Origin of the sequence: Sphingomonas sp. BK036 (assembly GCF_004216825.1) — a bacterium.
Classification (GTDB): Bacteria; Pseudomonadota; Alphaproteobacteria; order Sphingomonadales; family Sphingomonadaceae; genus Sphingomonas.
This window is the reverse complement of sequence record NZ_SGXR01000003.1, coordinates 518,829-629,798: the sequence shown is the minus strand read 5'-3', so window position 1 is coordinate 629,798 and position 110,970 is coordinate 518,829. Positions and strand designations below refer to the sequence as shown.

At 66.6% G+C, this 110,970-nt stretch carries 111 protein-coding genes, 1 tRNA gene and 1 riboswitch (2 of these 113 running past the window's edge); of the genes, 50 read left to right on the top strand and 62 right to left on the bottom strand.

Annotation, left to right across the window (positions count from 1 at the left end):
- Together EV283_RS03040 and EV283_RS03035 are read left to right on the top strand one after the other, a co-directional pair.
- A protein-coding gene (locus EV283_RS03040; RefSeq protein ID WP_130322558.1) for a LysR family transcriptional regulator crosses the window boundary here: on the top strand, positions 1-534 show its 3' portion. The gene continues 249 nt to the left of window position 1, outside the view; 534 of the gene's 783 nt are visible here — the last part of the coding sequence; the start codon falls outside the window, past its left edge; the stop codon is at positions 532-534.
- On the top strand, positions 531-1,103 hold the full coding sequence (locus EV283_RS03035; protein WP_130322556.1) for a GNAT family N-acetyltransferase: 573 nt from the start codon (positions 531-533) through the stop codon (positions 1,101-1,103). The genes EV283_RS03040 and EV283_RS03035 overlap by 4 nt, the downstream gene beginning before the upstream one ends.
- Before the next feature lie 163 nt (positions 1,104-1,266).
- Here EV283_RS03035 and EV283_RS03030 read toward each other — a convergent pair whose 3' ends face one another.
- Together EV283_RS03030 and EV283_RS03025 are read right to left on the bottom strand one after the other, a co-directional pair.
- The gene (locus EV283_RS03030; RefSeq protein ID WP_130322554.1) at positions 1,267-2,535 is read right to left on the bottom strand and encodes a serine hydrolase; all 1,269 of its coding nucleotides are present in this window, start codon (positions 2,533-2,535) and stop codon (positions 1,267-1,269) included.
- Positions 2,535-3,389, bottom strand: coding sequence for an ABC transporter permease (locus EV283_RS03025; RefSeq protein ID WP_130322552.1), 855 nt, complete (start codon positions 3,387-3,389; stop codon positions 2,535-2,537). The genes EV283_RS03030 and EV283_RS03025 overlap by 1 nt, the downstream gene beginning before the upstream one ends.
- Before the next feature lie 78 nt (positions 3,390-3,467).
- Here EV283_RS03025 and EV283_RS03020 point away from each other — a divergent pair, with 78 nt between their 5' ends.
- Complete coding sequence (locus EV283_RS03020; RefSeq protein ID WP_130322550.1) at positions 3,468-4,223, top strand: GcrA family cell cycle regulator; 756 nt, start codon at positions 3,468-3,470, stop codon at positions 4,221-4,223.
- A 288-nt stretch (positions 4,224-4,511) separates the two neighbouring features.
- Here EV283_RS03020 and EV283_RS03015 read toward each other — a convergent pair whose 3' ends face one another.
- Positions 4,512-5,372, bottom strand: a complete 861-nt coding sequence (locus EV283_RS03015) for an outer membrane beta-barrel protein (protein WP_242615757.1) — start codon at positions 5,370-5,372, stop codon at positions 4,512-4,514.
- 159 nt (positions 5,373-5,531) lie between these two features.
- Between EV283_RS03015 and parE the strand changes: the two genes are divergently transcribed.
- From parE to queE, 7 genes are all read left to right on the top strand, one after another.
- Positions 5,532-7,541: a DNA topoisomerase IV subunit B gene (gene parE / locus EV283_RS03010; RefSeq protein ID WP_130322548.1), complete on the top strand. Its 2,010-nt coding sequence runs from the start codon at positions 5,532-5,534 to the stop codon at positions 7,539-7,541.
- Between the two features lie 165 nt (positions 7,542-7,706).
- A complete protein-coding gene (locus EV283_RS03005; RefSeq protein WP_130322546.1) occupies positions 7,707-8,882 on the top strand; it encodes a hypothetical protein in 1,176 nt (391 codons plus the stop codon).
- A gap of 188 nt (positions 8,883-9,070) precedes the next feature.
- Complete coding sequence (locus EV283_RS03000; RefSeq protein WP_130322544.1) at positions 9,071-10,261, top strand: aspartate aminotransferase family protein; 1,191 nt, start codon at positions 9,071-9,073, stop codon at positions 10,259-10,261.
- Positions 10,262-10,400: 139 nt separating this feature from the next.
- On the top strand, positions 10,401-11,321 hold the full coding sequence (argF, locus tag EV283_RS02995; protein WP_130322542.1) for an ornithine carbamoyltransferase: 921 nt from the start codon (positions 10,401-10,403) through the stop codon (positions 11,319-11,321).
- Positions 11,322-11,486: 165 nt separating this feature from the next.
- Entirely contained in the window at positions 11,487-12,374 is an 888-nt protein-coding gene (locus tag EV283_RS02990) for an Hsp33 family molecular chaperone HslO (protein WP_130322540.1), read from the top strand.
- A gap of 193 nt (positions 12,375-12,567) precedes the next feature.
- Positions 12,568-13,284, top strand: coding sequence for a 7-cyano-7-deazaguanine synthase QueC (gene queC / locus EV283_RS02985; RefSeq protein ID WP_130322538.1), 717 nt, complete (start codon positions 12,568-12,570; stop codon positions 13,282-13,284).
- Between the two features lie 3 nt (positions 13,285-13,287).
- Positions 13,288-13,920, top strand: coding sequence for a 7-carboxy-7-deazaguanine synthase (queE, locus tag EV283_RS02980; protein WP_107956886.1), 633 nt, complete (start codon positions 13,288-13,290; stop codon positions 13,918-13,920).
- Positions 13,921-13,993: 73 nt separating this feature from the next.
- Here the strand turns inward: queE and EV283_RS02975 are convergent, their stop codons facing one another.
- The 3 genes from EV283_RS02975 to lipB form a co-directional block, all read right to left on the bottom strand.
- Entirely contained in the window at positions 13,994-14,701 is a 708-nt protein-coding gene (locus tag EV283_RS02975; RefSeq protein WP_130322536.1) for a hypothetical protein, read from the bottom strand.
- Between the two features lie 282 nt (positions 14,702-14,983).
- Positions 14,984-15,250, bottom strand: coding sequence for a hypothetical protein (locus EV283_RS02970; RefSeq protein ID WP_056411591.1), 267 nt, complete (start codon positions 15,248-15,250; stop codon positions 14,984-14,986).
- Positions 15,251-15,338: 88 nt separating this feature from the next.
- Positions 15,339-16,007, bottom strand: a complete 669-nt coding sequence (gene lipB, locus EV283_RS02965; protein ID WP_242615756.1) for a lipoyl(octanoyl) transferase LipB — start codon at positions 16,005-16,007, stop codon at positions 15,339-15,341.
- Between the two features lie 128 nt (positions 16,008-16,135).
- Between lipB and EV283_RS02960 the strand changes: the two genes are divergently transcribed.
- Positions 16,136-16,957 carry a glycerophosphoryl diester phosphodiesterase membrane domain-containing protein gene (locus tag EV283_RS02960; protein WP_130322532.1) on the top strand — a complete coding sequence of 274 codons (822 nt, stop codon included), beginning with the start codon at positions 16,136-16,138 and terminating at the stop codon, positions 16,955-16,957.
- On the top strand, positions 16,954-17,694 hold the full coding sequence (locus EV283_RS02955) for a hypothetical protein (protein WP_056411585.1): 741 nt from the start codon (positions 16,954-16,956) through the stop codon (positions 17,692-17,694). Before EV283_RS02960 ends, EV283_RS02955 begins: the two co-directional genes overlap by 4 nt.
- A gap of 181 nt (positions 17,695-17,875) precedes the next feature.
- Here EV283_RS02955 and EV283_RS02950 read toward each other — a convergent pair whose 3' ends face one another.
- From EV283_RS02950 to EV283_RS02940, 3 genes are all read right to left on the bottom strand, one after another.
- Positions 17,876-18,469 carry a GNAT family N-acetyltransferase gene (locus EV283_RS02950; RefSeq protein ID WP_130322530.1) on the bottom strand — a complete coding sequence of 198 codons (594 nt, stop codon included), beginning with the start codon at positions 18,467-18,469 and terminating at the stop codon, positions 17,876-17,878.
- A 1-nt stretch (position 18,470) separates the two neighbouring features.
- A complete protein-coding gene (gene hemF, locus EV283_RS02945; RefSeq protein WP_130322528.1) occupies positions 18,471-19,313 on the bottom strand; it encodes an oxygen-dependent coproporphyrinogen oxidase in 843 nt (280 codons plus the stop codon).
- 174 nt (positions 19,314-19,487) lie between these two features.
- On the bottom strand, positions 19,488-19,937 hold the full coding sequence (locus EV283_RS02940; RefSeq protein ID WP_130322526.1) for a tRNA (cytidine(34)-2'-O)-methyltransferase: 450 nt from the start codon (positions 19,935-19,937) through the stop codon (positions 19,488-19,490).
- Between the two features lie 203 nt (positions 19,938-20,140).
- On the opposite strand from EV283_RS02940, the gene petA reads away from it, so the two are divergent.
- From petA to EV283_RS02915, 5 genes are all read left to right on the top strand, one after another.
- Positions 20,141-20,707 (top strand): ubiquinol-cytochrome c reductase iron-sulfur subunit, encoded by a 567-nt coding sequence (petA, locus tag EV283_RS02935; protein ID WP_056413295.1) that lies wholly within the window; start codon positions 20,141-20,143, stop codon positions 20,705-20,707.
- Between the two features lie 10 nt (positions 20,708-20,717).
- Positions 20,718-22,037 carry a cytochrome b N-terminal domain-containing protein gene (locus tag EV283_RS02930; protein WP_130322524.1) on the top strand — a complete coding sequence of 440 codons (1,320 nt, stop codon included), beginning with the start codon at positions 20,718-20,720 and terminating at the stop codon, positions 22,035-22,037.
- A gap of 21 nt (positions 22,038-22,058) precedes the next feature.
- A complete protein-coding gene (locus tag EV283_RS02925; protein WP_130322522.1) occupies positions 22,059-22,901 on the top strand; it encodes a cytochrome c1 in 843 nt (280 codons plus the stop codon).
- Between the two features lie 138 nt (positions 22,902-23,039).
- Complete coding sequence (locus EV283_RS02920) at positions 23,040-23,588, top strand: adenine phosphoribosyltransferase (protein WP_055880983.1); 549 nt, start codon at positions 23,040-23,042, stop codon at positions 23,586-23,588.
- A gap of 569 nt (positions 23,589-24,157) precedes the next feature.
- Positions 24,158-24,805: a hypothetical protein gene (locus tag EV283_RS02915; protein WP_130322520.1), complete on the top strand. Its 648-nt coding sequence runs from the start codon at positions 24,158-24,160 to the stop codon at positions 24,803-24,805.
- Positions 24,806-24,817: 12 nt separating this feature from the next.
- Here EV283_RS02915 and EV283_RS02910 read toward each other — a convergent pair whose 3' ends face one another.
- The 3 genes from EV283_RS02910 to ychF form a co-directional block, all read right to left on the bottom strand.
- A complete protein-coding gene (locus EV283_RS02910; RefSeq protein WP_130322518.1) occupies positions 24,818-25,285 on the bottom strand; it encodes a MaoC family dehydratase in 468 nt (155 codons plus the stop codon).
- Positions 25,286-25,299: 14 nt separating this feature from the next.
- Positions 25,300-26,607 carry an ectonucleotide pyrophosphatase/phosphodiesterase gene (locus tag EV283_RS02905; RefSeq protein WP_130322516.1) on the bottom strand — a complete coding sequence of 436 codons (1,308 nt, stop codon included), beginning with the start codon at positions 26,605-26,607 and terminating at the stop codon, positions 25,300-25,302.
- Positions 26,608-26,811: 204 nt separating this feature from the next.
- Positions 26,812-27,909 carry a redox-regulated ATPase YchF gene (ychF, locus tag EV283_RS02900; protein WP_130322514.1) on the bottom strand — a complete coding sequence of 366 codons (1,098 nt, stop codon included), beginning with the start codon at positions 27,907-27,909 and terminating at the stop codon, positions 26,812-26,814.
- Between the two features lie 293 nt (positions 27,910-28,202).
- Between ychF and EV283_RS02895 the strand changes: the two genes are divergently transcribed.
- Positions 28,203-29,267 (top strand): NAD(P)-dependent alcohol dehydrogenase, encoded by a 1,065-nt coding sequence (locus tag EV283_RS02895; protein WP_130322512.1) that lies wholly within the window; start codon positions 28,203-28,205, stop codon positions 29,265-29,267.
- Positions 29,268-29,508: 241 nt separating this feature from the next.
- Here the strand turns inward: EV283_RS02895 and EV283_RS02890 are convergent, their stop codons facing one another.
- The 4 genes from EV283_RS02890 to EV283_RS02875 form a co-directional block, all read right to left on the bottom strand.
- On the bottom strand, positions 29,509-30,114 hold the full coding sequence (locus EV283_RS02890; protein ID WP_055880960.1) for a TIGR02466 family protein: 606 nt from the start codon (positions 30,112-30,114) through the stop codon (positions 29,509-29,511).
- Positions 30,111-30,680 (bottom strand): aminoacyl-tRNA hydrolase, encoded by a 570-nt coding sequence (gene pth, locus EV283_RS02885; RefSeq protein ID WP_056411558.1) that lies wholly within the window; start codon positions 30,678-30,680, stop codon positions 30,111-30,113. Before pth ends, EV283_RS02890 begins: the two co-directional genes overlap by 4 nt.
- A gap of 261 nt (positions 30,681-30,941) precedes the next feature.
- Positions 30,942-31,640: a 50S ribosomal protein L25/general stress protein Ctc gene (locus EV283_RS02880; RefSeq protein ID WP_107956900.1), complete on the bottom strand. Its 699-nt coding sequence runs from the start codon at positions 31,638-31,640 to the stop codon at positions 30,942-30,944.
- Between the two features lie 218 nt (positions 31,641-31,858).
- Positions 31,859-32,779 carry a TraB/GumN family protein gene (locus EV283_RS02875; protein WP_242615755.1) on the bottom strand — a complete coding sequence of 307 codons (921 nt, stop codon included), beginning with the start codon at positions 32,777-32,779 and terminating at the stop codon, positions 31,859-31,861.
- 146 nt (positions 32,780-32,925) lie between these two features.
- On the opposite strand from EV283_RS02875, the gene EV283_RS02870 reads away from it, so the two are divergent.
- From EV283_RS02870 to ppdK, 3 genes are all read left to right on the top strand, one after another.
- A complete protein-coding gene (locus EV283_RS02870) occupies positions 32,926-33,765 on the top strand; it encodes a glycine--tRNA ligase subunit alpha (RefSeq protein ID WP_056020794.1) in 840 nt (279 codons plus the stop codon).
- 153 nt (positions 33,766-33,918) lie between these two features.
- Positions 33,919-36,240, top strand: a complete 2,322-nt coding sequence (gene glyS, locus EV283_RS02865; protein WP_130322510.1) for a glycine--tRNA ligase subunit beta — start codon at positions 33,919-33,921, stop codon at positions 36,238-36,240.
- A 93-nt stretch (positions 36,241-36,333) separates the two neighbouring features.
- A complete protein-coding gene (ppdK, locus tag EV283_RS02860; RefSeq protein WP_130322508.1) occupies positions 36,334-38,997 on the top strand; it encodes a pyruvate, phosphate dikinase in 2,664 nt (887 codons plus the stop codon).
- Between the two features lie 230 nt (positions 38,998-39,227).
- On the opposite strand, the gene EV283_RS02855 is transcribed toward ppdK, so the two are convergent.
- The 8 genes from EV283_RS02855 to EV283_RS02820 are packed head-to-tail and all read right to left on the bottom strand — an operon-like array spanning position 39,228 to position 46,780.
- Positions 39,228-39,596 carry a hypothetical protein gene (locus EV283_RS02855; protein ID WP_130322506.1) on the bottom strand — a complete coding sequence of 123 codons (369 nt, stop codon included), beginning with the start codon at positions 39,594-39,596 and terminating at the stop codon, positions 39,228-39,230.
- A 52-nt stretch (positions 39,597-39,648) separates the two neighbouring features.
- Positions 39,649-40,641: a type II secretion system F family protein gene (locus EV283_RS02850; protein WP_130323866.1), complete on the bottom strand. Its 993-nt coding sequence runs from the start codon at positions 40,639-40,641 to the stop codon at positions 39,649-39,651.
- An 11-nt stretch (positions 40,642-40,652) separates the two neighbouring features.
- Positions 40,653-41,624, bottom strand: a complete 972-nt coding sequence (locus tag EV283_RS02845; RefSeq protein WP_130322504.1) for a type II secretion system F family protein — start codon at positions 41,622-41,624, stop codon at positions 40,653-40,655.
- Positions 41,625-41,664: 40 nt separating this feature from the next.
- Positions 41,665-42,948 carry a P-loop NTPase gene (locus EV283_RS02840; RefSeq protein ID WP_130322502.1) on the bottom strand — a complete coding sequence of 428 codons (1,284 nt, stop codon included), beginning with the start codon at positions 42,946-42,948 and terminating at the stop codon, positions 41,665-41,667.
- Positions 42,948-43,589 (bottom strand): CpaD family pilus assembly protein, encoded by a 642-nt coding sequence (locus EV283_RS02835; RefSeq protein ID WP_130322500.1) that lies wholly within the window; start codon positions 43,587-43,589, stop codon positions 42,948-42,950. Before EV283_RS02835 ends, EV283_RS02840 begins: the two co-directional genes overlap by 1 nt.
- 48 nt (positions 43,590-43,637) lie before the next feature.
- Positions 43,638-45,209, bottom strand: coding sequence for a type II and III secretion system protein family protein (locus tag EV283_RS02830; RefSeq protein WP_130322498.1), 1,572 nt, complete (start codon positions 45,207-45,209; stop codon positions 43,638-43,640).
- A gap of 1 nt (position 45,210) precedes the next feature.
- Positions 45,211-46,257, bottom strand: a complete 1,047-nt coding sequence (cpaB, locus tag EV283_RS02825) for a Flp pilus assembly protein CpaB (RefSeq protein ID WP_130322496.1) — start codon at positions 46,255-46,257, stop codon at positions 45,211-45,213.
- A 46-nt stretch (positions 46,258-46,303) separates the two neighbouring features.
- A complete protein-coding gene (locus EV283_RS02820) occupies positions 46,304-46,780 on the bottom strand; it encodes a prepilin peptidase (protein WP_130322494.1) in 477 nt (158 codons plus the stop codon).
- A 19-nt stretch (positions 46,781-46,799) separates the two neighbouring features.
- Between EV283_RS02820 and EV283_RS02815 the strand changes: the two genes are divergently transcribed.
- Positions 46,800-47,816, top strand: coding sequence for an alpha/beta hydrolase (locus EV283_RS02815; protein WP_130322492.1), 1,017 nt, complete (start codon positions 46,800-46,802; stop codon positions 47,814-47,816).
- 5 nt (positions 47,817-47,821) lie between these two features.
- Positions 47,822-48,913, top strand: a complete 1,092-nt coding sequence (locus tag EV283_RS02810; protein WP_278044184.1) for an FAD-binding oxidoreductase — start codon at positions 47,822-47,824, stop codon at positions 48,911-48,913.
- 14 nt (positions 48,914-48,927) lie between these two features.
- Here the strand turns inward: EV283_RS02810 and rnhA are convergent, their stop codons facing one another.
- From rnhA to ispH, 3 genes are read right to left on the bottom strand one after another with little or no spacing between them, the layout of a single operon-like run.
- Positions 48,928-49,392, bottom strand: a complete 465-nt coding sequence (gene rnhA / locus EV283_RS02805) for a ribonuclease HI (protein WP_130322490.1) — start codon at positions 49,390-49,392, stop codon at positions 48,928-48,930.
- The gene (gene thrB, locus EV283_RS02800) at positions 49,389-50,339 is read right to left on the bottom strand and encodes a homoserine kinase (RefSeq protein WP_130322488.1); all 951 of its coding nucleotides are present in this window, start codon (positions 50,337-50,339) and stop codon (positions 49,389-49,391) included. The genes rnhA and thrB overlap by 4 nt, the downstream gene beginning before the upstream one ends.
- A gap of 1 nt (position 50,340) precedes the next feature.
- Complete coding sequence (ispH, locus tag EV283_RS02795) at positions 50,341-51,297, bottom strand: 4-hydroxy-3-methylbut-2-enyl diphosphate reductase (RefSeq protein ID WP_130322486.1); 957 nt, start codon at positions 51,295-51,297, stop codon at positions 50,341-50,343.
- 122 nt (positions 51,298-51,419) lie between these two features.
- Between ispH and EV283_RS02790 the strand changes: the two genes are divergently transcribed.
- From EV283_RS02790 to EV283_RS02765, 6 genes are all read left to right on the top strand, one after another.
- A complete protein-coding gene (locus EV283_RS02790) occupies positions 51,420-52,073 on the top strand; it encodes a hypothetical protein (protein ID WP_234422683.1) in 654 nt (217 codons plus the stop codon).
- A gap of 242 nt (positions 52,074-52,315) precedes the next feature.
- A riboswitch (glycine riboswitch) is annotated at positions 52,316-52,419 on the top strand.
- A gap of 152 nt (positions 52,420-52,571) precedes the next feature.
- On the top strand, positions 52,572-53,819 hold the full coding sequence (gene gcvT / locus EV283_RS02785) for a glycine cleavage system aminomethyltransferase GcvT (RefSeq protein ID WP_130322484.1): 1,248 nt from the start codon (positions 52,572-52,574) through the stop codon (positions 53,817-53,819).
- Position 53,820: 1 nt separating this feature from the next.
- Positions 53,821-54,192 (top strand): glycine cleavage system protein GcvH, encoded by a 372-nt coding sequence (gcvH, locus tag EV283_RS02780; protein WP_130322482.1) that lies wholly within the window; start codon positions 53,821-53,823, stop codon positions 54,190-54,192.
- A 111-nt stretch (positions 54,193-54,303) separates the two neighbouring features.
- The gene (gcvPA, locus tag EV283_RS02775; protein WP_130322480.1) at positions 54,304-55,674 is read left to right on the top strand and encodes an aminomethyl-transferring glycine dehydrogenase subunit GcvPA; all 1,371 of its coding nucleotides are present in this window, start codon (positions 54,304-54,306) and stop codon (positions 55,672-55,674) included.
- Positions 55,671-57,251: an aminomethyl-transferring glycine dehydrogenase subunit GcvPB gene (gene gcvPB / locus EV283_RS02770; RefSeq protein ID WP_130322478.1), complete on the top strand. Its 1,581-nt coding sequence runs from the start codon at positions 55,671-55,673 to the stop codon at positions 57,249-57,251. The genes gcvPA and gcvPB overlap by 4 nt, the downstream gene beginning before the upstream one ends.
- Positions 57,252-57,370: 119 nt before the next feature.
- Positions 57,371-57,898 carry a CcdC protein domain-containing protein gene (locus EV283_RS02765; RefSeq protein WP_130322476.1) on the top strand — a complete coding sequence of 176 codons (528 nt, stop codon included), beginning with the start codon at positions 57,371-57,373 and terminating at the stop codon, positions 57,896-57,898.
- Positions 57,899-57,924: 26 nt separating this feature from the next.
- Here the strand turns inward: EV283_RS02765 and EV283_RS02760 are convergent, their stop codons facing one another.
- Positions 57,925-58,818 (bottom strand): DMT family transporter, encoded by an 894-nt coding sequence (locus tag EV283_RS02760; RefSeq protein ID WP_130322474.1) that lies wholly within the window; start codon positions 58,816-58,818, stop codon positions 57,925-57,927.
- Positions 58,819-59,015: 197 nt separating this feature from the next.
- Here EV283_RS02760 and EV283_RS02755 point away from each other — a divergent pair, with 197 nt between their 5' ends.
- A complete protein-coding gene (locus EV283_RS02755; protein ID WP_130322472.1) occupies positions 59,016-60,551 on the top strand; it encodes an aminoacyl--tRNA ligase-related protein in 1,536 nt (511 codons plus the stop codon).
- Between the two features lie 127 nt (positions 60,552-60,678).
- Here EV283_RS02755 and EV283_RS02750 read toward each other — a convergent pair whose 3' ends face one another.
- Entirely contained in the window at positions 60,679-61,749 is a 1,071-nt protein-coding gene (locus EV283_RS02750) for a PA0069 family radical SAM protein (protein WP_130322470.1), read from the bottom strand.
- A gap of 174 nt (positions 61,750-61,923) precedes the next feature.
- On the opposite strand from EV283_RS02750, the gene EV283_RS02745 reads away from it, so the two are divergent.
- Complete coding sequence (locus tag EV283_RS02745) at positions 61,924-62,121, top strand: hypothetical protein (RefSeq protein ID WP_082445022.1); 198 nt, start codon at positions 61,924-61,926, stop codon at positions 62,119-62,121.
- 36 nt (positions 62,122-62,157) lie between these two features.
- Here the strand turns inward: EV283_RS02745 and EV283_RS02740 are convergent, their stop codons facing one another.
- From EV283_RS02740 to EV283_RS02730, 3 genes are all read right to left on the bottom strand, one after another.
- Positions 62,158-63,552 carry a carboxylesterase family protein gene (locus EV283_RS02740; protein ID WP_130322468.1) on the bottom strand — a complete coding sequence of 465 codons (1,395 nt, stop codon included), beginning with the start codon at positions 63,550-63,552 and terminating at the stop codon, positions 62,158-62,160.
- A 117-nt stretch (positions 63,553-63,669) separates the two neighbouring features.
- Positions 63,670-64,050, bottom strand: a complete 381-nt coding sequence (locus EV283_RS02735; RefSeq protein WP_242615754.1) for a hypothetical protein — start codon at positions 64,048-64,050, stop codon at positions 63,670-63,672.
- Between the two features lie 297 nt (positions 64,051-64,347).
- The gene (locus EV283_RS02730) at positions 64,348-64,773 is read right to left on the bottom strand and encodes an organic hydroperoxide resistance protein (protein ID WP_056411515.1); all 426 of its coding nucleotides are present in this window, start codon (positions 64,771-64,773) and stop codon (positions 64,348-64,350) included.
- 120 nt (positions 64,774-64,893) lie between these two features.
- On the opposite strand from EV283_RS02730, the gene EV283_RS02725 reads away from it, so the two are divergent.
- Positions 64,894-65,355: a MarR family transcriptional regulator gene (locus tag EV283_RS02725; RefSeq protein ID WP_130322466.1), complete on the top strand. Its 462-nt coding sequence runs from the start codon at positions 64,894-64,896 to the stop codon at positions 65,353-65,355.
- A 154-nt stretch (positions 65,356-65,509) separates the two neighbouring features.
- Here the strand turns inward: EV283_RS02725 and EV283_RS02720 are convergent.
- A tRNA-Ala gene (locus EV283_RS02720) sits at positions 65,510-65,585 on the bottom strand.
- A 236-nt stretch (positions 65,586-65,821) separates the two neighbouring features.
- On the opposite strand from EV283_RS02720, the gene EV283_RS02715 reads away from it, so the two are divergent.
- Complete coding sequence (locus EV283_RS02715; protein ID WP_130322464.1) at positions 65,822-67,015, top strand: DUF2171 domain-containing protein; 1,194 nt, start codon at positions 65,822-65,824, stop codon at positions 67,013-67,015.
- A 141-nt stretch (positions 67,016-67,156) separates the two neighbouring features.
- Positions 67,157-68,146: an NADP-dependent oxidoreductase gene (locus EV283_RS02710; RefSeq protein ID WP_130322462.1), complete on the top strand. Its 990-nt coding sequence runs from the start codon at positions 67,157-67,159 to the stop codon at positions 68,144-68,146.
- 124 nt (positions 68,147-68,270) lie between these two features.
- Here EV283_RS02710 and EV283_RS02705 read toward each other — a convergent pair whose 3' ends face one another.
- The 6 genes from EV283_RS02705 to EV283_RS02680 are packed head-to-tail and all read right to left on the bottom strand — an operon-like array spanning position 68,271 to position 73,407.
- Positions 68,271-69,239: a magnesium and cobalt transport protein CorA gene (locus EV283_RS02705; RefSeq protein WP_130322460.1), complete on the bottom strand. Its 969-nt coding sequence runs from the start codon at positions 69,237-69,239 to the stop codon at positions 68,271-68,273.
- Between the two features lie 38 nt (positions 69,240-69,277).
- The gene (locus EV283_RS02700; protein WP_130322458.1) at positions 69,278-70,072 is read right to left on the bottom strand and encodes a MetQ/NlpA family ABC transporter substrate-binding protein; all 795 of its coding nucleotides are present in this window, start codon (positions 70,070-70,072) and stop codon (positions 69,278-69,280) included.
- Positions 70,073-70,080: 8 nt separating this feature from the next.
- Complete coding sequence (locus EV283_RS02695) at positions 70,081-70,743, bottom strand: methionine ABC transporter permease (RefSeq protein ID WP_130322456.1); 663 nt, start codon at positions 70,741-70,743, stop codon at positions 70,081-70,083.
- Positions 70,740-71,474, bottom strand: a complete 735-nt coding sequence (locus tag EV283_RS02690; RefSeq protein WP_130322454.1) for an ATP-binding cassette domain-containing protein — start codon at positions 71,472-71,474, stop codon at positions 70,740-70,742. The genes EV283_RS02695 and EV283_RS02690 overlap by 4 nt, the downstream gene beginning before the upstream one ends.
- Positions 71,471-72,502 carry an LLM class flavin-dependent oxidoreductase gene (locus tag EV283_RS02685; RefSeq protein WP_130322452.1) on the bottom strand — a complete coding sequence of 344 codons (1,032 nt, stop codon included), beginning with the start codon at positions 72,500-72,502 and terminating at the stop codon, positions 71,471-71,473. The genes EV283_RS02690 and EV283_RS02685 overlap by 4 nt, the downstream gene beginning before the upstream one ends.
- A complete protein-coding gene (locus EV283_RS02680) occupies positions 72,502-73,407 on the bottom strand; it encodes an alpha-L-glutamate ligase (RefSeq protein ID WP_130322450.1) in 906 nt (301 codons plus the stop codon). Before EV283_RS02680 ends, EV283_RS02685 begins: the two co-directional genes overlap by 1 nt.
- A gap of 152 nt (positions 73,408-73,559) precedes the next feature.
- Here EV283_RS02680 and EV283_RS02675 point away from each other — a divergent pair, with 152 nt between their 5' ends.
- On the top strand, positions 73,560-74,201 hold the full coding sequence (locus EV283_RS02675; RefSeq protein WP_130322448.1) for a peptidylprolyl isomerase: 642 nt from the start codon (positions 73,560-73,562) through the stop codon (positions 74,199-74,201).
- 165 nt (positions 74,202-74,366) lie between these two features.
- On the opposite strand, the gene EV283_RS02670 is transcribed toward EV283_RS02675, so the two are convergent.
- The 6 genes from EV283_RS02670 to EV283_RS02645 form a co-directional block, all read right to left on the bottom strand.
- Positions 74,367-75,083, bottom strand: a complete 717-nt coding sequence (locus EV283_RS02670; protein WP_130322446.1) for an NTP transferase domain-containing protein — start codon at positions 75,081-75,083, stop codon at positions 74,367-74,369.
- Position 75,084: 1 nt separating this feature from the next.
- Positions 75,085-76,176 carry an inositol-3-phosphate synthase gene (locus tag EV283_RS02665; RefSeq protein WP_056411497.1) on the bottom strand — a complete coding sequence of 364 codons (1,092 nt, stop codon included), beginning with the start codon at positions 76,174-76,176 and terminating at the stop codon, positions 75,085-75,087.
- A 15-nt stretch (positions 76,177-76,191) separates the two neighbouring features.
- Positions 76,192-76,950: a CDP-alcohol phosphatidyltransferase family protein gene (locus EV283_RS02660; RefSeq protein ID WP_242615753.1), complete on the bottom strand. Its 759-nt coding sequence runs from the start codon at positions 76,948-76,950 to the stop codon at positions 76,192-76,194.
- 156 nt (positions 76,951-77,106) lie between these two features.
- Positions 77,107-79,152, bottom strand: a complete 2,046-nt coding sequence (locus tag EV283_RS02655) for an NAD(+) synthase (RefSeq protein ID WP_130322443.1) — start codon at positions 79,150-79,152, stop codon at positions 77,107-77,109.
- Between the two features lie 64 nt (positions 79,153-79,216).
- Positions 79,217-80,431 carry a kynureninase gene (gene kynU / locus EV283_RS02650; RefSeq protein WP_130322441.1) on the bottom strand — a complete coding sequence of 405 codons (1,215 nt, stop codon included), beginning with the start codon at positions 80,429-80,431 and terminating at the stop codon, positions 79,217-79,219.
- A complete protein-coding gene (locus EV283_RS02645) occupies positions 80,428-81,330 on the bottom strand; it encodes an alpha/beta hydrolase (RefSeq protein WP_207223024.1) in 903 nt (300 codons plus the stop codon). Before EV283_RS02645 ends, kynU begins: the two co-directional genes overlap by 4 nt.
- 170 nt (positions 81,331-81,500) lie before the next feature.
- On the opposite strand from EV283_RS02645, the gene EV283_RS02640 reads away from it, so the two are divergent.
- From EV283_RS02640 to EV283_RS02630, 3 genes are all read left to right on the top strand, one after another.
- Entirely contained in the window at positions 81,501-82,721 is a 1,221-nt protein-coding gene (locus tag EV283_RS02640) for a glycosyltransferase (RefSeq protein ID WP_130322439.1), read from the top strand.
- Between the two features lie 33 nt (positions 82,722-82,754).
- A complete protein-coding gene (gene parC, locus EV283_RS02635) occupies positions 82,755-85,007 on the top strand; it encodes a DNA topoisomerase IV subunit A (RefSeq protein ID WP_130322437.1) in 2,253 nt (750 codons plus the stop codon).
- A 119-nt stretch (positions 85,008-85,126) separates the two neighbouring features.
- A complete protein-coding gene (locus tag EV283_RS02630) occupies positions 85,127-86,788 on the top strand; it encodes a bifunctional diguanylate cyclase/phosphodiesterase (protein ID WP_242615829.1) in 1,662 nt (553 codons plus the stop codon).
- Positions 86,789-86,810: 22 nt separating this feature from the next.
- On the opposite strand, the gene EV283_RS02625 is transcribed toward EV283_RS02630, so the two are convergent.
- Genes EV283_RS02625 through EV283_RS02610 form a run of 4 tightly spaced genes read right to left on the bottom strand, consistent with a single transcriptional unit; the run spans position 86,811 to position 89,725 of the window.
- Positions 86,811-87,989 carry a CCA tRNA nucleotidyltransferase gene (locus EV283_RS02625; protein WP_130322433.1) on the bottom strand — a complete coding sequence of 393 codons (1,179 nt, stop codon included), beginning with the start codon at positions 87,987-87,989 and terminating at the stop codon, positions 86,811-86,813.
- Positions 87,980-88,576 carry a CoA pyrophosphatase gene (locus tag EV283_RS02620; protein WP_130322431.1) on the bottom strand — a complete coding sequence of 199 codons (597 nt, stop codon included), beginning with the start codon at positions 88,574-88,576 and terminating at the stop codon, positions 87,980-87,982. Before EV283_RS02620 ends, EV283_RS02625 begins: the two co-directional genes overlap by 10 nt.
- Positions 88,573-89,154, bottom strand: coding sequence for a DUF1285 domain-containing protein (locus EV283_RS02615; RefSeq protein ID WP_130322429.1), 582 nt, complete (start codon positions 89,152-89,154; stop codon positions 88,573-88,575). Before EV283_RS02615 ends, EV283_RS02620 begins: the two co-directional genes overlap by 4 nt.
- Positions 89,155-89,197: 43 nt before the next feature.
- The gene (locus tag EV283_RS02610) at positions 89,198-89,725 is read right to left on the bottom strand and encodes an N-acetyltransferase (protein ID WP_130322427.1); all 528 of its coding nucleotides are present in this window, start codon (positions 89,723-89,725) and stop codon (positions 89,198-89,200) included.
- Positions 89,726-89,883: 158 nt separating this feature from the next.
- On the opposite strand from EV283_RS02610, the gene EV283_RS02605 reads away from it, so the two are divergent.
- Both EV283_RS02605 and EV283_RS02600 read left to right on the top strand, forming a co-directional pair.
- Positions 89,884-90,255, top strand: a complete 372-nt coding sequence (locus EV283_RS02605) for a dihydroneopterin aldolase (RefSeq protein WP_056411477.1) — start codon at positions 89,884-89,886, stop codon at positions 90,253-90,255.
- Between the two features lie 4 nt (positions 90,256-90,259).
- On the top strand, positions 90,260-90,547 hold the full coding sequence (locus EV283_RS02600) for a Rossmann fold domain-containing protein (protein ID WP_130322425.1): 288 nt from the start codon (positions 90,260-90,262) through the stop codon (positions 90,545-90,547).
- Between the two features lie 37 nt (positions 90,548-90,584).
- Here EV283_RS02600 and EV283_RS02595 read toward each other — a convergent pair whose 3' ends face one another.
- Positions 90,585-91,481 (bottom strand): hypothetical protein, encoded by an 897-nt coding sequence (locus EV283_RS02595; protein WP_130322423.1) that lies wholly within the window; start codon positions 91,479-91,481, stop codon positions 90,585-90,587.
- A gap of 223 nt (positions 91,482-91,704) precedes the next feature.
- Between EV283_RS02595 and EV283_RS02590 the strand changes: the two genes are divergently transcribed.
- The 5 genes from EV283_RS02590 (at position 91,705) to EV283_RS02570 (ending at position 94,883) form a co-directional block, all read left to right on the top strand.
- Positions 91,705-92,385: an energy transducer TonB gene (locus tag EV283_RS02590; RefSeq protein WP_056411474.1), complete on the top strand. Its 681-nt coding sequence runs from the start codon at positions 91,705-91,707 to the stop codon at positions 92,383-92,385.
- Positions 92,386-92,439: 54 nt separating this feature from the next.
- Positions 92,440-93,234: a MotA/TolQ/ExbB proton channel family protein gene (locus EV283_RS02585; RefSeq protein ID WP_056411472.1), complete on the top strand. Its 795-nt coding sequence runs from the start codon at positions 92,440-92,442 to the stop codon at positions 93,232-93,234.
- A gap of 91 nt (positions 93,235-93,325) precedes the next feature.
- Positions 93,326-93,805: a biopolymer transporter ExbD gene (locus EV283_RS02580; protein ID WP_056411471.1), complete on the top strand. Its 480-nt coding sequence runs from the start codon at positions 93,326-93,328 to the stop codon at positions 93,803-93,805.
- A gap of 46 nt (positions 93,806-93,851) precedes the next feature.
- Positions 93,852-94,280 carry a biopolymer transporter ExbD gene (locus EV283_RS02575; protein ID WP_056411469.1) on the top strand — a complete coding sequence of 143 codons (429 nt, stop codon included), beginning with the start codon at positions 93,852-93,854 and terminating at the stop codon, positions 94,278-94,280.
- Between the two features lie 243 nt (positions 94,281-94,523).
- Entirely contained in the window at positions 94,524-94,883 is a 360-nt protein-coding gene (locus EV283_RS02570) for a tetratricopeptide repeat protein (protein ID WP_130322421.1), read from the top strand.
- A 566-nt stretch (positions 94,884-95,449) separates the two neighbouring features.
- Here EV283_RS02570 and dcd read toward each other — a convergent pair.
- Positions 95,450-96,004, bottom strand: a complete 555-nt coding sequence (gene dcd / locus EV283_RS02565; RefSeq protein ID WP_055878967.1) for a dCTP deaminase — start codon at positions 96,002-96,004, stop codon at positions 95,450-95,452.
- 281 nt (positions 96,005-96,285) lie between these two features.
- Between dcd and EV283_RS02560 the strand changes: the two genes are divergently transcribed.
- Positions 96,286-97,692, top strand: coding sequence for a porin (locus EV283_RS02560; RefSeq protein WP_242615752.1), 1,407 nt, complete (start codon positions 96,286-96,288; stop codon positions 97,690-97,692).
- A gap of 10 nt (positions 97,693-97,702) precedes the next feature.
- Here the strand turns inward: EV283_RS02560 and cdd are convergent, their stop codons facing one another.
- The 3 genes from cdd to EV283_RS02545 are packed head-to-tail and all read right to left on the bottom strand — an operon-like array spanning position 97,703 to position 99,316.
- A complete protein-coding gene (gene cdd / locus EV283_RS02555) occupies positions 97,703-98,152 on the bottom strand; it encodes a cytidine deaminase (RefSeq protein ID WP_130322417.1) in 450 nt (149 codons plus the stop codon).
- Positions 98,149-98,826, bottom strand: a complete 678-nt coding sequence (locus EV283_RS02550; protein WP_130322415.1) for a GH25 family lysozyme — start codon at positions 98,824-98,826, stop codon at positions 98,149-98,151. Before EV283_RS02550 ends, cdd begins: the two co-directional genes overlap by 4 nt.
- Before the next feature lie 7 nt (positions 98,827-98,833).
- Entirely contained in the window at positions 98,834-99,316 is a 483-nt protein-coding gene (locus tag EV283_RS02545) for a UPF0262 family protein (RefSeq protein WP_056411460.1), read from the bottom strand.
- Positions 99,317-99,415: 99 nt separating this feature from the next.
- Between EV283_RS02545 and EV283_RS02540 the strand changes: the two genes are divergently transcribed.
- Entirely contained in the window at positions 99,416-100,906 is a 1,491-nt protein-coding gene (locus tag EV283_RS02540; protein ID WP_056411458.1) for a replicative DNA helicase, read from the top strand.
- A gap of 162 nt (positions 100,907-101,068) precedes the next feature.
- On the opposite strand, the gene EV283_RS02535 is transcribed toward EV283_RS02540, so the two are convergent.
- From EV283_RS02535 to EV283_RS02505, 7 genes are all read right to left on the bottom strand, one after another.
- Positions 101,069-101,821, bottom strand: coding sequence for a phosphoadenylyl-sulfate reductase (locus EV283_RS02535; RefSeq protein WP_130322413.1), 753 nt, complete (start codon positions 101,819-101,821; stop codon positions 101,069-101,071).
- The gene (locus tag EV283_RS02530; protein ID WP_056050673.1) at positions 101,814-102,254 is read right to left on the bottom strand and encodes a DUF934 domain-containing protein; all 441 of its coding nucleotides are present in this window, start codon (positions 102,252-102,254) and stop codon (positions 101,814-101,816) included. The genes EV283_RS02535 and EV283_RS02530 overlap by 8 nt, the downstream gene beginning before the upstream one ends.
- Positions 102,247-103,878: a nitrite/sulfite reductase gene (locus EV283_RS02525; protein ID WP_130322411.1), complete on the bottom strand. Its 1,632-nt coding sequence runs from the start codon at positions 103,876-103,878 to the stop codon at positions 102,247-102,249. Before EV283_RS02525 ends, EV283_RS02530 begins: the two co-directional genes overlap by 8 nt.
- A 1-nt stretch (position 103,879) precedes the next feature.
- On the bottom strand, positions 103,880-104,176 hold the full coding sequence (locus EV283_RS02520; RefSeq protein ID WP_056411450.1) for a DUF2849 domain-containing protein: 297 nt from the start codon (positions 104,174-104,176) through the stop codon (positions 103,880-103,882).
- Entirely contained in the window at positions 104,173-104,961 is a 789-nt protein-coding gene (gene cobA / locus EV283_RS02515) for a uroporphyrinogen-III C-methyltransferase (protein ID WP_130322409.1), read from the bottom strand. Before cobA ends, EV283_RS02520 begins: the two co-directional genes overlap by 4 nt.
- Positions 104,962-105,068: 107 nt before the next feature.
- Positions 105,069-106,481, bottom strand: coding sequence for a succinylglutamate-semialdehyde dehydrogenase (astD, locus tag EV283_RS02510; protein WP_130322407.1), 1,413 nt, complete (start codon positions 106,479-106,481; stop codon positions 105,069-105,071).
- A gap of 35 nt (positions 106,482-106,516) precedes the next feature.
- Positions 106,517-107,893, bottom strand: a complete 1,377-nt coding sequence (locus tag EV283_RS02505) for a protein adenylyltransferase SelO family protein (RefSeq protein ID WP_130322405.1) — start codon at positions 107,891-107,893, stop codon at positions 106,517-106,519.
- A 37-nt stretch (positions 107,894-107,930) separates the two neighbouring features.
- Here EV283_RS02505 and EV283_RS02500 point away from each other — a divergent pair, with 37 nt between their 5' ends.
- From EV283_RS02500 to EV283_RS02490, 3 genes are all read left to right on the top strand, one after another.
- On the top strand, positions 107,931-108,812 hold the full coding sequence (locus EV283_RS02500; protein ID WP_130322403.1) for an alpha/beta hydrolase: 882 nt from the start codon (positions 107,931-107,933) through the stop codon (positions 108,810-108,812).
- A gap of 44 nt (positions 108,813-108,856) precedes the next feature.
- Positions 108,857-109,615 (top strand): SDR family oxidoreductase, encoded by a 759-nt coding sequence (locus tag EV283_RS02495; protein WP_130322401.1) that lies wholly within the window; start codon positions 108,857-108,859, stop codon positions 109,613-109,615.
- A 168-nt stretch (positions 109,616-109,783) separates the two neighbouring features.
- Positions 109,784-110,893, top strand: coding sequence for a glycosidase (locus EV283_RS02490; protein WP_130322399.1), 1,110 nt, complete (start codon positions 109,784-109,786; stop codon positions 110,891-110,893).
- Between the two features lie 59 nt (positions 110,894-110,952).
- On the opposite strand, the gene EV283_RS02485 is transcribed toward EV283_RS02490, so the two are convergent.
- On the bottom strand, positions 110,953-110,970 hold the 3' end of the coding sequence (locus EV283_RS02485; protein ID WP_130322397.1) for a hypothetical protein. It continues 339 nt past the right edge of the window; 18 of the gene's 357 nt are visible here — the last part of the coding sequence; the start codon falls outside the window, past its right edge; the stop codon is at positions 110,953-110,955.

The window sequence follows — 110,970 nt, the reverse complement described above, 5'->3', positions numbered from 1 at the left end:
GTTCGCGCGATGCAGGCCGGCCAGTCCTCCAAATCGCTGACGATCGCCGCGCCGCGCGATCTGACCGAGAAATGGCTGATGCCGCGGCTCGCACAGATTGCCGAGGCCGATCCCGAACTCCGCTTCGTGCTGATCACCGCGGACGAGAATGTCGACTTCACCGAGGCCAATCTCGATCTCGCGATTCGCTGGGGCGATGGCCCGGGCGAGCATGAGGGCGAGGCGATCGAATCCGAAGGCATGGTGACGATCGCGGCACCCGGCAGGGACGGCGATTCGGCGATCGCGTGGTCGGGTGAGGACGGCGTGGCGCTGGTCCGCGTCACCGACGCCGGGCTCGCGATCGACGCGGCCGCAGCAGGCCTTGGTCGCGCGACGGTACCCGAACTGCTTGCCCGCCGCGACCTTGCGCAGGCACGCGTGCGGATCGTCGGCGAACCGCAGCCGTCCAAGGGCGGCTACTGGCTCGTCGCCCCGCTGCCGCAGTGGCGCCAGAAGAAGGTCCGGGCGCTCGTGGACGCCCTTACCGCGTGAGGCAGCCCGGGCGTAGACCACGGCGTGCCGGCGTCTCGCCGGTCCTCAAGACGCGGCGGCTGCGGTTGCGCCCGCTCGTCGAGGGCGATGCGCCGGCGCTCCACCCGATGCTCGCCGATGCCGAGCTGATGACCTATTCCGCCGATGGTCCGCTCGGCAGCGTAGACGACGTCCGCATGTATCTCGCCGAGGAGGCCGCGCCGGGCAACCAGCGCACCTGGGCGATCACGCGCACCGGCGATGACCGCGCGATCGGCTGGGTCTCGGGCAGCGAGGCCGACGGGGCCGGGGTGACCGAGATCGGCTTCATCCTCGCGCGCGAAGCCTGGGGCCGGGGGATTGCGCGCGAAGCGGTGTCCGCGGTGATCGACCGGCTGTTTGCCGAAGGACGCAAGCGCGTGTTCGCGGATGCCGATACCGAGAATGCGGCGTCGATCACGTTGCTCGAGCGGCTGGGGTTCCGGCGCGAGCGGCTGTTGCAGGGCGAGTGGGAGACGCATCTCGGCCTGCGCGACAGCCTGATCTATGGGCTCTGCGCGGATAGCTGGCAGGCCGCCGGGCGGGCCTAGGTCACGTCCTTTCCCGATGTCCGCCACCCCGGCGGAGGCCGGGGCCCAGTTGGAAAGGTGGTCGTAACGGCACGCTGCCCTCAGTCAGCGACGTCCCCCAACTGGACCCCGGCCTTCGCCGGGGTGGTGGCAAAAGCGGGGGTGTACCCTTGGAGTGGCGCCCCTACCGCGCCGCCAACACCGCCAGCGCCCGCCCGATCAGCCCCACGAACCGAAGCTCGTTCACCGCATCGTCCGCGCGGTGCCAGTTCCCGGTCGCGGCATACCAGCGCCCGTCCTTCGCCTGGACGAGATAGTTCAGGCTGAGCACCCCCGGCTCGCCGCCACCCTTGAACCCGACATAGCGAAACCGCGTCGCGATTGCCGGATCGACGCCGGCATTGACCGCCAGGATCGCGCGGGTCGTGTCGTCCGCCACACGCAACCGATCCAGCAGCCCCGCCATCGCCGCCGGGCTGGCAAACCATTCGACGCTGTCGACCGCCACGGGCTTGCCCGCAAAGACGCCCATGTCGAGCTTCGTCGTCGCAATCTCCACCGCATGGTCGACCAGCAGCGCGCGCCGGTCGACGACCGACCCGGCGCCCCAGTCTTTCGTCAGCGCGGGATCGCTCTTCAGCGCGAACATCTCCCGAGTCGTCATCACGGGCACGCTGCCGCCCGCGCTCTCCGCCATCGCATCGACCTTCGTGCGCCCAAGCATCGTCAGCAGCGTATCGGTCGCGGTGTTGTCGCTGATCGAGATCATGAGCGTCGCGAGCGTCTGCAAGGTCGCAGGCGATCCCGCGGGCCAGGTCTGCAGCACGCCGGAGGGGAGTGACGGCGCACCGACCTTCACGACATCGGCCCAATGCCGCTCGTCCGCCGCCACCTGCCGCGCGAGTTCCGCCAGCACCCATAGCTTGAACGCAGACCCGAGCGGCGCGGCAATATCGGCACGATAGTCGAAAATCGGCTGCGGCGTGCCGTCGCCGAGCGCATACAGCCCGAAACCGCTGGCCCCCGGCAGCGCGCGAAATTCCGCCTCGATCTTGGCGAGACTATCGTCGCGTGCGGCGGTGCCGGTGATCAGCAGACCGGTCGCGGCATGCGGCGCGGCCGGATCGAGCGCGAGCCGAACGCTCGCCGTCCCCCGCGCATAGCCGACGACCAAATCCGCGGACCAAGCCGACGTCGCGGCCAGCGACTCGATCTTCCGTGGCGCGCCGAGCGTTGCCTTCAACTGCGCGACGATCGTCGCGAACCGCGTCTGCGGCACCTTGTCGCGGAAGCTCGCGGCGAAATACGTGTCGTACGCGCCGCGGCCGTCGAGGATCGCGACCAGCGCATCCACCTTTGCTCGCAGCGCCGGATCGGCCACGCCCTGCGCCACCGCACCGACGGGCAGCAGGGCTACCACCAGCGCGACCAGCCAGAGCGTGAGCGCGCGCATCAGTTCTTCAGCTTCCACCCGCTCTTGAGCAACCGGTAGCACAAGGTCGCGAGCACGACGTCGATCACCAGGATCACGATCCCGCCGATCATCACCGGCGAATCGGCGATCCCCAGGAACCCGTAGCGAAAGCCCGAGATGATGTAGAAAAACGGGTTCGCATGGCTGAACGCTCGGAAGGCGGGGGCCAGCTTGTCAACGGAATAGAAGGTGCCCGACAGCAGCGACAGCGGTGCGATCACGAAGTTGGTGACCGCGGCGGCATGATCGAACTTGTCCGCCCAGATCGACGTCAGCACGCCCAGCAGCGCGAGGAACACCGCGCCGAGCAACCCGAACCAGATGATCGCGAGCGGCGCGTGCGGCGTCACGTGCACGCCGGGATACAGCGCCATCGCCGCCCACACCACGACCCCGACGATGACCGCGCGAGTCACAGCGCCACCGACCAGCGCACCCAGCAACTCACCCGTCGATAGCGGCGGCTGGAGGTAGTCGACGATCGTCCCCTGCATCTTGCCGACCAGCAGCGAGAAGCTCGCATTGGCGAACGCGGGCCCCATCATGCCCTGCGCGATGATCAGGCCGGGGGCGATGAAATCGGCGAACGCGACGATCTGTCCGTCGACCGGAACCGGGCTTCTCGCGCCGGTCGCGATGGTGAACACGATCAGAAACAGAAGGGTCGTGATCGCCGGCGCCCACACCGTCTGAAGCTGCACCTTGAAGAAACGGCGCACCTCCTTGATATAGAGGGTTCGCAATCCCTCCCAGTTCACGCTCTTGATGACGGGAACGCCGGGGGCGGAATGCACCGCCGAATGGATTTCACCGATTGGGGGCTGGCTGCTCATGGAGGTTGCGGGTAATCGCTGCCGCTGCTGCCCGCAACCGCTTAACACTGGCCGGCTGACGCTGACTAAGGAACGAATATGTCCTGGACCGACGAGCGCATCGCGACGCTCAAGACGATGTGGGAGGCCGGGCAGACCGCCAGCCAGATCGCCGAAGCGCTTGGTGGCGTCAGCCGCAACGCCGTGATCGGCAAGGCGCACCGCCTCGAACTGCAGGCGCGCCCGTCGCCGGTGAAGCCGAACGATCCCGACGCCAAGGCGGCCGCCGCGACGACCGAGGCATCAGCTCCCGTCGCAGCGCCGGCGCCCGAGCCCTTCGCCGCACCGGAGCCCGTCGAGGTTGCAGCGCCTGCGCCCGCACCGGTCGCGCCGCCCGTTGCCGCCGCCAAGCCCGCCGCGCCCGAACCGGTCGCCGAAGAGCCCGAGGACGACGCGGATGAAGACGAGGACGAGGACGAGGCGGCACCCGCCGTCGCCGCGCCCGTTCGCGCGCCGCAGCCGATCCTGCGTTCGGTCGGCCCCGGCGGCTTCCTCCGCCAGGCCCCCGGCGAGCAGCAGCCGCCGAGCACGCCCGCGCCGCCGCGTCGTCTCGTGCCCGCCAAGCCGTCCGCCGAGATGGCGAACAAGACGAGCCTGCTCGAACTCAACGACCGCATCTGCAAATGGCCGCTGGGTCATCCGGGCGAGCCTGATTTCCATTTCTGCGGCAAGGCCGTGAACCCGGGCTTCCCCTATTGTGTCGATCATTGCGGCCATGCGTACCAGGCGCAGCTCCCGCGCCGCGATCGCCGCCCGACGCCACCGCTGCCGTTCGGCGGCCCGCGGCCGCGCTAAGGCTGCTTTGATACGGGCGCGCCGCTAGCCCCACCCGTCATCCTGACGAAAGTCAGGACCCAGGATACCGCCAAGCTAGCGTGTTTGGCTCTGTGTCCTGACTTTCGTCAGGATGACGAGGTGGGTGGTACATCGATCGTGACATGAAAAAGGCCGCTTCCTCGTTCGGGAAGCGGCCTTTTCTGTCTCAGCTCGCCATGGGCAAAGCCCATGTCGTCGGCCGCGGCGAGCCGCGCCGGCCGGGCTTGGGCGAGTCCTGCACCAGCTTGGTGCAGGCCGCCCTGCGCCTCAGAACCGGAACGCCACCGTGCCGCGGACGCTGTGCCACCGGAAATTATCGTCCGACCGCTTGAACGCAGTCCCGGCCGTGTTCGGCGCGAGGACGAAGGGGTTGGTCGCCGGCTGCGTCCCGCGCGTGACGAGGACGCGGTAATCGTCGTCCTGATACTGGTGGAACATATATTCCAGCCCGACCGAGACGTTCTTGGCCAGCTTCTGCTCGATGCCGCCGCCGCCGGTGATGCCGAACTGGTTTTTCTTGCCGCTCTGGGCATAGGCGTTGGCGGTGTTGCTCGAATAGAAATCGCGGTTGATCCGCGCATAGCCCGCGCCGAACGTGCCGTAGAACAGCGTGGTGTTGACCGCATAGCCCGCACGGCCGCGGATCGACGCTTCCCAATCGAGGTCGCGCGTCATCGTGTAGAAGGCGGGCGTGGTCGAGAATGCGCTGACGCTGTCGCGGATGTTCGACTTGCCGAACTCGCCGACCACGCCGACGACGATGTTGCCCATCTGCTGGTCGATCCCGACTCGCGCATAATAGGCCGTGTTGTTCTTGTCGTTGCGGCAGCCACGGCCACCGACGGCGGGTGCGGTGCTGCTGGTCGCGGCGCCGTTGCAGAAGCCGGGCGAGAACGCGTTGGCGCCCGTCGCGGTCGTGACCGCATCGCCGAACCGGCCGTCGAGGTTGCGGTCGAACTGGATCGACGACCCCACATCGTTCGGCTGCACGTCATATCCGCCGGCCGCGCCGACATAGATGCCGCTGAACGGTGCGGCGTCGTCGGCCATCTCCTGTGCCGCGGCAGGCGTCGCGGCGAATCCCAGTGCGGCGGTCCCGATCAGGGCCACCATCATCGTCTTGTTCATGTTCACTCCCGGAAACATCATGACAGGTTTTTCATAAACGGGGCGGCCGTGGGAATTTCTCCCCGCAACGCAACAATTTGGGCGCGTGTGACTTTCGAGTAACAGGGAGAACAAACAGAGCCTGTGGCTTTGTCCAGCGCCTGCGGCTACGCTCAACGCATGGCTGAAGATCTGTTCGCGTCCCCGGGCGCACCCGGCGTCGGCAAAGCCGCCGCCAATACCTATGACGCCTCCTCGATCGAGGTGCTCGAGGGGCTCGAGCCCGTACGTCGCCGCCCCGGCATGTATGTCGGCGGCACCGACGAGCGCGCGCTGCACCACCTCGCCGCCGAAGTGCTCGACAATGCGATGGACGAGGCGGTCGCGGGCCACGCCACGCGCATCGAGGTGACGCTCGACGCCAACAACCGCCTGACGATCGTCGACAATGGCCGCGGGATTCCGGTCGATCCGCATCCCAAGTTCCCCGACAAGTCCGCGCTCGAGGTGATCCTCTCGACGCTCCACTCAGGGGGCAAGTTCGCGGGCAAGGCCTACGCCACCTCGGGCGGCCTGCACGGCGTCGGCATCAGCGTCGTCAACGCGCTGTCGTCGGACACCGTCATCGAGGTCGCACGCGATCGCCAGCTCTACCGCCAGCGCTTCGCCAAGGGCCAGACGCTAGGCCCGATCGAGCATCTCGGGCCCACGCCCAATCGCCGCGGCACCAGCGTCGCGTTCACCCCCGATACCGAGATCTTCGGCACCGAGCTGAACTTCAAGCCCGCGCGTCTCTACAAGCTCGTCCGCTCGAAGGCGTATCTCTTCGCGGGCGTCGAGATCCGCTGGCATTGCGCGCCCGACCTGATCGGTGACGATACACCCGCGCAGGCGGTCTTCCAGTTTCCCGGCGGCCTCGCCGATCACCTGCGCGACCAGATCGCCGGCCGCGAATGCGCGACCTCCGATTTCTTCTCGGGCTCGCAGGACTTCCCGAGTGCGAACGGCGAGACTCAAGGGCGCGTCGAATGGGCGGTCGCCTGGCCGCTGTGGAGCGACGGCTCGTACAGCTGGTATTGCAACACCATCCCGACCCCCGATGGCGGCACGCACGAACAGGGCCTGCGCCAAGCGCTCGTCCGGGGCCTGCGCGCGTTCGGCGATCTCGTCGGCAACAAGAAGACCAAGGATATCAGCGCGGACGACGTGATGGTCGGCAGCGAGCTGATGCTGTCGGTCTTCATCCGCGAACCGCAGTTCCAGAGCCAGACCAAGGATCGCCTCACCAGCCCCGAGGCCGCGGGCCTCGTCGAAAAGGCGGTCCGCGATCATTTCGACCATTTCCTCAGCCACAACATGGATCGCGGCAAGGCGCTGCTGAACTATGTGCTCGAGCGGATGGACGAACGCCTGCGCCGCAAGCAGGAACGCGACGTCAAGCGCAAGACCGCGACCTCCGCGCGGAAACTGCGCCTGCCCGGCAAGCTGACCGACTGCTCCGCCAACTCGCCCGAAGGCACCGAGCTGTTCATCGTCGAGGGCGATTCGGCAGGCGGTTCGGCCAAGCAGGCGCGTGATCGGAAAACGCAGGCGATCCTCCCGATCCGCGGCAAGATCCTCAACGTCGCGTCCGCCACCAGCGCGAAGATCTTCGCCAACCAGGAAATCGCCGACCTGACGCTCGCGCTTGGCTGCGGCACGCGCAAGGACTGCACGCCCGACACGCTGCGCTACGAACGCATCGTCATCATGACCGACGCAGACGTCGACGGCGCACATATCGCCACGCTGCTGATGACGTTCTTCTTCCAGGAGATGCCCGAACTCGTCCGCCGCGGGCACCTCTACCTTGCGCAGCCGCCGCTCTACCGCCTGACCGTCGGCACCAAGAGCATCTACGCCCGCGACGACGCGCACCGCGCCGAACTCGAGCGCACCGTGTTCAAGGGCAAGAAGGTCGATGTCGGCCGCTTCAAGGGCCTTGGCGAGATGAACCCGAGCCAGCTCCGCGAAACGACGATGGACCCCGCCACGCGCGGCATGCTCCGCATCACGCTCCCGCAGGAATATGAGGAACGGGCAGGGGTCAAGGATCTCGTCGACCGCCTGATGGGCAACAACCCCGCCCACCGCTTCGCCTTCATCCAGGAAAATGCGGGCCGCATGGACGAGGAAGCGATAGACGCGTGAGCAAAGGCCAAGGTCCAGCCTAGGTCGCTAGATTCGGTATCTGCCGATCACGCCGTCCATGACGCCGCAAAATTCTTCGTAACGATCATCTTGCGTAACCAATACATGCGCATACACTGTTCCGATCGCGGCCCGTACGCCGTCGAAATGAATAGGGGTATCTGCATGATCCCGTTTGCTTTCGTTTTGCTTCAGGCGGCCGTTTCCAGTCAGGCGGCCGCGCCACCTCCCGTCGCGCCCGCGCAGTCTGTCGATGGCGAGGGAAAGACCATCGTGGTGGTCGGTCGGCGGGTCGAGGACAGCGCACGCGCGCTGGCAGCCTGTATCGCGCGGCAGTGTCCGCCGAAGGAGGAGATCGACGCCTCGCTGGCGTATGCGGAGGACCAGTTCCTCGCAGGCGATTATCCCGAGGCGCAGCGCACGTTGGCAAAGGCACGCGGGCGCAACATGCGGTACAAACGCGAATTGCCCGTCGAAGTCGGCGATCTGTTGCGGGCCAGCGGCCGGATGCTGGCGGTGAACGGGCAACGCGATGCCGCGCGCATTACCGCCATCGACTCGCTCGACGCGCTCAAGAGCGGCCTTCCCTCGACCGACCGACGGATCTTCATCCAGCGACTCGCGGTCGGCGACGCGTTCGCCAAGGATGGCCGCTTCATCGCCGCGCGCGACGTCTACAACAAGGTCGCGAATCAGGCGGCGGCGGCGGGGGACGTCCGGGTCAAAGGCTATGCGCTCTTTCGTATCGCGGGCCTGTACACGTCGATTGCGCCACTCGTGCCGGCGTATCGGCAAACCGCGTTCGATTCGCTCCGTCGCATCGACGAGACGACCGAACCCGATCTGGCACCGTTTCGCGATGCCGCGAAGTTCCTGCGGTGCCGCCTGCAGGGCACGGGCGTCAACGCCGGGCGTGACTGTATCGCGGCGACGAATACCGATCGTGTCAGCAAGGCCGAACTCATCTACGCGCCGCCGATCGACCTGAACAACTGGCGGCAGGAAAACCCCTCGACCGTGGCGCGGTTGCACGGCGAGGCAACGCCGCAATGGGCCGACGTCGCATTCCGGGTCGCGCCCGATGGAACGGTCCACGACATCGATACCGTTCGCACGTCGACCGATGTGGATGCGGGCTGGATGAAGCTGGTGACCGACGCGCTGGGCGAGCGCCGGTACCGGCCCTTGGAACGCGCCCCATCCGATCCGGGGCTTCGGCGGATCGAGCGATATTCCATCGTCTACGACGTCGTCAGCATGAAGGGGACGCGGATCCGTGCGCGGTCGTCCGTTCCGCATATCGAGATACTCGATCTGACGGTCGAGCCTGGAATGAGCTGACCAGCCACGGCGGCAACCGGGCCGTCGCCACCGGTTTGCCGTACCGAATCGGCACGGCGCCCATGGCTGCACCAGCCGGGTCATGGCGCATGGCGTCTAACCGGTGTTGCCCCGGGCGTCTCGGCCTCGTATCAAGCAGCTCGGGCGGCCGATAAGGGTCGCCCTCGTTTTTTGAAGGAGCTGCCGTCGTGACCATCACCCCGCTCATGCCCGTCTACCCGCGGTGTGGCGTGCGTCCGGTCCGAGGCGAGGGCGCGTACCTCTTCGGTGAGGACGGCCAGCAATATCTCGATTTCGCCAGCGGCATCGCGGTCAACGCGCTCGGTCACGCGCACCCGCATCTGACCAAGGCGATCGCCGACCAGGCCGCCACACTGATGCACGTGTCGAACCTGTACGGCAGCCCGCAGGGCGAGCATCTCGCGCAGCGGCTCGTTGACAACACGTTCGCCGACACGGTGTTCTTCACCAACTCGGGTGCGGAAGCGGTCGAGTGTGCGATCAAGACCGCGCGGCGCTATCATTTCGCCAATGGCAATCCTGAGCGTCACACGCTGATCACGTTCGACACCGCGTTTCACGGCCGTACGCTGGGCGCGATCTCGGCGACCAACCAGGCCAAGATGCGCGACGGGTTCGAGCCGCTGCTGCCCGGATTCGCCTATGCCAAGTTCAACGATCTCGAAGGCGCGCTCGCGCTGATCGACGACAACACCGCGGGCTTCCTGGTCGAGCCGATCCAGGGCGAGGGCGGTATCCGCCAGGCGAGCCCCGAGTTCCTCCAGGGCCTGCGCAAGGCGTGCGACGAGCATGGCCTGTTGCTCGTCCTCGACGAGGTCCAGTGCGGCTATGGCCGGACGGGCAAGTTCTTCGCGCACGAGCTGTACGGCATCACCCCCGACATCATGTCGGTCGCCAAGGGCATCGGCGGCGGCTTCCCGCTCGGCGCGTGCCTCGCGACCGAGGAAGCGGCCAAGGGCATGGTCGCGGGCACGCACGGCTCGACCTATGGCGGCAACCCGCTGGCGATGGCGGCGGGCGAGGCGATCCTCGACGTGATCCTCGAGGACGGGTTCCTCGCGCACGTCACCGCGATGGGCGACCGGTTGCGCCAGGGGCTCGAGCAGATGATCCCCAACCACGATCACCTGTTCGACAGCGTCCGCGGCACCGGGCTGATGCTGGGGCTGAAGCTGAAGAGCGACAGCCGCGCGTTCGTCGCGTTCGCGCGCGATCATCACAATCTGCTGCTGGTGTCGGCGGGCGAGAACGTCATCCGCATCCTGCCGCCGCTGGTGATCGACGAGAGTCATATCACCGAGTGCCTCGACAAGCTGTCGACCGCCGCACGCGTCTACGTGCCCGCCGCCGACGATTGAAATATTCCTCCCCGGTACGGGGAGGGGGACCATGCGAAGCATGGTGGAGGGGGATCGCCCCGCAGCGCAGCGCTCGTGGAGGCCCCCCTCCACCCCGCTCTGCGAGCGCGGTCCCCCTCCCCGTGCCGGGGAGGATGATATGACCCGCCATTTCCTGAATCTCACCGACGCCGGCGCCGACGGCATCGCCGCGATGCTCGCCGACGCGCTCGATCGCAAGGCCGCGCGCGTCGGCTTCCCCAAGGGCCGCGCCGATGCCGACGCGCCGCTCGCCGGCCACACGCTGGCGATGGTGTTCGAGAAGAATTCCACCCGCACGCGCTTCTCGTTCGACATGGCGATCCGCCAGCTCGGCGGCACCTCGATCGTCTCCGACGCAGGCTCGATGCAGCTCGGGCGCGGCGAGTCGGTCGCCGATACCGCGCGCATCCTGTCGGGCTATGTCGACGCGATCATGATCCGTACCGACGATCACGCCAAGATCGAGGAGATGGCGCATTACGCCAGCGTCCCCGTCATTAACGGCCTGACCGACGCGTCGCATCCCTGCCAGATCATGGCCGACCTGCTGACGATCATCGAGAGCGGCAAAACGCTGCCCGGCCTCAAGGTCGCGTGGCTCGGCGACGGCAACAACGTGCTCGCCTCGATCGTCGAGGCGGCCGGGCTGATGCAGTTCGACGTCGTCGCCGCCTGCCCGCAAGGCTATCAGCCGACCGAGGCGGACGTCGCGCTCGGCAAAGGCCGCGCGAAGGTCGTCGCGTCGCCGCAAGAGGCGGTCGAGGGCGCGGACATCATCGTCACCGATACCTGGATCTCGATGGGGCAGGCACATGCCGAGACGAAGCTGAAGGCGCTGACCCCGTACCAGGTCGACGCCGCGCTGATGGCGTTGGCCAAGCCCGACGCGAAATTCCTCCACTGCCTCCCCGCACATCGCGGCGAGGAGGTCACGCCCGAGGTGATCGACGGCCCGCAGTCGCTCATCTGGCAGGAAGCCGAAAACCGCCTCCACGCGCAGAAATCGGTGCTGCGCTGGTGCTTCGGTCAGATCGGTTGAAGGGGCGGGGCGAGCTCCCCATTTTCACCCTTCGCCTGCCCGTCATCCCAGCGCACGCTGGGATCTCCCGATAACGGAGAATGCCCTTGCGGCACGAGATCCCAGCGTTCGCCGGGACGACGGTCGGCGTTGTGATGACGAGGTGAAGCTTTGAACGACCCCAACATGACCGATCTCGACCGCGCGCTGGCGTTTGCGATCCCCGCCCGCAGCGCCCGCGGTCGGATCGTCCGGCTCGGCACCGCACTCGACGAGGTGCTCGCCGCCCACGCCTATCCGCCAGCGATCGAGAAGCTGCTCGCCGAGGCGCTCACGCTCGCCGCGCTGATCGGTTCGACGCTAAAGGACGCCAGCGGCCAGCTGACGATGCAGACTCGCACCGACAACGGCGTCGTCCAGCTGCTGGTCTGCGATTACCGCGGCGGCGAAGTCCGCGGCTATATCGAATATGACGCGGACAAGCTCGCCGAGGCCCCCGCCGAGCCGTCGCTATTCGCGCTGTTCGGCGCGGGCTATCTCGCGATCACCTTCGACATGGCGAGCAGCAACGAGCGGTATCAGGGCATCGTCCCGCTCGACGGCGACACGCTGTCGGAGGCGGCGCAGAGCTATTTCACGCAGTCCGAGCAGATCCCGACGATGGTCCGCACCGGCATGGCCAAGGGCCCCGACGGTCGCTGCGTCGCGGGCGGGCTGTTCCTCCAGCACCTCCCCGAGGGCGAGGACGGGCGCGAACGGCTGCACACCAAGCTCGATCATCCCGAATGGGAGCATGTCGCCACGCTCGGCAACACGATGGGCGCGGACGAGCTAACCTACGCCGCGCTCCCGCTGGAAACGCTCGTGTGGCGGCTGTTCAACGAGGAGGAGGATGTCCGCATTCTCGCTGACATCCCAATCACGCGCGGCTGTCGCTGCGATCCCGACTATATCAAGGGCGTGATCTCGAAATTCCCGATAGAGGAACGGCGATCGATGGCGGACGAGACGGGGTTCATCGTCGTCGACTGCGCGTTTTGCGCCAAAAAATTCCCGGTTCCGGTCGAAGACTGATGCTGCGTCGCACCTGATCTAGGTAAGGCGAGGAATTAATGTCTTATTTACCCATTTCGGGTATATAGTCGGCTGTGCTTTTAGTTCGGCACGTTTTTTCTCCCTAGTGGCGCGGTTCGCGCCAACCTCAGGGGCCGCCTCACCGGGCGGCCCCTTTCTTTTTGCCCGCCGCTGGCCTAGCGAACGGCGCATCATGACATCTCCTGCTCCCTATGCGGTCGCCCTCGTCTCGGGCGGGCTCGACTCGATGGTATCCGCCGCACTTGCGCGCGAAGCCGGTCAGCGCGTGCTCGCGCTTTCCTTCGACTATAACCAGCGCCACCGCATCGAACTCGATGCCGCGCGCCGTGTCGCGCAGGCGCTGGGGGCCGAGCGCCACATCGTTCTGCCGATGGACCTCTCGGCGTTCGGCGGCTCTGCGCTCACCGCCGATATCGACGTGCCGAAGGACGGCGTCGGGACAGAAGACGGCGGCGGTATCCCCGTCACCTATGTCCCCGCGCGCAACACGATCTTCCTGAGCCTCGCGCTCGGCTGGGCGGAGGCGTCGGGTGCACGCGACATCTATATCGGCGTCAACGCACTCGATTATTCGGGCTATCCCGACTGCCGCCCCGAGTTCATCGCCGCGTTCGAAGGCCTTGCCGAACTCGCGACCAAGGCCGGGGTCGAGGGCGACCCGTTCCGCATCCAGGCGCCGCTGCAGATGATGACCAAGGCGGACATCGTGCGCGAAGGCACGCGCTTGGGCCTCGATCTCGGACTCAGCTGGTCGTGCTATGATCCGACGCTCGACGGCAAGCATTGCGGCGCGTGCGACAGTTGCCGCCTGCGCTCGAAGGGGTTCGAGGACGCCGGGATCGCCGATCCGACCGTCTACGCCGAACGTCTCGGTACGGAGCACGGCTGACCGATGAGCTATGCGGTCAAGGAGATGTTCCTGACGTTGCAGGGCGAGGGCGTGAACGCCGGTCGCCGGGCGGTGTTCGTGCGGTTTGCCGGCTGCAATCTCTGGTCGGGGCGCGAACAGGATCGTGCGACCGCGGTGTGCCGGTTCTGCGATACTGAATTCGTCGGCACCGATGGGCTTGGCGGCGGCAAGTTCGCCGATGCACAGGCATTGGCGTCAGCGGTCGCAGGCTTCTGGGGCGAAGGCTCGCAGGACCGGTTCGTCGTGCTGACCGGGGGCGAGCCGATGCTCCAGATCGACGACGCGATCGTCGATGCGCTCCACGCGCACGGCTTCCGGATCGCGATGGAGAGCAATGGGACGATTGCCGCACATCCCGGCATCGACTGGATCTGCGTCAGCCCCAAGGCGGGCAGCGTCGTCGTCCAGCGTACCGGGCACGAGCTCAAGCTGGTCTGGCCGCAGCCCGGCACCGATATCGACGATGTCGAGACGTGGGACTTCGCGAACCTGCTGCTCCAGCCGCTCGACGATCCGCGTGCGGACGCGAACCGCGAGGCCTGCGTCGATATGGTGATGGAGCGGCCGCAATGGCGCTTGTCGCTCCAGACGCACAAGCTGCTGGGCCTGCGCTAAACGACCGGGCTCCGGCCCCGCGCATCATGGCCCCGGGAAGGAAGGGGCGAAATGCGCGGGGCCGGCGCGATCCTCAACGTCCGGCGATACCGACGCCCTCCGGCGGCCAGTTCTGCGCGCCGCACTTCTTGGCGACCCACTCGCCCTTTTTGTCCCAGCAGATCGCATCGAGCCGCGGCATCGGCGCATTGCGGTCGCGACCGATATAGCGCGGGAAGCGCTGCTCGCCCCACGGGATCAGGCTGTTGCGCAGCTCACGCGAGCGCGCCAGCGCGACGTCGGCGAAATGCCCGCGCGGCGCGAACACCGCATCGCGACCGATCGACGCGGCGGTCTGGCAGAAGCCATATTGCGCGGCGACCGTGGCGAAGCTCGAATAGGTGCGCGTCCCGAACTGGTCGAGCGCGGCCTGGCCGGCGCGCGGACCCGCCGCCTTGTTCACGCGGAGGAAATATTTGGTCAGCGTATCGAACGCGCCCTTCAGCTCGTCGCCATGATCAGCGAGGATCGAGTTGTAGTTCGGCACGGTCAGCAGCGTCGGCTCGAACTGGCATTGCAGTGCGGCGACGTTGAGCGCGGCGCGCATGTGCCACACCAGCGCGGCGCGCGTTTCGGCGGACGTGGCGCCGGGCAGGGGCTGGCCGAGATCGGCCTCGTCACCGACCACCGCCGCACCCGAAAAGTCGCGCGACTGCAGGAAAAACTGCGCCGACGCCGACTGCGCTACGGCAAGCCCGCTCGACGCCACGCAGAGCGCGAGCGCAGTACGCAACACTTTCATTCAAACCTCCCCAGGGGCATTCCAAGTCGACGAATCTAAAGCGTTTCCGTCAAACCCCCAAGCGATTTTAACCTTTTGGGCAGCACGATTTCACGCGTCCAGCATACCGATTCGACGGCTGCGAAACGACCCAGCTTTACCGCCGTTCATGCCCTGATCGGATCGCCCGATCCACCCCCGGCAAGCCCGCAACGCGAAAGGGCCGCCCGGTTGCCCGGACGGCCCTTCACACTAGCAATGTGTTTGAAGGCCGTCCGCCGAAGCGGCTGGCCCTCGCGACGATTACATCGCGTTGTTGGTCATCATGGTGTCGTTCGACATCATCGTGTCGTTTGCCATCATGCTGTCGTTGGCCATCATGCCACCGTTCGACGCACCGTCAACGGCGGTCATGTTGTCGGTCATGGTGTCCATGCCCTCGGTGGCGTTCATGTCGGTGACCATCGTGTTGTCGGTGGTCGTCTCGGTCTTCGGACCGCAGGCCGACACGGCGAGTGCCGCGCTGGCGATCAGCGAACCGGTCAGGACCTTGGAAATGAGTGCACGCATGTGGAAGCTCCCTAGATAGAGGATTTGGCTGGCTGCTCGCCCTTAATACCCAAATCGTAGTGGACATTAATCCGATAACGCTTTGCCCTCAAGCCTCGTTTTCTTGAGGACAAGAAACTGTTTCAAGGAAAGCATCGACCGTCAACGCAAGCGCAGCGTCGAAGGTTGCAAGGTCCGCCGAAATGCCAAGCGATTGCAGGCTGGTAACGCCGTACTCGGGAAGCCCGCACGGGACGATGCCACCAAAATGGGCCAGGTCGGGTGCTACGTTCACCGAAAAGCCGTGGAGCGTCACCCAGCGTTTCACGCGTACGCCGATCGCACCGATCTTCGCTTCATGCCCGTTTTCCAGCGTCCAGATGCCGACGCGGCCATCGACCGCGAACGCCGCTACGCCGAGTTCGCCGAGCGCCGCGATCACCCAGGATTCGAGCGCATGGACGTAGCAGCGCACGTCGCGCCCCCGCTTGGTGAGGTCGAGCACGACATAGCCGATCCGCTGGCCCGGCCCGTGATAGGTGTATTTCCCGCCGCGCCCGGTCGGGATTACCGGAAAGCGCGCATCGATCAGGTCGCCCGGTTCCGCGCTGGTCCCCGCGGTGTAGATCGGCGGGTGCTCGAGCATCCACAGCAGTTCGCGCGCGTCGCCGGCGCCGACCGCGGCCGCGCGCGCCTCCATCTCGGCCAGCGCATCGGCATAGGGGGTGAGGCCGGCGCTGGTGCGCCACTCGATCTCGGGGGGAAGGGGGCTGGTCACCCCTCCCAATTGCGCACCCCGGCCCCAAGTTGCAACTCCGACGCGCCCTGCACCCATCCCGCAACTGTGTGGTCAAGCGCGGGGGCTTGGGCTAGTCCGCGCAGGAACGGGAACGGGGAGTTCGGCACATGGTGAAGATGGGAACGGTCTGGGACCGCACGATCGAGGTGCTCAACGGGCGCACCGGCATGATCGCGCCGATCGCGCTGCTCGGCATGCTCCTGCCCAGCGTCGTCCGCGACGGCTTTGCGGCCTATTCGACGCCGGGCACGATGCAGTTCGCCCTGGTCGGCTTTGTCCTCGCGATCGGCACGCTGGCGGCGATGCTGTGGGCGCAACTCGCGATCGTCGCGATCGCGAGCGATCCCGCCACCGATGCGGCCTCCGCGCGTCGCCAGGCCGGCGCGCGCCTGCTGCCCGCGCTCGGTATCACCACGCTGCTCACGGTCCTCGCGATGCTGCTGGCGGTGCCGCCGGTGATCGTCCTCCTCCAGTCGGGGTTCGATTTCGCCGCCGCCGCCAATGGCACCAGCGCGCAGATGACCCCGCCCAGCGCGGGTGCGGCCGGGTTCACCGCACTCTATGGCCTCGCTTATCTGGTGGTGGCGATCTGGATCGGCGCGCGGCTGGTGCTGCTCAACCCGGTCATCCTCAACGAACGCCGCGGGACCGGCGCGATCCGCCGTTCGCTCCAGCTGACCAAGGGGCTGGCATGGCGGATCATCGGCGTCCTGATCCTGTTCGCGATCGTCATGCTCGTCTCGACCTGGGCCGCACAGTCGGTGACGGGGATCATCTTCCGCCTTGCGCTCGGTGCCGACGGGATCGTCACCGCCACCTTCCTGTCGGGCATCGCCGCGACGATCGTCACCACCGCCTTCACCGTGCTCGCGGCGGTCTTCACCGCGCAGCTCTATGTCGCCGTCAGAGAGAAACACGCCGTCCCATGAAGCTCGATTTCGCGACCGTCCTCACCGATGCCTGGACGCTGTTCAAGCGCGACCGCGACCTGTTGCTGCGGATCGCCGCGCCGTTCCTGTTCCTACCCGCCTTCGCGCTCGCTTTGGTCGTCCCCGATCCGCCGATGCCGGTGGCGGGCGCCGGCGACAACGAGGCGCAGGCGATGGCCTGGGCCGATGCGGTGCAGACCTGGGCGGCGGCGCATGGCGGCTGGTATCTGCTCGCCTATGTGATGAGCTTCTTCGGCACGTCGCTGTTCTACGGGCTGTATCTCGATCGCGACAAGCTTGACCTGCGTCAGGCGCTGACCCGCTGCCTGCGAATCTTCCCGCGCTTCCTGCTGGCGATGGTGATCGTGTCGCTGCCGGCGGGGGCAGGGTTGCTGCTCTATGCGATACCGGGCCTCTACATCCTCGGCCGGACGATGCTGACCGGCCCGGCACTGTTCGCGGAGGCGCCGCTCGGCGCGCTCGGCGCGATCCGCCGGAGCTTCGCGCTGAGCCGCGGCGCGGGGTTGCCGCTGATGGGCCTGGCGGCGTTCAGCTACATCTCCGGCTGGCTCGCCGGCGCGCCCTTCATGATGCTCGACCGCGCGCTGCGCGAGGGGGGCGAGCCCAACCCCGTGGCGCTCGTGATCGTCGATGCCGGCGCCGCGGTCGCCGCCATGGCGGCGGGCATCGCGATGGCGCTGATCGCGATCTCCGCCTACCGCCGCCTGGCGCGGTAGGGCGGCGCTCGCCCAATAGACAGCACCTCCCCGGCGAAGGCCGGGGCCCAGGTGGAAAGGTCGCAGTAACCGGGCGCATCGCGCAGTTGGCAACGTCCCCCAACTGGACCCCGGCCTCCGCCGGGGTGGTGAACCCGGTCGAAGGGGGTCGATGCAGTACCTGGGGTGGCGGAGTAGGGGGCTACCCCAGCTTCCCCAGATACGGAATCTGCGGCGCGATCTCCGGCGGCAACACCCCCGAAACCCGCGGATCGGGAAACGTCTCGATCGTCCGCTTCACCGCCACGAACCCCTGCGCGCGGTAGAAGCCCAGCGCGCTCGGATGATCGAGCGTGCACGTATGCAGCCAGACCCGCTCCACTCCCTTCGCCCAGGCCCGCGCGCACGCCTCGGCCATCAGCCACCGGCCATGGCCTTGCCCGGCCAGTTCGGGGATCAACCCGAAATACGAGATCTCGCACGCACCCGCCTCGCGGAAATCGAGTTCGAGCATCCCGACCTCGATCCCCGCCGGATCGAGCACCGCATACACCGCGATCCTCGGATCATGGACGATCGCCGCCAGCACCTCGTCCGCCATCACCAGCCGCGAGAACCAGAGCCACGGGCCGCCGACCCGCCGGAACAGCGCGCGGTATTTCTCCAGCGCGGGGCGGTCCCACCGCACCAGCCTCAGCCGCGACCCCGGGCTCGGCCTGAGCGGCGGCCGCGTCCGCATCTCGAGCGTCGTGACGATCGTCGCCAGCGTGTCGCCGGCGACCGGGATCAGCGCCATCCTACGACCAGGTCGCGCGCGGCGGCAGGCTCATCAGGATCGCGTCGATATTCCCGCCGGTCTTCAGCCCGAACAGCGTGCCGCGATCATAGACGAGGTTGAACTCGGCATAGCGCCCGCGCCATTCGAGCATCCGCGCCTCGTCGGCCGCATCGAACGGCGTGTTCATCCGCCGCCTTACGATCCGCGGATAGGCGTCCAGAAACGCCTCGCCGACATCGCGCGTGAACGCGAAGTTGGTCTCGAAATCGCCATCGAGGTGATCGAAGAAGATCCCGCCCACGCCGCGGCCGACCTTGCGGTGCGGGATGTAGAAATAGGTCTCCGCCCACTCCTTGAACCGTGGGTAGTGCGTCGGGTCATGCGCGTCGCACGCCGCCTTCATCGTCGCGTGGAAGTCGGCCGTATCCTCCTCGATCGGCAGCGGCGGGTTGAGATCGCCGCCACCCCCGAACCAGCGCTTGGTGGTGTTGAGGAAGCGGCAGTTCATGTGCACCGCGGGCACGTGCGGGTTTGCCATGTGCGCGACCAGGCTGATCCCGGTCGCGAAGAAGCGGGGGTCTTCGTCCGCGCCGTGGATCGACTTGGCGAACTCGCCTTCGAACGTGCCGCCGACGGTCGAGACGTTGACGCCGACCTTCTCGAACACGCGGCCCTTCATCACACCCATCACGCCACCGCCGCCGGGCCCGCCCGACGGATCGATCCGGTCCCACGGCGTGTAGGCGAACGCGGCATCGGAGCCCGCCTCGCGCTCGATCGCTTCGAATTCCGCGCAGATGCGGTTGCGAAGCGATTCGAACCAGTGGCGGGCGGCGGCTTGTTGGGGGTCGAGTTCGATCATGGCGCCACCCCTACCAAATCCTCCCCGGCACGGGGAGGGGGACCGTTCGGCTACTTGGCCGAAGGGTGGAGGGGGATTGCCACGAGCGTAACGACCGTGATGACGAGGCGGGGCGTTTGTGGTGGACCCCCTCCACCATGCTTCGCACGGTCCCCCTCCCCGTGCCGGGGAGGATTAGCTCGGCCAGCCGCCCGTCTGCCGCAACGCCTCCGCCGCGACGATCCCTGTCGCCACCGAGATGTTCATCGATCGCAAGCCCGGCCGCATCGGGATCAGCACGCGCAGGTCGGCGCGCGCATGCACGTCCTCGGGCACGCCGGTCCCCTCGCTCCCCATCAGCAATATGTCGTCGTCGCGGAACGTGGCCGCATCCAGCCGTACCGCGCCCTTCGTCGTCAGCAGCACGATCCGCCCGCTCGCCTGCGCCAGGAACGCGTCCCAATCGGCATGGCGCACGACGTCGACCGCGCCGACATAATCCATGCCCGAGCGCGCCACGGCCTTTTCGCTCCAGGTGAATCCCATCGGTTCGATCAGGTCGACGCCGATCCCCATGCACGCGGCGGTGCGCAGGATGGCGCCGACATTTCCGGCGATATCGGGCTGATAGAGGGCAATACGCATACCCGATCCTCTAGCGCGCCGAGCGTCCAAGGGTAACCCAAAGCAAAAGGGAGTTGGCAAAGCGCGGTCCCGCCGTCTATCAGACGATAGCCTCCGTGGGGACGGTCGGGCGGATTGGGTATAGGGTTTTGCGAAACCGATAGCCTGGTCGGTCACGAAAAAAATAACGTGCAAGGGCGAGATGAATGGCGACAGTCGACGACATGGTTCCTCCCGGCGAATCGCCAGAGCCGTTTCACGAAGAGGCCCATGACCCTCGCCGCCGTGATTTCATCAACATCGCCGCCGTCTCGTTCGCCGGGGTCGGCGCAGTTGCGATCGTCCTGCCGCTCATCAACCAGATGAACCCCTCGGCCGACGTGCTCGCACAGTCGACCACCGAGATCGATCTGTCGAAGATCCTCCCCGGCCAGGCGATCAAGACGTCGTTCCGCAAGCAGCCCTTGTTCGTGCGCAACCTGACGCCGAAGGAAATCTCGGAAGCCGACGCGGTCGATATCTCGACGTTGCGCGATCCGCAGACGCTCGAGCAGCGCACCAAGGCGGGCAAGAAGAACTGGCTGATCACGCTGGGCGTCTGCACGCATCTCGGCTGCGTCCCGCTCGGCGCGGGCGAGGGCGAGAATAAGGGCCCGTTCGGCGGCTATTTCTGCCCGTGCCACGGCTCGGCCTACGACACCGCCGCGCGCATTCGCAAAGGCCCCGCACCGACCAACCTCCACGTGCCGGACTATGCCTTCAATTCCGACACCGTCGTCACGGTAGGCTGAGGAAAACATCATGAGCTTTCCCTGGGCCAAGCAATACGAACCGAAGCTGCCGCTGACGCGGTGGCTGGATGAGCGGCTTCCCGTTCCCCGGCTCGTCTACAATTCGCTGGGCGGCGGCTATCCCGTCCCGCGCAACCTCAATTACTTCTGGAACTTCGGCGTCCTCGCCGGCGCCGCGCTGGCGATCCAGATCATCACCGGCATCGTGCTGGCGATGCATTACGCCGCCAACGGCGCGGTCGCGTTCGATTCGGTCGAAAGCATCATGCGCGACGTCAACGCGGGCTGGTTCCTGCGCTATGCGCACGCCAACGGCGCGTCGATGTTCTTCATCGTCGTCTACACGCACATCTTCCGCGGGCTCTATTACGGCTCGTACAAGGCGCCGCGCGAGATGGTGTGGCTGCTCGGCGTGGTCATCTTCCTGCTGATGATGGCGACCGCGTTCATGGGCTATGTCCTCCCCTGGGGGCAGATGAGCTTCTGGGGTGCGCAGGTCATCACCGGGTTCTTCTCGGCGATCCCGCTCGTCGGCGACACGATCCGCATCTGGCTGCTCGGCGGATTCGCACCCGACAACGCCGCGCTCAACCGCTTCTTCTCGCTGCATTACCTGCTGCCGTTCGTGATCGCGGGCGTCATCATCCTGCACATCTGGGCGCTGCACATCCCGGGCTCGAACAACCCGACCGGCGTCGACGTGAAGGGCGAGCAGGATACCGTCCCGTTCCACCCCTATTACACCGCGAAGGACGGCTTCGGGCTCGGCATCTTCCTGCTCGTGTTCGCCAGCCTGTTGTTCTTCTTCCCGAACTATCTCGGCCACCCGGACAATTACATCCCGGCGAACCCGCTCTCGACGCCCGCGCACATCGTCCCCGAATGGTATTTCTGGCCGTTCTACGCGATCCTGCGCGCCTTCACCGCGGACTTCATCCTGCCGGCAAAGCTCTGGGGCGTGCTGGCGATGTTCGGCTCGATCCTGCTGCTGTTCTTCCTGCCCTGGCTCGACAGCTCGCCGGTCCGCTCGATGAACTATCGTCCCAAGGCGCGGATCGCGTTCTGGGTGCTGGTCGCCGACATCCTGGTGCTCGGCTATTGCGGTGGCGCGCCGGCCAACGCGTTCTACGTGATCCTCAGCCAGATCTGCGCGGCCTATTACTTCGCGCATTTCCTGATCATCCTGCCGATCATCTCGCGCGCCGAACGCCCGCGGCCGCTGCCCAACTCGATCACCGAGGCCGTGCTGGCCAACCACGGTGGGACGAGCCCAGCGCACACCGCCCTTGAGACGTCGCCGACGTCGTCCACGCCGCACGCCGCGCACTGATACGAACTCGAGGACACACACATGGTTCGTCTCATCGCATCCATCGTCGGCGCAGCCTTCGTGCTGGTGCTCGGCATCGCGCTCTTCGGCAGCATCTCGGGGGCGATCACCGACCCCGTCGCGCCGTCGGCCGAGAGCGTCGCGCACAAGCATCCCAAGGAACTCGAGCTCGCCTCCAACGGCGTGTTCGGCAAGTTCGACCGTCGCCAGGTCCAGCGCGGCTTCCAGGTCTACAAGGAGGTCTGCGCCGCCTGCCACTCGCTGCGGCTCGTGTCGTTCCGCGACCTGCAGAAGATTGGCTATTCGGAGCCCGAGGTTAAGGCGATCGCCAGCCAGTGGGTGATCGAGCAGCCGTCGATCAACCCGGAGACGGGCGAGCCAGCGACGCGCAAGAACATCCCGTCGGATCGCTTCCCGTCGCCCTTCGCCAACGAGGTCGCCGCGCGCGCCGCGAACAACAACGCGCTGCCGCCCGATCTCTCGCTGATCACCAAGGCGCGCGAGGACGGCACTGCCTATGTCCACTCGCTGCTGACCGGCTACACGACGCAGCCCGCTGCGCTGCTGAAGGAATTCCCGGATATCAAGACGCCCGAGGGTCTCCACTACAATCCGTATTTCGCGAACCTCAACATCGCGATGCCGCCGCCGCTGACCTCGGACGGTCAGGTGACCTATGCGGACGGGACGAAGCCCACCAAGGAGCAGATGTCGACCGACGTCGCGGCGTTCCTCACCTGGACCGCCGAGCCCAACCTCGAGGCGCGTCACGCCGCCGGGTTCGCGTCGATCATCTTCATCCTGATCTTCTGCGGGCTTGCCTGGGGCGCGTACCAGAACGTCTGGCGCGACGTTAAGCATTGATGATCGCAGGGCTCCCACGGTAAGGGCGCACGGATAGAGGGAGCGGCGGACGGGCGAACAGCCCGATCCGCCGCTTTCGTTTTGGCCGTAGCGCGGTGGCGCGATACGTCTGCCGCCCGTGCGAAGAAGGGAACGCCCATGTCCGATACCGAAGAGCGCAACGCCGACCTCAAGGCGCTGATCCGCACCATTCCGGACTTCCCCAAGCCCGGCATCCAGTTCCGCGACATCACCACCTTGCTGCTCGACCCGACCGGCTGGGCGACCGCGATCGAGCGGATGGTCGCGGCGGTCTCGGGCCCGGTCGACCTCGTCGCGGGCATCGAGGCGCGCGGCTTCCTGTTCGCGGCGGCGCTCGCCGCGCCATTGAAGGCCGGCGTGCTGCTGATCCGCAAGGACGGCAAGCTCCCCGGCGCGACGATCGCCGAAGACTATGCGCTCGAATATGGCACGGACCGCATCGCGATCCACGCCGACGCCTTCGCACCCGGCGCCCGCGTCCTGCTGGTCGACGACCTGATCGCCACCGGCGGCACCGCCCGCGCTGCGGTCCGCCTGCTCAACAAGGCGGGCGCGGTGGTCACGCAGGCGCAGTTCCTAGTCGACCTACCCGATCTCGGCGGCGCAGAGGCCCTGCGCGCCGACGGCATCGACGCCACGGCCCTGATCGACTTCCCCGGCCACTGATCGCCCGTCAGCCACAGAAACCCACCAATCTGTTCCCCCGCGGACGCGGGGGCCCAGCTAAGTACCGCAGCACCCCGCCACCCTGGCCCCCCGCCTCCGCGGGGGAACAGCTAGGGTGTCGCCATGATCTTTAACGTGGCGTTCTCCAGCCGTGCAGACCGCCACCGCTCCCCATCAGCAGCGCCGTCATACTGCGGAGCGACGAGATCGCCCGGGCGGCGCCCATACACGTCGTCATGCAATGCTTGCACCAAGCCCGTGCTTGGAGCGGACTGACCTACACCCCCCTAAATACCCCCCCGGCGGAGGCCGGGGTCCAATTGGGGAACGTCGCTAACGGGTGGCTGCGCGTAGTTACCCCTGTCGTCGCTATTGGACCCCGGCCTCCGCCGGGGAGGTGCCTTTCTTCCGGGCGCCCGAATACGCCCTCGCTGCGGCCACAGGAGTCGCTCCGGTCGCTCGATCACCACGCCCGTCAGACCCCGTTCATGGAACTTGCGACATACAGAGTCCGTTGTGCGACGAATAGCCGCGCTTTGTGTCCGCTCTCCACGTACGGGAGAATCTCCATGTTTATGAAGCGCTTCGGCATTATTGGCCTGGCCCTGGGTCTCGGATTGGGTGTCGCGGGCTGCACCGACGGCTATGGCTATGGCGGCGCCGGAGTCGGCTATGCGAGCGACCCCTATTATGGCGGAGGCTATGGCGGCGCGGGCTATGGCGGCGGTTACGGCGGCTATGACGGGTTCGCAGGCTATGGCGGCCTGAACTCCTATTATGGCTGGAGCGGCGACTATTATTATCCCGGCTCGGGCGTGTACGTCTACGATCGTAACCGGCGCCCTTATCGCTGGAACGGCGACCAGCAGCGCTATTGGCAGGGCCGTCGCGGCAATTACCGCGGGGGCGGCAACTGGGGCAATTTCGCGCGCGGCAACAGCCCCGCCGCGCGCGACTATCGCCAGGATCGTCGCGAGGCCAACCGCGACTTCCGCCAGGACCGCCGCGACGATCGCGGGCAACTCCGCAACGGCCAGATCACGCGCGACCAGTTCCGTGGCGAGCGCCGCGATGCGCGCCAGGGCTATCGCAACGAAGCCCGGCAGGATCGCCGCGAATTCCGCCAGAACCGCGGCAATGGCGGTGGCGGTCGAAGCTTCGGTGGCGGCAACCGCGGCGGCAATCGCGGTGGCGGCGGCAACCGCACGCCACGCTAAGGTTCGCCAGGCCTAGGCGGACGGTGCAGGCGCGTCTTGGGGGCGCGTCTGCACCAGCCCGTTCGATACGAACGTCATCACCACCACATCGTCCTGGTTGAACACCCGCATCCGGCTCTTGAAGATCCCCATTTCCGGCCGGCTCGCCGAGACGCGCTTTTCCAGCACCTCGTTCTCGCACCGCAGCATGTCGCCCGGATAGACGGGCTTGACCCATTTCAGCTCGTCGATTCCGGGCGATCCGAGCCCAGCCTGCCGGTTCTCCTTCAGATGCGCGACCAGCATCGCCATCGTCATCGCGCAGGTATGCCATCCACTCGCCGACAGCCGCCCGAAATGCGTCTCCGCGGCCGCCTCGTCCGACAGGTGAAACGGCTGCGGATCATATTTCGTGGCGAAGTCGATCACCTCTTCGCGGGTCACGGCATAATGGCCGAACGACGCGGTCTTACCGACCTCGATATCCTCGAAATACTGCATGCGCGCGGCTCCTCTTATCGTTGCATCACCTTCTGGAAGGGCGCGTCGGTGCCGTCCAGCCCCGCCTCCGCCGGCAACCCGATCAGGTCGCGCAGCAAGGGCTCGATCGCGACATTGTCGAAGCTCGCAAGCGTCTTGCCCCGCGCGAACGCAGGCCCATTGGCGAGGAACAGCGCGCGCATCTCGGGCGCCATGTTGTCGTATCCGTGCATGCCCCCGACGAACGTCTTGGTCGGCGCGCTCGGATCGACTCGCCAGCCGACATCGGCGAGGCACAGATAGCTCGGCACGCGCGGGTTGCGCCCATAATGGAACCGCGCGGGGATCTCGCTTTTGCGCCAGCATTGCAGATGGTCGTGCCGCTTGAGCAGCCGCGCCTCGAGCGCCGCCTCATGCCCCGGCACCGCGAACAGCGTCGCATAGGGGCCGGTCTCGACCGTCCGGTAATCCGCCTTGTCCGCGATCGTGTCGAGCGCGACGACCCGGTTGCTGCTCGTCGCCGCCATGCCGTGGTCGGCAACGATCACGAGGTTCGCACGCTGCCCAAGCGCCGCGAGCCCCTCGACCAGCGCGCCGATGCTCGCATCGACGTCCGCAATCGCGCGCGTGACGCCCGCACTGTCGGGGCCATCCGCATGCCCCGCGCTGTCGACCGTATCGAAATACAGCGTCACCAGCCTCGGCCGGATCGCCGCCGGGCGCCGCATCCAGTCGAGCACCGCGTTGACCCGCTGCGTCCCCGACACCTGCTGGTTGAACTGCTGCCAGTCCTCCGGCCGCGTCCCGCCGTCGATCGCACCATGGCTGTCGAGTTTCAGCTTGCCGCCGACCGCGACGTTCGCGCCCGGCCAGAACATCGTCGCGGTCCGGATCCCGGCCTTTTCCGCATCGACCCAGATCGGAGAGCTCTCGCTCCACCAGAACGGATCGTCGCTCGCCATCGTGAAGGTCTCGCCCGGCCGTGCGGGGTCCTCCATCTTGTTGCCGACGATTCCGCTGCGATCGGGCCGCAGACCCGTCACCAGCGTCCAGTGATTGGGAAAGGTGATGCTGGGAAAGGACGGCCGCATGCTCGCAAACACCCCGCCCGCGCGCAGCCGGTTGAGGTTGGGCGTCACCCCGCGATCGAGATAATCGGGCCGGAACCCGTCGATCGACACGAGGATCGTGACGGGCGCGCGCATCTCGTCCGGTAACGCAGCCGCTGCTGCAGTCGGCGCAGGCGCGGTGATCGGCGCGAGGGCAGGGGGTGTGTAAGGATAGGCACACCCGGCGAGCGCGGCGGCAAGCGCGAGCGCGATGAACGTCGAGGCAGTCTTCATGCGTGTCGTCCCGAACGAATCCCGAATGCCGCGCTCTCTACCGGCCATGCGCCACGTGCGGAAGCAGTGTGGACGACATGCGCGGTATTTATCGGCAGGCTCAGGGACGCGTGGGGACGCGCTTCCTTATCGCGGGAAGCCCAGCGCGCGCGCAGCCATGCACGGCGACGGCGAGGACTCGTTTTCGAGCCTCGCCGCCCGTGGTCAGCTATGCAGGAAGTGCATCACGTCGCCGTCATGGACGACATACGCCTTGCCCTCTGCGCGCAGCTTGCCCGCCTCGCGCGCCTTCGATTCCCCACCCAGCGCGATGAAGTCGTCGAACGCGATCGTCTCGGCGCGGATGAAGCCCTTTTCGAAATCGCCGTGGATCTCGCCCGCGGCCTGCGGCGCGGTCGCGCCCGCATGGACGGTCCAGGCGCGCGCTTCCTTCGGCCCGACCGTGAAGAAGGTCAGCAGGTGGAGCAGCTTGTAGCCGGCGGTGATGACACGCGCGAGGCCGGTCTCTTCCAGCCCCAGCTCGCCCAGGAACTCGCCGCGATCCTCGGCGGGCATCGTCGCGATCTCCGCCTCGATCGCCGCCGACACGACGACCGCCTCGGCGCCCTCGGCCGCGGCCTTCTCGAACACGCGCGCCGACAGCGCATTGCCGTTCGCGGCATCGCCCTCGTCGACGTTGCACACGTAGAGGACGGGCTTGGCGGTCAGCAGCTGCGCCTGTGCGAAAACGCGCGCCTCGTCCTCATCTTTGGGCATTGTCAGCCGTGCAGGCTTGCCCTCGCGCAGCAGCTCGAGCGCCTGGCCGAGCACGGCCGCGCCGATCTTGGCCTCCTTGTCGCCCTGCATGCCCTTCTTGGCGAGGTTGGGGACGCGCTTCTCGAGGCTTTCGAGATCGCTCAGCATGAGTTCCGTTTCGACGGTCTCGGCATCGGCGATCGGGTCGACCTTGTTGTCGACATGAGTCACGTCGCCGTTCTCGAAACAGCGCAGCACGTGGACGATCGCGTCGACCTCACGGATGTTGCCGAGGAACTGGTTGCCGAGCCCTTCGCCCTTCGACGCGCCACGCACGAGGCCGGCGATGTCGACGAAGCCAAGCTGCGTCTCGATGATCTTCTGCGAGCCCGCGATCTTCGCCAGCGAGTCGAGCCGCTTGTCAGGCACGCCGACATTGCCGACGTTCGGCTCGATCGTGCAGAACGGATAGTTCGCCGCCTGCGCCGCGGCCGTCTGCGTCAGCGCGTTGAAGAGGGTGGACTTGCCGACGTTCGGCAGCCCCACGATGCCGCAGCGAAAACCCATGATATGCCCTTGGTATAAGAATGTGTCGGCGCTTTAGGGCAGGGCGAAGAGGAACGCCAGCATCAGGCCTGTACCTTCGCCCCAACTCTCCCGTCATCCTGACGAAAGTCAGGATCCAGGGTCGCAAGGGGCGCCATCCGTTACTCTGGATCCTGACTTTCGTCAGGATGACGGAACGCCCGACTGATCGACCCACCCGATTGCCGCAATGCAGCAAAATTACCGTACCGCTCGGTAGATAAACCGATTCCCGTGCGTATATCGCATTCTGCCAGTCAGAATTTAGGAATAGCATGACCACCACCGCCAACGGCTTTGCCGCGCAATCCCCAGCAACGCCGCTCGCGCCGTTCAGCTTCGAGCGCCGGGCGCCGGGCAAGACCGACGTCGCGATCGACATCGCGTTCTGTGGCGTCTGCCACTCGGATCTCCACACCGCCAAGGGCGAGTGGGAAGGCACGCTGTACCCCTGCGTCCCAGGCCACGAGATCGTCGGGCGAGTCACCGCAGTCGGCAGCGACGTCACCAAGTTCAAGGTCGGCGACATCGCCGGCGTCGGCTGCATGGTCGACAGCTGCGGCCAGTGCCCGTCCTGCACCGACGGCGAGGAGCAATATTGCGAGACGACCGGGTTCGTCGGCACGTATAACGGCCCCGATCCCGTGCTCGGCGGCCACACCTTCGGCGGCTATTCGGATCATATCGTCGTCGACGAGGGCTTCGTGCTCAAGGTCTCGCATCCCGAAGCCGATCTCGCCGCGGTCGCGCCGCTGCTCTGCGCGGGCATCACCACCTATTCGCCGCTCAAGCACTGGAAGGTCGGCCCCGGCCAGAAGGTCGGCATCGTCGGTCTCGGCGGTCTCGGCCACATGGGCGTCAAGATCGCCAACGCGATGGGCGCCGAGGTCTATGTCTTCTCGACCTCGCCCAACAAGCGCGACGACGCCAAGCGTCTCGGCGCCAAGGACCTGATCGTGTCGAAGGATGCCGATGCGATGGCGGAGCATGTGAATAGCTTCGACTTCATCCTCAACACCGTTGCCGCACCGCACAATCTCGACCCGTTCCTCGAGCTGCTCAAGCGTGACGGGACGATGACCTTGGTCGGCGTGCCTGCCGAGCCGCATCCGTCGCCCTCGGTCGGCAACCTGATCTTCCGCCGCCGCCAGCTGGCGGGCTCGCTGATCGGCGGGATAGCGGAGACGCAGGAAATGCTCGATTTCTGCAACGAGCACGGACTGGTGTCGGACATCGAGATGATCCGCATGGACGAGATCGAGCCGGCGTACGACCGCATGGTCAAGAGCGACGTGAAGTACCGCTTCGTCATCGACATGGCGTCGATGCCGACGGCGTAACCAATCTACCCTCCGTCATCCCCGCGCAGGCGGGGATCCAGACTGGCAACCCCGAGCGAGTATCGCCGAGGCCAGCCAGTCTGGGTTCCCGCCTCCGCGGGAATGACGAGAGAGGCCGTGCCGCCCCCACCCCCGTCATCCTGACGAAAGTCAGGATCCAGGGCTGCGGGCGCCTGCGTTGCTTGGCTCTGGATCCTGACTTTCGTCAGGATGACGGAAGTGGTTGCGAGGTTCCCCTACCTCACCACCGATAATTAAAACTGATGCTGATCCGCTCGCCCTTCGCAGCATTCGGCACGACCTCATGCCGCAGCCAGCTCTCCCAAAGAAACACGCTCCCCGGCTTCGGCACCGCATAGACGAACGTCCGCAGATCCTCCGGCGCATCGTCGAGCCGAGTCGGCGCCGCCATCATCATCGGCAGCCGCGGATCCTCCAGCTTCAGCGCACCCGCGCCCTCGGGAATCGTCACATACATCGTCCCCGACACGACGCTGTGCGGATGGATATGCCCCGAATGCGCGCCGCCGGGCTTCAGGACGTTCACCCACAGGCTGTCGAGCTTCAGTTTGCGCCCGCCCAGATCGAACGCGCAGTCCTTCGCAAACGCCGCGACATGCTTGTTGAGCAACCGCACCAGATCGCCGAACCGCGGATCGCGCAGCGGCAGGTCGTTGAGCGAAGCGTAGGACGTGTACCCGCGATAGCCATGCGCCTTCGACCACGCGACACCCGCGCGGTCCGCCTTGGACAGTTCGAGCGCCGCGTCCTCCAGCTCCTCGACGAGATCGTCATCGCCGAGATCGGCCTCGTAGAACCGCGTGGCGAACAGCGAGCGGGTGGTCATGGTTGCATCCTCACAGCGACATCATTCATGAAGCGGACGTCGTCGCCCGCCGCCAGCCACGCCGCCTCCGCGGCGATCGCGCCGAGCATGTCGGACAGCGGCTCGATCTCCGCCTTCGCGTAATTGCCGAGCACATAGCCGGTGACGCGGTCCTTGTGCCCTGGATGCCCGATGCCGAGCCGCACGCGGCGGAAATCGGGGCCGAGATGCTGGTCGGTCGAGCGCAGCCCGTTATGCCCCGCGGTCCCGCCGCCGGTCTTCACCTTCACACGGAAGGGAGCGATGTCGAGTTCGTCGTGGAACACCGTCAGCGCGTCGACGTCGAGCTTGTAGAAGCGCAGCGCCTCGCCGATCGACCGGCCGCTGTCGTTCATGAAGGTCGCGGGCTTGAGGAGCAGGATCTTCTCGGAGCCGATCCGGCCCTCCTGCGTCCAGCCCTGGAACTGCTTCTTGACCGCGCCGAAGCCGTGCACTTCGGCGATCGCGTCGGCGACCATGAACCCGACATTGTGCCGGTGCATCGCATATTGCGCCCCCGGATTGCCGAGTCCCGCCCAGATCTGCACGTATCATTCTCCAAGAAAAAGTCGCTGCCTGTGCCCCTACCGTCATTCCCGCGGAGGCGGGAACCCATAGTGGCAAACCTCTCGATTCCTCACAAAGGTCCGAGGGTCTGGATCCCCGCCTGCGCGGGGATGACGGGCAGGGTGGGGAAGGCGCGGCTGAAACCCGCCAATGCCCCAAAACGAAACGGGCGGGAAAGCCCTAGCTTTCCCGCCCGCCCGATCACGTCAAAACCATCATCCGAAGACGAAGCGACTAATCGCTTAGTCCTTCTTCTGCGGCGTGATCTTGTCGTCGTCGTTGTTGTCGTCGTTAGGCTCGACCGGGGTCTCTTCCTCGGCAGCAGCCTCGGCGGCCTGCGCCTCAGCGACTTCAGCCTCGAGCTCTTCGTCCTCGACGGTCGGCACGGTCGGCGGCACGATCGTGGCGATCGCGAAGTCGCGGTCGTCGATCGCGGGCGTCGCGCCCTTGGGCAGCGTCACGTCGCTGATGTGGATCGAATCGCCGATTTCCATGCCGGTGAGCGAAATCGAGATCTCGCTCGGGATGTCCGATGCGTCGACGACCAGCTCGATCTCGTGACGCGTGATGTTGAGGACGCCCTTGCCCTTCTTGATGCCCGGCGCATCGTCTTCGTCGGTGAACACGATCGGCACCGCGACGGTGACGGTCGAGTGCTCGCCGATGCGCAGGAAGTCGACATGGATCGGGCGATCGCTGACCGGGTGGAACGAAACGTCCTTCGGCAGCGTGCGTACGCCGTTGACCATCACGACCGAATTCATGAAGTGGCCGGTCATCAGCGCCTTCATCAGCGCCTTTTCCTCGAGGTGAACCGAGGTGGGTTCCTTGTTCAGGCCGTAGATCACGGCAGGCACGCGGCCATCACGACGCAGCGCCCGGGAGGCTCCCTTGCCAACCCGGTCACGCGTCTCGGCTGCGAGCGTCAACTGGTCGCTCATCAATATTCTCCGAAACTCGTTTGTTGTTCTTCCCGCCCACGCCTCCAGGGATGACCATGGACCGGAAGCGCGGGCGCATAGCGGAAAGCCCGGCGTTTTGCAATCGACTCGAGCCGGTTCAGCCAGACGTACGTCATCCTGACGAAAGTCAGGATCCAGGGTTACGGGCGCTACGTCTTTGGCTCTGGATCCTGACTTTCGTCAGGATGACGAGCCCCTCAATACCGAACCCGCTCCGCCTTCACGCCAAGCTTGGCCAACTGCGCCTGCACGCTGTCCTGACCCGCCAGATGCCCCGCACCCACCGCAACGAACACCGTCCCCGGCGACTTCATCCGATTCGCGACCCACTCCGCCCAGCGCGCGTTACGATCCACCAGCAGCACCTTGGCCACCTCGGGCGAATCCTTCAGACTGTCGTTCATCTCCCGCGCGAGCGCCTCGGGATCGCCCTTCGCCCATTCGTCGACCATCGTCGCCATCGTCGTCTCGAGTTTCGGCAGTTCGTCGATCGTCGTGCCGAGAAACTGCAGCTGCGCCTTTTGCGACAGCCCGCCGAAATAGCCCAGCTGCTGCTCCGCCGTCTCCAGCCCGATCACCGGCTTGCCCGCCGCCTTCGCCGCCGCGGTGATCACATGCTCGGGCCCGTTCTCCGAGTCATAGCCGAGCTTCGACAGCGGCGCGATCGACAGGTTGGTCGCCGCCAGCCATGGCCGGAACCGATCGAATGCATTCGCCGGCAGCCCCAGATCGGTCACCGCCTTCGCATAGGCCGCGCGCTTGTCCGCGGGCAGCTGCTCGGTCAGCGTCGGGCCATCCTTCGCCACGCCGGTCGCCATCACGAGGCTCTGCATCTTGTTCGCATCGGGCATCACCAGCTCGAGCACCACCTGCTGCGACCGGTCGAACGCGGTCTTCACCGCCTCGTCGAACCACGTCATGCCGGGTTTGAGCACATGGATCGTCCCGAACAGGTAGATCGTCGTGTCCTTGTCCTTCACCACCCACAAGGCCGGATCGGCATCGTTGGCGGCCTGCACGGGCTTCGGCGCGACCTGCGCACAGGCGGGGAGGGCGAACGCCATCGCGATGGCGGAGAGCGCGGATCGGAACGGGACGATCTTCGAGAACAGCTTCAAGGCCAGGGCATCCTTATCATTGGTCGCCCCCATGTAGGACGCCCCACCCAAACGCACCACTTGCCTCGCGCACCCCCATCCGCCAAAGCCCGCCCGTGACCCAGCACCTGACCCAGCCCCTGAAAAAGCCTCTCAGCTTCCAGCGCATGATCCTTACGCTCCATGACTATTGGAGCGAGCACGGGTGCCTGATCCTGCAGCCCTACGACATGGAAATGGGCGCGGGCACCTTCCACACCGCCACGACGCTGCGCGCGCTCGGGCCGAAACCGTGGAACGCCGCGTTCGTCCAGCCCTGCCGCCGTCCGACCGACGGTCGCTACGGCGAGAACCCGAACCGGCTCCAGCATTATTACCAGTATCAGGTGATCCTGAAGCCGAGCCCTGCGAACCTCCAGGAACTCTACCTCGGCAGCCTCGCGGCGATCGGCATCGACATGCTGAAGCACGACATCCGCTTCGTCGAGGACGACTGGGAGAGCCCGACGCTCGGCGCCTGGGGGCTCGGCTGGGAGGTCTGGTGCGACGGCATGGAGGTGACGCAGTTCACCTATTTCCAGCAGATGGGCGGCTTCGACATGAAGCCCGTCGCGGGCGAGCTGACCTACGGGCTCGAGCGCCTGGCGATGTACATCCAGGACAAGGACAGCGTCTACGACCTCGCGTTCAACGACGCAGGCGTCACCTATGGCGAGGTGTTCCTGGAGAACGAGCAGGAGATGTCGAAGTGGAACTTCGAGGTCGCCGACACGGACTCGCTGTTCGACCAGTTCCGCAAGCACGTCGCCGAATGCGAGAACAGCCTGAACCACCAGCTGCCGATCCCGGCCTACGAGCAGGCGATCAAGGCCAGCCACGTCTTCAACCTGCTCCAGGCGCGCGGCGTGATCTCGGTCGCCGAACGCCAGGCCTATATGGGCCGCGTCCGCGACCTCGCCAAAGGCGCCTGCGCCGCCTGGATGGACAAGCACGGATGGGCGGCGTGATGCTGACCAGCGCCATTCCTCCCCGGAACGGGGAGGGGGACCATGCGCAGCATGGTGGAGGGGGCGTGCCGCACACGCTCCGTTCGCGGCCCGCCCCCTCCACCGTCCTTCGGACGGTCCCCCTCCCCGTGCCGGGGCGGATTTGAGTATCCCATGACCGATTTTCTCCTAGAACTCCGCTCCGAAGAAATCCCCGCCCGGATGCAGGCGAAGGCGCGCGAAGATCTTGCTAAGCTCTTCACCGCCGAGCTCGCCAAGGCCGGGATCGCCACCAGCGCGCTCGTCACCTACGCGACGCCGCGCCGCCTGACGCTGATCGCGCGCGACCTGCCGCTCGAGACCGCCGCGGTCTCCGAAGAGGTGAAGGGCCCCAAGACGTCCGCCCCCCCGCAGGCGCTCGAAGGCTTCCTGCGCAAGACCGGCCTCACGCGCGAACAGCTGGTCGATCGCGGCGGCACGCTGTTCGCGGTCACCGAAAAGCCCGGCCGCGCCACCGCCGCCGTGCTGGCAGAGGCGATCCCCGCGATCGTCCGCGCGTTCCCCTGGCCCAAGTCGATGCGCTGGGGCGATGCCTCCGCCAGCACCGAAAGCCTGCGCTGGGTCCGCCCGCTGCAAGGCATCGTCGCGCTGCTCGGCGAAGAGATCGTGCCGTTCGCAATCGCGGGCATCGAGAGCGGCGCCGCCACACTCGGCCACCGCTTCCACCACCCGTACCAGATCACGATCGGCGGCGCGCACGACTATGTCGAGAAGCTGCGCGCCTGCCACGTCATCGTCGATCACGACGAGCGCGCGACGCTGATCCGCGATCACGCGCGCGAGGCCGCGATGCAGGCCGGGCTCGAACTGATCGACGACGAGGGTCTCGTCGCCGAGAATGCCGGGCTCACCGAATGGCCGATTCCGCTGCTCGGCCAGTTCGACCCCGCGTTTCTCGACGTGCCGCCCGAGGTGATCCAGCTCACCGCGCGTGTGAACCAGAAATATTTCGTCTGCCGCAGCGCCGACGGGACGCTGGCGAACGCCTTCGTCTGTACCGCTAACATCGCCGCGCACGACGGCGGCGCGAAGATCGTCGAGGGCAACCGCAAGGTCCTCGCCGCACGTCTGTCGGATGCGAAATTCTTCTACGACACCGACCTGAAGGTGCCGCTCGAAGAGCAGGCGGCAAAGCTTGAAAAGATCGTCTTCCACGAAAAGCTCGGCACGCTGGCCGACAAGGTCGACCGCGTCGCGAAACTCGCCCGCTGGCTGGTCGAAGAGGGAATAATCCTCCCCGGGACGGGGAGGGGGACCAGCGAAGCTGGTGGAGGGGGGGCGCCACGAAGCGCAGCGCCCGCGGAGAACCCCCTCCACCCTCAGCCTATGGCTGACGGTCCCCCTCCCCTTGCAGGGGAGGAATTGGCAGACCTCGCAGAGCGCGCCGCGCGTCTCGCCAAGGCGGATCTCGTCACCGGCATGGTCGGCGAGTTCCCCGAATTGCAGGGCCTGATGGGCGGCTACTACGCCGCAGCCCAAGGCGAGCACCCCGCCGTCGCCGCCGCGATCCGCGACCATTACAAGCCGGTCGGGCAGGGCGATGACGTCCCCACCGACCCGGTGACGGTCGCGGTCAGCTTGGCGGACAAGCTGGATACGATCGCCAGCTTTTTTCTCATCGATGAGCGTCCTACAGGGTCTAAGGATCCATTCGCGCTGCGACGTGCTGGGCTTGGGATCATCGCGATTACGGTGAAGAACGGTCTGCGCTATTCTACTTATGACCTCTTTAATAAGTCAGTTACCGTCTCCGGCCGTGAACAAAACATCGGCGAGGTTGTCGCGGCCGGCTACTTTCACGATTTCATTGTTGAACGGCTGAAGGTTCAACAGCGTGAGTCCGGCGTACGGCATGATTTAGTCGATGCCGTTACGATGATGGGTGGCGATGACGACATTGGAGGTGAACGCGACCTCGTCCGCCTCCTCGCGCGCGTCCACGCGCTTCAGGCGTTCGTGACCACCGAGGACGGCAAGAACCTGCTCGCCGGCTACAAGCGCGCCGCCAATATCCTCAAGAAGGAAGCCGCCCCCAAAGCCGTCACCCCAGCGAACGCTGGGGTCTCCGCGGGGAGCGAGGGACACTTGCCCCATGAGACCCCAGCGTTCGCTGGGGTGACGGATGGGGCGGGGGATGATGGTGTGGTCGGAGCCCCCGGCGAAGAACCGCTGTCCTACACGCCCGAACCGGCAGAGGCTGCGCTCATGACCGCGCTCGACTCCGCCGAACCCCGCGCAACCGCAGCAATCAGCGCCGAGGATTTCGCCGCGGCGATGGCCGCGCTCGCGTCGCTGCGCGCGCCGATCGACGCGTTCTTTGATAGCGTTATCGTCAACGACGCCGACCCCGCGAAGCGCTCCGCCCGTCTCGCCCTACTTGAGCGCGTTCGCGCCGCAGTGCACAACGTCGCGGATTTCTCGAGAATTGAGGGCTGAGTGAACGCACCGCCGGAACCTGCTCCCAGCGTCTGCACTTTCTATACTTCACTTTTGCCCTGCCCGTAAAAACAAGCACTTAGAGGACCCGTGATGACCCAATATGTGTACCGCTTCGGCGGCGGTGTTTCGGATGGCGGCAAGGGCGATCGCAACCTGCTCGGCGGCAAGGGTGCGAACCTGGCCGAGATGGCGTCGATCGGCCTGCCGGTCCCGCCGGGCTTCACGATCTCGACCGAGTTTTGCGCGGTCTATTACGACGAGGGTGCCCAGTTCCCGCAGGCCCTGCGCGACGAGGTCGCCACCGGCCTCGCGCATATCGAAGGCGTCACCGGCAAGAAATTCGGCGACGCCGCCGACCCGCTGCTCGTCTCGGTCCGCTCGGGTGCGCGCGCATCGATGCCGGGGATGATGGACACCGTCCTCAATCTCGGCCTCAACGACCAGACCGTCGAGGGCCTCGCCGCCAAGTCCGAGGACGCACGCTTCGCCTGGGACAGCTATCGCCGCTTCATCCAGATGTACGCCGACGTCGTCCTCGAGCTCGATCACGGCGCGTTCGAGGAAGCGCTCGAGATCGCCAAGGAAGACCAGGGCTTCACGCTCGACACCGAGCTGAGCGCCGACGACCTCCGCGCGCTGGTCGCCGAATATAAGGGCCTTGTCGAAAAGCAGTGGGGCAAGCCCTTCCCGCAGGATGTCCACGATCAGCTCTGGGGCGCGGTCGGCGCCGTCTTCGGCTCGTGGCAGTCCGAGCGCGCGAAAGTCTATCGCCGCCTCAACGACATCCCCGCCGCCTGGGGCACCGCGGTCAACATCCAGGCGATGGTGTTCGGCAACATGGGCGACACCTCGGCGACCGGCGTCGCGTTCACGCGCGACCCGTCCAAGGGCGACCGCGCTTATTACGGTGAGTTCCTGATCAACGCGCAGGGCGAGGACGTCGTCGCCGGCATCCGCACGCCGCAGTATCTGACCAGGACCGCGCGCGAAGACGCCGGCGCGAAGCCCGCGTCGATGGAAGAGGCGATGCCCGAGGTCTATGGCCAGCTCGCCGACGTGTTCGACACGCTCGAAAACCATTATCGCGACATGCAGGACATCGAGTTCACGGTCGAGAAGACCAAGCTCTGGATGCTCCAGACGCGCGCTGGCAAGCGCACCGCCAAGGCCGCGCTCAAGATCGCGGTCGACATGGCCAATGAAGGGCTGATCACGCGCGAGGAGGCGATCCTGCGCGTCGAGCCGATGGCGCTCGACCAGCTGCTCCACCCGACGCTCGATCCCAAGGCGCACCGCGACGTGCTGACCAAGGGCCTCCCCGCCTCGCCGGGCGCTGCCTCGGGTGCGGTCGTGTTCGACGCCGATGCCGCCGAGAAGAAGGCCGCCGATGGCGTCGCCGTCATCCTCGTCCGCACCGAAACCTCGCCGGACGACATTCACGGCATGCACGCGGCCAAGGGCATCCTCACTGCACGCGGCGGCATGACCAGCCACGCCGCCGTCGTCGCCCGCGGCATGGGACGCCCCTGCGTCTCGGGCGCCGGCACGCTGTCGATCGACGCCAAGGCGAAGATCATGCGCTGTGGCGGTCGTGAGGTGAAGGAGGGCGACCTGCTCACCATCGACGGCACCACCGGCGAAGTGATGATCGGCGCGGTCGCGACTGTGCAGCCCGAGCTGTCGGGCGATTTCGCGACGCTGATGGTGTGGGCCGACGAGGTCCGCCGCCTGAAGGTCCGCGCGAACGCTGAGACTCCGGAAGATTGCCGCGTCGCACGCGAATTCGGCGCCGAGGGCGTTGGCCTTTGCCGTACCGAGCACATGTTCTTCGAAAGCAGCCGCATCACCAACGTCCGCCAGATGATCTTAGCGAGCGACGAGAAGGGCCGTCGCGCCGCGCTCGAAAAGCTGCTCCCCGAACAGCGCAAGGATTTCACCGAGATCCTGGAGGTGATGGCCGGTCTGCCGGTGACGATCCGTCTGCTCGATCCGCCGCTCCACGAATTCCTCCCCCACGAGGAATCCGAATTCGCCGAGGTCGCGACCGCGGCGGGCGTCGATGTCGACACGCTCAAGCGCCGCGCGGCGGAGCTGCACGAGTTCAACCCGATGCTCGGCCATCGCGGCTGCCGTCTCGGCGTGACCTACCCCGAGATCTACGAGATGCAGGCTAGAGCGATCTTCGAGGCGGCGGTCGACGTCGCGGAGAAGTCCGGCGCTGCGCCGATTCCCGAGGTCATGATCCCGCTGGTGGCCACCCGCCGCGAGCTGGAGCTGATGAAGGCGGTCGTCGACAAGGCCGCGCAGGCGGTGTTCGCCGACAAGGGCCGCACGATCGAGTATCTCGTCGGCACGATGATCGAACTCCCCCGCGCCGCGCTGCGGGCAGGCGAGATCGCGGAAGTCGGCGAGTTCTTCTCGTTCGGCACCAACGACCTGACGCAGACGACGCTCGGCGTCAGCCGCGACGACGCGTCGCGCTTCCTCGGGGCGTATGTCGAGCAGGGCATCTACGCGAAGGACCCGTTCGTCAGCATCGACGTCGAAGGCGTCGGCGAACTGATCGAGATCGCCGCCGAACGTGGCCGCAAGACTCGCGCGGGCATCAAGCTCGGCATCTGCGGCGAACATGGTGGCGACCCGGCAAGCATCGCGTTCTGCGAAAAGGTGGGGTTGGATTACGTATCGGCCAGTCCCTACCGCGTCCCCATCGCCCGCCTAGCCGCGGCGCAAGCAGCGCTGAATAAGAAGTAACGCCGGTCCGAAACACAACACCACCCCGGCGAAGGCCGGGGCCCAATTGGAACGTCCTGAGTAACTAAGGATCCTCCCAAGTTACTCAGCATCCCCAATTGGGCCCCGGCTTACGCCAGGGTGGTGCAAGAAGAAGACTGTTTCCCCGCAAAGGCGGGGACCCAGACTGGGCTCCCGCCTTCGCGGAAGCACAAGGAAGCGGGAGGAAACTTCACCCCGGCTCCCGACCCTTACCGACGCTGGTCGAAATCGAACCAGCCACGCTTGGTCCCATCGGCCCGATACGCTGGCCGCGCGTAAGCCGGCCGAGCCTCCGACCGCGCAACCGTATCGACAACCGGCCGACGCTCGACAACCGGCGCCACCGAAGCCGCCTTCACCAGCCGTGCATTCTCATGCTCCGCCTCAGTCGCCCGCTTCTCCGCAGCGACCGCGCGAAGATCGGAATCCTTCTTCGCAGCGCCATGTGCATCACGCTCGGCCAGATACCGCGCCTTCCACTTCTTGCCCCCCGGATGGCTCGCTAGTCCGAACAGCCAGCCGGCAACAAAGACCAGCGCAAGCGCCGCGAACTGCGTAGGTGTGGAAAACAACGGCATCGTAAAACCCTCCTGTTACGGCAGCTCAACGATCCGCCCGCGCTGCGGTTGCTTAGGTCTTGATGAGTGCATCGGAGATCGAACACGCCGCCGGCCCCAGGATGACGACGAACAGCACCGGCAGGATGAACAGGATCAGCGGGATCGTCATGATCGCGGGCAGCCGCGCGGCCTTTTCCTCGGCGCGCATCATCCGCTCGTTGCGGAATTCGCCCGACAGTACGCGCAGCGCCGACGCCAGCGGCGTGCCGTATTTCTCGGTCTGGACCATTGTCGTGACGACGCCCTTCACCGCATCCAGCTTCACGCGCATCGCCAGATTCTCGAACGCGGTCCGCCGATCGGTCAGGAACCCCAGCTCGATCGCGGTCAGCGTGAACTCCTCGCCGAGCTCGGGATAGGCGCGGCTCAGTTCGCGCGCGACCCGGTGGAACGCGGCATCGACGGTAAGACCCGCCTCAGCGCAGATGACGAGGAGATCGAGCGCGTCGGGCAAGCCCTTGCGGATCGCGTCCGAGCGCTTCTTGATCTTGTTGTCGAGAAAGAGGTCGGGCGCCTTGTAGCTTAGGATGAACGTCATCGCGACAAGCCCGTATTTTTTCAGCGGGCCCCAGGTCGCAAAGCCGTCGGTGCCGTACACCCAGTACAGCATCGCGCTCCCCAGCACGATCGGCAGCACCAGCCGGCCGAAGATCACCGCGGGCGCCCATTCCTTCGATCGGATGCCCGCCTGCATCAGTTTCAGCTGGACCGCCTTGACCTGGCTGTCCTGCAGCATCTTCATCGACGACAGCATGCCGCGCATCTTGTCGGCGGTGTCGTTGCGCTGCACCAGCTTGGCGCGGCGCTTGGTCGAGGCGGTGATGCCGGCCTTCAGCTGTTCGCGACGATCGTTCAGCGCCTTGACGCGCTTGGTCATCGGATCGCTGACGGTGGTGGCGGCGTAGATCGCGACCATCACCGCGAACGCGGCGACGCCCGACAGGATCGTCGCGACCAGCAGGACGTCGATCCCGAGAATGGTAGGTCCGGCGGTCGTGCCCATCATCTTGGCCCTTAAATCTCGAAGCTGATCATCTTGGACATGATGAAGGCGCCGATTCCCATCCACACCATCCCGCCCATGCCGAGCACCATCAGCCGCTCGTCGATGAAGAACTTCTGCATGTACGTGCCGTTGATCACCCAGATCATCGCGAACACGATGAACGGCAGCGCGCCGATGATGTAGGCCGAGGCCTTCGATTCCGACGACATCGCCTTGATCTTCAGCTTCATCTGGCCGCGCAGTCGCAGCACGTTGGACAGGTTGGCCAGCGTCTCCGCCAAATTGCCGCCGGTCTCCCGCTGGATCGCGATGGTGATCACGAAGAACTGGAATTCGGGCGTGCCGAGCCGGTCCGCGGTCTCCTGCAGCGCGGCATCCATCGTCCGGCCGATCTTCATCTTGTCGCTGACCGCGCGAAACTCCTCGCCGACCGGGCCGTCAATCTCATGGCCGACGACACCGATCGTCTCGCTGATCGGCAGACCCGAGCGCAGTCCGCGTACCAGCAGATCGATCGCATCGGGGAACTTGGCGGTGAACCTCCCGACCCGCCGACCAATCGTCTTGCCGACCACGAAATGCGGCAACCCGACGCCGACGAACACGCCGAACAGCAGCGCGAGCAGGATCGGCAGTCCCTTGAGCAGCATCAGCGCCGCAACGACCAGCGCGATCCCCGCGGTCGCCAGCCCATATTGGCCGACCGTCCAGGTCTTGCCGGTCATCGCGAGCCGCTTGGCGAGCTGGACCGGATTGGGCAGGATCCGCGTGAACGCGAGATCCATCCGGGTGTCGCGGTTCATTGAGATCCGGCGCAGCTGCGCCTCGGCGACCACCAGCGCGTCGCCGTGACGGTCGCGCAATGCCGCAATCCGCCGCGACTGCGCGCGGCCGGCGGACGGGCCCGAAAACGCGAGCGCGACCATCGCGAGCACGATCGACGCGCCGACGATGACCAGCACGAACGGCATCATCTCCATCGCGCCTATCGCCTTCCGCTCGGGAGGATCGGACCGCGGCTCATTTCGCTTTTGCCTTGGGCGCGCGCTTGGGAATCAATCCCTTCAGGTCGCCGAACTTGCCGATCAGCGACTTGCCCTTCGACTTGGCGCCGTCGGTCGCGCCGTCGGGCACGGCGGAGGCGATCGCGGTCGCGAGCGCGGTGATCGGCGCGATCGTTTTTGACGTCTTGCCGACCTCGACGATCGGTTTGCCGAGCTTGGCGGCCTGCGCGGCGAGCTTCTGGTCGAACGGGACAAGATAATCGATCTTGCGCTCGATCGAGCCTTCGAAATCCTTGCGGCTGATCTCGAGCTGACCGCCGGCGTGCATCTTGTTGGCGAGCACGAACAGCTCGGTCTGCGGCGCGTTCGTCTTCATCCACGACAGGATCCGGATCGTGTCGCGGGCGGAGGCGAGCGTCAGTTCAGTCACGATCACCGCCAGCTGGACGTCGCTGACGAGCTGCGGATGCTGGATCAGCATCGCCCGCGGCAGATCGACGACGGTGCATTCGAACGCCGCGCGCATCTCTTCCTGCAACTGGTAGAAGGCCGAGCCATCGGTGACGAGCGGCGCGTTGATCGGCGCCTCGGCCGACAGGACCGATAGCTTCTCCGACGCCTTGACCATCGCGCGTTCGATGAACAGCCCGTCGATCCGGCTCGGATTGTCGATCGCGTCGGTCAGCCCGCGGCCCGGCTCGAGATCGAGGCTGAGTGCGCCCGTCCCGAAATGGACGTCGAGATCGAGCAACGCGGTGGCGCGCTTTTCCTTGTCCGCCAGCAGCCAGGCGAGCGACGTCGCGACCGTCGAGGCACCGACGCCGCCGCGCGTACCGATCACCGCGACCGAGCAATGCGGCCGGTCGGTCGAGATCTCGACATGCTTGGGCGCGTTCAGCAGCGCCTGCGCATGGCCGAACGCCTCACGCAGCATATCCGCGTGCAGCGGCTTCAGGAGGTAATCCTGGATCCCGCTCGACACGAGGTCACGGTACAGCCGGACGTCGTTCACCTGACCGGCCGCGATCACGACGGTCCCCGGCTCGCACACTTCGGCGAGCGCGTTGATGTCGTTCAGCGGGTCACCCGATTCGGCAAGATCGACGAACAGGATCTGCGGCGAGGCGGAGACCGACAGCGACTGGATCGCGTTGCGCAGGCCGCCCTTGTGGATCTTCTCGACCGCCCAGCCGAGTTCGCTCGCGACCGGGCGCAGCGCCTCGGCAGTGGTCTCGTCGCAGACATAGGCGGTAAAGGGTTCGCGCTGCGCGATGCCGCCGGGCTTCCAGGGTGCGTTCATCACTTCCCTCCCGTGCTGCTGGCGCTGAGCCCACCGGCACCCGTCGGCGCCTTTTTGCGATAGGTGTCGATCGCCTTATACGACAGCGCGGCATCGGTTGTTTCGGTGCCGGGGGCGCCGCGGACGAGATCGGCCGGGTTGGCGATCATCGCCGCCAGGTTGCGGTTGATCGCGCAGCCATAGTTGGACGAGGTGTTCTCGGCAAAATCATCCGACGAATTGCGCGACCAGTCGGGGCAGCGTGGCACGTCCGCGCGCATCCGGCTGACCACCACGCGGATCGTGCCTGGCGTCACCGGCGCAGGCGTCACCGGTGCGTCGGCGCTCAGCAGCAGGCCATAGCGCGCGACCACCGCAGCGACATTGGTACGCGCGCGATACCCTTCCGCGGCGGGATCGTCGATCGCCACGCGGTCACCATAGCCGAGATGCATCGTCGTCATCCAGCCGGCCAACCGCTCCTGTTCGCCCTGGGCAAGCTCGCCGCCGGACAGCCCGAGATCGAGCGCATAATCGGATCGGCTGACGACCGGTTGATGCACCGATTCGAGGCCGCGATTCTCCGTACCCATGCAGCCGGCCAGCGGCACGGCGAGCAGCAAGGCGGGCAGCAGGGACGCTAGGATCGAGGGCTTGCTCATCGGATATCCTTGGTGCGTGGGGCGCAGGCTCATGTCAGTGCGTCCCGGTCAGTTCGAAAAGCCGGGGGCGGGCAGGGCGCCGGGCTTCGCCTTGGCACGCCTGTTCGCAGCGGCCGCGGTGTCTGCCGGGATGGTCGCGTCTTCGGTGCGGCGGGTATCGCCGCGCGGTACCGGCATCACCGGCGCCGCGGCCCCGACCGACGGCGCCGCATAGCGCGCGGGGGCCACCGTCGGCACCGGGCGCTTGCTGCCGCCGCTCGCGCTGAGCGTCCCCAGCAACACGCGGTCGAGATCGCTCGGCGCGCGCGCACCGTCGGTCGGCAGCGCGATGTCGCGCGAACTGTTGACCGGCTTCACCAGATACGGGGTGATGACGATGACCAGCTCGGTCTCGTTGCGCTGGAACGCGTTGGAGCGGAACAGCGCGCCGATGATCGGCAGGCTCGAGAGCCCCGGCGTCTTGTCGTAGGAATTATTGTGGCTGTTCGAGAGCAGGCCGCTGATCATCATGCTCTGGCCTGAGCCGAGTTCGACCGTCGTCTCGGTACGCCGGGTCGTCAGCCCGGGGACGCGCGTGCCGCTCAGTGTCACCGCGTTCGAATAATCGAGCTGCGATACTTCGGGGCGGACGCGCAGCGAGATGCGGCCATCCGACAGCACCGTTGGCGTATAGGCCAGGCTGATGCCATATTGCTTATACTCGACCGACACGGTGCCGAGCGCCTGGGCGAGCGGGATCGGAACCTCGCCACCTGCCAGGAACGTCCCCGTTTCGCCCGACAGCGCGGTCAAATTCGGGTTTGCCAGAGTCGTCACCTGTCCGGTCGTTTCGCCGAGATCGATCGCCGCAAGGAAATCCAGCCCGAGCAGGTTGCCCGCGAGCCCCAGCGTCGTGCGCTGCGCGCCCTTGGTGTAGGTTGACGTCTTCAATCCCGTCGTCGCGTCATAGGTGATCGTGCCTGGCGACCCCGACGTGCTGCCGAACAGGATGCCTGATCCACCGCGATCCTGCGTCAGCAGGTTGACGCCGATGTTCTTGACGAAGCTGCGGCTGACCTCGGCGACGCGCACCTGGAGGTTCACCTGCAGCGGCGTCGCGGTTTTAAGGCGCGACAGCACCTTGGTCGAATCGCCCACAAAGGCTTGGACGAGCCGTTCGGCCTCGGCCGCATCCTCGGGGGCCAGCACCGTTCCGGTCAGCAGGATGAGCCCGTTCATCGGCGTGGCGACGACCTGTGCCTCGGGCATCGCCAGTGCAAGCATCTGCTGTACCGAGTCGAGGTTGTTGCCGACGCGGACGGTGGCCGCATAGACGACCGTGCCGCCCCGGGCGGTTGCCGAGATCGTCGTCTCGCCGGTCTTCTTGCCGAACACATAGAGCTGGGTCGGTGACCGCACCTGGACGTCGGCGATCGAGTCGTCGGCGACGAACAGGTCGGTCATCGGCTGAGCCAGCGTCACCAATCGGCCGCGGCCGGTGTTGAGCTGGACGACCGGCGCGCCTGCCGGTGCGGTCGCCGCACCGCGCCGCTGCGCCAGCGCAGGGACGGACGGGGCGGCACTCGCGGCGGCCAGGGCGACGGCCAGCGGCCATCCCAGCGGGGTCTTTGCAATACGCATGTCAGTTCTTCCCCCCGACTGGAACCACGGTCATCGCGGTGCCACGTGCGACCCGGACCACCGGTCCCTGGATCGCGGGCGTGCCGCCCCCGCCGCCGCCGCCACCGGACTGCATGATGGGCACGCCCTGCATCGCCGGGCCATCGCCGCCGACCGGCTTGCCGGGGATCGTGCTGCGCTGGTAGCGCGACACGTCGGCGCCGGTCTGGTAGCTCGATGCACCCGCCGACGGCTGGCTCGCGAGCCGGACCATCATTGCCTTTTCCGCCTTGGGGTCGTTGCCCTCGGGTACCTTTACCGCACCCGATGCGATCGCTTCCTCGAGCTCGGCGGAATTGTCGGCGATCGAGCGCAGCGACAAGGACAGCGAACCGAGCGTCTGCGCCACGGCGACCTGTTCGGCCATTTTCGGCGTCGCCTCGATCGTCACGTTCGAGAAGGTGCGGACCTGCGTCTTGCCGTCCTCGCCGACGAGATTGTCGGTGCGCTGGTCGGTGGCGAGCACGCGGATGTTGCGCATGATGGTTTCGGACACCTTGAGCGGCTGGCCTTCGCCACCGCCCGCGACGGTCTGGGTCAGGACCAGATCGATCCGGTCGCCGGGAAACACGAAGCCTGCGACCGCCGCCTGCGCCGAGACGGGCACGGTGACCGCACGCATGCCCGGTCCGAGCGCGGCGGCGAGGAAGCCGCGGTCGCCCGGCTTGACGAGCGATCCCTGCGTCACCGGTTGCCCGGCGGTGATGTTGCTGCGCACCACGGTGCCCTGCAGCGACTGGAGGTTGGTCTTGTCGCGCAGGTAATAGGCGTTGTCGACCAGCTCCTTGGGCCAGGGCTGGAACTTCAGCGCGGTGGCGTCGAGGATCGTACCGACCGGCAGCGAGCGTGTCGCGACGAGCACTTCGGGACCGTCGATCACCGGTGCGGCCATCGCGACGGCACCGGCCTGCGGCGCAGAGCTGCCGGCGATCAGCGTCCTGGCAAAGAATGCCGTAAGGCCTGCGACGATCAGCGCGCCTACCAGCAATATGATCTTGCGACTATCCATGACTAGTTCGTGCCTTTCGGGCGCCGGGATTTCACTTCGACGTTAATCATGACTGAAACTGATTAAGGAGTGGTTCGCGCAGCGCCAGCAGCCCGGCGAATGCTATGGCCACGCCGTACGGGACTTCGATCGTCGCCGGTGTTTTCTTTATGATGCGCTCGGCCATCATGACGATCGTGACGACACCGCCTGCGATCGACATGACCATCAGCATCGACAGATACGCCGGAAACGGCAGCCACAGCGCGAGCGCGACGATCAGCTTGACGTCACCGCCGCCCATCAGCCCGAAATGGAATACCAGCAGGAACACCGCGAACACTGCCAGCGCGACACCGAGCTGCAGCGCCATGTCCGGCCAGATGTCGAGCCCGTTGGCATACCACCAGAGCGGCGCCAGCAGCGCGACCGCGGCGTTTTTCCAGTTGGCGATCTCGCGCGTTCGTGCATCCTCGATGCCGGCGGACACCAGCAGGCCGCCAAGCGCGAAAATCAAAATTGGAAGAGCAATGTTCCACCCCATCGGCTAGGCCCTAACGAAGATGGCTTTCGAAAAAGTAACCGTCCCGCGCGATTATTCGCCCGGCAACCCGCACGTTACGCAGCGTGGCGATGCCGCCACCGTTCGGCGTGCGATCCCGGCCGATGCGCGTATCGGCTATTGGACCGCTTCCGATGGCTGGAAACTGCGCCGCTTCGACTGGCCGGCACCGGCGCGGCGGGGCCGCATCCTGTTCCAGACCGGGCGCGGCGACAGCGTCGAGAAGTATCTGGAGACGTTCGCGCATCTCCACGCCCACGGGTGGTCGGTCACCGCATTCGACTGGCGCGGGCAGGGCGGCTCGGGGCGTCTCTCCGCCGATCCGCATATCGGTCACGTCGGCGATTACACCGTCTACGACCGCGATCTCGCCGCCTTCTGGGCGGACTGGCGCGCGGAGGGCGATAGCGCCGACCAGCCGCATGTCGTGCTGGGCCATTCGATGGGCGGCATGATGGTCATGCGTGCGCTCGCCGCGCGCGCGATCGACGCCGACGCCGCGATTCTCGTCGCGCCGATGATCGGGCTGAAGTCGCCGGTCGGCGCCGGGATTGCCGGCCGTGCGGCCCGGTGGATGGCAGCGCACGGCAATCCCGCGCGCGGCGCATGGCGTAGCAACGAACGCCCCGGTTCGATCGCGTCGCGCCAGACCCTGCTGACTCACGACAGATCGCGCTACGACGACGAAGGCTGGTGGCAAGAGCAGAACCCCGCGCTCCGCCTCGGCCCGCCAAGCTGGACATGGCTGGCACACGGCTTCGCCGCCGCCGCCGAACTTGCGGTCGACCCGCGCGTCGAAACCATCGCGACGCCGGTACTGATGCTGATCGCGGAAGCGGACAGGCTGGTCGAACCCCGCGCAGCCTTGCGGCTCGGTGCGCGATTGCCCGATGCGCAGATCGTCCGGTTCGGGCGCGAATCGGCGCATGAGATTCTACGCGAGGCGGATGGCGTGCGCGACCGGGCGCTGGCTGCGATCGATTCCTTCCTCGATGCCGTCGTGCCGCCTCGCGCGTGACGTCCGTGCTCGATCCGATCTACGACGTTGCGATCGTCGGCGCGGGGATGGCCGGGGCGAGCCTGGCCGCGGCGCTAGGCTCGAACGCACGCGTCCTGGTTCTCGAGGCTGAGGCGGCGCCCGGCTATCATGCCACCGGACGGTCCGCGGCGTTCTGGTCGGAGACCTATGGCGGCCCCGATATACAGCCACTGACCACCGCATCGGGCCCGCTGCTCGAGGCGGCGGGGCATCTGGCGCCGCTCGGATCGCTGCATATCGGTCGTGCGGAGGACGCGGCGGCGATCGATGCGTTCCTGGCGGCGTTCGCCGACAGCGCCGTGGTCCTCGACCGGGTCGACCCGGCCGCGTTCATCCCGGGTTTGCGCAGCGACTGGGTCCTCGGCGTGCAAGAGCCGAGTTGCGCCTATATCGACGTCGCTGCGCTCCACGCGGCTTCCATCGCGACCGCCCGTCGCGCCGGCGCCGTGTTCGTCACCGATGCCGCATTCCAGGATGCGACCCGCGCAGACGGTATCTGGACGATCGCCACGCAGGCGGGAACCGCCCGTGCGCGCGTCCTTGTCAACGCCGCCGGGGCGTGGGCGGACAGCGTGGCGATCCGCGCAGGTGCGAGACCGCTCGGGCTGCAGGCCTATCGCCGGACGATGGTCCAGTTGCGAAGCAATCCGGGTGCACCCGACGCCCTACCGCACGTCGCTGACATTGCCGGGCGTTTCTACTTCAAGCCCGAGCCCGGCGGCCGTTTGTGGCTCAGCCCACATGACGAGACGCCGACCGACCCCTGCGATGCGGCGCCGGAAGAGATCGACGTTGCGATCGCAATCGACCGATTCGAGCAGGCCGTCGACTGGCAGGTCGCCGCGGTCGAGCGCCGCTGGGCGGGGTTGCGCACGTTCGCGCCCGATCGCCTCCCAATTTACGGCTTCGATCGCGATGTGCCCGGATTCTTTTGGGCTGCGGGGCAGGGAGGGTTCGGTATCCAGACCGCGCCCGCCGCAGCGTTGCTTGCCACCGCTCTGCTGCTGGAGAGCGACCCCGACCCTGTCATCGCAGCGATCGACCCCGACCGCTACGCGCCGCGCCGATTCGGCTGAACGGTCAGCCGAGCCTAGCGCCGGCCGGCCGCTATCGCAGCGTCACTCGCCAGCTTGTCGGCGCGCTCGTTTTCCGGGTGGCCGGCATGGCCCTTGACCCATTGCCATTCGATCCTGTGCCGCGCGACCGCCGCGAGCAGCGCGTGCCACAGTTCGGCGTTCTTCACCGGCTTCTTGTCAGCGGTCTTCCAGCCGTTGCGCTGCCAGCCCTTCACCCACTTGGTCAGGCCGTCCATCACATATTTGCTGTCGGTGTACAGCGTCACCGCGCACGGCCGGGTCAGCGCGTTGAGCGCCTCGATCGCCGCGGTCATCTCCATCCGGTTGTTCGTCGTCGGCGACTCGCCGCCCGACAATTCCTTCTCGTGCGCGCCCATACGGATCACCGCGCCCCAGCCGCCGGGGCCCGGATTGCCCTTGCAGGCACCGTCGGTGAAGATCTCGACCTTGGTGATGGAAATGGCAGCTTCGTCAGTCATGCAAACAGATCGTCCTTGAGATACGTCTCGAGCCGCCGCCAATAGGCCAGCGGATCCTTCCGCGTCACCAGCGCATCCGCCGGCGTATTGAGCCAGTCCCACGCCCGCGTCAGCAGGAACCGGAGGCACGCACCCTGCGCAAGGATTGGCAGCGCCGCGCGCTCGGCATCGGACAACGCAAACTGGCCCACATAGCCATCGATGAGCGCCTTGCCGATCGCTGCGTCGTAATTCTCGCCATTGCCGTCGAACGCCCAGGACGTGTGCATCACTGCCAAGTCGTAGGCGCGGATGTCGGTGCACGCGAAATAGAAGTCGATTACCCCGGTCACCCGGTCGCCGAGCATCAGCACGTTGTCGGGAAACAGATCCGAATGGATCGCCGCCATCGGCAGGTCGCGCGGCCACTGCGCTAGCACCGATGCCAGCGCGGCCTCGGTCCGGCCGAATAGCCCCGGCGCGATCGAATCGATATCGTGCCCGCATCGCGCGAGGAACGGCTTCCACGTATCCGCCCCGAGCGGGTTGGCGCGGGTCTGCGCAAAGCCGGCAAGGCTGGTGTGCATATGACCCATTGCCGCACCGGCGGCATAGGCTTGCGCGGCGGTGGGATGCGACACCGACACGCCGGTCAGGAACTCGATCAGGCACGCCGATCGCCCTGCCAGCTGCTGGATCGCGACGCCGTCCCGGTCGGGCAGCGCGCGCGGCACCGGATTGCCGTCGCTGGCAAGATGATCGAGCATGTCGAGGAAGAACGGCAGGTCTTCGGTCGAGGTGCGCTCCTCGTACAGTGTCAGGATGAACCGGTCGGCGGTCGTCTCGACGAGGTAGTTGCTGTTCTGGACCCCCTCGGCAATGCCCTTGGCGGACAGGAGATCGCCATGGTCGTAGCGCGCGAGAAAACCGCCCAGCGCCTCCGCCGAAATCTGCGTGTAGACCGCCATGCTAGGCGGCCGCCTCCAGTCCGCGCGGCAGCTTGAACGCGATCGTCTCGCGGTTCGTCTCGACCTCGCGCTCGGACACGGTGAAGCGTTCGGACAGCCGATCGACCAGCTCGCGCACCAGCAATTCAGGGGCGGACGCGCCCGCGGTGATCCCAAGCGTGCCGACGCCCGCCAGAAAACTCCAGTCAAGTTCGCTCGCGCGCTGGATCAGCATCGCCGGCGTTCCTTCGCGCTCGGCGACCTCGACGAGGCGGACCGAGTTGGACGAGTTGGGCGCGCCGATCACCAGCACCGCATCGACGCTGTGCGCGATCGCCTTCACCGCGGTCTGGCGGTTCGACGTCGCGTAGCAGATGTCCTCGCCGCGCGGCGGCAGCATCTGCGGAAAGCGGCGCTGCAACGTCGCGACGACGGCGGCGGTATCGTCCACAGACAGCGTGGTCTGCGTCAGGAAGGCGAGGTTGGCCGGATCGGCGGGTGCGAACACCTCGGCATCGTCGACCGTCTCGATCAGCGACATCGCACCTTCGGGAACCTGCCCGAACGTGCCGATCACCTCGGGATGCCCGGCATGGCCGATGAACACGATATGCCGTCCCTGCGCCACCAGCCGCTCGGCCTGGCGGTGTACCTTCGACACCAAGGGACACGTCGCGTCGAGATATTCGAGACCGCGATTCTGGGCATCCAGCGGCACCGACTTGGGCACGCCGTGCGCGGAGAACACGACCGGGGCGCCATCGGGCACCTCATCGAGTTCCTCGACGAAGATCGCGCCCTGTGCCTTCAGCGTGTCGACCACGAACTTGTTGTGGACGATTTCGTGGCGGACATAGACCGGCGCGCCATGTTTCTCGATCGCCAGTTCGACGATCCGGATGGCGCGGTCGACCCCCGCGCAAAAGCCTCGGGGTGCTGCGATCAACAGTTCGAGCGGCGGCTTGTCGTTTGAGCTCATGATGCGCCAGCCTCTACGCGATTGCTTGCCTGGACGATAGCCGGTTCCTATGGTGCGCCGCGACAGGGGCCGCTAGCGACATGCGGTGGCCCTTTCGCTCGTTCGAGAAGGTAAGCGTCGCCGTGAAAGCCCCTATCCCAGCCGTATCGGCCATTGCTGTAATTCTCGGCGCCACCCTGCTCGGCGGATGCGCCGGCAAGGGCGAAGTCGATGCGACCGGCGGCATCTCCGCGGTGCGTTCGGTCTGCCCGCCCGTCGCGATTCCCGCGGCGACCGGCGACATTACGCTGTTCGATCCGGCTGGCAGCCGCGAGCAGTCGGCGATCGACGTCGCCGCGCTGATGACCAATGTCCGCTCGACCTGCGCCGACGCGACCGATCAGGTCGTCACCAGCGTCACCTTCGATATCCGCGCGCGGCGTAATCGTACTGAGGGCGCGCGCGACGTTACGCTCCCCTACTTCATCACCGTCGTCCGCGGCGGCAGCGCCGTCGTCGCCAAGCGCATCGGCCGCGTCGCGCTGCACTTCGATGCAGGGCAAGCGCTCGCCTCGGCCTCGGCGACCGCGTCGGCGACCGTGGCGCGCTCGGCGGCTACCCTTCCAGACGACGTCCGCGAGAAGCTGACGCGCAAGCGCAAGGCTGGCGATCAGGACGCCGCGGTCGATCCGCTGAGCACCCCCGAAGTCCGCCAGGCCGTGTTGCGCGCCAGCTTCGAAGCGCTGGTCGGCTTCCAGCTCACCGACGACCAGCTCAAGTACAACGCCACGCGCTGATACGCAGCTAGACGGTGATACGTCCTGTTCACCGTCATCGCCGCGAAGGCGGGAATCCATATCCTCGGCCGTTGGCGATACGCATTGACGGCAGCCAGTCTGGATTCCCGCCTTCGCGGGAATGACGGTTGCAGTGTTAGCTTTGCTTTGATCCGGTTTATCTTCGCAGCACGCGAAACCCCCGATTGACTAAGATTGTGCGGCGCGTCAGAGCTTGGCGCGTCGATGTCGGGCAACCGGCATGGCACCGCGCGGGAGAGCGTTTCCGGTCCTTTCAGGACTGATGGAACCGCCGAAGGAGCAACCACCCCGGAATCTCTCAGGCACCAGAGACCGCGCGGGGCTGATCGACACTCTGGAAAGCGTCCTGGCGTTCGCGCCGAGGGCCACCGAAGGGGTAAGCCGCCAATCAGGCGGTGAAAGCTCTCAGGTTCCGTGACAGAGGGGGTTGGATCGCAGCACCACAGGGTGCCGCGCGCCCCTTCGACGGAGACCGACATGAGCGACGCCGAGATTCGAGACTATGCCAGCATCATCGACCAGGCCGACGATTACGTCGAGCCCGAGGTGCTGAAGTTGCCGCTCGACGCCTGGCACCGCGCGAACGGCGCGCGGATGGTCGAGTTCGCCGGCTACCAGATGCCGATCCAGTATGACGGCATCATGGCCGAACATGCCTGGACGCGCGACTCGGCCGGCCTGTTCGACGTCAGCCATATGGGCCAGCTCGTCTTCTCAGGCGAAGGCGTCGCGCACGCACTCGAAACCGTACTGCCGGGCGACATCGCCGGGCTTGGCGAGGGCAGGATGCGCTATTCGCTGCTGCTCGCGCAGGATGGCGGCATCCTCGACGACCTGATGGCCACGCGCCTGCCCGACGATCAACCCTCGCCTTTCTCCGCGCAGGACGTCGAGCCCGAGGCGTACGACCCGCTTCACCCGTCGCCGACCGCCAGCGGCAGCTTCTACGTCGTCGTCAACGGCGCGACCAAATATGACGATGTCAGCTATCTGATCGAGCATCTGCCGGACGACGTCACGATCAACATCCTCGAGGATCAGGCGCTGCTCGCGGTGCAGGGCCCCAAGGCCGTCGCGGCGGTTGCTCAGATTGTCCCCGGCATCGACAGCCTCGTGTTCATGACCGCGGGCGCGTTCCACTGGAACGAGGTGCCGCTCTGGATCAGCCGCTCGGGCTATACCGGCGAGGACGGCGTCGAGATCTCGATCCCCGCCGAACACGCCGTCGCCTTTGCCGACGCGCTGCTCGCGCTGCCCGAGATCAAGCCGATCGGCCTTGGTGCGCGCGATTCGCTGCGTCTTGAAGCCGGCCTGCCGCTCTACGGCCACGATCTCGATCCCGAGATTACGCCGGTGATGGCGGACCTCGGTTTCGCGCTGTCCAAGCGCCGCCGCGAAGCCGCCGATTTCCCCGGCGCCGAGCGTATCCTCACCCAGCGCGAGCATGGTCCCGCCACCAAGCGCGTGGGCCTGATCGTGGAGGGCCGCCAGCCCGCGCGCGAAGGGTCCGAGGTGATCGACGACACCGGCGCGCCGATCGGCCGCCTCACCAGCGGGGGCTTCGCGCCGACGCTCGGGAAGCCAATCGCGATGGCCTATGTGCCGCTCGCGCTGGCCGCCCCCGGCACCCGCATCGAGATCGCACAGCGCGGCAAGGTCCATACCGCCACGGTCACCGCGATGCCCTTCATTCCCCACCGCTACGTCCGCGCAGGAGCCAAGTGATATGAGCCGTTTCTTCACGCAAGATCATGAATGGGTCGACGTCGACGGTGACGTCGGCACCGTCGGGATCAGCGAATATGCGCAGAGCCAGCTCGGCGACGTCGTGTTCGTCGAGGTTCCCGAGGCCGGCAAGCAGCTGACCAAGGGCGCCGATGCCGCGGTCGTCGAATCGGTCAAGGCCGCCTCGGACGTCTATTCGCCGGTGTCGGGTACCGTCATCGAGGGCAATGCCGCGCTCGCCGACGATTCGAGCCTGGTGAATTCGGATGCCGAAGCCGCGGGCTGGTTCTTCAAGCTGACGCTCAGCGATCCCGCCGAGCTCGACAGCCTCATGGACGAAGCCGCCTACGCAGCCTTCGTCGAAGGCCTCTGATTTAGCTCCCCTCCCGCGTGCGGGAGGGGTCGGGGGAGGGGCTGGCCCAGTCGCTCCCCGCCTCATTCCCTCCCCCGACCCCTCCCGTGAACGGGAGGGGAGGAGACTAGAATGCGCTACCTTCCCCTGACCCAGCCCGACCGCGAGGCGATGCTCGCCGTCATCGGCGCCGCGACGATCGATGACCTCTTCGTCGACGTGCCCGAGGCCGCGCGCCTCGACGGCCCCGTCCGCGACCTGTCGATGCATGCCTCCGAAATGGCGGTCGAACGCCACATGTCGGCGCTCGCCAAGAAGAACCTGACCGCAGGCGAAGCGCCGTTCTTCCTCGGCTGCGGCGCGTACAAGCATCATGTTCCCGCCAGCGTCGATCACCTGATCCAGCGCGGCGAGTTCCTGACCGCCTACACACCCTATCAGCCCGAGATCGCGCAGGGCACGCTGCAGATGCTGTTCGAGTTCCAGACGCAGGTCGCGCGGCTGCTCGGCACCGACGTCGCCAACGCGTCGATGTACGACGGCTCGACCGCGTGCTGGGAAGCGATCGTGATGGCGCGCCGCATCACCAAACGCGGAAAGGCGATCCTGTCGGCGGGGCTGCACCCGCATTACGTGTCGGTGTCGAACACGATGGCCAAGTTCACCGGCGACGTGCTCGACACGACCGATCCGCGGCTGGTGCCCGAGATGGACCTCGACCGGCTGATCGCAAAGATCGACGACGATACGTCGTGCGTGGTCGTCCAGTATCCCGACATCCTCGGCCGCATCGCCGATCTGCGTCCGCTGGCGGATGCGTGCCATGCGAAGAAGGCGCTGCTGATCGCGGTCGTCACCGAGCCGGTCGCGCTCGGCGCGATCACCTCGCCCGGCGAGATGGACGCGGATATCGTCGTCGGCGAGGGGCAGTCGCTCGGCGTGGGCCTCCAGTTCGGCGGGCCCTATGTGGGCCTGTTCGGCTGCAAGGACAAATATGTCCGCCAGATGCCCGGCCGGCTTTGTGGTGAAACCGTCGACGCCGATGGCCGCCGCGGGTTCGTGCTGACGCTGTCGACGCGCGAGCAGCATATCCGCCGCGAAAAGGCGACGTCGAACATCTGCACCAACTCGGGGCTCTGCGCGCTGGCCTTCTCGATCCACATGACGCTGCTCGGCGAAGCGGGCCTCCGCCAGCTCGCCGAGGTGAACCATGCGGGTGCCGTGGCCGCCGCCGAGCGTCTGTCGCAGATCCCCGGCGTCGAACTGATCAACGACAGCTTCTTCAACGAATTCACGCTGAAGCTGCCCGTCGAGGCGCGTCCCGTCGTCCGTACACTCGCCGATCGCGGCATCCTCGCCGGCGTCTCGCTCGGGCGGCTCTATCCCGGCAAGGGCGATCTCGCGAACGGCCTCGTCGTCGCGGTGACCGAAACGACCACCGCGGAGGACGTCGAAACGCTTGCGTCCGCACTATCCACCGTACTTGGGGAGATACTGGCATGAGCATCAACCAGAGTGGCTGGCGCCCGACCGCGCCCGAGCAGGGCAAGGGTAACGTCCCCGCCAGCGTCACCGGCAACAAGGCGCTGATGCTGGAGGAAGCGCTGATCTTCGAGATCGGCGACAGCCACACCACCGGCGTCGACTTCGCGACCGCGCCCGCCCGCGCGGCGACCAGCAAGCTCGGTGCGCTGGCACGCAAGGCCCCGATCGGCCTCCCCGGTCTGTCGGAGCCCGAGACCGTCCGCCACTACACGCGCTTGTCGCGCCAGAATTACGGCATCGATCTCGGCTTCTTCCCGCTCGGCTCGTGCACGATGAAGCACAATCCGCGCCTCAACGAGAAGATGGCGCGGTTGCCCGGTTTCTCCGACGTCCACCCGCTCCAGCCGGTCGACACGGTGCAGGGCGCGCTCGAGGTCATCCACCAGCTCGCGCATTGGCTCGTCACGCTCACTGGCATGACCTCGGTCGCGATGAGCCCGAAGGCCGGCGCGCACGGCGAGCTGTGCGGCGTCCTCGCGATCCGCGCCGCGCTCGAAGCCAAGGGTGAGGGGCATCGCAAGATCATCCTCGTCCCCGAGAGCGCGCACGGCACCAACCCCGCGACCGCGGCGTTCGCGGGCTACAGCGTCGAGGATATCCCCGCCACCGCCGAAGGCCGCGTCGACACCGCCGCGCTGAAGGCCCGCCTCGGCCCCGACGTCGCCGGCGTGATGATCACCAACCCCAACACCTGCGGTCTGTTCGAGCGCGACATGCGCGAGATTTCGGACGCGGTGCACGCGGCGGGCGGCTTCGTCTATTGCGACGGCGCGAACTTCAACGCGATCGTCGGCCGCGTCCGCCCGGGCGATCTCGGCATCGACGCGATGCACATCAACCTGCACAAGACCTTCTCGACCCCGCATGGCGGCGGCGGTCCCGGTTCGGGTCCGGTGGTGTTCTCGGCGGCGCTCACGCCCTACGCGCCGCTGCCCTTCGTCGAAAAGCAGGGCGAGACCTTCGTCCTCGTCGAGGAGGAAACCGCGGGCGAGCATCACGCCGGCAGCTTCGGCCGCATGGTCGCGTTCCACGGCCAGATGGGCATGTTCACGCGCGCGCTGACCTATATCCTCAGCCACGGCGCCGACGGCCTGCGCCAGGTGTCGGAGGATGCGGTGCTCAACGCGAACTACATCCTGCGCAGCCTCGACGACACGCTCGACGCGCCGTTCGGCCCGTCGGGTCCGTGCATGCACGAAGCGCTGTTCTCGGACTCGGGTCTTGCCGAGGGCTTCTCGACGATCGACGTGGCCAAGGGCCTGATCGACGAGGGCTTCCACCCGATGACGATGTACTTCCCGCTCGTCGTCCACGGCGCGATGCTGGTCGAGCCGACCGAGACCGAATCGAAGGCGGCGCTCGATCAATTCATCGCCGCGCTCCGCTCGGTCGCCGAGCGCGCCAAGGCGGGCGATCCGAGCCTCAAGACCGCGCCGCACTTCGCCCCCCGGGCGCGCCTCGACGAGACGCTGGCGGCTCGCAAGCCGGTGCTGGTCTGGAAGGATCCCGCGCCGCTTGCGCAGGCGGCGGAGTAACGCTCTGCTCCGGTCATCCTGACCAACGTCAGGATGACCGGAACAAGCATGCCCCCTTTACTTCGTCTGTATTGCTCCCATACTACACCGTATGGGGTAAACGTTGCAGGGGGGCAGCTATGCAGGCGCACGAAGCACAGGGCTGGATCAGCTACGCGATCACGGCCGTCATCATCGGGATCGTCTTTGCGGTCCGCTGGCGCCGTATGAGCGTGGTCAAGCCGCTCAAACTCGAACGCCTCTGGGTATTCCCGGCGCTTTACGCTGCGGTCGCGCTCTACATGGTCGTGATGTACCCGCCGCAGGGCCTTGCCTGGCTCTTTTGCGCGTTGGCGCTCGTGATGGGGGCGGCGCTCGGCTGGCAGCGCGGCAAGATGATGCGGATCGCGATCGATCCCGACAGCCACGCGCTCAACACGACGTCGTCGCCCGCCGCGGTCCTGTTCCTCGTCGCGATCGTCGCGGTCCGGACCGGCGCGCGCGCGGTGATCGGTGATGGCCACGCGCTGCACCTCGATCCGTTCGCGATCACCGACATGCTGGTCGCGCTCGCGCTTGGCCTGTTCACCACGCAACGCATCGAAATGTACCTGCGCGCCAAACGGATGCTGAACACCGCGCGGGGCCTACCCACTTCGTCGGGATGACGGGCTCGTCAGTGAACGGGGAACCCTCACGCAATGGCGCTATCCGTCTCTTGCTGCCGGCGGACATGCTCGCGCCAGACGATATACAGCCCGCTCGCGACGATCACCGGCGCACCGAACCACGTCGCCTTCGCGGGCAACGTGTCGAACACCAGCCACCCGAGCAATGTCGCCCACAACAGGCTGGAATAATCCATCGGCACCACCACCGACACTGGCCCGAGCCGCAACGACGTCGTCATCGCAATCTGCGCGAGGCCACCGAAGATCCCGACGCTCGCCAGGCACGTCCATGCCACCAGATCATGCGCCTGCGCCGCTCGCCCATAGAACACCGACAACGGGATCAACGACAGCGCCGAGAACCAGAACACCGTCGTCAGTGCGCTCTCGGTCTTGCCGATCTGCCGCAACAGGATCGACACGCTCGCCGTCCCGAACGCGCCTGCCAGCGCACACCCCGCACCCCATAGGGGAAAGTGATCGCCGCCCGGCTGCGCAACGAGCAAGACACCCGCAAACCCGGCCGCCACCGCAGCCCAACGGTGCCACCCGGTCGGCTCGCGCAGCACCAGCGCGCCGAGGATGGTCGCGAAGATCGGCACGGTGAAGCCGATCGTCGTCGCCTCCGCCAGCGGCAGCGCGACGATCCCGTTGAACGTGAACGCCATCGCCGACAGTCCGACCACCGCGCGGATGATATGTGCGGGGAGGCGCTTGGTTGCGATCGAGGGCAGGCCGGGCCCGGCGAGGATCACGCCTGACACCAGCAGACACGCGCCGAACTGTCGGAAGAACAGAATCTCCGACACGCTGGCGCCGTGTCGTTCGGCCAGTTTAATCGCGCTATTCATCAGCGCGAAGATCACGACCGACAGCAACCGCATGCCGATGGCGGGAAGGATGCGGTCTGAGGGCATGCGGGACACCTACGCAAACCACGCCCGCGATCCCACCCGAAACTCCCGTCAGCCTGACGAAAGTGAGGATCCACAGCCAGAAGCGCTGCGGGTGGTATTCTGGATCCTGACTTTCGTCAGGATGACGGGAGGGCGGGGGTGGGACGCCCTCGCAACGCATAGTGACGAACCCAACTGCACCCGCTATCCGCGACGACATGATAAAGCGCGCACTCCCCGTCACCCGCGAGGCGGATTTCTCCGCCTGGTACCAGGCCGTCATTTCGGAAGCCGACCTCGCCGAGGAATCGGGCGTCCGCGGGTGCATGGTCATCCGCCCCTGGGGCTATGGCATCTGGGAGCGGATCCAGCGCCTGCTCGACGACCGGATCAAGGCGACCGGCCACGAGAACTGCTATTTCCCGCTGTTTATCCCGCTCTCCTATTTCGAGAAGGAGGCCGAGCATGTCGACGGGTTCGCCAAGGAAATGGCGGTCGTCACGCATCACCGGCTGAAGGCCGACGGCTATGGCCGGCTCGTCCCCGACCCCGACGCCAAGCTCGAGGAGCCGCTGGTCGTGCGCCCCACGTCCGAGATGGTCATCGGCGCCGCGTTCGCGCGCTGGGTCCAATCGTGGCGCGACCTGCCCGTGCTGATCAACCAGTGGGCCAACGTCGTTCGCTGGGAAATGCGCACGCGTATGTTCCTGCGCACCAGCGAGTTCCTCTGGCAGGAGGGACATACCGCGCACGCCACCCCGCAAGAGGCGCGCGACGAGACTCTCAAGATGCTCGAGGTCTATCGCGACTTCGCCGAGGAGTGCCTCGGCCTCCACGTCGTCGCCGGCGAGAAGCCCGAGAATGAGCGTTTCCCCGGCGCCGTCGCGACCTATTCGATCGAGGCGATGATGCAGGACGGCAAGGCCTTGCAAGCCGGCACCTCGCACTTCCTCGGCACCAACTTCGCGCATGCACAGAACATCCGCTTCCAGAATGCGGGCGGCGAGTTTGAGCTGTGCAACACGACGAGCTGGGGCGTGTCGACACGGATGATCGGCGGCGTCATCATGGTCCACGGCGACGATGACGGCCTGCGCGTGCCACCGATGATTGCGCCGTGGCAGGTGTTGATCGTGCCGATGCTGCGCGACGTGCCCGAGGACGCGGCAATCATCGACTATTGCAAGGCGCTCCAGGCCGAACTGGCGAAGCAGTCCGCGCTCGGCGAGCCGGTCCGCGCGCTACTCGACCTCAAACCCGCCAAGGCCGCGACAAAGCGCTGGGGCTGGGTCAAGAAGGGCGCGCCGATCATCATCGAGGTCGGCGGGCGCGACGTCGCTGGCGGCAATGTCTCGGTCATTCGCCGCGATCGTCTGTATCGTGAGGACGGCAAGCTCGACAGCAACGTGGTCGCGCGTGCCGATTTCGTCGGCGAGGTGTCGGGTATGCTGCACGACGTGCAGGCGACGCTCCATGTCGAATCGGTGAACCGTCTCAAGGCCAACATCGTCCCCGTCGACGATTTCGCCGCGCTCGAATCGCACTTCGCGGACGGCATCAAGAACCCCGGCTGGGTCGACGTCCGCTGGTCCAAGCCCACCGGTCCCGCGCTGGAGACGGTCGTCACCCGCCTGAAGGCGCTCAAGCTCACGATCCGCAACGCGCCGATGGGCCAGACCGGCTGCGATAACGGCGCGTGCATCTTCACCGGCGAGCCTGCGGTTGAGCGCATCCTGATCGGCCGCGCCTACTGATCGATCGCGATCCGGGCTAGCGTATCGCGATCGACGCCGGGCTATCCTCATCCTCCCCTGGCGGGGGAGGATGGTTGATCGGTACCCGCACCGTTCGGTCGATCGTCAGCCCGTCACGCCCGCGCCCTCAGAACAGCTCCCCCTGCGGCCCCTTCGGCGCGCGGAACAGGTCGCTCCGCAGCGCGATGCGCTCCTGGTTCAGGCGATGTTTGGCGCAGGCGATCCGAAATCGCGTCGTCAGCAGGTCTGCCCAAGGCCCTTGTCCCTTCATCCGCGTGAAAAAGTTCGGGTCGTTGTCCTTGCCGCCGCGCAACGACGCGATCGTCGTCATTACCTTCCCCGCGCGATCGGGGAAATGCTCGTCGAGCCATGCGCGGAACAAGGGGGCCACTTCGTGCGGCAGGCGCACGGGGATGAAGAACGCGCGGGTCGCACCCGCTTCGGCGGCGCGCGCGATGAGAGTTTCGATCTCGTGATCGGTGATCGCCGGGATCACGGGGGAGATCGACACATAGACCGGCACCCCCGCATCGGCGAGTTTGCGCACCGCCGCCAGTCGCCGCTCGGGATGCGGCGCACGCGGTTCGACTGTCGACGCGATCTTCGGATCGAGCGAGGTGATCGACATCGCCACCGCCGCCAGCCGCTTCGCCGCCATCGGTGCCAGCAGGTCCAGGTCGCGCACGACTCGGTCGGATTTGGTCGTGATCGTCAACGGATGATCGGTCTCTGCCAACACCTCGATGATGCCGCGCGTGATCCGCCAGTCGCTCTCGATCGGCTGATAGGGATCGGTGTTCGTCCCCAGCGCCATTGGCGCGGCGACATAACCGGGCTTGCCCAGCTCCGCGCGCAACAGCGTAGCGGCGGACGGTTTGGCGAACAGCCTGCTTTCGAAATCAAGTCCCGGCGAGAGGTCGTGAAACGCATGGCTCGGGCGCGCGAAACAATAGATGCAGCCATGTTCGCAGCCGCGATACGGATTAATCGAGCGATCGAACGGGACGTCGGGCGAGGCGTTGCGGCTGATGATCGTCCGCGGGGTCTCGACCGTCACCGTAGTGCGAAGCTTCGGTGCGATCCCGTCGATCCCCTCGCACATGTCGAGCCAGTCGCCGTCCGGCTCGGTCTGCGGCAGGTTGAAACGCCGGCTCTCGTCGTTGCGTGTTGCGCCGCGAACTGGTCGACCCGTTGTCATCGATCAACAATACGCCAGCGACGCGAACAAAGATAGAACAAAACAATGGGACGCACACCGTAACAGAGCAGAAATCTTGATCTAGGTTTATTAAACTTGTCAGCCATTATAAAGACTTGCGTGCCGGACGAATGAGCGCTCGCGACCTGCCGGGATATCGCTTAGGGCGGCGGGATGACGGGACAAATTACCACGGTGGAGCGGGCATTCGAACTGGCACGGTCGGGCGAATGCGAGTCGGTCAATGCGCTGCGTCAGCGGTTGCGGCGAGAGGGCTATGACGCAGTGCATCTTCATCTGCACGGCGCGTCGATCAACAAGCAGCTCGTCGACCTGATCCACGCGGCGCGTGGCGGGTCCGCCCTCGCATAGGACAGCGCCCGCGGCGCAGCAGGGACGGCGCGGGTTCTAACGCTTGTCCTCGACCAGTGCCGCGCCACCGCTCGAGTCGAGCTCGAGCATTTTCGGCGCGCGTGCGCTCGTTGCTGGCCAATGTGGTAGGCCCGCCCCGTTCGGATCGCCGCGCTTCACGAAATTGACTAGGTAGCTGCTCGCGGTCCGGCCCGCCGCCCGGTCGGCCGCACTGGTATTCGTGCCATATTTGATCGCGGCGGTATCGAAGAAGAACGGAATGTCGGATGCATGCGATGCACCAGCGGTCTTGTCGGTCCGTGCCGATGTCGCGACATAGGAGAACCGGTAATAATAAATCGGCACGCCTTTCGCGGCGAGCAACGCCGCGGTGTCGCGCGCGCCCTCGATCATATAGCCTTGCGGACCGCCGATATCGTCGCTGGTCGCGCCGATCATTACCGGAACCCTAGCAAAGTTTCCCGCTTCATACGCCGCGACCGGATCGACCGCGATGCGGCCGTCGACGACGGGCTTGCTGTAGGTTTGCGGTCCCGAGCCGGGGGTGAACATCGCCGCCAGGTTCAGCCCGTCGGTCACTTGATCCGCCGAAAGCCGCCGAAGCTTTGCGAGCGCCTGCGGATCGTCGGGCGCGATCCCCTTCGACTGCGCGAACGCAACGCCGACCGCCTCGGCAGACTCGATCGTGCTGGCAGGCCCGGTCCCGGGGCCGCCTGACATCACCACCGCCTTATTGAACGTCCCGCGGGCCATTGGTGACGTCAGCAGCGTGTGGACCGACATGCCGCCCGCGCTCTCGCCGATGATGGTCACATTCGCAGGGTCACCACCGAACGCGGCGATATTATGCTGTACCCATTTCAGCGCCGCGAGCTGATCCATATAGCCGTAGTTGGCGAGCAACCCCCGATCCGGATCCTCGCGGGTCAATCGCGGATGCGCGAACGTGCCGAACCGGCCGAGGCGGTAGTTGAAGCTGACGACCAGGATGCCCGACTTGGCGAGCGCGCTGCCCGAATATGTCGGCGGCGATGACCCGCCATTGACGAAGCCTCCACCGTAGATCCACACCATCACCGGCAATTTGGACGAGGCACCGACGGGCTTCCACACATTGGCGTAGAGGCAATCCTCGGCCGGCGGCGTGCCAAGCGGCGCGGCATCGCTCGGGAAAGGCTTTTGCATGCAATCATTGGCGTAGCGGCTCGCGTCGCGTTCGCCCGTCCAGCGTGCGACGGGCTGGGGCGCACGCCAGCGAAGCGGCCCGACGGGCGGCGCGGCGAACGGGATACCCTTGAATGCGATGATGCCGTCGGTAGCGCGCCCGCGTAGCTTGCCGCTGTCGAGTGCGACGTGCGTCTCGACCAACGTTGTTTGCGCGAGCGCCGAACTGGCCAGCAGTGTTGCCACAATGGCTAAGGTCAAACGCATGGCAAAATCCTTGGGACTGATCGGGACGACCGGGTCAGCCTAAGGATGCGTCCGCCACGATGCCAGACGATCCGTTCTGGAAAATGGTAGGGCCGGCCGTCCGGCCGGCCCCAGGAATCAGGCCTTCTTGCGCGCGCGCTTCGGGCTTGCAGCAGCTTCGGTGTCTTCCTCTTCGTCCGGCGTATCTTCGCCGGCTTCGGTCAGCGCCTGTCCAAGCGCCTTCAACTTCTCCTGCGACGAATCGGCCTTCTCGGCGATCTTCGTCGTCGCGGTGCCCAGTCGGTGCAGAAGCGCATGGACGCGGTCCGCGTCGGGCGTGTCCTTTTCGAGCTGCTTGCGCAGCGATCCGAGGTCGCGCAGGATACCCTTCGCGCCCGAAACGTCGCTATCGGCCAGCGCTGCTTCCCAATCCTCGACCATGTCGGCTCCCTTGGTCGGCTTGGTCGCATCCAGTCCGCGATTGATTGCGTTCATCGTTCCGGCGAATTTAATGGCCATGTCATTCTCTCCACGAAGCCTGTGTTGGCGATCGTGAACGCGGATGCATCGCTGTAATGTCCGGCCCGATCGGACTACTTCATTGCTCTCGATCAAGATGAAGACAGAAACCGCGCAAGCCGTATCCTAGGTTGCTTTTCAGGGCCGCCCGCAGCGCCGCTGGCGGGGACTGTCGCACACCGGGAAGCGTACGCAGTCTGCAAGACGATGCCTCATCAGAACGGATTACAGATCGTAAAGCGGTGCAGCACACAGCGCTGAAGCGCCATGTCCTGCACCGACATCGTGTTAAAGGCCTCAGGCGAGCGTCAGACCCACATCGACATTGCCCCGCGTGGCGTTCGAATAGGGGCAGATCTGGTGAGCCGCATCGACAAGCTTCTGCGCCTCGTCACGCTCGAGGCCCGGCAGCGATACCGTCAGATCCGTCGTGATGCCAAAGCCGCCCTCCGAGCGCGGGCCGATGCCGACCTTGGCCGTGACCGCGACGTCTGCAGGCAGCTTCATCTTCAACTGCTGGCCGGCGACCTTCAGCGCACCGATGAAGCACGCGGAATAGCCCGCCGCGAACAACTGCTCGGGATTGCTGCCATCACCGCCTGCGCCGCCCAGTTCCTTTGGCGTCGACAGGGCAACGTCGAACCGGCCGTCCTGCGACCGCGCGTGACCGTCACGGCCTCCGGTTGCGGTGGCTTCGGTGGTGTATTTTACGTCGATCGACATTCCGGGTCTCCAATTGCTTATCGCGATAATCATTTAGGCGCGGCCGACCGCGCTGTCCAGTATCATTTTGCGCGATAATCATTTGCGTGGTAGGCAGCTGGTCTAGAAGGAGCCCGTCTCGTGTCCGTCCCACTTCCACTCGACGACCAGCTTTGCTTTTCACTCTACGCTGCGACGATCGCGATCAACCGCGCGTACAAGCCCGTTCTCGACCGGCTTGGCATCACCTACCCGCAGTTCTTGGTCCTGCAGACGCTCAACGAAGCGGAAGATGGTCGTTCGATCGGCGCGATCGCCGAGCGGCTCGCGCTCGAGCCGAGCACCATCACGCCGCTTGCAAAACGCCTCGAGGCCGCAGGACTTGTCACACGGATCCGCAACCCGGCCGACGAACGCGAGGTCCGGGTCCGCCTGACCGATGCGGGAAGGGCGTGCTGGGCCGAGACGGGGTGCCTCGGCCCGCTGATCGTCGAGCGATCGGGAATGACGCCGGACCGGCTCGCATCGCTAAATGCCGAGGTGGCGGCGCTTCGTCAGGCGCTTGCGCTCAAGCCCGGGGATCGGCCAAGCATCACGGAGTGACGGCAATGCGGGTCTGGCGTGTATAGCATACCGGCTGACCGCGCCGATAGATTATTAGTGCTGGAGACTCTGAGACGGTAATAGGCTGGCGGCACCAACGATGCTGCGTCACTGGCGGCTCATCTCAGACCAAACTGTGTCGGTCACCGTCGCGTGGTGGAGCCGAGGGGAATCGAACCCCTGACCTCTGCAGTGCGATTGCAGCGCTCTCCCATCTGAGCTACGGCCCCGCGCGGTTGGCCATAGGCCATGATCGCGCCTTAACGGGTCGATTTGGGGGATGCAACCGGGTTGTAAGACCGGGTCCGCCTGACCTGTAGCACGTCGTCGCAACGCAGCTTCGTGTCGCCGTCAAGTTGCCACAAACACAGGAACAATCAAAGGGATCGGCGTTTGTAGACGGTGGAGTGCACGGCGTCGCGTCCGACGACACCGGCAGCCGCAGGACAGCAATTAGGAGGTTCCTATGGTCTACGAACGCAATACCCGAGATCGCCAGTCGGGCGACTATTATGGTCGGCCCAACTCGCAGGATTACGGCCGCGATTTCCGGTCCGATGGTGGCGATTACGGTCGATCCAGTGCGCGCGACTACGCCGCAGCCGGTGAATATGATCGCGACGGCAACCGCGGGCGTGACGACCAAGGCAATCGTGGCCGCTATGGCAGCGAGCAGCGCGACGAGGGCGGTCGCGACTATTATGGCGGCCACAATGATCGCCAGCAGCCGACCGGTGGTGACCGCTATAGCCAACCGCAGTCGGGCCAGTCGCGCTACGGACAGCAGGCCTATGGGCAGCGTGGCCAAGGCCCGCGCGATACCGAATATCATGGCAGCTATGCATCGGATGGTCATCGCCTCCAAGACGTCGGCCGCAACCGCCACGCGGACGACGATAATCGTCGCAGCGGGCCGCGCGGCGACGATCGCGGCTATGGCCGCCAGCCGCAGGGTTACGACTATGACGATCGCGGCTTTATCGCGCGTGCGGGCGACGAAGTGCGTTCGTGGTTCGGCGACGACGAAGCGGAGCGCCGCCGCGAAGCCGATGCACGCTATGACGAGCGGTCCTACGGCAATCCGGGCGATCGATCGTCCGGCAACCGTTCGTCGAGCACGCACGACGATCATTACCACAATTGGCGCAGCACGCAGATTGCCGCGCTCGACCGCGACTATGACGAGTATCGCAACGAGAACCGCACCAAGTTCGAGAATGAATTCTCGTCGTGGCGCACCGAGCGTCAGGGCCAGCGGAGTTCGCTGTCGCAGGTCACCGAGCACATGGAAGTCGTTGGTTCCGACGGCAGCCATGTCGGCACCGTCGACAAGGTGAAGGGCGACCGCATCCTGCTGACCAAGAATGACCGCGATGCGGGCGGCGTGCATCACTCGATTCCGTCGCGCTGGATCAAGACCGTCGATGGCAAGGTGAACCTGTCGAAGTCGGCGGACGAAGCCAAGGCGGCATGGAAAGAGGAAGAGCGCAACTCGGCGATGTTCGACTATGGCGACCGCACCGGTGGCGACAAGAAGGACGCCAGTACAACTGGTTACGCTTCGACCACGCAGGCCGGCAGTACGACCACAACGGGTGCGGGATCGACCACCAGCACGACTTCGGACACGCTCGGCAAGTCGGGATCGGGCACGTACTAATCGCGTGAACGCATCGGCCGGTGTCGTCTGACACCGGTCGGCAAGGAGCCCGGGCGGAAACGTCCGGGCTTTTTTGCGGGTTGCGCGACGCGTGCGTTTCGCCATACCCATAATACGAATATTCAAGACAGGAGCAAAGCTATGGCCCGTGCATGGAGCCTGAAGACTCGTCCGCAAGGCATGCCCAAGCATACCGACTTCGCCATGATCGATCTCGACCAGCCGACGCTCGGCGCCGGCGAGGTCCGTATCGCCAACCGCTGGCTGTCGGTCGATCCGTATATGCGCGGGCGGATGAACGACGTGAAGAGCTATGTCCCGCCGTTCGCGCTGGGCGAGGCGATGCAGGGCGGCGCGGTCGGCGAAGTCGTCGAGAGCAACGACGACGGCATCAAGGTTGGCGACATGGTGCTCCACATGGCCGGCTGGCGCGACGAGGCGGTCGTGCCCGCCGCGCAGGTCCAGAAGCTGCCCGCGCTCGACGTGCCGCCGCAGGCGTTTCTCGGCCAGCTCGGCATGCCGGGGATGACCGGCTATTTCGGGCTGCTCGCGGTCGCCGACGCGAAGGGGGGCGACACGGTGTTCGTGTCGGCGGCGGCAGGTGCGGTCGGCTCGACCGTCGTGCAGGTCGCCAAGGCCAAGGGCATGACGGTGATCGGATCGGCCGGCGGCGCGGAGAAATGCGCGTGGGTCAAGTCGCTCGGGGCGGATGCCGTGATCGACTATAAGGGCGACGTGCCGGTGGTGAAGGCGCTTGGCCGGGCGGCGCCGAAGGGCATCGACGTCTATTTCGACAATGTCGGCGGCGAGCATCTCGATGCGGCGCTGGCGCATGCGAACCTGCATGCGCGGTTCGCGATTTGCGGGATGATCGACGTCTACAACAGCGGTGCGGCGACGCAGCTCAAATATCTCGCGCGGCTGATCGGCAACCGCATCCAGATCCGCGGCTTCATCGTCAGCGATTTCATGAGCCGCGCCGAAGAGTTCTACAAGGACATGGGCGGTATGCTGACCGCCGGGACGCTCAAGCGGCAGGAGACGGTCCATGAGGGTCTCGAGACGATGCCCGACGCGTTTCTCGGGCTGTTCTCTGGCGGCAACACGGGCAAGATGCTGGTGAAGGTCTGAGAAGTACGGCCGGGACGCACCGCCTAGGTAAGTATCCCAGCCGCATCCTTGTTCTCCCGCGAAGGCGGGAGTCCAGTCTGGGTCCCCGCCTTCGCGGGGAAACATGCTTTTGTACGCGACCTCCCTACAGCCACTTCGCCTGTTTGAACTTCAGATACAGCGCGGAGCACACGACTCCGATCACGCCCAGCACGACGAAATAGCCATATTGCGTCTTCAACTCGGGCATGTGCTCGAAATTCATGCCGTAGATCCCCGCGATCGCGGTCGGGACGGCGAGGATCGCGGCCCAGGCGGCGAGCTGGCGGGTGATCGCACCGGTGCGCTGCTGTTCGAGCAGATTGCTGAATTCGAACACCGACGTCAGCACTTCGCGGAGCCCCTCGACCATCGTCTGCACGCGGCGGACGTGATCGAGCACGTCGCTGAAATAGGGTTTCGCCTCGGTATCGATACACGGCAGGTCGAGCCGGACGATCTTCCCCGCGACCTCGCCCATTGGCCCGAGGATACGCTGGAAGCGGATCATCTCGCGTCTTAATCCAAAGATCCGGACAATTTCGTCGCGGCCTAGGAAGGCGTCGATGGTGCGTTGTTCCATGGCGAGCACCTCGTCCTCGATGCTCTCCATGATCGGCAGATAGCCGTCGACGACATAGTCGAGGATCGCGTGGAGGACATAGTCGACGCCGTTGATCAGCAGCGTCGGTGCGGCCTCTAGCTGTTCGCGCAGCGCCTTGTGCGAGCGCGCGGAGCCGTGGCGGACGCTGATGATATGGCTGTGGCCGACGAAGATCGCGGTCTCGCCATACGCGATCCTGTCGCCCTCTAGCTGCGCGGTGCGTGCGACGACGAACAGCTGGTTGCCATACACGTCGACCTTGGGCAGCTGATCCGCCTTGACCGCGTCCTCCACCGCGAGCGGGTGGAGGTTATACTGCTGCTGCAGCGTCCGCATCTCGTCGTCGGTCGGGTCGCAGATACCGATCCAGACGAACTCGGAGCGATCCGCGGGGCAATCGACCTTCTCGTCGATCGAGACCGCGCGGACCCGCTTGCCGTGACGATAGAGATACGCAGCGACGACCGTCATGGAGCCTCGGAGTTACACGAACGAAGCCCGCGCCGGTATCAGAACGCCGGCAGCACCGCACCCTGATAATGCTGCGCGATGAACGCCTTGGTCGCCGGACTGCGCAGCGCCGCGATCAGCTTGACGACGCGCGGATCCTTGTCGCCGCCCGGCAGGCCGACGACGAAATTGACATAGGGGCTGTTCTTGTCCTCGATCGCGAGCGCGTCGCGCACCGGGTTGAGCTTCGCATCGAGCGCGTAATTGGTGTTGATGAGCGCCAGATCGACCTCGCCGAGCGTGCGGGGCAGGGTGGCGCCCTCCAGCTCCTTGAACTGCAGGTTCTTCGGGTTGGTCGCGATGTCGTTGAGGCTCGACAGCGGATTGGTCGGGTTCTTCAGCGTGATCAGCCCGGCCTTTTGCAGCAGCAGCAGCGCGCGGCCGCCATTGCTCGGCTCGTTCGGGATCGCGACGGTGGCGCCGTTCGGCACCTCAGCGATCGTCTTCCACTTGCGCGAATAGGCGCCGAGCGGTTCGACATGGACGCCGGCATAGGTCACCAGATGCGTGCCGCGCGAGGCGTTGAACTCGTCGAGATAGGGCTTGGTCTCGAAATAGCTGACGTCGATCTGCTTCTGCTCGACCTGGAGGTTGGGCTGCACATAATCGTTGAAGACGCGGATCTGGAGATCGACGCCCTCCTTGGCGAGCGCGGGCTTGATCGATTCGAGGATCTCGGCATGCGGCACCGCGGTCGCGGCGACGGTCAGCGTCTTTCCGTCATTGGTCTTTGCGCCACCGCACGCGGCGAGCGCGAGCAGCGAGAGCGTGGCGAGCAGAGTGCGGCGGTTCATGAATATTCCTAGCGGCGGGTAAAGTGGCGGACGAGCGCGTCGCCGGCATATTGGATGATCTGGACGAGAACGACCAGCAGCACGACGGTGACGACCATCACATCGGTCTGGAACCGCTGATAGCCGAACCGGATCGCGAGGTCACCGAGCCCGCCGGCCCCGACCACGCCCGCCATCGCGGTGAACGAGACGAGCGCGACCGCGGTGACGGTCGCGCCCGCGATCAGCCCGGGCAGCGCCTCGGGGATCAGCGCGCCGGTCACGATCTGGCGCGTGGTGGCGCCCATCGCCTGGACCGCCTCGATCGTGGTGCGGTCGACTTCCTTCAGCGATCCCTCGACGAGACGCGCGTAGAAGGGCGCAGCCCCCACGACGAGCGGCGGGATCGCGCCCGCGACGCCGAGCGAGGTGCCGACGAGCATGACGGTCAGCGGGATCATCACGATCAGCAGGATGATGAACGGCACCGAGCGCAGGATGTTGACGAGGATGCCGAGCACGGCGTTGGCGACGCGGTTCTGCGCCAGCCGGCCCTGGCCGGTGAGGAACAGCAGCACGCCGAGCGGCAGCCCGAGCGCGATGGTGAGGATCAGCGATCCGCCCAGCATGATGAGCGTGTCGAGGCACGCCTGGCCGATGTCGGACCAGTCGATGTTCGCGAAGAAGGTCATGCTGCGAGGGCCGCGAGCATGCGCTTGGTCGCCGGATGCGCGGCGTTGGCGAAGATGTCGGTGACGGTGCCGGTCTCGACGACCTGGCCGCGTTCGAGCACCGCGACGCGGTCGCAGACGTAGCGGACGACGTCCATTTCGTGCGTGATCAGGACGATCGTCAGCCCGAGATCGCGGTTGAGGTCGCGCAGCAGCGTGAGCACCGAGCGCGTGGTTTCGGGGTCGAGCGCGCTCGTCGCCTCGTCGCACAGCAGGATGTCGGGATCGGTGGCGAGCGCACGGGCGATGCCGACGCGCTGCTTCTGGCCGCCGGACAATTGGGCGGGATATTTGGCGGCGTGATCGGACAGGCCGACCCGGTCGAGCAAGGCGGCAACCTTCGCCTCGCGCGCCGCTTTGGCGACGCCGGCGAGCACCAGCGGGAAGGCGACGTTCGCCGCGACCGTCCGCGAGGAGAGCAGCCCGAAATTCTGAAAGATCATGCCGATCCGCCGCCGGAGCGCGCGGAGGTCCGCCGCCGACAGGCCTGCGACGTCGATGCCATCGACCTCGACGCGGCCCGACGTCGGCCGTTCGAGCGCGTTGATCAGCCGGATCAGCGTCGACTTGCCCGCGCCCGATTGACCGATCACGCCGAACACGCCGCGTGGCGGGATCTCCAGCGACACGCCGTCGAGCGCCGCCGCATCGCTGGCCGGGTAGGTTTTGACGACATCGGTGAGGCGGATCATGCGGACCCCATGACCTGCACCGCGAACCGCTCCATTTCCTCGGCCTGCGGGCTCATCTGGAGCAGCAGCAGGTCGAGCCCGGCGGCCTCATACTCCGCGATACGCTCCTTCAGCTGTTCGGGCGTGCCGACCAGATTGGGGCGCAGCCCGCGGTTGGAGACGGAATATTCCTGGATCTTCAGTTCACGTTCGAGCTGCGTGCCCGACAGCCACTGGTCGAAATTGGCATAGCCTGCGGGCAGTTCGGTGACGCTGGTGATACGCTCGAGCTCGCGCTTCGCCTCCGCCTCGCTGTCGCGGACGATCGCATAGGCGGCCATGCCGTATTGCATCGGCGCGCCGCCCCCCCTCTTTTCATTGGCGGCCGCACGCCGCGCCGCCATGTCGGCGATCTTCGGCGCGATCGCGTCGGCCGGGTCGCCATGCATGACATAGGCGTCGCACTGCGCGGCGATCATCGCCTTGGCCTTCTCGCTCTCGCCGCCGGCATAGACGGTGGGGCGCTTGACGGGCTTGGGCGAACAGATCGCCTGCTCGGTGGTGTAGAACTGTCCGGCGAAGTCGAACCGCTCCTGCGTCCACAGTCCGTCGACGACGGTGAGCCATTCGGCGGTGCGCGCGTAGCGATCGTCATGCTGGTCGAACTGGAGGCCATATTGCTTGGCCTCGTCCGCCCACCAGGACGACACGACGTTGAGCGCGAGCCGTCCGCCCGAGATCCGGTCGATATTGGCCGCCGCCTTGGCGAACAGCGCGGGGTGGTGGAAGTTCGGGCGAACCGCGACCATCAGCTCGATGCTGTCGGTCACCGCCGCCAGCGCCGCCGCGGTCGACCATGCATCGAGTGCGGGTTGGTCGACGCCCTTGATGTCGTTCAGGTTCAGCTCGGCGATCAGCGTCAGGTCATAGCCCCAGCGCTCCGCATTCTGCGTCAGCGCCTTGGTATAGGCCCAGCTCGCCTCCATCCCCTCGTCGGGGACGTTGCGAAGCCAGCCGCCAAACACCGGAGTCCAATATCCATAACGCATCAGCGAGCCTTCCCAATCTGTTCGATCAGGTAATCGACGAGCCGGTCGTGCGGATCCCAGCCGAGCGTTTCCAACGGCTTGGCGACGAAGTTCGACAGCGCGTTGATGTCGTAGAAGCGCGCGACGCCATCGCGGTCGTCGATCATGACCTCGACCCCGCCGACATCGAGATCGACCGCGCGGGCGATCGCCTCGGCGGCATCCTTCAACGTCTGCGACGGCTCGACCGCGGCCATTTTGATCCCCGAGCCGGGGATAACGCACGCATCCGCCGGGCAGAGATCGAACGCGCCGCCGCCGGCGACCTCGATCGCATAGAGGAACTTGCGGTCGAGCGTCTCGATCCGGGTGATCGCGCCACCCCGGACGGGGACATATTCCTGCACCAGCAACACGCCGTCGACGCTGCTTGGCAGGCCGCTATCGGCGACCGCGGTGCGCAGGTCTTCGAGACTGTCGAAGCGGATGATGCCCGCGCCCGATCCGCCGATATTGGCCTTCACGACCAGCGGGAAGCGGAGCGTCTGCGCGGCGGCGACGACGTCGGCGGCGCGGTGGACGACGCGCGTCTCGGGGATCGCGAGGCCGAGCGACGCGATCAGCGACAATTGCCGCGCCTTGGAGGCGTCGATCGCGAGCACGTCCGCGCCGTTAATCACGTCCGCACCGGTGCGGCGCCAGTGATCGAGCATCGCCATCGTATCGAAGATCGGGTGCTCGTCGTTGCGCAGGAAGCTCGACATCGCGATCCGGTTGAACACGACGCGGCCTGGGGCGGTCTGGTCTGCTGGGTTCCAGAAGCCGTCGGGCGTGGCGCGCGAAAAGTCGACGCCGCGGCGATCGAGCGCGGCGAACAGCGGTTCGAACCAGAGCGGGTGCTCGTAGAGAATGGCGAGATCGGTCATCGTCCGACGGATACGCATTGCGCGCGGGTGTGCAAACCCAAGCAATAGTTTGGGGTGCGCAATTTCGCGTCGTCCCCGGTTGCGGTTCTGGGCTGCCGTTCTGGGCTGCCGTTCTGGGCTGACAGCGCGGGCGCGGCGCGGTAGCCTTGGGAATGACCTCCACACTGATCGGCGCGTCGTTCGCGCTTCTCTTCGCCGTTTCCGCCTCCGCGCAAACTTCCGCTCCTGTAGTACCGAGCATCTCGCCCGCTGCCGATGCGGTGCCGGCGGAGACCGTCTCGATCGTGATGACGACGAGCGAGGGGCCGATCACGCTGGCGCTGGAGAAGACGCGCGCGCCGCTGACGACCGCGAATTTCCTGCGTTACGTCGATCAGAAGCGGCTCGATGGCGTGACCTTCTACCGGGCGATGAACCTGGGGCAGGGGACCGGGCTGATCCAGGGCGGGCCGCAGAACGATCCGAAGCGCATCCTGAAGCCGGTGGCGCACGAGCCGACCAGCAAGACGGGGCTGTCGCATGTCGACGGGACGATCTCGCTCGCGCGGCTGGCGCCGGGGACGGCGACGGCGGACTTCTTCATCACCATCGGCCCGGTGCTGTCGCTCGACGCGGCGCCTGCGGGGAGCGGCGACACGGCGGGGTATGCGGCGTTCGGGCATGTCGTCGCGGGGATGGACGTGGTGAAACGCATCCTCGGTGCGCCGACGTCGGCGACGGCGGGCGTGGGGGTGATGAAGGGGCAGATGATCGCTGCGCCGGTGAAGATCCTCACGGTGCGGCGCGCAATGTAACTTTCTGTCCACCCCGGCGGAGGCCGGGGCCCAGTTGCAGAGGTTGCAGTAACGGCGGACTGCGCTTCGTTACCGCCGTCTCCCAACTGGGCCCCGGCCTTCGCCGGGGTGGTGTCGGAAATTGGAACGGTGATCGGCTGGCGCGGGAAACTCTAACGCCCGGGATCAGGCGGCGACGGCGTCGGCCCTGGTTGCCATCCACGCTTCGGCTTTCGCCAGCGCGGGGGCGTCGTCGACGTCGATCCAGTCGATATCGCTGCACTCCACGATCCGCGCGAGGCCCTGCGCCGCGAGCAGGCGGACGCCTTCGGTCAGTGAGGGGCTGGCGAGCGTGGCCAGCGCGTCGGAGAGCGCAGGGCCGATCGCGAAGACGCCGGTGTCGTAGCAGTCGTGCGGCTCCAGGCCCTTGCCGATCGCGACGATGCGGTCGCCGTCGGTCGCGACGCAGGTGACGTCCTCGGGATCGACCCAGTCATGCCCGAGCCGCCGGTCGATGCCGAGCCGCAGGCCACCACCGGCTCCAGCGGCCGCCATGCGGGCATAGAGCGCGGGGCTGACGAGATGGTCGCACATGGCCAGCACCGCCTCGCTGCCGGCCAGCGCCTCGCGCGCGGCCAGGACGGACACGCCATTGGGTTCGCGGTGGTCGGCGAGGACCGTCTCGACCGCGAGCGGCCAGCGCCGGCTGGCGAGATAGGCTTCGATCGCCGCGCGGCCATAGCTGACCGTCACGATCGCGCGCGCGAAACCGGCCTCGGCCAGCCCCTCGAGCGCGTGCGCGATCAGCGGCCGCCCCGCGACCGCGCAGAGCGGCTTGTACGGGGCGGAGGTGCGAAGGCGGCTGCCTTCCCCGGCGGCGAGGAGAACAGCCGTATCGATCATGTCAGGCAGCCTTGATGAACCGCTCGACTTCGATCTGCGCGAGATCGTCGGTCATCTGCGTGCGCGGGTGCTTGCAGAAATAGGCCGAGGCGGGATCGATGACGCCGGCGATGCCGCGGTCCTTGGCGATCTTGGCGCAGCGGATCATGTCGATCGCGACACCCGCCGAGTTGGGGCTGTCCTCGACCGAGAGACGCAGCTCGATGTTCATCGGCACGCCGCCGAACAGCTGGCCTTCCATGCGCAGGAAGCAGACCTTGTTGTCGTTCTGCCAGGGCACATAGTCCGACGGGCCGATATGGACGTTGTCGTCGTCCATCCGCTCGGCCGCGACCGACTGGACGGCTTCGGTCTTCGAGATCTTCTTCGATTCGAGACGGCGATGGTTCGACATGTTGAGGAAGTCGGTGTTGCCGCCGGTGTTGAGCTGGTAGGTGCGATCCAGCTTCACGCCGCGCTTGGCGAACAGGTCGGTCAGCACGCGGTGGACGATCGTCGCGCCGAGCTGCGCCTTGATGTCGTCGCCGATGATCGCGACGCCGGCGTCTTCGAACTTCTTCGCCCAGACCGGGTTCGAGGCGATGAAGACGGGGATGTTGTTGACGAACGCAACGCCCGCCTCGATCGCGCAGTCGGCGTAGAATTCGGTCGCTTCCTGGCTACCGACCGGCAGGTAGTTCATGAGCACGTCGGCGCCCGATGCCTTCAGCTCGGCGATGACGTCTTCACGGCTCGGCTCGGCGGCGTCGGCGACCAGGAACGTGCGGTCGTCCTTGAAGTCGGCCATGTGGTCGGCGACGCCGTCCAGCTTCTTGCCCATCTTCACGATCGTGCCGGTCGGGCCGACGTTCGGTGCGAACACCGCGGTGCAGTTCGGCTTGGCGAAGATCGCCTCCGACACGTCCTTGCCGACCTTGCGACGATCGACGTCCCAGGCCGCGACGACCTTGATGTCGCTCGGCTTGTAGCCGCCCATGTCGAAATGCATCAGGCCGACCTGGTCGTTAGCCCCCTCGCGATAATGCTCGAGACCCTGCACGAGCGAGCTGGCGCAGTTGCCGATGCCGACCACGGCAATCCGAATGCTATTCATTACTGACCCTGTTCCTTACGAAAGATGCATGCGCGACGCGGTCTTTGGTCGCGGCGGCGTAGTAGTACGAACGAAGGCCCGCTCGACACGACGGTGCCAGACGAGCCCGACGATGGCCACGAGCGTCAGAGGGACGATCTCGAACCACCAGAAGATGCGTGGGTTGCCCGCGAAGCAGGCGACGAAGATCGCCCATACCCGGACATTCGCGGTAAGCAAGGCCATGAAGCGCAACGGCGCGACGGCACGTGCGCCGTAAGTGGCACCCAGCGCGACCGGATCGAGCGCCTGGCCGAGCGCGCGCTCGAACGGCATGGCGATGCGGTCGATGCTGCCGGCGACGCCGTCATAGAAGCGGACGAGCGCGTTGCCGGTCGGCACCGGGGGCGCATCGAGCGCAATGCCCTTGAGCCGGCGATGGAAGCGCGATCGCTCGCCTTCATACATGTTCGACTGCACTGCGTGCGCACAACCGGCAGCGATCGCAAGGATCCATGCCTCTGGCGTGTCGATCGTGATCGCGAGCGAAATATAGATCAGCGCGAATACGCCGTGATCGCACAGCCCGTCGAGCATCCGCCCCAGCGGGCTCGCGGTCTTGGTCGCGCGTGCGACCATGCCGTCGAGTCCGTCGGCAATCAGCCAGCCCACCGACAGGACGAGACCCACCAGCGCGAGCGCCCAGCTATCCCACTGCGCATAGGCAAGAGCGGCGAGGCCACCGAGGCACAGACCCGCGACCGAAACCGCGTTGGCCGAAATTCCACGCGCCAAAGCCAGCGGCAAAAGCGCACGGCCTGCCGGGTGAATCAGCCAAAGGTTAGATGGGATCTCGATCCGGCGATCGCGCGATCCATCCGGTGGAGCCACTGTCATAGGATGTTCACAATGCGCCGCGCCCGCAGTTTATGCAAGGTCGCGCGACGAACCCTAGGGAACGCTTGACCGCAATTCTTCGATCCAGGCGGTTGCGATACCATCCGACGGTGCCCGCCAGTCGCCACGTGGCGACAGCGCGCCCCCCGCGGAAACCTTCGGTCCGTTGGGCATCGCAGAGCGCTTGAACTGGCTGGTCGCAAAGAAGCGGACGAGGAACTTCTCCAGCCAGTGGCGGATCGTCGGCAGGTCATAGGCGATGCGCGCATCGGCGGGCAGGTCCTGCGGCCACGCGCCGATGTCGGCGTCGCGCCACGCATGCCAGGCGAGGAACGCGATCTTCGACGGGGCGAGTCCGTGGCGGATCACGTAATGCGCGAAGAAATCGTTCAGCGCATAGGGGCCGATCATCGACTCGGTGCTCTGCAGCGCGCCATCGGCGCCCGCAGGCACGAGCTCGGGCGAGATTTCCTGCGCCAGGATCGTCGCCAGGATCGCGTCGGTCGCCGCGTCATACTGGTCGGTGCGGATGCACCAGCGGATAAGGAACTGGATCAGCGTCTTGGGCACGCCGCTGTTGACCGCGTAATGGCTCATCTGGTCGCCGACGCCGTAGGTGCACCAGCCCAGCGCCATCTCGCTGAGGTCGCCCGTGCCGAGCACGATCCCGCGCCGCTGGTTGGCGAGGCGGAAGAGATAGTCGGTGCGCAGACCCGCCTGCACATTTTCGAACGTGATGTCATAGACGGGGTCGCCGTCGCTGAACGGGTGGCCGATATCCTCCAGCATCCGCCGCGCGGCGGGGCGGATGTCGATCTCCTCCGCGCTGATGCCGAGCGCGCGCATCAGCGCCCAGGCGTTCGCCTTGGTCCCTTCGCCCGTCGCGAAGCCGGGCATGGTGAAGCCGAGGATCGCGCTGCGCGGGCGCCCGAGCCGGTCCATCGCCTTGGCCGCGACGATCAGCGCATGCGTCGAGTCGAGGCCGCCGGAGACGCCGATCACGATCGTCTCGGCATGCGCGGCGACCAGTCGCTTCGACAGCGCCTCTACCTGGATGTTGAACGCTTCGTAGCAATCGTCGTCGCGGCGTGCCGGATCGTTGGGGACGAACGGGAAGCGGCGGATGGCGCGCTCCAGGCCGCCGTCCGCCAGCACCGGCGTGTGATCGAACGCGATCCGTCGGAAGCGGGTCTCCGGCGTGCCGGCGAACGTGGCGGCATCGTTGAACGTGCCGAACCGCAGGCGCTCCTGCGTGATCCGTTCGCAATCGACATCGGCGACGACGAGTTCGGGTTCGGTCGCGAACCGCTTCGATTCCGCGATCTGTTCGCCGAGTTCGTGGATCAGGCCCTGACCGTCCCACGCGACTTCGGTCGTGCTCTCGCCCGGCCCCGCGGCCGAATAGACATAGGCGCACACCGCGCGCGCCGACTGCGCCGCCGCGAGCATCGCCCGCTCGCGCGCCTTGCCGATGACGATGTTGGAGGCGGACAGGTTGCAGCAGATCAGCGCCCCCGCGAGCGCACCCGCGGTCGAGGGCGGGGTGGGGGCCCAGTAATCCTCGCAGATCTCCGCATGGAACACGAAGCCGGGCAGGTCGCGCGCGGCGAAGATCAGGTCGGTACCGAAGGGCACGTCCTTGCCGCCAAACGCGATCGTCAGCCCGGTCAGCCCCGCGCCGCTCGCGAACCAGCGCTTTTCGTAGAATTCGCGGTAGTTGGGGAGGAACGTCTTGGGCACCACGCCGAGGATGGTGCCCCGCGCGATCGCCAGCGCGCAATTGTACAACCGTCCGTTGCGCACCAGCGCCGCGCCCACGAGCAGCACCGACCGTAGTGTCGCGCTCGCCGCGACGACCGTCGCGATCGCGGCCAGCGTCGCGCGCTGCTGCGCGGTCTGCAGATGCAGGTCGTCGATCGCGTAGGAGGTCAGGTTCAGTTCGGGGAACACGACCAGGTCGACGCCGCGCGCATCCGCCTCGCGGGCCAGCGCGATCGTCGCGTCGGCATTGGCGCGGGTATCCCCGACCGAGGCGCGCGGCGTGGCGGCGGCGACCCGGATCAGCCCATGACTATGGATCGCGTAGAATGGATGCGTCATCGCGCACCGATACAAGCGCTTGGGCAGGCGCGCTACCGACTTGCGATGACGACCCCGTCGCCGCTCACGTCACCGCGAGGCGTTCGGCGAAGGCGGGATCGCGCCATGCCTCGCTCTCCATCGTCTCGCGCAGGATGTCGCCCGCGCGCCAGACGTCCTCATGGCTGAGATAGAGCGGCGTGAGGCCGAGGCGGAGGATGTCGGGATCGCGGAAGTCGCCGATCACCCCGCGGGCGATCAGCGCCTGGGTCAGCGCATAGGCCTGTGGATGGCGGAAGCTAATATGGCTGCCGCGCCTGGCGGGGTCGCGGGGGCTGACGCAGTCGAGGCCCAGCGCATCGCCGGCGGCGGCGAGGATGTCGAAGAGGCGCGCGCTCTTGGTGGCGACCGCGTGCTGGTCGATATCGGCCCAGAGATCGAGCGCGGTTTCGAGCACGGCGGTCGAGAGCATTGCCGGGGTGCCGGCAAGCCAGCGCTTCATGCCGGGGGCGGGGCGATAGGCATCCTCGAACGCGAACGGCGCGGCGTGGCCCATCCAGCCGGACAGCGGGCTGGCGAGCGAGTCCTGCCAGCGTTTCGCGACGTAGAGGAACGCCGGCGCGCCGGGCCCGCCGTTGAGGTATTTGTAGGTGCAGCCAACCGCCAGGTCGGCGTTGGCGGCGGTCAGGTCGATCGGCACCGCGCCGACGCTGTGGCTGAGATCCCAGAGCATGAGCGCGCCGGCGGCGTGCGCGCGCGCAGTCCATGCGGCCATGTCGAAGCGGTCGCTCGTCTTGTAATGGACGTGCGTCAGCAGGAGGACCGCGGTGTCGTCGTCGAGCGCGGCGGCCAGGTCTTCGCGCGCGACCACCTTCAGCCGCGCACCGGGAACGCAGCCGACCGCGCCTTCGGCGATGTGGAGGTCGGTCGGGAAATTGCCGGCTTCGCTGAGGACCGTGTGCCGCGTCGGGTTGCTGCGCAGCGCGGCGACCAGCGCCTTGAAGAGATGCGTCGAGGTCGTGTCGCCGATGATGACCGAGTCGGCGGCGGCGCCGATCAGCGGCGCGATCTTGGCACCGATCCGCTGGGGGGCGTCGATCCACCCCTCGTTCCAGCTGCGGATGAGACGGTCGCCCCATTGGCGCGTCGCGACGTCGGCGAGCGCGGCGGGCGTCGCCTTGGGCAGCGCGCCGAGCGAGTTGCCGTCGAGATAGATCACGCCCTCGGGGAGTGCGAAATCACCGCGGCGGGCGGCGAGCGGGTCGGTCGCGTCGAGCGCGCGGGCGTCTTCCAGAGTCATTGGGTCTTCCCGAGGTCTGCGAGGATCAGGCGTTTTGCGGCGGCCCAGGCGGCGGTCTCGGGGGCGATCAGCTCGACATGGCCGGTGGCGGGGATGACGTGGAGCGTGGCGGTGTCGCCCGCTGCGACCGCCTTGGCGACATAGTCGGTGGCCATGGCGAAGGGGATGATCCGGTCTTCGCGGCCGTTGATCAGGTCCTGGCGCACGCCAAGCGGGAGGAGGCGGGGGACGGACGTGTCGGCATAGACGTCGGGATGCCGTGGGCCGGGCGTGCCGACCAGCTTGGTGACCACCTCGACCCCGCAGCCATTTTCGGGGCTGGCCGCGGTCGCTTCCAGATCGGGCAGACCGCCCAGGCTGATGACATGATCGATACGGAGCGGATGCGCAGAATAAATTGGGCTGGTCGCGGGCAGCTTCGGGCGGGCGGCGAGCCAGAGCGCGAGGTGGCCGCCCGCCGAATGGCCGATCGCGGTGACCCGCGTCGTATCGAGCTTGAACCTGCGTGCCTGCTTCGCGAGCGCGTCGGTCGCCTGTGCCGCATCCGCGAACGTGCCGGGATAGCCGCCGCCGGTGCGATCGACGCCGCGATAGTCGATGTTCCAGACCGCGACTCCGCTCTGGCGCAGATCGTCCGCGACCCAGTTCATCAGGCTGCGGTCGGCGATGCTGGTGGTCCAGCAGCCGCCATGCACCATGACGACCACCGGGAACGGACCCTTGCCCTTGGGCAGCCAGACGTCGACCTTCTGCATCTGGTCTGGGCCATAGGCGATCGTCGCGTCGGCGACGGGCTTGGCGCGCGCGGTGAGCACGGACCAGGTGAGCAGGTCGGCGGCGGCGGGGGTCGGCATCACGGCCAACGGTAGCAGCAGGGCGGCGGCGAGGAATAGGCGCATGCGCAGACGCTAGCCGACCGCCGCCGACCTGTCCCGTCCGGAGACGCCGCGCCGCAAATTTTGCCGCAAATGACGGGAGAACGGACGTAAAAGACGCGCAGGGTGCAACCCGCGGTCCAGGGGGCCGTGGGGAAAAGCTGCGCGCGCAGCGCGGGCACGGGGGGTGCGTGATGAAGATATTGGTGGTGTCGAGCCTGTACCCGAATGCTGTCCAGCGGCGTCACGGGATATTTATCGAACACCGTGTCGGGCATGTCGCCGGGCCCGGCGACGAGGTGCGCGTGGTGGCGCCGATACCGTGGTTTCCGAGCCGTCATCCGCGGTTCGGGCGCTATGCCGACTTTGCCAGCGCGCCGAAGATGGCGGTCCGGCGCGGGGTGCCGATCACGCATCCGCGCTATCCCGTCATCCCGAAGATCGGCATGGCGTCGGCGCCGTGGCTGATGGCGGCGGCTTTGTACCCCCGGATCGCGCGGCTTCGGCGCACGTTCGATTTCGACGTGATCGATTCTTATTATCTCTATCCCGACGGTGTCGCGGCGGGGTTGCTCGCGCGGTGGTTCGACCGGCCGTTCGTGATGAGCGCGCTCGGGTCCGACGTCAGCCAGATCGCGCAGCACCGGCTCGAACGGGGGATGATCCTGTCGGCGATCGAGCGGGCCAGCGCGACGACCGCGGTGGCGGCGGCGTTGCGCGACGCGCTGGTCGGGCTGGGGGCGCCCGCGGACCGGACGTGCGTGGTCGAGCATGGTGTCGACCTGACCCTGTTCTCGCCGCCGCAGGACCGCGCGGCGCTGCGTGCGCGAATGGGGATCGCCGCGCCGACGATCCTGTCCGTGGGCCATCTGATCGACCGGAAGGGCCACGACTTCGCGATCCGGGCGATCGCGACCTTGCCGGACGTGCGGCTGATGATCGCGGGCGATGGCCCGCGCGAGCCGGCGTTGCGCGCGCTCGCCGCGACGCTGGGGGTATCCGGACGCGTCGATTTCCTCGGCCATGTCGACCAGCATCGCCTGCCCGATCTATATGCCGCGGCCGACGCGACGGCGAGCTGTTCGGACCGCGAGGGGATCGCCAACGTCCTGCTCGAATCGCTCGCCTGCGGAACGCCGCTGGTGGCGACGCCGGTATGGGGATCGCCCGAGGTGGTCCGCGTGCCCGAGGCGGGCGTGCTGACCGTGGATCGCTCCGATGCGGCGATCGCCGACGGGATCGCGCGGCTGCTGTCCAACCTGCCCGATCGCGCCGTGACGCGTACCTATGGCGAGCGCTACGACTGGCGCGAGACCGGGCGGCAGCACCGGGCGCTGCTTGCGGCGGCGGTCGCCGGGCATGTCGCGAAGGGGGCACGAGAACAAAAGGTGACGAAAGCGCGCGGGATGCTTTGATCGTTACGCGCGCGGCTGCTATTGCTGCTCCCAATGGCAACCAGCGACTTCAAAGATCCCTTCGACAGCATCGTCGACGCCCCCTTCGATAGCGCGCTCTCCGAGCGGTATCTGGTCTACGCGTTGTCGACGATCACCGCGCGATCCTTGCCCGACGTACGCGACGGGATGAAGCCCGTGCATCGCCGCCTGTTGTGGGCGATGCGGCTGCTGAAACTCGATCCCGCGCAGGGGTACAAGAAGTGCGCGCGCGTCGTCGGCGACGTGATCGGCAAATATCATCCGCATGGCGACCAGTCGGTCTACGACGCGATGGTGCGCTTGGCGCAGTCGTTCGCGATGCGATACCCGCTGGTCGACGGGCAGGGCAATTTCGGCAATATCGACGGCGATAACGCGGCCGCCTATCGCTATACCGAGGCACGGCTGACCCAGGTCGCGATCGACCTGATGGACGGGCTCGACGAAGACGCGGTCGCGTATCGCCCGACCTATAATGGCGAGGATCACGAGCCCGAGCTGTTCCCGGGGCTGTTCCCCAACCTGCTCGCGAACGGCGCGAGCGGGATCGCGGTCGGGATGGCGACGAGCATCCCGCCGCACAACGCCGCCGAGCTGCTCGAGGCGGCGATCGTGCTGATCGACACGCCCGACGCCGACGATGCCGCGATCCTCGAGCATGTGAAGGGGCCGGACTTCCCGACCGGTGGGCTGGTCGTCGATCCGCCCGCGGTGATCCGCGAATCCTATGCGACCGGGCGCGGCGGTTTCCGCGTCCGCGCGCGCTGGGAGACCGAGCGAGAGAAGGGCGGCGGCTGGCAGCTGATCGTTACCGAGATCCCGTACGGCGTGCAGAAAGGCAAGCTGATCGAGCAGATCGCCGAGCTGATCAACGCCAAGCGGCTGCCGATCCTCGCCGACGTACGTGACGAATCGGATACCGAGATCCGCATCGTGCTCGAGCCGCGCAGCCGCACGGTCGATCCGCAGATCCTGATGGACGGGCTGTTCCGGCTGACCGATCTCGAAACACGCGTGAGCCTCAACCTCAACGTGCTCGACAAGGATCGCACGCCGCGCGTGATGAGCTTGCGCGAGGCGCTGGCGGCGTGGGTCGATCACCAGTTCGTCGTGTTGCGCCGGCGGACCGAGCATCGGCTGGCGAAGATCGCCGACCGCGTCGAACTGCTCGACGGCTATCTGATCGCGTATCTGAATCTCGACCGCGTGATCGAGATCATCCGTACCGAGGATGAGCCCAAGAAGGTGATGATCGCGGAGTTCGCGTTGACCGATCGCCAGGCCGAGGCGATCCTGAACATGCGGCTGCGCAGCTTGCGGCGGCTCGAAGAGTTCGAGATCAAGACCGAGCGCGACAAGCTCGACAAGGAGCAGGCGACGCTCGCCGCGCTGCTGGCCGACCCGAAGAAGCAGCGCGCGCGGATGAAGCGCGACATGGCCAAGATCCGCGATCGCTATGGGCTGGAGACGGTGCTCGGCAAGCGCCGCACCACGATCGAGGAGGCCGCGCCGACGCGCGACATCCCGCTCGAGGCGATGATCGAGCGCGAACCGATCACCGTCATCCTGTCGCAGCGCGGCTGGATCCGGGCGATGAAGGGGCACAATGATCTCGCCAGCCCGGAGGCGTTGAAGTTCAAGGAGGGTGATGGCCCTGCGTTCGCGTTCCATGCGCAGACGACCGACAAGCTGCTGCTTGCCGCGGAAAGCGGGCGGTTCTACACGCTCGCGGCGGACAAGCTGCCGGGCGGGCGCGGCTTTGGCGAGCCGGTGCGCGCGATGATCGACCTCGACGGAAGCATCGGCATCGTCGCGCTGCTGCCCGCGAGCCGGCATCCCAAATTGCTGGTGGTGGCGACCGACGGGCGTGGCTTCTCGGTGAGCAGCGCAGAGGTGATCGCCGAGACGCGCAAGGGCAAGACGGTGATGACACCGCGGCCCGGCGCGCAGCTGAAGATCGTGCGTCCGATCGGGCCGAACGACGACTATGTCGCGGCGATCGGCGACAATCGGAAGATGCTCGTCTTCCCGCTTGCCGAGCTGGTCGAGATGACGCGCGGGCAGGGGCTGCAGTTGCAGCGCTACCGCGATGGCGGGTTGGCGGATGCGATTACGTTCGTCTTTGCCGACGGGCTGAGCTGGGCGATGGGCGGCGGGACAGGGCGTACAAGGACCGAACCGGACCTGGGGCCATGGCGTGCGGCACGCGGTGCGGCAGGAAGAATGCCGCCGACCGGTTTTCCCCGCGACAATCGTTTCGGCTAACAAAATCGCTTAGCACGCTGTAAAACCGGGGAATTGGCAAAAAGTGACAGTTTACCGTCCTTTTTGGTTCCTTCAGGCCGTCTTAACTAAGACGAACTAGGCACGGGGTCATGGCAGTGATGGCCCCGGACGCTATAGAGCAAACCCTAGTTGCGACCGATCTGGCCGCACGTGCGCTCGAGCTCATCCCCATTCCCGCGGCGCATCTGGTGCTGACCGGCGGGCAGTTCGAATTGTTCGCGATGAACCGCGCCTATCGGCTGGCGGGGTTCGGTGTCGTCGCGGAGCGCTCGGCGATGATCGCCGATCTCGGCCCGCGGATCATCGCGTTCCTCGAATCGCAGCTGATCCGGTCCGATTTCGAATGGGTGTTCGGTCAGACGATCGACTGTCGCTATTACCGGGTCACGATCGCGCGCGCGTTCGCCACCTTCCATGATCGCTGCACGATCAGCTTCGTCGACCAGACGTCGCAGATCCAGACCGAGCGCAGCCTGCGCCGCGAGATGACCACCGACAGCCTGACCGGTCTGCCCAACCGCGAAGGGTTCGAGGACCTGATCGAGCAGGGCAAGGACCGCAGCAAGACGGCCGTGCTCGCGATCGATATCGACCGGTTCGGCCGGTTGAATTCGTGCCTCGGCTCGCTGGCGGGCGATGAGCTGCTGATCACCGTGGCGCGGCGGATCAAGGGTGCGCTGCGGACGCGCGATACGCTGGCGCGGCTCGGCGGCGACCAGTTCGGTATCCTGATGACGATCGACGGCGATCGCGACGAGGCGCATGCGCTGGCCAAGCGGATCCACCGGACGCTGACGACGCCGTTCCGGTTGACCGATTATGAGATCAGCGTCGAATGCTCGGTCGGGATCGCCTATGGCGCCGACGAGGCCGACGACGTCGCCGAACTGATCCGTCACGCGCAGTTCGCGGTGAAGCGCGCCAAGGCGAGCGGCCATGCCGAGAGCTATTTGCCGCAGGATCTGGCCATCGCGCGCGCGCAGTTCAGCATGGAGACCGCGTTGCGCCGCGCGATCGAGAATCGCGAGTTGCGGCTGGCGTATCAGCCGATCTGCGACCTCGCGACCGGACGGATCGTGTCGTTCGAAGCGCTGGCACGCTGGACCGATCCGCAGGGCAATGTCCATTGTCCGACCGATTTCATTCCCGTGGCCGAAGAATCGGGGCTGATCGTGCCGCTTGGTCGCTGGGCGATCGAGGAGGCGGCGCAGACTCTGGCGCTGTGGGATTCGCGATACGGCGGCCCGTGCGGCGTCAAGGTGGCGGTCAATTTGTCGGCGATCCAGTTGCAGCGCGACGCGATCGCGCCGGTGCTGGGTGCCGCGCTCGATTCGACCGGGCTGACCGGCGACCGGTTCACGCTCGAACTGACCGAAAGCGCGATCGTGTCCGACCCGGACCGGATCGCGGGGACGATGCATGCGCTCAAGGCGCTGGGCACGACGCTGGCGATGGACGATTTCGGCACCGGCTATTCCAACCTCGCCTATCTCCAGAAGCTGCCGATCGACATACTGAAGATCGATCGCAGCTTCGTGACGGGGATGCTCGCGGATCGCGACAAGGTGTCGATCGTCCGCGCGATCCTAAGCCTGGCGCAGGCGCTGGGCATGAAGACCACCGCCGAGGGGATCGAGACGAACGAGCTCGCGCAGACTCTCGCCGCGCTCGGCTGCACCTATGGGCAGGGCTATTTCTACGCCAAGCCGCTCGAGGCGGATGCCGCGTTCGCGATGATCGGGACCGGGGTGAGCGCTTAACCGCGCATCACCCGGCGCCGCATCAGCCCACCGCGCCGGCCACCATCTCGTCCGCGATCGCGCCGACGCGGGCGGCATCGGGAAAGCCTTCGACGATCCACTGCGTTTCGACCCGGCGCAGCATGGCGGCGACGTCGGGGCCCTTGCGAAGACCGCGCTCGACCAACGCTCCCCCGGAGAAGGGGAAGGCCGGCGGCGTCCAGTCCCTGACCGCGGACACGTCTTCGCCGGCAATCAGCAGTCGGTCGATCGCGACGGTCGATCCGGCGCGATAGACGAGCGCCTTGGCGCCTTCGGTCCCGGGGCCGGCGGTGGCGGCGATCAGGCGTTTGCGGTCGGTGTTGGACAGCTTCAGCCGCGCGCCGACGGCTTCGGCGGCGGCGGGGGCGATCGTCATGGCAAGCCGGCGGATCGGATCCGCGGCGATGCCCGCCGCGGCCTCGCGGTCGGCGAGCAGTGCGAGACGGTCTGCGCCGGCGGCGTCGATCTCGGGCAGCACGGCGCGGAAGATCCCGCGCTCGACCATCAGCGCGACGACGGGCACCGCATTGGCCGCGACGAGCAGTTTCAGCACTTCGCTCGCGACGCGTTCGCGCGACAAGGCCATCAGGTCGTTCGCGCGCGCGGTGCAGGCGTCGAGCCCGGCCTCGTCGATCGTCGACCCGAAGCGGGCATGGAAGCGGAAGAAGCGGAGGATGCGCAGGTGATCCTCGGCGATCCGTTGCAGCGGATCGCCGATGAAGCGCACCCGCCGCGCCGCGAGATCGTCGAGCCCGCCGAAATAATCGAAGATCTCGCCCGTCGCCGGATCGGCGTAGAGCGCGTTCATCGTGAAATCGCGGCGCGCGGCGTCTTCGCGCCAGTCGTCGGTATAGGCGATGATCGCATGGCGGCCGTCGGTCGAGACGTCGCGGCGCAGCGTCGTCACCTCGACATGGCCGCCCGGAGTGACCGCGGTGACGGTGCCGTGCGCGAGGCCGGTCGGGACCGCCTTGATCCGCGCATCCTGCAGGCGTTCGATCACCTCCTGCGGCGGCAGGCGGGTGGCGATGTCGACATCGGCGACGTCGATCCCGAGCAGCGTGTCGCGCACCGCGCCGCCGACGAAGCGCGAGTCGCCGTCCGCCGCGCCCAGTACCTCGGCCAGGGGTTCGAGACCGTCACGCAGGCGCCACGGCGCGACCGGGAGTATCAAGACCACCTCAGGCGGCGCGCGAGGTTGACGATCATCGCCGCGGTCGCACCCCAGATCCGGCGGTCGTTCCACATGATCTCGTAATAATGCCGGTCATGGCCCTGCCATTCGAGCGTCGCCTCGACATGGTTCGCCTCGTCCAGCAGGAAGGCGAGCGGGACCTCGAAGACGCTGGCGACCTCGGCTTCGCTGGGGGTGAAAATCAGGTCGGGGGGGATGATGCCGATCACCGGCGTCACCTGGAACCCGGTGACGGTGCGATAGCTGTCCGCCTCCCCGATCACGGTGACGTGGCTGCGCGGCAGCGCGATCTCCTCCTCGGCCTCGCGCAGCGCGGCGGTGACGATGTCCTCGCCGGGATCGATCCGGCCGCCGGGAAACGCGATCTGGCCGGGATGGCGGCTCATCGTGTCGGTGCGCTGCGTCAGGATGACGCCCGGATCGGCACGGTCGGTGACCGCGATCAGCACCGCCGCGGGAAGCAGCGTGTCGGTCGCGGCGAGATCGCCGTCATGCTGGTCGCCCGTCAGCAGGATCATGTGCGCGCCGGCGCCCTTGGCCAGCGCCGTCGCCAGCCGGTCCTTAAGCATCATGCGGCGAGATCCGGTGCGGCCGGCTCAAGCGCGAAGAACGCGCCGTCGCTCCAGAGCCCCGGCGGCGTCGCACCATCGGCGATCGCGCGCTCGGCGAGCTCGTAATAGACCGAGCGAACGACCAGCGCTTCCATGCCGCCGCGCACGACCAGATAGGGGCGCGGGCCATCGGCATCCTCGACGAACCGCAGCGCGTGGTCGGGGCCTGCGGTGACGAGATCGCCGGTGTTGAGGCGGAAGGCGAGCCTGGCGTCGCGGCCGCTGCCCTCGGCCTTCATCTCGACCGCGGTGAAGGGGGCGTCCTCGACCGCGATGTCGAGCTTTTCGACCGGGGTGACGAGCACGTGGCTGCCATCGGGTTCGCGGCGCAGGATCGTCGAGAACAGCCGGACCATCGCCGGGCGCCCGATCGGCGAGCCCTGATGATACCAGGTGCCGTCGCGCGCGATCCGCATCTCGCTGTCGCCGCAATGCGTCGGATTCCATTTTTCGACGGGCGGCAGTTTCGCCTCCTCGACCAGGCGGGCGATTTCGGCGAGGCTCAACGAAGCGATATCGGGGATGGGATCCATGGGCATCGCGGCGGACTAGGCGGGCAGGGGGCTTAGGTAAAGCGGTGCCTTATACGGATGCGGTGACCGGCATCGTCTGCGCCATCCGCGGACCGAGCATGCCGGCCGTGTCGGGCACCGCATCACCGCGTGCGAGCAGGCGGTGGCGCTCGACCGGGCCGGGGGCATTCCAGGACGCGGTCCGTGCGGCCGAGAAGCCGAAGAAGCGGCCATAATAATCGGGATCGCCGATCAGCATCAGCGCATCGTCGAGACCGTTTGTCGCCGCGGCGTCGAGCGCCTGCTCGACGAGGCTGCGGCCGATCCCGTCGCCCTGGCGCGTGGGGGCGACGGCGACCGGGCCGACCATCACCAGCGGGGTCTCGCGCGCATCGTCGATCAGCGCGATCGGCCAGCACTGGATCGAGCCGACCAGCGCGCCGTCCTCGATCGCGGCGAAGCTGAGTGCGGCGAGCGGCGTGCCGGTGCCGCGGATCCTGTACGCGGTGCGGGTGAAGCGATCCGGACCGAACGCGGCATCGAGCAGCATCTCGACCGCGGTCGGGTTGATCGTATCGAGGGGGACGAGCGTGATCACCGGCATCTCCTGCCCCGGATGCGCCGCGGGGCGACGCCGCGCGGATATTGGGGCAGCGCGCTTTAGCCGTGGCGAGGCTGAACGCAAGGAGAACCGGACGGGTGCGAACGGCGAAGACCCGACTTTCATCTGGCCGCGCGTCTGCTAGAGGCGCGGCGATGGAAGACAGTCTTCAACTCGAAGTCCACGATCTCGAAGTGCAGGTCCTGACCGGCATCTATTCGGAGGAGACTCACCTGCCGCAGCCGCTGCGGATCTCGCTGACGGTGGACATGGTGTGTCCGACGCGGTTCGACCCCGACACGCCGTTGTCGGCGTCGAAGAATTACCTCGACCTGAAGAACGCCGCGACCACATCGCTGCCGCAGGGCGTGCACTTCACCCTGATCGAGGGCGTCGCGGATCATATCTGCGAGACGCTGTTCCTGCAGGACGCACGCGTGCTCCGCGTGAAGGTGAAGATCGTGAAGCTGGCGATCGCCGAAGCGGACGAGGCGATCGGCGTGACGCTCGTCCGCCATCGCCGCTGACTCGGTGCGACTGACGCTCGAACCGGGCGGCGACGTCGCCGCGCTGGTGCGGGGAGCGACCGGCGACTCGCGGGTCGTGGTGATTCCCGCGACGCTGGACGCGCTGGCGATGGCGCAGGCGAGGGCCGCGATCGGGCCGCTCGCGATCGAGTCGGCGCCGGCGACTCGCGTCAACGCGGTGGTTCCGGCGGAGGGCGCTCATGCCGCCGACGTGGAGGCGGCCGTCGCGTTCCTCGAACAGGCGCGATCGACGACGGGGCAGGTGATCGAGATCCACCAGCGGCAACGCTGAACGACTTTCCCCCGGCGCAGGCCTGGCCGGGGCGTTGCTAGATCTTGCGCGTGCGCCCGCAGGGGCCGAGCGCGGCGATCACGAAGGCGTAATCCTCGCGCGCGATCGCCGCGTCGGCGGCCTCGAGTGAGCCGGTGCTCCGCTCGGGCAGCGTCGGCGGCAAGGCGCAGGCCATCCGGTACCAGAGCAACGTTTCGGGGGCAGGGGGCGCGGCCGACTCGTCGACGATCTCGCTCAGCGCGACCGCCCAGCGGGGCTGCTCGCCGGGACGGCGCAGCACCGACAGCGACACCGGGCGCTGGTCGGCGGTCGTCAGGAAAATCTGCGTCTCGCCTTCGCCTGGCAGCGCGCCCGCGACATGGAACGCGTTGCCGATCCCGGTGATGACGGGCGGCGCATCGCTCGCCAGCGCATCCTTGGCGATTTTTCGCGCGCGCGCATCCGCCGACGGCGTCCAGTCGATCTGCGCATCGGGCGCGACGAGCTGGACCTGGTTACCCGCGCCCGCCACCGGCCGCGCGAAGAGCAGCACGCGCGCTTTCTTGAATTTGGGCACCCGACCCGCCGAATCGGGTGCGACGTCGAGCAGATACCCGATTCGCGGCGGCAGCCCGTCCGCGCCCCGGATCAATGCGGTCACATCGACCTCGACATATAGTCGGACAAGACCGGGTGCGAGATTCGGCGCTTCGGCCGGTTTGATTTTTGCGGTCGATCGTACCGTCGCATCGGCGATCACCGGTGCCGACAAAACCAGATCCGCGATGTCCGCATAGCCCGGGCCGGCGAGCGAGTCCTGCTGTACGGCGGCACCCGAAACGGCGCCGTTGGCGTAGGAATTCTGGGGGCGTACGGGCATTTCGCCGGCGCAGGCGGGGAGCGCGAGCAGCGCGATCGAAAGGGCCGAAGCCGTAACGTGTAACGATGAATTCATGGCTTCACGCTACGCGACCCAAGCTGAACGATACAGAAATAAATCTGTCATGCCGAGGTTGTACGTTTGTTGCGTCCGACAAAGCGTTTGCGTGTCGCATGACGTGGCGATAGGACTCGGCGACTGCCCCGTGGTTATTCCGGCCAACGGCAGACGCATGCGTCGCGTACCGAGTACGAACCATGCGTACGGAGCAGGCAGATTAAGGGAGTGTCGTTTCTGAATGGCCTATACTGACCAGAAGATGTCCGGAGGCAAAATCGTCGCGATCGTGATCGTCGCGCTGATTCATGCGGCCTTGGGCTACGCTTTCGTCACGGGCCTCGCGTTTCAGTACGTGAAAAAGGCCCAAGAAAAGATGACGACGTTCGACGTGGAGCCGCCACCGCCGCCGCCTCCGCCCGACGAGCCCCCGCCGCCGCCACCTGACCAGCCAAACCTGCCGCCGCCGCCGACCACGGTCGTCACGCCGCCGCCGGTGGTTGTCACGCCTCAGCCGGCGCCTGCCTTGCAGACGTCGAACATCATCCCGCTCAGCCAGCCGACGGCTCCGCCAGCGCCTCCCGCGCCGCCGGCTCCGCCAGCACCGGCGCCAGCGCCGAGGGTGTCGCAGGCTGCTGGTCTGAAGGGCAACCCAGGGCAGTATTTCGGCGCGGACAACTATCCGCCGTCGGCGCAGCGCGAGGGTGCACAGGGTCGCGTATCCGCGAAGCTGACGATCGGTACGGATGGTCGGGTGACCGGCTGTACGGTGACGACGGGCAGCGGCAACACGACGCTCGATGACGCGACGTGCCGCATCTCCAAGGCCAAGGTGCGTTTCACCCCGGCCAAGGACGAAAGCGGCAACCCGATCGCATCGTCGTACCAGTTGAACGTTCGGTGGGTCCTTCCAGAGGATTGATCCCACCTACCCTAACCGCACCAGATAAAATTCAGTCAGAGGACTAAACCGACCATGATCACCACCATCCTTGCAGCGGCAGGGACCGCCGCTGCCGACGCCAACCCGTACGGCCTGCAGGCAGCACTCCGCGAAGGCGGCCTGATCTCGCAGACCGTGTTCGGCATCCTCGTGCTGATGTCGGTCGTGTCGTTCTACATCCTGTTCTCGAAGCTGTTCGAGCAGCAGAAGATCATCGGCCAGGGCAAGCGCGTTCGTCAGGCCTTCTGGTCGTCGAACAGCCTGCGCGAGGGTTCGGCCAAGCTCGAGAAGAACTCGGCCTACAAGCAGATCGTCGACGACGGTCTGGCCGCTCAGGAGCAGCATTCGAAGCTGACCGACCCGGTCGAGGCGCATGACTGGCTGCACGGTTCGCTGGCGCGTTCGGAAGCCGCGATCAACTCGAAGCTGGGTGGCGGTCTCGCCTTCCTCGCGACGGTCGGTTCGGTTTCGCCGTTCATCGGTCTGTTCGGTACGGTTATCGGCATCTACCGCGCGCTCGTTAAGATCGGCGCATCGGGCCAGGCATCGATCGACAAGGTCGCAGGCCCGGTCGGTGAAGCCCTGATCATGACCGCCCTCGGTCTGGTCGTCGCGGTTCCTGCCGTTCTGTCGTACAACTGGCTGCAGCGCCGCAACAAGTCGATCGCAGAGGACCTGTCGGCCTTCTCGAACGACGTGCTCGGCTTCCTCGCTTCGAACGGCGCCGTGCGTCCGTCGATCGCATCGGGTGCCAAGCCGGTTCCGGCCAAGCCTGTCTCGACGACCACGACTGCCGGCCAGACCGGTGGCGTGCCGCGCGCCAACTAAGACGCGAAAGGCGGGGCTGCTGTTCGCAGCGGCCCCGCTTCATTGCCGCCGGCGGTTCCGGTGGCGATTATATGGATAGGATAGTTCGCACATGGCGATGAGTGTTGGTGGCGATTCCACCGAGAGTTCGATATCGGACATCAATACGACGCCGCTGGTCGACGTCATGCTCGTGCTCCTGATCATCTTTCTGGTGACCACGACCGTCGCGGTCCAGGCCGTGCAGCTGAAGCTCCCGGAGGTTCGCTTCGATCCGACGATGACGAAGCCCGAGAACGTCTCGTTGTCGGTGACGACCAAGCCCGACGGCAGCTGCGCCGTCTATTGGGGCATGTCGCCCGTCACCTCGACCGAGCTGCTCGATCGCGCCGTGGTCAAGCTGAAGGCCGAGATCGATCGTCAGGGTGGTCCTGGCGCCGCTGGTCTGGAATTGCCCGAGGCGCATATTCGCGGCGACGTGAACACGCCGTACAAGTGCATCGGCGGCACGATCTATACGATGCAGCGCGCCGGCTTCGCCCGCGTCGGCTTCATCTCCGAGCCGCCCCCCGGCGGCACCACCGAACGCTGATGCCGGACACTGATGGACGCTCGGACGTATTTAGGAGTAGCATAGAATGGCAATGAGCGGCGGCAAAGAAGATGGCGCGCCGATGATGGAAATGAACATGACGCCGTTGATCGACGTCCTGCTCGTTCTCCTCATCATGTTCATCATCACGATCCCGATCCAGACTCATGCGGTCAAGGTCGACCTTCCGGTCAACAGCCCGAACCAGCCGCAGAACCCGGTCAATCCCGAGAAGAACAAGATCTCGATCGATCCGGCGGGTGTCGTGGCATGGAATGGTTCGCCCGTCGACGAGGTCACGCTGCGCCAGTATCTGGATCAGTCTGCCGGCATGACGCCCGAGCCTGAACTCCACTTCCAGCCTGATCCGCAGGCGCGGTACGAAGTGGTCGATCGCACGCTGGCCGTGATCAAGCGGTCCGCGATCACCAAGCTCGGCTTCATCGGCAACGAGCAGTATCGCAACGACTTCTAAGTCGCCTGCCTACAGTTTCGTACGTCCAAAGGGCGGTCCTCCGGGGCCGCCCTTTTTCGTTGTGCGCGGTCGCTACTCGACTGCGGATCGTCAGGGCGTTCGAGGGGGCGGCGCGCGCGTTGACTAAAATCGGGTCTGCGCGATCGGAATTGATCAGTGTTCTTGTGCCTCAGTCATGGAAGTGACACACCGTTGTCACAAAAATGAAACCTTCGGATCATCGGAGGGCAGAGGAGATTAGAGATGCGCAAGACCGTCCTGTTCGTTCTCGCAACCCTGGGCGCTGCAACGCCTGCGCTGGCAGCACCGTCGGCGACCGTGGATCGTACCGGCTACAGGGCGATCGCGGCGGGGGACCTTGCGACCGCGGAACAGCGCATCGTTGCCGAGCGGCGGATCTTCCCCCAGCGCCCCGAGCTGATGCTCAACCTGGCTTCGGTCTATGCGCGTACTGGGCGCGACTCGGAGGCGCGGGCGCTGTACACGGCCGTTCTGGCGCGGCCGGCGGTGGCGCTGGACCTGCCATCGGGCGCGGTCGCATCGTCGCATGACCTGGCGAACCTTGCGCTGCGTCGGCAGGCACAGCAGATCGCGACTCGCTGAGCGGCTGCTTTGCGTCGATGGTCTCGTGGTGATGCTTTTCGATGTGCTGCGGGCGCAGCGGGGCATCCGGAGCCTTTAAAGCAATTTCGAAGCTAGCGGCCTGCGACACGGGCGTGGCTGTCCTCGATCGCCGACCGGCAGGCCCGACCTTGCGGGGCGCTTTGAGGGGGGCGAACGATCGCGGTCGCCGTGTCTCCGCCCCCTCCGTCAGGCTTCGCCTGCCACCTCCCCTGGCGGGGGAGGACGAGAGGGGGAGCTGGGTTTAGCGGGGTATCTGGCCGCGGTATCGGCGCGGATCGTGCGTCCGTATCCCTCCCGGCAGCGGGAGGTGCTGCCGAAGGGGTCGGAGGCGAGGGATGCTCCGCGATCAATGGCGACGCGGCGGCGGTTCTCGATGGATCGCCCTTAGCGATAGTTCGCGAAGTTTCCTGATCCGGACGTAGCCGATCTGCGCCGTGACTGACGTGCTTTTGGCGGAACAGCCGTGACGGCCATGCGCGCACCGTCCCCGCTATGGTCGGTCGAACCGGGATGCTCCTCAGCCCGGCGCGATATTGGTCGCGGCCTTACAGCCGCGGCAAGGTCACCCCGCGCTGCCCCATATATTTGCCTGCGCGGTCGGCATAGCTGACCTCGCACGGCTCGTTCCCCTTGAGGAACAGGAATTGGCACGCGCCCTCATTCGCGTAGATCTTCGCAGGCAAGGGCGTGGTGTTGGAGAATTCCAGCGTCACATGCCCCTCCCATTCGGGCTCCAGCGGCGTCACGTTGACGATGATCCCGCAGCGCGCATAGGTCGACTTGCCGAGGCAGATCACGAGCACGTCGCGCGGCACGCGGAAATATTCGACCGTGCGCGCCAGCGCAAAGCTGTTGGGCGGGATGATGCACACGTCGGTCTTGCGATCGACGAAGCTGTTCGCCGCAAAGTCCTTCGGATCGACGATCGCGCTGTCAACGTTGGTGAAGATCTTGAACTCGTCGGCCACGCGCGCGTCATAGCCATAGGACGACAGCCCGTACGAGATGCAGCCATCCCGGCGCTGCGCCTCGTGGAACGGTTCGATCATCGCATCGCCGAGCGCGCGCTCGCGAATCCAGCGGTCGGACATGACGGACATGGTAGCTCCTCTTCGGCGAGCGCTTTCGCGCGGATGATCCGCCGCGGCAAGGGGATCCAGGGCCCCCGGTGCATCGCGCGCAAAAATGGCGTTGCCGGAAAAGTTCGCTATTGTCATGGGGGCTTCATGGAGATGTCATGAACCCGTCGCAGCACGTCGAAGCGCCTTTCGCTCCGTGGTCCCGTATCCCGGAGGCTGCGCTGAGCGTCACAAGCGATGGCGCGAGTCGGACACGCCGCCGGCGTTCGCGCCGCCTGATCGCGATAGCGGGATCGCTGACGTTGCCCGTCGCGCCCGCATCGGCGCAGACGGTACAGGACCTGCAACGCCAGATCGACGAACTCAAGGCGACGATCGCCGAGCTCAAGGCCGCGCAGGCGGGGCCAACCGGGCGTGCCAGTCGCGAGGCCGCGCTGGCCGTCCCGGCGACCACGCCACCAACTGAAATGGCTCGCCGCGTGGAACCATCGACCACCGCACCACCGGCTCAGCCCGCCCCGGCACCGCTGCTGGCCTCGGCGCCGGCCAAGTCCAAACCGGCCTGGTATGATCGCATCACGCTGCGCGGCTATACGCAGTTGCGCTTCAACGAGATCCTGTCGGGCGATCGCACCGCGCCCGAGGGTCGCTCGCGGCTGCGGTCGGTGCATGACGGGGCGATCGGCGACAATAACAACTTCTCGCTCCGCCGCGTCCGCGTCGTGCTGCAAGGCGATCTGAGCGACCGCGTGTCCTTCTATCTGCAGCCCGATTTCGCGGTGAACGTCAGCAACCAGTCGTTCGGCGAACGCCGCGAGGGCTTTGCGCAGCTCCGCGACGCCTATGTCGATACGTTCCTCGATGCGGATCGCTCGCTACGGCTGCGCTTCGGCCAGTCGAAGGTGCCGTTTGGCTGGGAGAACATGCAGTCCTCGTCGAACCGTCTGACGCTCGACCGCAGCGACGGGATCAACAGCGCGGTGCCGGGCGAGCGCGACCTCGGCATCGTCGCCTACTACACGCCGCCACAGGTGCAGCGGGTCTGGGATCGGCTCGAGGAGGACGGGCAGAAGCTGTTCGGCAATTACGGCGCGTTCGGGGTCGGCGTCTATAACGGGCAGGGCATCAGCCGGACCGAGAATAACGACGGAGTGGCGACCGTGGCGATGGCGACATGGCCGTTCGCGCTGGACGGCCTGGGCGGGGCATTCGCGGGGCAGGTGTTCGAGGCGGGCGGGGCGGCGATCCGCAACCGCGTGCAGGTCGAGCAGCGCAGCGGCGGTGTGAGCAGCGCGGCGTTCGCCGACGAGCGGTTGGGCATCCATGCGATCCTCTATCCGCAGCCGATCGGCTTCCAGGTGGAGTGGAACTGGGGGCGGGGCCCCGAATATGATCGCGCGTCGCAGTCGATCCGGACGAAGCCGCTGAACGGGGGCTATGTCCAGACGATGGGCCGGGTGAAGGCGTCGCCGCTGGGGCCGTTCATGCCCTATGCGCGCTGGCAATATTATCGCGGCGGGTGGAAGGCGCTGCCCAACGCGCCGCGGCTGGAGACCGATGAGCTCGAGCTCGGAATCGAATTCCAGCCGACGCCGCCGATCGAACTGACGATCGCCTATTCGCGGATGAAGCGCCGCGAGGCGGACGAGCGGCGCGAGGGCCGGGCCGACGGCAACCTCATCCGCACGCAGCTGCAATGGAACTACTGAGCGGGACGGCTCAGCGGATTCCCAGGTCGGCCGGGCCGAACGCGTCGGGGAGCAGTTCCGACACGGTGTAGGTGCGGATCGCGTCACCCTCTGCCGCGCCGCAATGCACGGGCAAGTCGCGGCCGCCCATCTGCGCAGCTTCGTTGATGACCTGGCGGCAGCGGCCGCAGGGGCTGACGGGCGCGGTGCCCGTCGCGCGGCCGTCGGCGTCCATCGCGCCGCCGATCACGCCGATCGCGACGATATCGCGGAGACGGCCCGCGGCGCTCGCGGTGGCGATCGCAACCGTCTCGGCGCACAGCGACAGGCCGTAGCTGGCGTTCTCGAAATTGGCGCCGGTTATCACGGTGCCGTCGTTGAGCAGCACCGCTGCGCCGACCGCGAACCGCGAATAGGGCGCGTGCGCATTGCGTGAAGCGTCTCGGGCTGCGGCGACGAGCCGTGTTGCGTGTTCAGTCATGATGCCACTACGTCCCAATTTACCGGTCCCTCGACCCCGTCGATGCGGCGGAAATCGCTTGCGCGCCACATCCGCCACGGCCGCGCGGTGTAGTCGGGTTTGAGTACATTCTCCACCGCCCATAGCGGCCGCGGCACCGCCTCCGACAGGCTGTATTGCGTGTCGACCGCCTTGCTGATCCGCAGCATCACGGGCTGGCGGGTGTGCGTCTCGACCATCGTCACGAACTGCGCGACGTCGGCGATCAGCGTGGCGCGATTCGGGCGCGCGGTGCAGTCGTCATGGAAGGCGATGTCGACGGCGGTCGGCAACGCATCCGCGGTTCGCGGCACGAAGGTGTTGAACGCATTGGCTTGTTCGTCCGCACGCTGGCACAGCGAATAGACATGCACCGCACCGCGCCTGAGACCGGCCTCGGGCAGCGCCGCCCAGTTCGCCTCGAACCCCGGATCGCGCCGGTCGGTGCCCGACGTCGCGACGAGATAGGCGAAGTCGGCGCCGCGTGCGCGCACCGTGCCCCATTCGACCGGGCCGGGATTTTCGGCGAGGTCGATGCCCTGCAACGGATACTGCTTCACATCGGGGTGCCAGCCGGTGGCGGCGGTCCAGCCGCAGATGCCGACAAAGCCGGTCGCGGCCAGCGCGGCCGCGAATTTCAAAAGTCCGTAAGCCATGGGTCTTCTAATTGCGGATGTGGAGGACGCAGATCAGCGTGAACAGCCGTCGCGCGGTGTCGAAATCGACCTCGATCTTGCCATCGAGGCGTTCCTTCAACAGCTCTGCAGCTTCGTTGTGGATGCCGCGGCGCGCCATGTCCACCGTCTCGATCTGCGCCGGGGTCGATTGCCGGATCGCCTGGTAATAGCTGTCGCAGATCGCGAAATAATCGCGGATCGGCCGACGGAACCGCCCGAGCGCGAGCACCAGAGTCTCGAGATGCGTATCGTCCTCGCGGTGGATATGGATGCCGAGGCGCCCTTCCTCCGACTGGAGCTTGATCTTGAAGGGGCCGGCATAGCCATCGGGATAGGCGCGCTGTGGCGCGAAGTGATTGCCCTCGATCAGGTCGAAGATCGCGATCCGGCGTTCCTGTTCGACGTCGGGCGAACGCCAGCCGAGACTGGTCTCGTCAAGCTCAACATCGATGATCCGCGGGTCGGCCATGATTGTGCGATAGCGGGGCGCGTTCGGCCTGTCACTTATCCCCAGCATTCCGGCGCGAGCAGCTTGGACGCGCGCGCGCGCATGGCGTAGGTGCGGGGGATGGCAACTCTCGCATTCCCCGTTCCCGCTGTGGCCGAACCGCAGCAGCTTCCCCGCAACGTCGAAGCCGAGGCCGCGATGCTCGGCGCGATGATGATCGACAACCGGCTCGCCGACGATCTGGTCGACAAGCTCGAGCCCGGGCATTTCTTCGAACCCGTCCACGGGCGAATCTTCGCGGCGATCAAGACGCTGCGCGGCAACGACATGCTGGTGACACCGGTGACGCTGCGGCCGATGTTCGACGCGGACGAGGGCATGCGCGAGCTTGGCGGGCCGGCGTATCTGGCGGGGCTGACGGGCAGCGGCGCAGGCCTGATCGGTGCGCGCCAGTTCGCACAGCAGATCTATGACCTCGCGATGTTGCGTGCGCTCGTTTCGGTCGGGCGGACGCTCGTCGACCGCGCGATGGACACGTCGGAAGAGGTCAATCCGCGTGCGCAGATCGAGCTGGCCGAGGAGGAGCTGTTCAAGGTCGCGGCCGATGGCGGCTCGGAAAATTCGGTGAAGTCGTTCGCGCAGGCGACGACCGCGGCGGTCAAGATGGCGGAGCGGGCGCTGAACTCGGGCGGCAACCTGTCGGGCGTCACGACGGGTATCGATTCGATCAACGCGAAGATCGGCGGCATGCATCACAGCGATCTCATGATCCTCGCCGGGCGTCCGGGCATGGGCAAGACGTCGCTCGCCACCAACATCGCGTTCAACGCGGCGCGGCGCTGGATGCGCGACATGGCCGACGGGATCGCGCCGAAGGATTCGGTTGGGGCGAAGGTCGCGTTCTTCTCGCTGGAAATGTCCGCGGATCAGCTGGCGACGCGTATTCTCGCCGAGCAGTCGCAGATTTCGTCCGAATCGCTTCGCATGGGCAAGATCAGCCGCACCGAGTTCGCTCAGCTCGCGGCTGCCGCTGCCGAGCTAGAGAATCTGCCGCTGTTCATCGACGATACCGGCGGTCTCTCGATCGGCGCGCTGCACACGCGCGTCCGCCGGTTGCAGCGTCGCCATAACAACGAGATCGGGCTGGTGGTGGTCGACTATCTCCAGCTGCTGTCGGGGTCGGGCAAGAGCAAGGATGGCAACCGAGTCCAGGAGATCTCGGAGATTTCGCGTGGGCTCAAGACGCTGGCGAAGGATCTGAACGTGCCGGTGCTGGCGCTGTCGCAGCTGTCGCGTGCGGTGGAATCGCGCGAGGACAAGACGCCGATGCTGTCGGATCTTCGCGAATCGGGGTCGATCGAGCAGGACGCCGACATGGTCTGGTTCGTGTACCGCGAGGATTATTACGTCGCGTCGAAGGAGCCCAAGCGCCCCGCCGAAGGCGACAGCGCGAAGATCTTCGAGGATCACGCGTCTTGGGCGGCGGAGATGGAGCGGGTGTATGGTCTGGCCGAGCTGATCATCGCGAAGCAGCGTCACGGTGCGACGGGCAAGGTGCGGATGAAGTTCGATCCGACGATCACCAAGTTCTCGGATCTGGCGGAATATTGAGTGCGTCTCCCTCTCCCCTCCGGGGAGAGGGAAGGGGCCCGCGGCGCTTGCCGTGGGAAGGGAGAGGGGCGTGGGGCTCGGGACGGCTCATCCCAACGCCCCTCTCCCTTCCGTCGCCTACGGCTCCTCCCTCCCTCTCCCCGGAGGGGAGAGGGACCTGAGTCAGATCATCGGGTCGTAATCGGTGGGGGCGTGGATGCCGCATTCGACCTTGTCGAAGCTCCGCCACCGGCCCGCGCGCGGATCTTCGCCAGGGGCCACCTTCGTCGTGCAGGGCGCGCAGCCGATCGAGAGATACCCCTGCGCCTCGAGAGGATGCCGGGGCAGGTCGTGCTCGGCGAAATAGGCGTCGAGCCTGGCCTTGTCCCAATCCGCCAGCGGGTTGATCTTCAACCGGCCTTCGTCCTCTTCGAAGCGGGGCAGCGCGGTCCGCGTCCCCGACTGGAAGCCCTTGCGGCCCGAGATCCACGAATCGAACGGCGCCAGTGCGCGGCGCAGTGGCTCGACCTTGCGCAGGTCGCAGCAGCCGTCGGGATCGTAGGACCAGCGCAGCCCGGTCTTGTCCTTGATCGCGAGCAACCGCGGATCGGGCCGGAACACGCGCAGGTCGGTAAAGCCGAGCTTCTCCGCCAACTCGTCGCGATACGCCAGCGTCTCGCCGAACATCTTCTGCGTGTTGGTGAAGACCACCGGCACATCGACATCGACCTGCGCGACCATGTGCAGCAGCACCGCCGATTCGGCGCCGAACGACGACACCGCCGCGATCCGCCCGCGCAACTCGCCCGCCAGCAGCTCGCGCAGCATGTCCTGCGCGGACACGCCTTCGAACCGCGCCTGCATCACCTGCGCATCCACGCGGGTGAAGGCGGGCGTGACGTCGATCATGTCGAGTATGCGCGCGGGTTCACCCATGGCGCAGCTTCCACACCGGCACCGCACCGTCCGCTGCCTTCTGGTACGGCGTGTCATAGCGCTCGAGGCTGGCGCGCAGCACGTCGATGTCGATCGGCGCTTGCGGCGCGAAGCTGTCGAACCCGCAGCGCCGCATCAGCGGGATCTGGTCGACGAGCACGTCGCCCTGCGCGCGGAGTTCACCCGTATAGCCCGCCTCGCGCAGGATCCGCGCGGACGAATAGCCGCGCCCGTCGCGATAGCCGGGAAAGCTGACCTCGATCAGCGCGAGCTGGTCGATCTGCGGCAACAGCGCGCGCGCGTCGTCGCCCGCCTCGAGGCGAACGGCAGCGGCGTTGCTCTGGCCGATGAACGAGTCGAGCGTCACCGCAGGCTCGTCATGCGGCTCGTCGTCGCGGAAGCGGAGCAGCGTCTGGTCCGGATACTCAACCATAGATCGCCTCCTTGAACGTCTCGAAGCCGACTCGGCGGTAGGTGTCGAGGAACCGCTCGCCGGGGTCGCGCACCTGCAGATAGCGGTCGGTGACGCGTTCGATCGCGTCGACCACGCCGTCCTCGGAGAAGCCGGGGCCGGTGATCTTGGCGAGGCTCACATCCTCCGCGCCCGATCCACCGAGCGACAGCTGGTAATTCTCGGTGCCCTTCTTGTCGACGCCGAGGATGCCGATGTGGCCGGCATGATGATGCCCGCAGGCGTTGATGCAGCCGCTGATCTTCAGCTTCAGCTCGCCCAGGTCGCGCTGGCGATCGAGGCTGCCGAAGCGCGTCGCGATCTTCTGCGCGAGCGGGATCGAGCGCGCATTGGCGAGGCTGCAATAATCGAGACCGGGGCAAGCGATGATGTCGCTGATCAGGTCGAGATTGGCCTCGGCCAGACCCGCCTCGTTGAGCGTCGACCACACCGCGTGCAAATCGGCGATGCGGACGTGCGGCAGGACGATGTTCTGCGCATGCGTGACGCGCAGTTCGTCGAAGCTGTAGCGCGTGCCGAGATCGGCCATCACGTCGATCTGGTCCGCCGAGGCGTCGCCGGGGATGCCGCCGACGGGCTTCAGGCTGATGTTGACGATCGCATAGCCGGGCTGCTTGTGCGCCTTCACGTTCTGGTCGAGCCAGACAGCGAAGTCGGGATCGCTGCGGTCGATTTCGGTGGACGCGTTGTCCTCGAATGCGGGCGCGCCGAAATGGCTCGTGATCCGCTCCAGCTCGGCACGCGGCGGATCGAGGCCGAGGCCCTTTACCGCGGCGAATTCCTCCTCGACCTGGCGACGATATTCGTCGGGGCCGATCTCGTGCAGCAGGATCTTTATCCGCGCCTTGTAGATGTTGTCGCGGCGGCCGTAGCGATTGTAGACGCGCAGGCACGCCTCGAGATAGCTCATCAGGTCGTCCGCGGGGACGAAATCGCGGATCTCGTGGCTGATCATGGGCGTGCGGCCCATGCCGCCGCCGACATAGATCTTCGCGCCGAGTTCACCGTCGCGGACGTGCAGACCGATGCCGATGTCGTGCAGCCGCATCGCCGCGCGATCCTCGTCCGCCGCGATCACGCAGATCTTGAATTTGCGGGGCAGGTAGGTGAATTCGGGGTGGAACGTCGACCACTGGCGGATCAGTTCGGCCCAGGGGCGCGGATCGGCGACCTCGTCCGCGGCGGCGCCGGCGAACTGGTCGGAACTGATGTTGCGGATGCAGTTGCCCGACGTCTGAATGGCATGCATCTCGACCGTCGACAGTTCCTGGAGGATGTCCGGGGTCTGGTCGAGCTGGATCCAGTTGAACTGGATGTTCTGTCGCGTCGTGAAATGCCCGTAGCCGCGATCATATTTGCGCGCGATGTGGCCGAGCATCCGCATCTGCCGGCCGTCGAGCGTGCCGTACGGCACCGCGACGCGCAGCATGTACGCGTGCAGCTGGAGATACAGACCGTTCATCAGCCGGAGCGGCTTGAACTGGTCCTCGGTCAGCTCGCCCGAGAGGCGGCGGCGGACCTGATCGCGGAACTCGTCGACGCGCTGGTCGACGATCGCCTGGTCATATTCGTCATATTTGTACATGTCAGATCACCCAGCTGCCGGCATCGGGGTCGGCGGGTTTGAGAGTCAAATCGGGTCGCATCGTCGGGCCAAGCGCGCGGATGCGGTCCTTGATGTGGGCGGGGCGGGGGCCGTCGTCGGTCTGGGTCGCCTCGATCAGATAGGGGACGTTGACGCGGCGCGCGCCTTCCTCCGCCTGGAGGATCGATTCGCCCGCGACGCCGACGTCGACCGCATCCTCGATATGGCGCGACCAGCCTTCGCCGGTCCACCAGATCACGTCGCCTGTGGGAAGGTCGTTTCCGGTCAACAGCTTCATGCGGCGGCCTCTGCAATGCGTCCCCAGCGGGCGAGTTTGTCTTGCGCGTCGGACAGTTCGACGACTTCGCCGACGACGATGATCGCGGGGCTCTTCACGGCTTCGCGAGTCACCATCGCACCGAGATCGGCCAGCAACGTGCGGATCGCGCGCGACCCCTGCAACGTGCCGCGTTCGAGCACCGCGACGGGCATGTCGGGCGCGACGCCGTCGGCCATGAGCTTGTCGGCGATGTCGGTCGCGGTCGCGATGCCCATGTAGATCACGAGTGTCCGGCCCTGGCCGGCCAGCCCGGCCCAGTTCTGCTCGTCGAGGCCCTTGCACTGGCCCGCAACGAAGCTGACCGCGCTCGAATGATCGCGGTGCGTGAGCGGCAGCATCGCCTCGGCGGCGCAACCCAGCGCAGCGGACACGCCGGGGATGACCTCGACCGGCAGCCCTGCGGCGCGGACGGCTTCGACTTCCTCGCCGCCGCGGCCGAACACGAACGGATCGCCGCCCTTCAGGCGGATCACGATCGCGCCGGTCTTCACATGCGCGATGATCAGTGCGTTGATCGCCTCCTGCGGCAAGGTGTGCCGCGCGCGCTGTTTGGCGACGGAGATGCGCTGTGCAGACGGTGGCGCGATGTCGAGCACGCGCGGGTCGATCAGGCCGTCATGCACGACGACGTCGGCGGTCTTGAGCGCCTCGACCGCGCGGACGGTGAGCAGGCCGGGATCGCCCGGGCCCGCCCCGACGAGAATGACGCGCCCGCGGGCGGTAGGGTCTAGGAGACTTGCCATGCGATGGGAGATGGGCGGCAACGCGCTGCGCTGCAACCGAATGATGCTTTGGCGGGGGGTAGGAGAGCTTTTGCCGACCGGATTTGAGAGCCCGGAAGATTCAGCCGTCACCCGTCTGCCAGGCCGATGCCGATGCTGGCGCGCGCGCTTTCGGATTCGCTGCTGACGACCGGATAGGCGCAATAGTCCGCCGCGTAATAGGCGCTCGGCCGGTGGTTGCCCGACCAGCCGATGCCGCCGAACGGCGCGCCCGAGGAGGCGCCGTTGGTCGGCTTGTTCCAGTTGACGATGCCCGCGCGGATATTGGCCCAGAACCGGTCGTACAGCGCGGGCGTCTGGCTGATCAGCGAGGCGGACAGGCCGTAGCGCGTGGCGTTGGCCTCGGCGATCGCGGCATCGAAATCGTCGACGCGGACGACCTGCAGGATCGGCCCGAACAGTTCGACATCGGGCCGGTCGGCGACGTCGGTCACGTCGATCAGCGCGGGCTTGAGGAACGGCAGATTCTCGACCGGGCGTTCGAGATGGCGGATCGCGCGGCCGCCGCGCATCAGCAGCGCGAGAAAGCTCTCGGTCAGCTGGTCGGCCGCGTCATTGTCGATCACCGGGCCCATGAACGGCGCGGGGTTGGCGTGCGGTTCGCCGACGATGATCCGGCCGACCATCTTGTCGAGCGTCGCGATGAGCGGCTCGTATAATCGGGTATCGACGATCAGCCGCCGGGCGGCGGTGCAGCGCTGGCCTGCGGTGGTGAATGCCGACTGGATGATCAGGATCGCGGCGGTGTGGAGGTCGGGCGTATCCCACACGACGATCGGGTTGTTGCCGCCCATCTCCAGCGCGAGAATCTTCTCGGGCTTGTCCGCGAACGCGCGGTTAAGCGCGAGGCCGGTATGCGCCGAGCCGGTGAACAGCAGCCCGTCGATATCGGGGTGCGCGGCGAGCGCCTTGCCTTCGTTCGGACCGCCGATCACGAGCCGGATGCACTCGGCGGGCACGCCCGCGGCGCGGAAGCATTCGACGAGGAATGCGCCGACCGCGGGGGTCTTTTCCGATGGCTTGAAGACGACTGCGTTGCCGGCGATCAGCGCAGGTACGATGTGGCCGTTGGGCAGATGCGCGGGGAAGTTGTACGGCCCGAGAACGGCCAGCACGCCGTGCGGCTTGTGGCGAACGGCGATGCGCGAGCCCATCGTTGCCTCGAGCCGCCGCTGGGCGGTACGATCGGCATAGGCGCTGACCGAGATGTCGACCTTGGCGATGACGGTCTCGACTTCGCCGCGGGCTTCCCAGATCGGCTTGCCGGTTTCGCGCGCGATCAGATCGGTGAACGCGTCGTTGCGCTGGCGGACGATGTTGGCGAAGCGCCGCATCGTCTCGATCCGGAAGGCGAGCGGCTTGGACGCCCAGCTCGACCATCCGGCCCGGGCGCAGGCGACTTCGGCATCGACGTCGCCGATCGGATGGCGCCAGAGAATCGCGCCGGTGGCCGGTTCGTAGGAGATGATCTCGTCGGACATGCGCTGCTTTTGCCTCAAATCAGACGTGATTCCAATTATTCGGCGAGCGCCTCGCCCATCGCGCGGATTGCAGCGACCTTCGTGTTCAACAGCGTCCAGTCGTCATGCTCGGCGATCGGGGCCCAGATCGCCTCGACCTCGTCGATCAGCATGCTGCACGGTTCGCCCGACCAATAGACGTGCGATCGATCCTTGCGCGGTTCATAGGACGCCAGCGCCGCGCGGACCTCGGCCCAGGGTTCCGCATAGGTCTCGGGCAGGTCGCCGCCGAACGCGTCGAAGAAGAAGCGGTCTATGCCGACGCCCGAGGTGCGGAGCGCGCGTTCCGTGGCTTGTACCAAGTCGCGGTCGGTGTCCGGATCGCGCGGGCGGACGCCGAGCCGCCAGAGGATCGCCTGCGTGACTTCGGGTTGATAGCGCGGCCCGAACTGGTCGAGCGCGGCCACCAAGGGCTCGCTCTCGGCGATCGGGCGGAGCGCGATTGCGAGCTGCATCACGTCCCAGTGGATCGCCTCGGGCTGGCGGCCGAACGCGTACAGACCCTGATGATCGAAATAGGCCGCGGTGAAGGCGGGATCCCAGGTCGGGGCGAAGCGCCACGGGCCGTAATCGAAGCTCTCGCCGGTGACGTTGATATTGTCCGAATTGAGCACGCCGTGGACGAAGCCGGCGGCCATGTAGCGTGCGGCTAAACGCGCGGTGCGGCCGACCACGAGGTCGAGCAGGCGGACGGGGTCTTCGCTGTCCTCGTCGTACAGGTTGCGCAGCGTGTAGCCGACGAGCGTGCGCAGGCCCGCCTCGTCGCGCTCATAGGCCAGGCGCTGGAAACTGCCGATGCGGACATGGCTGTGATTGAGGCGGACGAGCACCGCGGAGCGCGTCGGGCTGGGCTCGTCGCCGCGCTGTAGTTCTTCGCCCGTCTCGATCAGCGACAGCGTGCGCGAGGTCGGGACGTTGAGCGCTTCGAGCATCTCGGTCGCGAGGATCTCGCGCACGCCGCCCTTTAGCGTCAGGCGACCGTCGCCGAACCGGCTCCACGGCGTCTGGCCCGATCCCTTGGTGCCGAGATCCATCAACCGGTCGCGATCGTCGCGCATCTGCGCAAAGGTGAAGCCGCGACCGTCGCCGATCTCGGGGTTATATTGGCGGAACTGATGGCCGTGATAGCGCAGCGCGAGCGGCTGCGGGAGCGTGCGGGGCAGCGGCACGAACCGGCCGAAATGGCTGGCCCACGCCTCGTCGCCCAGCGCTTCGAGCCCGATCTGCCGGGCGGCGCGATCGTTGCGGAAGCGGAGCCGAGTCTCGGGAAAGTCGGCGGGGACGACCGGATCGAAGAATCCCTCTCCCAGCGTCAGAAGGCGAGTCTCCGGGCGATAGCGAGCGGAGCGGAAGGCTTGCGGGTCGATGGGCATGCGGCGATATGGTGGCCGCTACCCGAAGGACGCAACCATGGCCGCTTACGAAAACCTCTATTGGTGGTCCAATGACGGGCTGAGATTGCACGCGCGCGACTATCCGGGCGGGGCGGAAGGCCAGCCGCCGATCCTCTGCATGGCCGGGCTGACACGGAACGCGCGCGACTTCGATGCGCTGGCGGCACGGCTGGCGGGGCGGTGGCGGCTGATCGCGGTCGATTTCCGCGGCCGCGGCGAGAGCGCCTATGCGAAGGATCCGATGTCCTATGTCCCGCTGACCTATGTCCAGGACGTCGAGGCGCTGCTGACCGAGCAGGGGGTGGATCGCTATGTCGCGTTCGGCACGTCGCTCGGCGGGATTGTCGCGATGCTGATGGCGGGGCCATCGCGCGGGCGGATGGTGGCGGCGCTGCTCAACGATGTCGGGCCGGAGGTCGATGCGCAGGGCCTGTCGCGGATCCGCGGCTATGTCGGCAAGGCGAGCGTCTTCCCGACCTGGATGCACGCCGCACGCTGCGTCGCGGAGAATAACGGCGACGTCTATCCCGACTGGGGGATCGAGGAGTGGCTGGCGATGGCCAAGCGGCTGTACCGGCTCAACAGTTCGGGGCGGATCGTGCTCGATTACGACCTGAAGATCGCCGAGCCGTTCCGCGTGCCGGGGAACGAGGCTGGGCCGGACATGTGGCAGGCGCTCGCGTCGCTGCGGGACGTGCCCACGCTGATCGTGCGCGGCGGGCGATCGGACCTGTTGTCGGCGGCGACCGCGGAGCGGATGGTGGCATCGCTCGACCGCGCCGAACTGGTGACGGTGCCGGGCGTCGGCCATGCCCCGACGCTGACCGAGACGATCGTACAGGCGCCGATCGACCGGCTGCTGGCGCGTGCGCTTGAGGGGGCGGCGATCCGCGCCTAAGCCCGCCCGATGCTGCGCACTGCGCCGATGCACCAGGAAATTTCATGACCGACCATGCCGAGCTTCATACCAGCGCACGCCCCCTGAAGGGCCGCCGCGCGATCATCACCGGGGGGACGACCGGGATCGGCCGGGCGATCGCGGTGATGCTCGCGGGGCAGGGGGTCAGCGTCTATATCTGCGGCCACGACGCAGGCCATCTGGAGGACGCGCTGACGCAGATCCGGGCGGTCGGCACGGGCGACGGCATGGTCACCGAACTCGCTGACCCGGACAAGGTGCGCGCGTTCTTCGACGCGGGCGAGGCCTATCTTGGCGGGTTCGACATCACCGTGATCAACGCGGCGGTGGCCGCGGGCGGTCTGACGCAGATGGACGAGGACGCGCTGCGCTATGCGATCGCGGTCAATTTCACCGCCTATCTGCTCAGCGCGCATCACGCCGCGCACCGGATGACGCCGATCGGCGACATGGTCCTGATCGGCTCGCTCAGCGCGCATATCCTCGGGCCGAGCTCGACGGTTTACGCCGGCATCAAGTCGGGGATCGCCGGTTTCTCGGAGGCGCTGCGGCGCGAACTGGGGCCCAAGGGTATCCGCGTGTCGCTGGTCGAGCCGGGCAAGGTCGGCTCGAACATGCAATATCCGGACGTGCCCGACGAGAAGCAGCGCGCGATGATCGCGGCGGAGCAGATGCTGCGCGGCGAGGATATCGCCGCGGGCGTCGAGTTCCTGCTGACGCAGCCGACGCGGTCGGTGATCCAGCAGATCGTCATCGTCCCGCGGGCGTTGGAGGGGGAATAACGCAGCCGGGTTGGCGGTATGCCATCAGGCGCAAACCCTCCCGTCATCCTGACGAAAGTCAGGATCCAGAGTTACGGTGAGGCGTCCTGCATGGCTCTGGATCCTGACTTTCGTCAGGATGACGGGGCAATTGGGGCGAAGTCCCGGACCCAAACCAAGGAGAATAGCATGTTCGATCAGCTCGTCTTCACCCCCGCGGACATCGACCTGTCGCGCTCGCCGCTGGCGGGGAAGGTGGGCGCCGAGACCTATGTGCTCGGCGCGTTCAACCCAGGGATGACGCGGCTGGCGAACGGCAACCTGCTGCTGATGGTGCGCGTGGCCGAGGCGCTGCGCCAGCCGATCAAGGGCGGCAACGTCCATGCGATCCGCTGGCAGGATGGCGCCTATCTGCTTGATGCATGGCCGTTGCAGATGGTCGACACGAAGGATCCGCGGAAATTTTTGATCCCCGGCGGGGGGTGGAAGGTGATGGCGCTGACGTCGCTGTCGTGGCTGTTGCCGGTCGAGCTGGACCCGGAGGGGCGATCGGTCGTGGCGGTGCATTACGACAAGGCGATCACGCCGCGGACGTCGTACCAATGCTATGGCGTCGAGGATGCGCGGATCTCGAAGGTCGGGGATCGGTATCTGATGACCACCTGTTCGGTGAGCCCGGAGCGGCATTCGACGACGCTGTATTCGTCCGCCGATGCGCTCGACTGGCAGCTCGAGGGCATCGTGCTCGATCACCAGAACAAGGACATGCTCATCTTCGAGGGGCTGATCGGCGGGCAATATTGGGCACAGACGCGGCCGCTCGGCGACCTGTACTTCGCCTATCCGCCGGGCAGCGAGTGGCGCGCCGGCCCCTCGATCAACCTGTCGCGCTCGCCCGACGCGCTGCACTGGAAGCCGCATGACAAGCCCGGCATCCGGCCGCACGCCGCCACCGTCTCGACCGCGCGGATGGGGGGCGGTGCGCCGCCGATCCTGACCGATCGGGGCTGGCTGACGCTGTGGCACGGCGTCGAGCCGTCGGGCGTTGTCGGCATCTACCGCACCTATTGGTCGATCCTCGACAGGGACGATCCGTCGATCACCGTCGCGACCGAGCACAAGGCGCTGCTCGAGCCGAACCCGGCACTGACCGAGCCGCTCAAGGACAGCCTGTATCTCGACAATGTCGTGTTCACGACCGGCATCGCGGACGCGGGCGACTTCTATGTGGTGGCGAGCGGCGAGGCGGATCTGGCCTGCCGGATCACGCATATCGACAAGGCGGTGTTCGCGGGCTGAGCGGGACAGAACGAGGTCGCGGCGGTACGCGTGATGCGTGCCGCCGCGACCCGGTCGGTTCAGCAGAAGCCGAAGGT

What these genes read in the sequence shown, in the direction of transcription:
- gcvPB (WP_130322478.1), top strand. Translation starts at nt 55,671, where the DNA reads ATGAGCATCAACCAGAGTGGCTGGCGCCCGACCGCGCCCGAGCAGGGC.
- EV283_RS02940 (WP_130322526.1), bottom strand. Translation starts at nt 19,937, where the DNA reads ATGCGTATTGCCCTCTATCAGCCCGATATCGCCGGAAATGTCGGCGCC.
- ychF (WP_130322514.1), bottom strand. Translation starts at nt 27,909, where the DNA reads ATGGGTTTTCGCTGCGGCATCGTGGGGCTGCCGAACGTCGGCAAGTCC.
- EV283_RS02890 (WP_055880960.1), bottom strand. Translation starts at nt 30,114, where the DNA reads ATGACCACCCGCTCGCTGTTCGCCACGCGGTTCTACGAGGCCGATCTC.
- EV283_RS02710 (WP_130322462.1), top strand. Translation starts at nt 67,157, where the DNA reads ATGGCCCGTGCATGGAGCCTGAAGACTCGTCCGCAAGGCATGCCCAAG.
- parC (WP_130322437.1), top strand. Translation starts at nt 82,755, where the DNA reads ATGGCAACCAGCGACTTCAAAGATCCCTTCGACAGCATCGTCGACGCC.
- cdd (WP_130322417.1), bottom strand. Translation starts at nt 98,152, where the DNA reads ATGACTGAACACGCAACACGGCTCGTCGCCGCAGCCCGAGACGCTTCA.
- hemF (WP_130322528.1), bottom strand. Translation starts at nt 19,313, where the DNA reads ATGATCGAACTCGACCCCCAACAAGCCGCCGCCCGCCACTGGTTCGAA.
- queE (WP_107956886.1), top strand. Translation starts at nt 13,288, where the DNA reads ATGAGCTATGCGGTCAAGGAGATGTTCCTGACGTTGCAGGGCGAGGGC.
- EV283_RS02840 (WP_130322502.1), bottom strand. Translation starts at nt 42,948, where the DNA reads ATGAACGCACCCTGGAAGCCCGGCGGCATCGCGCAGCGCGAACCCTTT.
- EV283_RS02960 (WP_130322532.1), top strand. Translation starts at nt 16,136, where the DNA reads ATGGTGAAGATGGGAACGGTCTGGGACCGCACGATCGAGGTGCTCAAC.
- EV283_RS03030 (WP_130322554.1), bottom strand. Translation starts at nt 2,535, where the DNA reads ATGCGCGCGCTCACGCTCTGGCTGGTCGCGCTGGTGGTAGCCCTGCTG.
- EV283_RS02615 (WP_130322429.1), bottom strand. Translation starts at nt 89,154, where the DNA reads ATGCCCATGGATCCCATCCCCGATATCGCTTCGTTGAGCCTCGCCGAA.
- EV283_RS02835 (WP_130322500.1), bottom strand. Translation starts at nt 43,589, where the DNA reads ATGAGCAAGCCCTCGATCCTAGCGTCCCTGCTGCCCGCCTTGCTGCTC.
- EV283_RS02920 (WP_055880983.1), top strand. Translation starts at nt 23,040, where the DNA reads ATGTCCGATACCGAAGAGCGCAACGCCGACCTCAAGGCGCTGATCCGC.
- EV283_RS03025 (WP_130322552.1), bottom strand. Translation starts at nt 3,389, where the DNA reads ATGAGCAGCCAGCCCCCAATCGGTGAAATCCATTCGGCGGTGCATTCC.
- EV283_RS02505 (WP_130322405.1), bottom strand. Translation starts at nt 107,893, where the DNA reads ATGCCCATCGACCCGCAAGCCTTCCGCTCCGCTCGCTATCGCCCGGAG.
- EV283_RS02495 (WP_130322401.1), top strand. Translation starts at nt 108,857, where the DNA reads ATGACCGACCATGCCGAGCTTCATACCAGCGCACGCCCCCTGAAGGGC.
- EV283_RS02575 (WP_056411469.1), top strand. Translation starts at nt 93,852, where the DNA reads ATGGCAATGAGCGGCGGCAAAGAAGATGGCGCGCCGATGATGGAAATG.
- EV283_RS02685 (WP_130322452.1), bottom strand. Translation starts at nt 72,502, where the DNA reads ATGCGTTATGGATATTGGACTCCGGTGTTTGGCGGCTGGCTTCGCAAC.
- astD (WP_130322407.1), bottom strand. Translation starts at nt 106,481, where the DNA reads ATGTCCGACGAGATCATCTCCTACGAACCGGCCACCGGCGCGATTCTC.
- rnhA (WP_130322490.1), bottom strand. Translation starts at nt 49,392, where the DNA reads ATGACTGACGAAGCTGCCATTTCCATCACCAAGGTCGAGATCTTCACC.
- EV283_RS02630 (WP_242615829.1), top strand. Translation starts at nt 85,127, where the DNA reads ATGGCCCCGGACGCTATAGAGCAAACCCTAGTTGCGACCGATCTGGCC.
- EV283_RS02715 (WP_130322464.1), top strand. Translation starts at nt 65,822, where the DNA reads ATGGTCTACGAACGCAATACCCGAGATCGCCAGTCGGGCGACTATTAT.
- EV283_RS02870 (WP_056020794.1), top strand. Translation starts at nt 32,926, where the DNA reads ATGATCCTTACGCTCCATGACTATTGGAGCGAGCACGGGTGCCTGATC.
- EV283_RS02910 (WP_130322518.1), bottom strand. Translation starts at nt 25,285, where the DNA reads ATGCAGTATTTCGAGGATATCGAGGTCGGTAAGACCGCGTCGTTCGGC.
- EV283_RS02755 (WP_130322472.1), top strand. Translation starts at nt 59,016, where the DNA reads ATGATAAAGCGCGCACTCCCCGTCACCCGCGAGGCGGATTTCTCCGCC.
- EV283_RS02695 (WP_130322456.1), bottom strand. Translation starts at nt 70,743, where the DNA reads ATGACCTTCTTCGCGAACATCGACTGGTCCGACATCGGCCAGGCGTGC.
- EV283_RS02955 (WP_056411585.1), top strand. Translation starts at nt 16,954, where the DNA reads ATGAAGCTCGATTTCGCGACCGTCCTCACCGATGCCTGGACGCTGTTC.
- EV283_RS02640 (WP_130322439.1), top strand. Translation starts at nt 81,501, where the DNA reads ATGAAGATATTGGTGGTGTCGAGCCTGTACCCGAATGCTGTCCAGCGG.
- EV283_RS02700 (WP_130322458.1), bottom strand. Translation starts at nt 70,072, where the DNA reads ATGAACCGCCGCACTCTGCTCGCCACGCTCTCGCTGCTCGCGCTCGCC.
- EV283_RS02665 (WP_056411497.1), bottom strand. Translation starts at nt 76,176, where the DNA reads ATGAATAGCATTCGGATTGCCGTGGTCGGCATCGGCAACTGCGCCAGC.
- EV283_RS02765 (WP_130322476.1), top strand. Translation starts at nt 57,371, where the DNA reads ATGCAGGCGCACGAAGCACAGGGCTGGATCAGCTACGCGATCACGGCC.
- EV283_RS02550 (WP_130322415.1), bottom strand. Translation starts at nt 98,826, where the DNA reads ATGGCTTACGGACTTTTGAAATTCGCGGCCGCGCTGGCCGCGACCGGC.
- gcvPA (WP_130322480.1), top strand. Translation starts at nt 54,304, where the DNA reads ATGCGCTACCTTCCCCTGACCCAGCCCGACCGCGAGGCGATGCTCGCC.
- EV283_RS02830 (WP_130322498.1), bottom strand. Translation starts at nt 45,209, where the DNA reads ATGCGTATTGCAAAGACCCCGCTGGGATGGCCGCTGGCCGTCGCCCTG.
- EV283_RS02570 (WP_130322421.1), top strand. Translation starts at nt 94,524, where the DNA reads ATGCGCAAGACCGTCCTGTTCGTTCTCGCAACCCTGGGCGCTGCAACG.
- EV283_RS03020 (WP_130322550.1), top strand. Translation starts at nt 3,468, where the DNA reads ATGTCCTGGACCGACGAGCGCATCGCGACGCTCAAGACGATGTGGGAG.
- ispH (WP_130322486.1), bottom strand. Translation starts at nt 51,297, where the DNA reads ATGAGCTCAAACGACAAGCCGCCGCTCGAACTGTTGATCGCAGCACCC.
- EV283_RS02845 (WP_130322504.1), bottom strand. Translation starts at nt 41,624, where the DNA reads ATGGAGATGATGCCGTTCGTGCTGGTCATCGTCGGCGCGTCGATCGTG.
- dcd (WP_055878967.1), bottom strand. Translation starts at nt 96,004, where the DNA reads ATGTCCGTCATGTCCGACCGCTGGATTCGCGAGCGCGCGCTCGGCGAT.
- EV283_RS02675 (WP_130322448.1), top strand. Translation starts at nt 73,560, where the DNA reads ATGACCTCCACACTGATCGGCGCGTCGTTCGCGCTTCTCTTCGCCGTT.
- EV283_RS02730 (WP_056411515.1), bottom strand. Translation starts at nt 64,773, where the DNA reads ATGTCGATCGACGTAAAATACACCACCGAAGCCACCGCAACCGGAGGC.
- glyS (WP_130322510.1), top strand. Translation starts at nt 33,919, where the DNA reads ATGACCGATTTTCTCCTAGAACTCCGCTCCGAAGAAATCCCCGCCCGG.
- EV283_RS02880 (WP_107956900.1), bottom strand. Translation starts at nt 31,640, where the DNA reads ATGAGCGACCAGTTGACGCTCGCAGCCGAGACGCGTGACCGGGTTGGC.
- EV283_RS02925 (WP_130322522.1), top strand. Translation starts at nt 22,059, where the DNA reads ATGGTTCGTCTCATCGCATCCATCGTCGGCGCAGCCTTCGTGCTGGTG.
- cpaB (WP_130322496.1), bottom strand. Translation starts at nt 46,257, where the DNA reads ATGGATAGTCGCAAGATCATATTGCTGGTAGGCGCGCTGATCGTCGCA.
- gcvH (WP_130322482.1), top strand. Translation starts at nt 53,821, where the DNA reads ATGAGCCGTTTCTTCACGCAAGATCATGAATGGGTCGACGTCGACGGT.
- EV283_RS02850 (WP_130323866.1), bottom strand. Translation starts at nt 40,641, where the DNA reads ATGGGCACGACCGCCGGACCTACCATTCTCGGGATCGACGTCCTGCTG.
- argF (WP_130322542.1), top strand. Translation starts at nt 10,401, where the DNA reads ATGACCCGCCATTTCCTGAATCTCACCGACGCCGGCGCCGACGGCATC.
- kynU (WP_130322441.1), bottom strand. Translation starts at nt 80,431, where the DNA reads ATGACTCTGGAAGACGCCCGCGCGCTCGACGCGACCGACCCGCTCGCC.
- EV283_RS02540 (WP_056411458.1), top strand. Translation starts at nt 99,416, where the DNA reads ATGGCAACTCTCGCATTCCCCGTTCCCGCTGTGGCCGAACCGCAGCAG.
- EV283_RS02645 (WP_207223024.1), bottom strand. Translation starts at nt 81,330, where the DNA reads ATGCGCCTATTCCTCGCCGCCGCCCTGCTGCTACCGTTGGCCGTGATG.
- EV283_RS02990 (WP_130322540.1), top strand. Translation starts at nt 11,487, where the DNA reads ATGACCGATCTCGACCGCGCGCTGGCGTTTGCGATCCCCGCCCGCAGC.
- parE (WP_130322548.1), top strand. Translation starts at nt 5,532, where the DNA reads ATGGCTGAAGATCTGTTCGCGTCCCCGGGCGCACCCGGCGTCGGCAAA.
- EV283_RS02520 (WP_056411450.1), bottom strand. Translation starts at nt 104,176, where the DNA reads ATGAAGCTGTTGACCGGAAACGACCTTCCCACAGGCGACGTGATCTGG.
- EV283_RS02745 (WP_082445022.1), top strand. Translation starts at nt 61,924, where the DNA reads ATGACGGGACAAATTACCACGGTGGAGCGGGCATTCGAACTGGCACGG.
- gcvT (WP_130322484.1), top strand. Translation starts at nt 52,572, where the DNA reads ATGAGCGACGCCGAGATTCGAGACTATGCCAGCATCATCGACCAGGCC.
- thrB (WP_130322488.1), bottom strand. Translation starts at nt 50,339, where the DNA reads ATGGCGGTCTACACGCAGATTTCGGCGGAGGCGCTGGGCGGTTTTCTC.
- EV283_RS02970 (WP_056411591.1), bottom strand. Translation starts at nt 15,250, where the DNA reads ATGCGTGCACTCATTTCCAAGGTCCTGACCGGTTCGCTGATCGCCAGC.
- EV283_RS02580 (WP_056411471.1), top strand. Translation starts at nt 93,326, where the DNA reads ATGGCGATGAGTGTTGGTGGCGATTCCACCGAGAGTTCGATATCGGAC.
- EV283_RS02525 (WP_130322411.1), bottom strand. Translation starts at nt 103,878, where the DNA reads ATGTACAAATATGACGAATATGACCAGGCGATCGTCGACCAGCGCGTC.
- EV283_RS02530 (WP_056050673.1), bottom strand. Translation starts at nt 102,254, where the DNA reads ATGGTTGAGTATCCGGACCAGACGCTGCTCCGCTTCCGCGACGACGAG.
- EV283_RS02915 (WP_130322520.1), top strand. Translation starts at nt 24,158, where the DNA reads ATGTTTATGAAGCGCTTCGGCATTATTGGCCTGGCCCTGGGTCTCGGA.
- EV283_RS02975 (WP_130322536.1), bottom strand. Translation starts at nt 14,701, where the DNA reads ATGAAAGTGTTGCGTACTGCGCTCGCGCTCTGCGTGGCGTCGAGCGGG.
- EV283_RS02620 (WP_130322431.1), bottom strand. Translation starts at nt 88,576, where the DNA reads ATGATGCTTAAGGACCGGCTGGCGACGGCGCTGGCCAAGGGCGCCGGC.
- EV283_RS02760 (WP_130322474.1), bottom strand. Translation starts at nt 58,818, where the DNA reads ATGCCCTCAGACCGCATCCTTCCCGCCATCGGCATGCGGTTGCTGTCG.
- EV283_RS02535 (WP_130322413.1), bottom strand. Translation starts at nt 101,821, where the DNA reads ATGGGTGAACCCGCGCGCATACTCGACATGATCGACGTCACGCCCGCC.
- EV283_RS02705 (WP_130322460.1), bottom strand. Translation starts at nt 69,239, where the DNA reads ATGACGGTCGTCGCTGCGTATCTCTATCGTCACGGCAAGCGGGTCCGC.
- ppdK (WP_130322508.1), top strand. Translation starts at nt 36,334, where the DNA reads ATGACCCAATATGTGTACCGCTTCGGCGGCGGTGTTTCGGATGGCGGC.
- EV283_RS02750 (WP_130322470.1), bottom strand. Translation starts at nt 61,749, where the DNA reads ATGACAACGGGTCGACCAGTTCGCGGCGCAACACGCAACGACGAGAGC.
- EV283_RS02585 (WP_056411472.1), top strand. Translation starts at nt 92,440, where the DNA reads ATGATCACCACCATCCTTGCAGCGGCAGGGACCGCCGCTGCCGACGCC.
- EV283_RS02590 (WP_056411474.1), top strand. Translation starts at nt 91,705, where the DNA reads ATGGCCTATACTGACCAGAAGATGTCCGGAGGCAAAATCGTCGCGATC.
- EV283_RS02905 (WP_130322516.1), bottom strand. Translation starts at nt 26,607, where the DNA reads ATGAAGACTGCCTCGACGTTCATCGCGCTCGCGCTTGCCGCCGCGCTC.
- cobA (WP_130322409.1), bottom strand. Translation starts at nt 104,961, where the DNA reads ATGGCAAGTCTCCTAGACCCTACCGCCCGCGGGCGCGTCATTCTCGTC.
- EV283_RS02595 (WP_130322423.1), bottom strand. Translation starts at nt 91,481, where the DNA reads ATGAATTCATCGTTACACGTTACGGCTTCGGCCCTTTCGATCGCGCTG.
- EV283_RS02895 (WP_130322512.1), top strand. Translation starts at nt 28,203, where the DNA reads ATGACCACCACCGCCAACGGCTTTGCCGCGCAATCCCCAGCAACGCCG.
- EV283_RS03015 (WP_242615757.1), bottom strand. Translation starts at nt 5,372, where the DNA reads ATGAACAAGACGATGATGGTGGCCCTGATCGGGACCGCCGCACTGGGA.
- EV283_RS02655 (WP_130322443.1), bottom strand. Translation starts at nt 79,152, where the DNA reads ATGACGCATCCATTCTACGCGATCCATAGTCATGGGCTGATCCGGGTC.
- EV283_RS02735 (WP_242615754.1), bottom strand. Translation starts at nt 64,050, where the DNA reads ATGGCCATTAAATTCGCCGGAACGATGAACGCAATCAATCGCGGACTG.
- EV283_RS02500 (WP_130322403.1), top strand. Translation starts at nt 107,931, where the DNA reads ATGGCCGCTTACGAAAACCTCTATTGGTGGTCCAATGACGGGCTGAGA.
- EV283_RS02680 (WP_130322450.1), bottom strand. Translation starts at nt 73,407, where the DNA reads ATGACCGATCTCGCCATTCTCTACGAGCACCCGCTCTGGTTCGAACCG.
- EV283_RS02605 (WP_056411477.1), top strand. Translation starts at nt 89,884, where the DNA reads ATGGAAGACAGTCTTCAACTCGAAGTCCACGATCTCGAAGTGCAGGTC.
- queC (WP_130322538.1), top strand. Translation starts at nt 12,568, where the DNA reads ATGACATCTCCTGCTCCCTATGCGGTCGCCCTCGTCTCGGGCGGGCTC.
- EV283_RS02740 (WP_130322468.1), bottom strand. Translation starts at nt 63,552, where the DNA reads ATGCGTTTGACCTTAGCCATTGTGGCAACACTGCTGGCCAGTTCGGCG.
- EV283_RS02950 (WP_130322530.1), bottom strand. Translation starts at nt 18,469, where the DNA reads ATGGCGCTGATCCCGGTCGCCGGCGACACGCTGGCGACGATCGTCACG.
- EV283_RS02490 (WP_130322399.1), top strand. Translation starts at nt 109,784, where the DNA reads ATGTTCGATCAGCTCGTCTTCACCCCCGCGGACATCGACCTGTCGCGC.
- EV283_RS02820 (WP_130322494.1), bottom strand. Translation starts at nt 46,780, where the DNA reads ATGGGGTGGAACATTGCTCTTCCAATTTTGATTTTCGCGCTTGGCGGC.
- EV283_RS02855 (WP_130322506.1), bottom strand. Translation starts at nt 39,596, where the DNA reads ATGCCGTTGTTTTCCACACCTACGCAGTTCGCGGCGCTTGCGCTGGTC.
- petA (WP_056413295.1), top strand. Translation starts at nt 20,141, where the DNA reads ATGGTTCCTCCCGGCGAATCGCCAGAGCCGTTTCACGAAGAGGCCCAT.
- EV283_RS02815 (WP_130322492.1), top strand. Translation starts at nt 46,800, where the DNA reads ATGGCTTTCGAAAAAGTAACCGTCCCGCGCGATTATTCGCCCGGCAAC.
- EV283_RS02690 (WP_130322454.1), bottom strand. Translation starts at nt 71,474, where the DNA reads ATGATCCGCCTCACCGATGTCGTCAAAACCTACCCGGCCAGCGATGCG.
- EV283_RS02670 (WP_130322446.1), bottom strand. Translation starts at nt 75,083, where the DNA reads ATGATCGATACGGCTGTTCTCCTCGCCGCCGGGGAAGGCAGCCGCCTT.
- EV283_RS02930 (WP_130322524.1), top strand. Translation starts at nt 20,718, where the DNA reads ATGAGCTTTCCCTGGGCCAAGCAATACGAACCGAAGCTGCCGCTGACG.
- EV283_RS03005 (WP_130322546.1), top strand. Translation starts at nt 7,707, where the DNA reads ATGATCCCGTTTGCTTTCGTTTTGCTTCAGGCGGCCGTTTCCAGTCAG.
- EV283_RS02545 (WP_056411460.1), bottom strand. Translation starts at nt 99,316, where the DNA reads ATGGCCGACCCGCGGATCATCGATGTTGAGCTTGACGAGACCAGTCTC.